We start from the raw sequence: 114,037 nt of genomic DNA on the forward strand, positions 1-114,037 counted from the left end.
TCTCCCGGGCGACGCTCGTCCACTCGACGTTTACCGTCCGCGGAATGTGGCCGGACGCCCGGGCGGGAACGGTCGTTTCCCCGCGGTACTCTTCGGGCGACCGGACGTCGACGAGCGTAACGTCCGTCGAGAGCGCGTCGTATACGTCGTCACGGTACGCCCGAATCTGATCGTTCGGGGGCTGGGCGTCGTACTGAACGGGGGTAACGTCCGGCTCGCGCTGAGTCGTCCGATAGTCGTTCTCCGTCCAGTACTGCTTGCCGCCGTCGAGCAAGCGGACATCTCGGTGCCGGTAGTGTTTCAGCACCCAGTAGACGAAGGCTGCGAACTCGTTCATGCCGTCGCTGTATAGAACAACCGTGCTGTCGGCTGTGACTCCCCGTTCGCCGAGAATCGAGGCGAGGCGCTCCCTGCCAGGAACGGTTCGGCCGCCGGCGTCGCTGAAGTCCCGCTGTGGGTCAAGCTCCACCGCGCCCGGGACGTGTCCCTCGTCGTACGTCGTCGAGACCTCGATAAGCCGGAACTCGGGATCGTCGGTCTCGAACGCTGAGAGCATCTCCCGGGCGGCGTCCGGGCTCACGAGGAGCCGTTCGGGATGGCCCGTCCGATCGCCACCCATCGGTCGGGCCCGCACACTGTAACAGGTCTGTCGGCCGTCGTGGATCGCAGGTGCGCTCTCGACCAATCCCGCCGACTGTAGCTTCTCCAGCCCGTATCGGGCCGTCCGCGAGCCCAACAGCGTCGCCTCGGTGATCCCCTTGAGCGTCATCGACCCCTCGCGGGTTAGCTCCTTGAAGATGAACTTGGCGCTGGGCGGCAGGTCCTCCAGCGTGTCTTCGGCGTCGAAGAATTGCATTTCTCTCCCAATATCGGTCCACGGGAGTAATAAACACATTGTTGCCGCGGTACCAGCCTATCGTGCACGCGTAAGAAGTTATTAACTCAGCTAAAGGAACTCTAGACCGTCCAAAATACCGGAGATATTTTCGATAACGGACGCGCACCGACGTGTCTGCGACAAATTATTCTCGCCGCTCGAACGGTTATACGTGTACTCACCGTGCAATACCATGAAGATGGTCGAGACAATCACTGCAGAACGACTGCGCGACCTGATCGATGCCGACGAGGAGTTCGTCCTCTTCGACACACGATCGCCGGACAGTTTCGAGGACTGGCACATCGCCGACGCCCGGAACGTCGAGTACTCCAGCAACGACGACGAACTGATCGGCGAGTTCGACCCAGACGTGATCGGCGACGATGACACCGTCGTGACGATCTGCGCCACGGGGAGCTCCGCCGGCAAGTTCGCCACGTACCTGGAGGCTGAAGGCTACGCGGACGACGTCAAGACCGTCGACGGCGGCATGGAGGCTTGGAGCATGGTGTACGACGAGGTTCCCATCGCCACCGAAAACGACGACCTCGTCGTCGTCCAGCTCCAGCGTCGGTCGAAGGGCTGTCTCGGCTACCTCGTCGGCTCGAAGCGGGCTGGCGAAGCCGCGCTCATCGACGTGACCCGGGCGACCGACGAGTTCCTCGATGCCGCCACATCGCGGGGACTAGCGGTCACGAGGGTCCTCGATACGCACATCCACGCCGACCACATCTCGCGTGGTCGCCGATTGGCCGACCGTCTCGGTGTGCCGTACCACCTCGGCGCGCCCGCTGAGAGCCGGGACCCACAGTTCGAGTTCGACCCGATCGAGCCGAACGATACCGTCGAACTCGGCGACGTGGAGATCAAGGCGGTCCACACGCCCGGCCACACGACCGGGATGACCTCGTACCTCGTCGACAACGAGGCGCTGCTCACGGGCGATACACTGTTCGTCGAGTCCATCGGCCGGACCGAACTCCAGTTCGCTGACGCGGACGCCCGCGACGGCGCCCGTATCCAGTACGACACGCTCCACCAGGCGATCATGACCGCGCCTAACGACGTGAAGATCCTCCCGGGGCACTTCTCCGTCACTGACGACGGCGAGTACGTCGACGTGACCCCGGGCCAGCCGATGTTCTCGACGGTTGGCTACCTCTGGGAGAACAACGAGATCCTCCGACTGCCCGAAGAGGAGTTCGTCGACCACATGTTCGAGAACCTCCCGTCGAAGCCGCCGAACTACGAGCGGGTCATCGCGACAAACGCCGGCGAGTACGAACCGGAAGACACGGACGAAGAGACCGAACTCGAACTGGGTCCGAACCGTTGTGCGGCCACCGAGGAGAGCGCTATCGCAGACGACTAACGCTGCGCCCGGTCCCACGGATTCTCCAACGCGCTCCGAACCCGGCCGTCGGCGTTCGGACCCGCCGCCCCGTTCGACGACTGTGACGAAGTGAAAGGCCAGCCCCTGTTTTTCGGAGGCATCGAGCGAGCCACGGCTACCGCTACTCTATCTAACGTATAAACAAACCGAACAAAAAACTATTACAGTTGTTACCACGACTCTATGTGTGACTGGTTATCAACAGACCCTGAAGCCGTTCCTCTGGCGCGCACAAAACATCACCCCGGAGCGGGAAGTCGTCGCCCGGACCCACGAGGGGATGAAGCGGTACACCTACGCCGACTACGGTGACCGTGTCGGGCAGTTGGCGAACGCCCTCGAAGCAGCCGGCGTCGAAACGGGGGACCGTGTCGGGACGATGTGTTGGAACACCGACCGGCACTTCGAGACGTACTTCTCTGTCCCGAACCTCGGGGCGCAACTCCACACGATCAATCCGTTGTTGCCGGATGGACATATCCAGCATATCGTCGACGACGCCGACGACAAGCTGATCTTCGTCGATCCGTCGCTGGCCGAGAAGCTCGCCTCGGCGTACGACCCCGAGGCCTTCGAGAGCGTCGAGCAGTTCGTGATCATGGGCTCGGAGGTGCCCGACCTGCCACTGGAACCGATCACCGACTACGAGTCGTTCATCGGCGACCAATCGACGAGCTACGAGTTCCCGGAGCTCGACGAGGAACAGCCCGCGGGGATGTGTTACACCTCGGGGACGACGGGCATGCCGAAGGGTGTCGAGTACACCCACAAGATGCTCCACGCCCACACGATGGCGACGATGGTCCCACAGGCGCTGGGCATCGACAACTCCGACGTGGTGATGCCGGTCGTGCCGATGTTCCACGTCAATGCCTGGGGGATGCCGTTCACGGCGGCTGCTGCCGGGGCCAAGCAGGTCTTCCCCGGACCGTCGCCGGACCCGTCGGACATCGCCCGACTCATCGAAGAGGAGGGTGTGACGCTCGCTGCGGGCGTCCCGACGGTCTGGCTCGGCCTCCTCGAGTACGTCGGGGAGAACGACGTCGACCTCTCCTCACTCGACCGAGTCGTCATCGGTGGGGCAGCGGCGCCGAAGGCGCTCATCGAGCAGTACGACGAACTCGGTGTCGAGGTCGTCCACGCCTGGGGGATGACCGAGATGTCCCCGGTCGGGACGGTCGCGAACCTAAAACACGACCTCAAGGACGCCCCGAAGGAGCAGCAGTTCGACGTGAAGTCGAAACAGGGGCTGATCGTCCCCGGCCTCGAGTTCAAGGTGGTCGGCGACGGCGGCGACGAGATCGACTGGAACGGCGAGGACTTCGGCGAGCTGCTCGTCCGCGGGCCGTGGGTGACGATGGAGTACTTCAACCGGCCGGCGGCCAACGAGGAAGACTTTGACGGGTCGTGGCTCCGGACCGGTGACATCGTCACCGTCGACACGGACGGCTACATCGAGATCGTCGACCGCGCCGACGACGTGATCAAGTCCGGTGGGGAGTGGATCTCCTCACAGGAACTCGAGAACGCGATCATGGCCCACGACGACGTGAGCGAGGCGGCAGTGATTGGTGTGCCACACGAGCGCTGGCAGGAACGACCCGTGGCGATGGTCGTCGCGCCCGAGGGGACCGACCGCGAGCAGTTGAGCGAGGAACTCCGAGAGATGCTCCTCGAGGAGTACCCGAAATGGTGGGTCCCGGACGGCTTCGAGTTCATCGACGAGATCCCGAAGACCGCCACTGGGAAGTTCTCGAAGAAGGACCTGCGGGAACTGTACGAGGGCGAGGAAAGCGAGTTGCTCGATGAAGACGCTCCTGCAGAAGCGGCACCGGAAGGGGAGGACTGACCGGGCTTCCCGATTTTCTTCACATGAGCTGGTCGAGTTCGTCCGGACCGAACAGCAACCAGTTCTCGTCGACGTCCTCGGCAAGGCCATCGACAAATCCACTTCGGGAAAATAGTGCGAATCGCTCTGTCCGATCTGAGGGTCCCCACCGGACGTCGGTAGCTTTCTCAGTTAGTGAATTGACGAGCCCGTAGCCCACCGGTTCAGTCGTCCACTTGCACTCCCCGAACAGAATTCTGTCGTCACTTGGTGCAAGGCCGACGATATCGATCTCCTGTCCACCGTACCACCACCGACCAAGGTCGGAATACGGATCGACTTCCCCCTGTCGAATGGCTTCCCAGATGGCCTCCTCACAGATGTCCTCAAACGTCGAGGAGACGTAATCTGGCAGCCTCGGCTCGATGGTTCCCTCATACACAATCTCCGGCGCTTCTTCGATACTCGAACGATTCGGCTCGACGAACCGAAACCAGAACCGGAGGAACTCGTCGGCGACGATGTACCGGGAACGTTTGGACTGCTTTGCTGACGCTGTGACTGGTGTTTCTCGAGAGATCAATCGGAGCCGGCGGAGCGTCTGGAGATACTTTGAGAGCGGGCCTGATCCGACTCCAGTCGCACCGGCAATCTCGTTGGGCGTTGTGTGGCCGGTTGCGATCGCTTCAAGGATGCTCAGATACCGTGCAGGGCTCCGGAGCTCGGTTCGAAGCAGGAATTCCGGCTCGTTGTAGAGCATCGCTGTCGACGACAAAATCTGTTGCTGGATGTTCTCAGCGACCGATTGGCTGTAGTCGAACTGTGTTAGATACATCGCTGTCCCCCCGGTCACGCTGAACGATCTCACAGCGTCCTCAAATCCATAGGTGATCACGTCCCGGGCATCTTGGAACGAGAAGGGCTGCAGATCGATCTGGCCTGTCCGCCGACCGTAGAGGGGACTCTCGTGACCCAGTACCTCAGACTCCATTGTGCTCACACTGGAGCCACACAGGACGAGCATTGAGTCGGTTTCTGAGAGTTGTTCGTCGATGAATGCCTGGAGGTACGAGGGGAGCGAATCGTTCTCCTCCATTAGGTACGGGAATTCGTCGATGACAACGATGAGTCGCTCGTCTGCAAGCACCTCGGAGAGATACGCGAGTGCGTCCTCCCAGTCTGTGATCCTCGGTGGTCGCTCGTCGACGTGAGCGGCGATCTGCTCGACGAATTTTTCGCGTTGTCGCTGCTCGGACTCCTGTGCTGCGAGGTAGTAGATGTGTGGCCGATCGGTACAAAACTCCTTCAGCAGCGCTGTCTTCCCGATTCGTCGCCGTCCATACACCACGAAGTATTCGGCCTCCTGTGATGCGTAGGCAGCCTCCAGCGCATCGAGCTCTGCCTCCCTGTCGAAGAAGGTCATTATCTAGATAATCATTATTGCGATAATGACTTGTGTGTTTCGCCCGGTGGAGAGTTCTGGATGCAAGAGACGGTTTCGCCGCTGGTTTCGGTCAGCTTAGCCAGCCTCAAGAGCGACCTAATGCTGGGGCCCCATTGGACGGAAATATCTACACAACCCTCAGAACGGGCTTGAACGACCATCATCCCCACCGACCTGTTCGTACATCTCCTCCGGGAACGGAACGCTCCCCCAGATCGAGTAGGGACACTGCTCTTTCCCGATGCAGTACCGCTGCATATCGTCGTTGTCGCAGTTCATCGGCAACGGCGTCTCCCCCTCAATCGTGTTCGAGAACTCATAGCGGACTTGGTAGGCCGTTTCCTGTTCGTCGTACCACGGCCAGCGGGAGAAAACCGCCATCAGGTCGTCGACGATCTCGTCGATGTCGCTCTCGTGGTACTGGGGGAGCCACATCACCATCCGGGCGAAGTTGTAGAGGTCCTTTCGGACGGGCTTCTTTTGGTGCAGTCGCTCCTCCATGGCGGCCATACAGGGCAGCTCGAAGAGGTCCGCGATCCCCTCGACGTCGATCTGTTCGGCCCCTGATCCTCCTCGCCCGATTCGGTACTCGTTGACCCGACCATCCCGGTTGATTGTGACTGCCGGGTGGGTGCTGTGGTCGGTGAGCATTTTTGCGAGGCTGCTCGGACTCGAGATGCCGTCGATGACTGATGCCTCCCAGTCGGAATCGGGTCTGTACGCTTCGAGCCCTTCGTAGAGTTCTTTTGCCGTGTAGAACTCCCCGGGCTCGACGGCATCGGCGCCTGAAAGCGCTCGACGGCCTCGACCTCACGGTTCGCGAGGGGGAGGCGTTCGGGTTTCTCGGTCCGAACGGTGCGGGAAAATCCACAGCAATCAACCTCCTACTGGGGTTTCTGACGCCGAGCGGGGGGATCGGCACCGTTCTGGGCCACGACGTCGTGACGGAGTCGCGCCACGTCCGCCAGCGTGTCGGGCTGCTTCCGGAGGGGTACAGTCCGTTCGACCGGTTGACAGCGAGAGAGCATCTCGACTACGCCATCGCGGCGAAGGACGCGGACGACGATCCCGACGTGCTCCTCGACCGGACTGGCTTGGCACGGGAGGCACGCGACCGGCCGGCTGGCGAGTACTCGACGGGGATGCGGCAACGACTGGCGTTGGCGACGGAACTCGTCGGCGACCCGGAACTGCTGATTCTGGACGAACCCTCGTCGGGGCTCGACCCCGGTGGGATGGCCGAACTACGCGAAGTGGTCCGAGAGGAAACTGAGCGCGGCACGACAGTGTTCTTCTCCAGCCACGTGCTCCCCGAGGTCGAAGCGGTCTGTGACCGCGTCGGAATCCTGCGGGACGGCCGGTTCGTCGCAGTCGATACCGTCGATGGACTCCGTGCGACCCTCCATACCGAATCCACCGTGACCCTCTCGGTCGAGGACCCTCGTCTCGACGTCGACGGTATCGATGGCGTCTCCTCGGTGGTCGTCGACGACTCACAGCTCCGGGTGACCTGTACCGATCCGGCCGCCAAGGCGGCAGTGATACAGCACGCCGCCGACGTGACGACCGTCCGGGACGTGCAGGTCGAGGACGCGTCCCTCGAAGAACTGTTCACCACGGTCACGAACGGAAACGAAGTCGCCGGAAGTGGTGCGGAGGTGGACGCGTGATGGGGAGCGTGCTCCGAATCGCGAAGAACGACTTCACGAACGTCCGCCGTTCGCGCCTCCTCTGGGGTGTCGTCGGCGCCTACGCGGCGTTCACGGTTCTGCTCGTCGTGTCGCAAGCCACGACGGCAATCACGAGTGCGACGGAGCTTCTCGTCGGTGTGACGGGTATCACCGCCGTCGTGTTGCCTGCGGTCGCCCTCGTCGCCGGCTACCTCGCCGGCCGCGATATCGGTCGTGTAGATGTACACCTCGGTCGCCGTCCCCGCGCTGAGATGCTGGGCAGCGAGGGCGGCGAGGGCGGCGTCGGCACGCTCGACCTCGTCGGCGGGTCGGTCGTCGGCGTTCGCGATGTACCGCTGGACGCCATCCATCACCCGCGAGACGACCGGCTCGGAGAACTCGAGTGGCGCCGCAACCGTCGCCCATCCCTCGTCGATCGCGGTGTCGACGGGTGGCGCCTCGACGTCGGGATCGTCGACGGTCAGCTCCTCGTACACCCGTTCGGGCAGGACGAAGGTGATGTCGTTCCGGCGAGCGAATCGGCGAACAGCCTTGTAGCGGCTGTTCGAGGGCTGTCCCATCGCGACGAACAGGCCGGTGTCGGCGATGTGGAGCCGGCTCACGCGTCGTCAGCCGCGTCGCCGTCGTCGATATCCAACTCGTCGAGTCCTGCCCCTGTCTCCTCGATGTCGTAGTGCTCGTGGACGACGGGCCGCAGCGCCTGCAGAATCATCTCCGCGGCCAGCGGCGAGATGTCCAGATCCTCAGCCATCAACCGGTGGGTCACCTCGCCGCGTTCCCGAGCGACGGCGTAGGTGAGCGCCGTTGCGAGGCCGGCGACGCCGTGGCGGTCGATGTAGGTGTGGATGTCCGCATTCGTCTCGCGACGGCCGACGGCGTCGATGAGCGCCGGCGTGATCGTGTACTCTCGGTCACCGGCGGCCGTCGTCACGGTCAGGTCGATCTCACGGGCGGCGTACCGGCGCGGCTGCTCGTCGTCGGTGACGTCGACGACGCCGGTGTCGACGAGCCGGTTGACGTAGCTGTAGGCGGTTCCCTGTGCGAGGTCGAGGTCGTCCATCACGTCCTGGACCGTCGCCTCCTCCTCCCGAGCGAGGTACGCGTACAGCTGGGCCAGCTGTGGCTCCTCGAGGAGGTCCGCGACTGAGAGGAAGTCCCGGACGATGTCGCCGTGGGCGCGATCTGAAGTGCGTGACACGGATCGTTCTTGATTACAGTTTACAGCGAATCAGTAATCAGTGTTTGGGGTCACTCCGCTGGCACCGCGACGAGGTGCTCCTCGAGGTCACGCGTCCAGTACGTCGCGAGCCCGCCCGGTTGTGACTACGCACGCAACGGCTATCTCTCAGATGGGGAGGCTCGGTCGCTTATCGAGGCGATTGGCACGCGTCGGAGCTGGGAGAACAGCCCATACGTGACGCAACTGCCCAGCCATCTAGAGTAGCGAAGAGAGGTTGCGAACGCTACTGCCTCTACTGGAACTGTTTCCGAAGCGCATCCTCGACGACATCTGCCAGCGATTCAGACGGCGTGTCCTCGTTCTCGACGACAGCACCCAGCAACGCAGCTATCGAGCCATCGTCACGAATCGGAACCGCCCCGTCAGCGTCGTCGACGCCGACGGCCCCGCGCAGGTGCTCTAGAGCGAACGCCTCAACACTCTCGCCCTCTGCGGTCGCACTCGAAAGAAGGGTACTGAGCACCGGGCCGGCATCAAGTGAGAGCGCCTCGACTTCGGCGTCGAGATCGTCCCACGGTTCGTCCCCTCGGAGAATGTCGGCGATGTAGGCGTCGACGGCCTCCCGGACGAACACCGCCAAGGGTGTCTCAGCGGCTTGACCACGCTGCTGGGCAAGCAAGCCGATGGCGGGGTCGACGGTGACGGTGAGCGCATTTGTACTAACAGGCGTTCCAGAGCTGTCGTCGCTCGTCGACGTCTGCTCTTCGGCCTCGGACACGATGTCCCCCTCTGTAGACTCAGTCTCAATGGTGGAGTCACTACTGGAAGCAGCCCCCGATGCCTGCGTCGAACCACCATCAGTTGCTTCCACACTCTCCATCGACGCCTTCGGCGCCGAGCGAATATGGAGCTGCTCTCGAAGCGCCTCCACGTCGACGTCTTCTCGTCCGAGTTCGACTGATTCGCGCCGATGTGCTGCTGGCGCTGTGTCGACAGCGTCCAGTAGGGCAGCGTCGATGCGATCGGCGTCGAACTGCCCAGCCCTGTTCCGTACCCGACGCTCAACGTACTCAGTGACCCATGGTGGAGCAACGTAGGTCCCGTCCCGATAGAGCACTTCCTTCCCACGGGATCCAGTTGGCCACGAGAACGAGTCCCACTTGTCCTTGTACCTCTCCAAGGACTTCCCCTGTTGGTGCGTGACGACGACGTGAGTTGGCGAGATCGTCTCAACGACGTCGTCAAGGACTTCCTCAGAGGGGTGATTCGAGAACCGATGGCTCGAAACAGTCCCGGCGAACTCACTCCCGGTTGCGGCCTCAGTACCCCCACCCTGCACTTGGACGAGTGAGGCACTCGGGTCGTCGGCGATAGACTCGAACAGGCGGGCGCTGCTGCCCTCCACAGGGACTTCCGGGCCGGCGATGGTCACTGCCCCGTGCTCGAAGCAGGCATCGGGCATAGCGAACTCTGGAACCGTTTCGATACGGTCCTGTTCGTAGCCGAGGGCGGTGTAGAGCTTCGCTGCTTACCCGGCCAAGATGACGGGAACGTCAACATCGAGTTCGTCGTCGACGCCGGCGAGAAGGATTGCGAGGTGAACCCCAGTAAGCCCACTTGCCGTACAGAGTGTGCGCGAACCAGCGTTGGTTCGTTCGGAAATCGTGGCGACAGTCCGGGTGAGGTTCTCCTCGAACGCTCCGGTCGTCGCCGCCGTCAGGAAGAGGATATCCACGTCGGCGTAGGCCTCGGCGTCGAAGCCACGGTAGCCAGCAGCGTCGCGCTCGGTGAAGTCGCCAGTAGCGAGCATCGTCACTTGGTCGTCGCCGTCAGCGGCGCGAATGAGGAAGCCACAGGCGCCGGGCGCGTGGCCAACAGGAACGGGCCGAACGCGAAGGGTGTCTCCGAGAACGTCGTGCCACTCCGAGATCGCTTTGACGCGGTCAAGCACCTCGTCCGTGTTCGAGAGTCCGTACTGATCGGCTCCTTCCGAGAGGACGTCATCGAGAATTGACGCCGTTCCGGCACTCGTCAGAATCGGGGCTCCATCACGATGTGCCTCACCAAGGGACTGGTAGTGGTCAAGGTGGGCGTGAGTAAGCAGGATGGCTGCGAGGTATTCGTCTTCTCCGAGCAGCTCGTCCGTATCGACACCGTCGCCGGCGTCGACGAGCACGCAGGGCGTCAGCTCCGTGTGGTCCTCCTCAATACGGATGAGAAACGACTCGTTGCCCCGACGTGGGTTCGCATGCTCGTACGAGATGTCCACTTGTTGGGTAACAACCACCTTCGTTATCAACGTATGGGGGTCACCTCTACACTCGCCGTCCAGCTTCGTGAATGTGTCACCGCTCGCGCTTATGAAGCGGAGTCGGTGCCGTCGAGTCGGCGACCGAGGGCCGCCAAAAGGTCGTCCGGTCGACTGCCTGCGGGAAGCGACTTCGTCCCCCCGTCGACGAGCTCCATCCGGAGCGTTCCGTCCTCCTCCGTGACGGACCTGACGTCTTTGTACGGAATCCGCTCCGTCTGGTCCCCCACAGTCCAAGATCTGTTGAGCAGGTCCATCGAACCATCGTGGTGGACTGTCAGCGCCGACTCACCGAGGGTCACGACGGCGAGGTCGTAGCTTTTCGGACAGTCAAAGCCGACCACGGAGTCGGAACCGACCGCTAGCGAGTGAATAGTTGATGTATCGTCTAGGCCGAGTTCACCCGCCACGGCACGGCGGACGCTCCTCGTTCCGTCGTCGAACGCATCCCCACTGTGTCGGTTCACGGCCCGCACCCCGGCGACAGCGATTCCCAGACCGGCGACCAACACGCCGATTCCCAGTACAGTCCGGTCGGCCGCGAACAGGAAATTGCCGCCTAGCATCACCGCGAGAGTGACGACCCAGGGCCACTGCCAGCCAACGGACCACACCCGTGTGACTGTCCCGACGTCGATCGTTCCCTCCTCAGACACGGTTTGTGCCTCCGGAATCACGCCACTCGTCGTCGACTGTCAGGCGAGTCGGTACGTTGGGAGTGTCCTTCCGCCTCGCTTTCGAACCGTGGTCGCTCGTAGTTCCGTCCGTCCAGCGGTTCGTCCGGAACCCGCGGGGATGGCGTGGACTGTGGACTCGGCCGCATCGAGTGCTCGCTGACGCCTGATGCGTTCGGCCGCCTCCACGACCGTCTCGAGCGCGACATTCGACCGGCACGTGAAATTCTTCCGCTGACAACGTCTCAGGTGGGTTGCGGAATCGAATTCCATTGGACTTGCCGGGGAAGTCTTGGTCGCTGGGCGTCTCACCACGCTCGGGTTCTGTCATCGAACGAGTCCCGATACGCGTTGGAGTGCCAAAACACTATTGCAACAAACGCACAATACTCATGTTGGTCACCCGTTCTCCAGGAAACAGATAGAGTAAACTGCGTCTCGGGTAGGCCGGTTGACATTCTCCCCGCCCCGAATGGCGAGGATGTCAAAGGGCGTCTAGTTGGGTACGTGGCCGCTCACGACAGGTGGCTCTCAGGAGGATATGTAGCCGATCAGCTGGCTCGCCACATCCTCGGTGCGGTCGTCGATCAGGCTACGGGCCGTCGTGTCGTCGATGTCCGCTGTGTCGACGCCGGCGGCGTCGCGGTCCTTGGTCTCGGTGTCTACAAAGCACGTCGTGAAAACAGGAAGTCCCACCCGCAAACGGCGAACCGCGTCAGCGGTGAGCGAGTAGGATGGAGAGGAAGTCACCGACGAGTTTCAACTATCAGTCTCCATCGTGACGAGCGATTCATTGTTCGAGTCGGTACTCCGTTGCCGACGGGCTGCTCGCCCTGTCGAGGGAGTCAAACGCGCTCGATGAGGGTGGCGATACCCTGCCCGAAGCCGATGCACATCGTGCAGAGACCGTACTGACCGTTGCATTCCGCCAGTTGCGCGGCAAGCTTCCCCAGCAACACACCGCCGGTCGCTCCGAGTGGATGTCCATGAGCGATCGCGCCGCCCCAGACGTTGGTTTTCTCCCAGTCGGCACCGGTCTCTGCCAGCCACGCGAGAACGACTGGGGCGAACGCTTCGTTCACTTCGAACCGGTCGATGTCGTCGACAGTTAGATCATTCTCGGCCAGAATCTCGGTCGTTGCTGGAATCGGGCCCGTCAGCATCGTCTTCGGGTCGACTCCGACGACGTGTGAGTCGACGATGCGGGCCATCGGCTCCCAGCCATGTGTTTCACACGCCGCCTTCGACGCGATGAGGAGCGCCGACGCGCCATCGACGACACCGGAGGCGTTCCCTGCGTGGATGACGCCCTCGCCTTCCTCACGAAAGACGAGCGGGAGCTCCCGCAGCGTCTCCGCATCGGTTTCCGGGCGCGGATGTTCATCACGTTTGACGGTGACTGGTCCGTCGTCGACCTCGGTCTCGACAGGAACGACCTGATCGTCGTACTTCCCGGCTGCGGCCGCATGTCCCCATCTCGTTTGGGAGTCGACGGCAATCTCGTCGACTTCCGCCCGGCTGAACCCCCACTGCTCGGCAATTCGCTCGGCCCCCTCGCCCTGGGAGGTTAACTCCTCGAAGTGCTCGAAATACGTCTCAGTGACGTTCTCGGGGTCAGCGTAGCTACAGTCTGGGGAGGCCGTATCACTCGCCATCGGGACACGCGTCATGTGTTCGACGCCCCCGGCGACGAGCACGTCGTGCATACCCGCCTTGATCTGTCCGGCTGCGAAGTTCACGGCCTGCTGACCAGACCCACACATCCGATTGAGCTGGACGCCCGGGACGTCGTCGCCCCAGCCAGCAACCATCGGCGCGATGCGGGCGATGTTGCTCCCTTGCTCGTCAATCGGGGTGACACAGCCGTAAATCACGTCCTCGACAGCCGACCCGCCGTCGAACCCGTTGCGTCTTTCGAGCGCTTGAAGCGGTTCCGCAGCGAGATCCTGCGGGTGAGTATCGGAGAACGACCCGCCGTGTTTTCCGAGCGGTGTCCGCACCGCGTCGACCACGTACGCGTCCTGCATTATCCGAGAGTTTGCGATAGCGATGCTTCACCTTTTGGGATATGGCCCATCTCAGCGATCGGGGAAAATCGCCGTCGATGCGTATGGAAGACTCTCGATTCACTACCGGCTTGACCCTCACCCGAGTTCGAGTCTGTAGCTTCCGGACCCCTCTGCAAGCGTCGTTTTGTCATGAACGTCTCCGTCGACTTTGAGCGCGACATCCATCTCTGCTGGGGCAAGGCCACTGATCTCGATTTCGCCGGCATCGGGAAGTGACGGGACGTCAATGGCGGTGTCACGCTGCCCGCCAAGCCAGCGCCAGGTGTTTTCCTCGGTGCTCTCGGGACCGTAGGACCCGAGCAGGAATTCGACCGTCTCGCTTCCGGTGCCGACGTCGAGGTCGATGCGGGCTTGGCCGTCGTCGTCGCGGATAGTCAGTTCATCCAGCATGAACGAGAACTGCCGCCCGTTCTCGATATCCGGGTTCATCTCCGACTCCGCGATGAGTTTGCCGAACGAGAGCACGAACGTCTCGCCGTCGATAGTCGGCGGCGAGCGCTCGGCTGCAGCGAGTGCTTCAGCCGTGACATCGAGATACGCCTCGCCGTGGTCTTCACTCGGCTCGATTGCCGTGTCTTCGTACCACTCGTTGAACGACGTGACGAGCACCGGGCCGTCGGCGTAGTGCCGGGCGACGTCGGCGCTCCGCTCGTAGCGCTCTGCCGAGGGTTCGAGGGGGACGTTGTCCCGTTGATCGTGAGTGAGTTCTGTGTCGTCGAAGCCGGGCATCGCTGTCGGGATCACGTCGACGCCGACGTACTCGCTGCTCCGGTACCACTTCTCGTAGCCTGACTGGAGATCATCGATGAACTCGTCGGCGGTTCGGCCGCTCACCGTGTACGGGTTGTACGTTGTGACAGCGTCAGCGACTTCCAGTATCGGGTGTGTTCCGAGCCCGGAGGCCGCAGGGACGCTGGCGATCAGGTACGGCCTGACCCCGGCAGCTTCGACAGCTGCCTCATACGCCGCAGCAACATCGCCGTGAAAGAGCCGCGCGACCCAGATGTAGAGGACCGGGCGACCGTCGATACGTTTGTAGCTGTCTCGATCGAAGTAGTGCTCTCCCAGATACTCGAAGTCATTCACCAACTGCCGTTGGTTCGTTTCGTCGCTGAGGTCGATCGGATCGACGCCGAACTGCCCGACTGTCTCGTAGAGGACCGACCAGTCGAGTTCGTCCGAGCGGGGGTGGCCGAGGATGTCCTCGCGGAACCGGCGGTCGTGGCCGCTGTTCCGTCCCCACCACGACACGTTCAGCCACGAAATTCCTGCCTGCCGACACCAGTCAATGTGCTGTTCGATGACGTCAGGGTTGGTGGAGTCGTAGTTGCCGAGAACGGGCGTCGACGGTGACTCGAGGCTCCACTCGCCGCCGCGGTAGTCATGTAGCGGCGCACCGTACCAGGGGTAGTAGTGTGCGCCGACGTCGCGGACGATGTCCGGGCGCTCGGCACGGACCACAACCTCGCCCACGTGTGTGCCTGCAACGGTGATCGGCTGCGTTCCGGTCGTCGTCGGTGAGCCGGTGAGCGTGATCTCTCGTTGTTCGCCGGCGCCGAGTGTGAACGAGTGTGTCGTGATCGTCCGCCCATTCACCGCGAGTGGTAGGGTGACCTCCGTCGACGATGAGCCGGTATTCTCGACGCGACCAGTCACGACAAGTTCGCCCCCTTTGAGCAGTGCCGATTCCTCGAGAGAGAACTCGGTTTGGACGGCTGATTCCTCAGTGGTCGGTCCCCCGGTTTCGGTCGCTGACTCCGACGTCGACGTGTTCTTGGCTTCGCCCGTTCGTCCCCCACAGCCGGCGAGTGCGGCTAGCAGAGATGTACTAGAGAGTTTGAGCGCCCGCCGACGAGAGAGATCCGGCATTGGTCCAATTAAAATATTCTTGATAGATTAATAGTGTCGGCTCTTGCTCACCCGACTCGCTCTGTAATGAAGCCTCAGGAGGGTGACCGCGTCCGAATCGACATCCCCGATAAAACCGACCCCGACCACGAGCGGTACCACGGTCGGCAAGGGACGATCATCGAGGTGCTCCAAGACGATGCCGGCGAGTCAACTGGGGACGAACGGGATTCAATCCTCTACCGGGTCGAACTGGACGACGGCCGCGTCGCCGACTTCCGCTGGCGTGACCTCCGTCCAGCGTTCGACGGCTGATCTCTCTACCGGCGAAACTGTCCGTTCGGCTGTGGAACCTCCCCGGCCAGGATTTCCAAGTTCGTTCGTCTGAGGTGCTTACAGCCTTCTTGCCCGAGGGTATCACCCCGATTTCGCCAGTCTGGACAGGAACAGCGGATCTCCTCAACGTCGACTTGGTACGTGTTGCCGCTCTCGCTCCGGACGTCGTAGATCGGTCCCAATGCGCCGAACTGCACCACCATCTGCTCAGTGAGTGCCCGTCGCGTCCGTGGGTCGTCGATCGAGTACCCACCGTCGCTGAGTGGCGTCGACGAGTCTGGACCCGGGCACACCTCCTGGAAGTGTCCGGCGCGGTTCCGTTCTTGCCCACAGTTCTGACAGCGGTAGAACCGCGCCGTGTAGCTATCTCTGTCTGAGAGATCGATGTCGTAGTCCGTCGGTCGCTTCCCGATGAGTCGTTCGCTGACGATTGTTAGTTCGTGGCCGTTCGGATTTCGGATCTCCGGCTGTGCCGGTTTCGGGGGGAGTTGTCTTCGGGACATCGTTTCTGAGAGGCACTGTATCGCGCCTCCAGCCCTGCTGAGGCGCCAAAAACCGGGACCGTGGGTCGCACTAACCAACAGCGAACTAGCACAATCCCTCGGCGCGTGCGAGGCGCGGCGAACGCCGCAACCGCGCGCGAGGGGCGTCCGAGCCCGCGAGGACGACGGCTGGGGAGGTAGCTGGCCACACGAAAAAGAGAGGCCGAGATGGCCTTACTCAGCCCACCACGCCTCGCGCTCGGGGAACGAGATCGACGACCGCCCCGTTAGTGCAACTGAGACGCGCCCCTCGTACCAGCTCTTCGCGACGTTCCGAAGCACCACACGTTCGCCCTCTTCGACAACCGGTTGCGCTGACCGCGACCAGACCGTCAGCTTCGTCTTCCCGCTCTCGTCTTCGATGAGCCCCACCTGTTGAATAGCTGGACTCGATGGGTCCCACAGGGTCGTCACGACGCCGCTGACACTCACCTCACGCACTGGCACATCCGCAAGCGCCGCAATGGGGAGCACCTGCCCGGCATCAGTCTGTAACTCCTCGAAGACACCGACGACCGCCGCCGTCTTCGAGACACCATCGACGACCCGCTCAGCCAGCCGCCGACTGATCGCCGCCCGCGACCACCCCGGCAGCATCCCTGACAGCCGCCTCGCTTCTTCGTTCACCCAGCCCAGTTCCGCTTTCGACACTTGCTCGCGCGCATCAGCCCGCTCCGGGTCTTGCCACGGATCCACCGCCGCCGCTCGCTCTTTGAACACTCGTCGCTGTTCGACGCTCGCCTCACGAACCACCGTTCTCGTTCGCGCCTCTCTATCGGAGTCCAGCCGTCGATCGAACCGCTCGGCTGTTCGCTTGATCTCCCACTCACGCGCTTCCAGTCGCTCTTCGGCTTCCAGTGTCAGCCCAGCCCGCCGCCCATCTGGGTGATTGGTGTCCACCTTCGCGTGGATCTCCATCTCCACCGTCGGCCGCAGGTTCTTCGCTCGCTCCGCCGCCTCATCCACAACCTCGAACCCGTCCTCGTCGATTTCTCGTCGTTCAGTCGTCTCTACACCCGAAACTTCATTTCCGATTGCGCTCTTACTACTCATTGGTCACCTAGACCGAAGGCGCTTCACAGCGTCCGACACCGCGACTTTCCCTCGCGGTTGTCTTCTCAGACCGACTAATCCTCGCACGCGCCGCTCGCGCCTTCAGCGCCCCTTGGGGCGCGAGCGGCGCGCAAAACGGGTCGAAAGCTCATGAACCAGTACGCGCGCCGGCTCGCCGAGGGTGGATGGCCAGCGGAGTGTGTCGGCTCGTGGGGCGAGCGCGGGCGAGCAACCGACCGACCAACCCGCTGGCGTGCCGACTTTGGCACGAACCCACCCCTCGGCGACGGGGACGGCGAGCGGACGGGCCGTCGACGATTAGGGAATCGACCGCCCAGCAATGGTCAGAGAATGCATTTGCATCCGCCTCAGTCCTGCCACAGGGCGTAGAGGTCCTCGTATGCGATTTCGGCCACATCGCTGTTTGGCATCGGGTGAGGATGTCGAAGCAGGAGTTCCCCGCAGAAGTCACACCCCAGTAGGGTCCGATCTTCGAGACAGAGAACCGACTGCTCGTGCGGAGGGTGCTGGCACGATGGCGTCGATGCAGGCGGGCTATCGTCGATTCGGGCACGAACTGCGGTCCAGACGGCGCTCACGGGTGGTGTCGACATGTATCTCCGTTCCTCACCCGTGAGGAACGGCACAAACCGCTCGTACTGGTGACCTCGAACGGTGCCCCACTTCTCACTCCTCAAGTGAGAGCAGTCGATCGCGATGGTTCCTGACTGTCTCGGTGGTTACCTCGGCGACGGCCGCCGCGTCGGCTTGCGTCAACGGCTCGTCGTGGGCACACGCCGCCATGTACAGACATGCAGCAGCGAAACCGGCCGGGTGCACACCGACTGTCACGCCGGCGTCGACGGCCCGTTCAGCAAGCTGCGCTGCCTGTCGACGAACGTCGTCGGTACAGCCGAGTGCGGAGGCGATGCGAGGTACGAACTGTGTCGGGGAAACTGGCGCCGTTGGCAATCCGAGTTCGTGATTGAGGACGTGGTAGGCGTTTGTGACCCGATCCGGTTCGACTTGCGCTATCGGCGCCACGTCGGCGATGAGCCAGGAGTGGCCGTTGCATCGACAGGCGCCGAAGACGCTTGCCGCGGCCATCGCTTCGATCGATCGACCCTGGAGGAGGTGTTGGTTCTGTGCCGTACGGAACAGCTGGCACGCTTGGTCACGGATGGAGTCACTCAGCCCGAGCGCACTCGCGACCCGACGGACTTCGGTGAGGCCGTGGCCGAGGTTCCGTTCCTGTTTCGACCGCCATCGGCCCCGGGAATGCTCGCGACGCATCCGGGCGAGGCGTCGGCGTTTCTCGGCGCTGAGTGTGTTCCCGTTCGCGTCGCGTCGATAGCCGACCTCCGTCGAGAGCCCGCGGTCATGTCGAGCGGGTGTGAGTGCTGCGCCTGTCTGTTTCGTCGTCTCGTCGTCGCCGACGTACCACGTTGGCCCGCGATCGACTGCGAGGTCGTCGATGATGAGGCCACAGTCCTCACAGACGGTTTCTGCCGTGGTGGTTCGCACGTCTCCCCTGCACTCCGGACAGGGGTCAGTTGTACCGCGCTGGATGTCTTCGTCGAACTGCCGGTCGTGGCTGTTGCTCGTGGTCATTGGGTTTCTGTTCAGGGCAACGCTGATTCAGCACGCCCCGCACCCCTCGGGGGGCGAAAAACTCGCTGCGTGGACGCGTCGTCGGCTATCGGTGCCGGTTTGTCGCCGCCGGTGGCTGTGGGTGACTCACGATGAGGGGAACATAATTAACCAACACTTCACGTCGCTTACGGCTCGTTTGTTGGTTAAGCCCGCTCGGTTCGGCTGGCCTCCTCTCAGTACGTCCGTCTGCGCAACGACGGCCCTGAGCGACCTACAAGAAAACTGGCGAGCATTGCATACCGTCAATCGACTGGTTTTTGTGGAGTATTCCGTACCACATCTCGTGTAGTTTGGATGCCTTAGAACGCTTCATAGGGGCGTCAGGCGGTTTTGAAGGACTATCACGCCGCTCGACTGGATCCATGACTCCCCAACACCCGCCAGAAACTGAGTTCCGAGGCGGTAGCGCCGGTTCTCATCAAGCACGTCGACGACGGCGGGACGATCATCCTGACCCGTATGTCACCAGCGGCGAACTTATGCTGAGCCGCGCCCAAATTCGCTGTGACATGTCTCAACAGGAAGTCACCGATGAGCTGTACGTCGACCAGTACACGCTCGGACTCGTTGGCCCGGATCAGGAGTGGGCTGGCACCGTCGCCGACGGCGGGACGGTCACCACCTATACACCGCCGGGCTGCTGGGGGCCGATGATCACGCCCTCGTTCCGTGGCGGCCACGAGGTGACACGGCCGATCCGCGTCGAGGGCGCCGAAGTCGGTGACGCCGTCGCTATCCACATCCGTGATGTGGAGGTGACCAGTATGGCGACAAGTACGGGCTCCATGGCCGAACGCGAGGGGGCGTTCCAGGACGACCCGTTCGTCGACCACCGCTGTCCTGAGTGTGGCACTACGTGGCCCGACTCGGTCGTCGAAGGGACTGGCGAGGACGCGATCAAGTGTGCGGAGTGTGGCGCCAACGCCTCCTCCTTCGGGTTCGAATACGGCTACACAGTCGCGTTCGACCACGAGAACGCCGTCGGGATTACGCTCGATAAAGACGGCGCCCACGAACTTGCGACGAACGCCGCGGAAGTGATGGACATCCCCGAGAACTCCCGCCAACACCCGATCCTCCTGTACGAACCTGACGGGATGCCGGGGACGCTGGGACGGCTGCGGCCCTTCATCGGGAACATCGGCACGACGCCGTCGGTCACGATGCCCGACTCCCACAACGCCGGTGACTTCGGTCAGAACTTGATCGGCGCCGAACACGATTACGGCGTCAACACCGAAGAAGATCTCGAGAAGCGCACTGACGGCCACATGGATATCCCGGAGGTGCGTGCGGGCGCGACGCTGATCTGCCCCGTCGACGTCGACGGCGGAGGAGTGTACGTCGGTGACCTCCACGCAAACCAGGGCGACGGCGAACTCTCGCTGCACACCACCGACGTGAGCGGGACCGTCACGATGGACGTCGAAGTGATCAAAGACCTCGAACTCGACGGGCCGATCCTCCTGCCCAACGGGGAGGACCTCCCGTTCATCAGCCAGCCCTACAGCGACGACGAGCGCGACGCAGGCCTCGAGCTGGGCGCCGAACACGGTGTCGACGTGAACACCGAGATGGGGCCGATTCAGGTGGTCGGCTCCGGCGCGACGGTCAACGACGCCACGCAGAACGCATTCGACCGGGCGTCGAAACTGCTCGACATGACCGAAGGCGAGATCCGCGCACGCAGTACGTTCACCGGTGGCGTCCAGATCGGTCGCCTCCCCGGCGTCGTCCAACTCGACATGCTCGTCCCGATGGACATCCTCGCCGATCGCGGGATCGACCACCTCGTTCGAGGCCAGTACGACCTCTGACCGGCGGGATCGGTCCCAGCTCGGGTTCGGTAAGCGACTGTGAGTTCTCGAACACCGATTTTGTGCAGGGGGTTTCTCGTACCGAGCGCCGCAATACTCCTCCCCTCGCTATTCTCACCCGTTCCGACACGCAGCCGGTTTGCACGTACTACTCTGAAAGGTTCCCGGGTTTCCAGCCGTCACCGTCGGCGACGACCGGAAGCACTGGTCCACCGCCCCTGCGCTCCGGCCGGATCCAGTCGTGGGTGTACACCGTAGCCCCGTCGGCTACGTCCCCCTCCCCGACTGCCCGCACCTCGATCCCGTCGGACCGAAGCCGACCGGCCGTGACCTTCTCGCCGTACTCACGGATATCGCCATAGGCGATGTACCGGCCGTCGTCGCCGGCCGCGGTCAGCCCGACGGCGGCGAGTGCGCCGATCACGCCGTCGCCGGTCCCACCGTACTCATCCAGGAACAGTTCCTCACCGGCGTCGGTAGCGACCTCGTACGCCTCCTGCTTGTCGAGTACCTCTTCGGTCGCCCGCTGACCGAACTCGACGACGGCTTCGGGAACGTCCTCGGGCGCAGCGACACAGAGACCGGGGTCGGCCACGTCGGCCATCACGTCGACGAGATGCTCGCCGGCGTCGTCGATGATCGCCTCGACCGGCGGCGCTGTCGCCTCGAACACCAGACAGGCGGCGCTGTTGTGGGTGGTGTACGGGACACGCGGGTCAACGAGGAACTGCTGGCGGACGCTCGCCTCGAACGAAATCCCGTGCTCAGCGGCGATTTCGGCACCGAGGTTCCTGCTCACCCGTCCCGTGCCGTGATCACTGTCGAGGGAATCAGTGTCGTCGATGGCGAGGAGTAGCGTCGTCATGGCTCCGGTGTCAGAGGGTTTTTTGTTCCCCCTGCGCTTCGTTGTTTCGATGACGGAACAACGCCGACGGCGTGACGTGCTCCGCGTGCTCGGAGGGCTGAGTGCGACCGGGATCACGGGACTCGCCGGCTGTACGTCTGGGAACGAGACCGGGAGTACCGATAGCCCGTCCGGGGCGACTGGTTCGGCGTCACCGACGGGAACGGACGACACGACCGCAACGCCGGCGGAGCGATCGGTCACCGACGCCGTCGGGCGGACGGTGGCAGTGCCCGAAACCGTCGACCGTGTCGTCGGACTCGGGTCGGGTGCACTCCGGTTCGTCACCTACGCTGGTGGTGCCGAATCGGTCGTCGCCGTCGAACAGTTGGAGTCGACAAACGCCGACCGACCGTTCCGACCGTACACGCTGGCGAACCAGCGCTACACCGACCTCCCAACGGTCGGGACGCGGAAGAGCCCCGATCCCGAGCGGGTGTTGCAGGCCGACCCGGACGTGGTGGTGTACGGCTATGCGACGCCCGACGAGGCCGACGAGATGCAGAACCGCCTCGGGATTCCGGTCGTCGTGATCCGCCCCGGCGGGCTGACGCAGGACCTTCGGGATCGCTTCTTCGGCTCACTCGATCTCCTCGGGACGGTACTCGGGACGACCGAGCGCGTCGAGACGCTTCGGACGTACGTCGAGGAGAGCCTCGCGGACCTCCAAGAACGGGCCGGCCAAGTCGAGCAGCAGCCACAGGGCTACGTCGGCTACCTCGGCCGGGGGAAACACGGCCTCACCTTCACCCAGCCGAGCTACGTTCCGTTCCGGTACGGCGGCGTCGCGAACGTGGCCGAAGGCGCGACCGGCAGCGGTGACGGCGGTGGGGGCGGCGGTGGAGGCGGTGGAGGCGGTGGGGGTGGAGGCGGCGGTGGTGGAGGCGGCGGTGGCGGAGGCGGCGGCGGTGGCGGCCGAAAGGGCGCGAGACGGATCGAGATCGATCCCGAGACGCTCATTCAGTGGGACCCGTCTATCCTGTTCGTCGATCTCGGAACCGAGAGCTACGACGCACTCGAGGACCCCCAGTACGAGGGTATCACCGCGATCGAGAACGAGCAGGTGTATGCGACCATGCCGACGCGTGACTACGGGACCAACTTCGGGACCGTGATCGCGGACGCCTACGCCGTCGGCGCCGCCGCGAACCCCGACGTCTACGACGTGGACCCCGTCGAGAAGGCCAACGAGGTCTACGAGACGTTCGTCGGCGAACCCGTCTACGACGGCGTGGCCGACGCCTACGGTAACGGTTTCGGCAGCATGCTGTAGGAACTGATGAACGCCGACACCGAGCACACCGGCTCCGGAACCGAGGGCGGGTCACCCGAAACGGCGGCCGACGCCGTCGACGCATACGAACAGCATGTCCGGCAGAAGACCGGTGTCGTGCTGGCCACCGTCGGCGTCCTGTTCGTCCTCGCTGCGTACTCCGTGCTCTCCGGGCCGATCGGAATCCCGCTCTCACAGCTCCCCGGTATCCTCGCAGGTAGCGTCGGGGGGACGCCCGCGCGGGTGATCTGGAACATCCGCCTGCCACGGGTCGTTGCGGCCGTCGGCGCCGGGTTCGGCCTCGCCGTCGCTGGGGCGGTACTCCAGAGTCTGCTTCGGAACCCACTGGCGTCGCCGTACACGCTCGGTATCTCACAAGCAGCCGCGTTCGGGGCGGCCGTCGCCATCGTCGTCTTCGGCGCGGGATCGACGACTGGCGGGTCGTTCGCGTCGTGGGTGCCGTACCTGACCGGCGTCACGGCTTTCGTCGCCGCACTCGGCTCTACTGGGGCGATCCTGCTCGTTGCGCGCCTACGCCGTGCGACGCCGGAGACGCTCGTACTCACCGGGATCGCGCTCGGAGCCTTCTTCAGCGCCGGCACGTCCGCTCTCGAGTACTTCGCGACCAACGTCCAACTCGCCGCGCTGGTCGCCTGGCGGTTCGGGACGGTCTCGAACGCGACGTGGGACGGGAACCTCCTGCTGTGGACCGGCGCCCTGCTCGCTGGCGGCTACTTCGTCCACCGGTCGTGGGCGTACGAGGTGCTCGACGCCGGCGACGACACGGCCCGAACGCTCGGCGTTGAGGTGACACGGCTCCGAGTCACGGGGATGATCATCGCCTCGCTGCTGACGGCGATCGTCGTCTCGCTGTTCGGCGTCATCGGCTTCGTCGGGCTCGTCGTCCCCCATATCGTCCGCCGCGTAATCGGCGGTGACGAGCGATTCCTGATCGTCACCTCCAGCGTCGCTGGCGGCGCGCTTCTCCTCGCGTCGGACATCGTCGCCCGCCGGATCATCGCTCCAGTCGTGCTCCCCGTCGGGATCGTCACGGCGTTCGTCGGCGTACCGTTGTTCCTCTACCTCATCGTCAACGGGAGGGAGTACTGGTGATCCGGATCGACGATCTCACGGTCGGCTACGACGAGCCGGTCGTCTCGGACGTGAACGTCGCTGTCGACCGCGGGGAGCTCGTCGCGGTGCTCGGCCCCAACGGTGTTGGCAAGTCGACGCTGCTGCGGACGGTGCTCGGCCTCCAGTCGCCGCTTTCGGGGACGGTCACAGTCAACGGCGATGACGTGACGGCGCTCTCTCGTTCGGAGATCGCGACTCGGCTCGGGTACGTTCCACAGTCCGAATCGGGCGGCCTCCCCTCGACCGTGTTCGCGACGGTACTCGCCGGGCGGAAACCCCGTGCAACGTGGCGGCCAAGCGACCACGACCGCGAGGTGGTCGGTGAGGTGCTCGCTGACCTCGGCCTCTCGGATCTCGCGATGCGCCAACTCACAGAACTCTCCGGCGGACAGCGCCAGCAGGTCCGACTCGCCCGTGCGCTCGCCCAAGAGCCCGCGGGGCTGGTGCTCGACGAACCGACGAGCAGCCTCGATCTGCGCCACCAACTTGACGTGCTGGAACGGGTCCGAGAGCTCGCCGACGGCGGCGTCGCAGCGCTGTTCGCGTTGCACGATCTCGACCTCGCGCTCCGCTTTGCTGACCGGTTCGTGTTCCTCGCAAACGGTGGTGTCGCCGCCGTCGGAGGTGAGGACGTGGTCACCGCAGACCTCGTCGAACGCGTCTACGGTGTGTCGGCGACGGTCGCCACCGTCGACGGCCGGCGCGTTGTCGTCCCCGACTAGCGACCCCCGGCACCGGGTTTGCCACAGGTACCTTAGGTAGCTTAGTTGCCGAAGCTACCTTTGCTAACGAGGCTAACGGTGATGGCTGTGGGTAGGGTCGAACACCAGCGTTCCGACAGTCCGAACCTTCTCACTTGTTCCGCCTGAACACTGCCGTATGGTCGCCAGCGACATCGCCAACCGCGTCGTCCTCCTGACCGGCGGGACCAGTGGCATCGGCCGGATCGCCGCGAAGGAGTTGGCCGAGCGGGGGGCGACCGTCGCCGTCGTTGGCCGGGATCGCTCTCGGGGGGAGTCGATCGCCGCCGAGTCCTCGACGCTCCGCGGGGAGATTCGGTTCCACCGTGCCGATTTGGCGGCTCAGTCGGCGGTGCGCTCGCTCGCCGAGGAGATCCAGGAGACGTACGGCCGGATCGATGCGCTCGTCCACAACGCGGGGCTCTCCGCCAGTCAGCGAACGGAGACCGTCGACGGGATCGAACGCACGCTCGCAGTCAACTACCTCGCACCGTACCTGCTGACCCACGAACTGATCGATACCGTGTCTGCCTCTGTGCCGGCGCGGATCGTCACCACCGGCTCCGAACTCCACCGTCGCGCCTCGCTGGACGTCGATGACCTCCAGTTCGAGACTGACTACGAAACCCGGCAAGCCTACTCGCGCTCGAAACTCGCGCTGATCGCCTTCACGCTCGAACTTGCCGACAAGCTCCCCGACGGCGTCACTGCCAACAGCTTCCACCCAGGGTTCATCCCGTCGACGAACCTGTTCCGGGAGGCGTCGCTACCGACCCGAATCGGCGTCCGGCTCGCGGGTCTCGTCCCCGGCGTCGGTACCAGCCCGCAGACGGGTGCAGGACGGTTGGTTCGACTCGTCACTGACCCGGAGTTCAGTGATCGAACCGGCGTCTACGTTACCGGCGACGGGATCGTTTCGCCCTCCGCGGACGCCGCCGACCCGGAGCAACGGCGCCGACTATGGGACCGTACCGCCGACCTCGTCGGCGTCGATCCGGATTGGCCGAGGATGGCGTAGGTCGTTCGTTCTCCGTCGGCCGAGGAGTCACTGAGCGATTCCGACGCATGAGCAATGGAGGGAAATATGCTACCCCGCAGATTAATATGTTGTCTTCTCTTAGCTTGAACCACTATGACTGAGGATACGCCTCCCCGGATAAAGCCGGATGGCGGGAGCGACGGCTACGATGTCAACGAGGCGGTTGAAGAGGAGTGGGTCGAGGAGACGACACCGTTCGACCGAGTCTACGAGATCATCCAACGCGTCTACGACCCTGCGTCCGCCAGAGAGATCGCTGACCGTGCTCGTGTATCGCCGACTACAGCACGAAAGCACCTTCGAACTCTTGCACGGGCTGGTGAAGTGGCGACGTCTCAAGATGGCCAGACGACGCAGTACCGACGGTCAGAAACGGCGATCGTCACCGAACACGCACAGGCGCTCCTCACGGAACGGACGCCAGAAGAGATCGCATCCGGCATCGCAGAGATGAAGGCACAGATCCGGGAATGGCGGGAGGAATATGGCGTCGATTCTCCCGAGGAGTTCGCCCGGGAACTGGATGTCGACGACGCCGACAGGGACCACGGCCCCCTTCTTACAGAATGGCAAACGACGCGGCGCAACCTCGCACTCGCACAAGCCACACTTGCGATCGCTGAGGCAAGCAACAGTGGTCACCTCACTGGTGCCGACACAGACGATGATGGCCACGGCGACACGTCGGTCATCGTATGACCGAGGACGTGGACGATCCTCACCGTTCACAGCCAGCAGAGCAATCTGAGGTTTTCGGCTCCATCGACGCCACGGCGCTCCGAAAGATCCGAGACTTGATTGTTGCACAAGAACCGTTGGTCCAGACTGCATCGCTGGACGATCCATTGAACCCTCAGACGCTTTCGGTCGAACTGTCCGATGGGGTCGGAACAGCAACGACCGCGCGGATAGACATTCGGTGGAGCCTGACTGACAACTACACCGCACACTACACGGACGAGCAAGATCGGAACTTCCGGTTTGACTGCCACCCGAAACCCGACGCGCCGAGACGACACTTCCACCCACCACCTGACGCCCCAAGTCGTCCCGTTGAACAATCCTGCATTGCTGTCTCTGAGGCCGGCCTCGTGACGCGGGCGGTTCTCCAACGGTGGCGGTATGCCCACACGAACGGAACGTTCGAGGGTGTTAACGACGCCGAGAATCCACCGTAGGAAGAGTCCTATCGACGTCTTCTGCGTGGGGACGATGTCAATCTGCCGTGTGTCCAACGCGAGCTGAATGGACCAGGCTGTGACGGTGTTCGTGGATTTGTTCAGGAATCTCCTACGCTTGTGCAGCGCTGGCATCGACAACACGACCTGTGAACAGCACCGTCCCGGTTGGTCGATCCCGGATCACGAAGAGGAACGGGCGGTTCGCGTCGAGTAACGTCGGTGGAAGCGAGACGAGAGTCATCACTGATCCCGTCGCCGCTGCCGCTTCGGTCCCTTGCTCGTCGACGCCGACGTAGGCGTCGTGGTAGACCTGATCGAGAAACAGGTTGCCGCCCACCTCCGAGAGGTCGGCCATCCGTGAGAAGTCCGCCTCATTCGGGGCGAACGCCTCGGTCATTCCCAGCGCCTCCAACGATTGCTCCAGTTTGAACGCCGAGTCGAACTCGAAGCGTGGGAGATTGACGTAGCCACGCTGGGGTTCGAGTGCGTCGACGATCCGGGCGAGGCGCTCGCCGTCGAACGTTCGTTCGTAGGCTGCGAACTCGCCGGCAGGTGGCACGATGACGAGCATCCCGGTCGTTCCGCCGACGTACGGTAGTTCAACGGCCTGGGCTCCGTCGACGGTCGCCGCCGGGACCCTGACGTCTTGGGACATCATCTGGACCGAACTCGTCGAGCCATCGAGCGCGGTGAACGGGGCGGGCTCCGTCTGCTCCTCGTCGAACGGATGGAGCCAGTTCGCCGTGAAGTAGATCGCATTCGTCAGGACGAGCGCGGTCTGAGACGTGATCGACCCCTTCGGAAGCAGCTCCTCGATCCGGTTGTCGGTCTGTTCGGCGACCCAAGCGTTGATGCTTCGCCGGATACCGTTCGGGTTCTCGACGAAATCGACTTCGGTGAGGTCACCGCTGTAGTGGTTCTCGAGCGTGGTCAGGTATTCCTCCCTGAACGGAAACCCCTCTTGGCCCCAAATGGCGTTGGCGAGCGAGAGCTGGAACGGAACGGGATCGTCGTCGCCGTCGTACTCCGATGGGAGGTCCGCTTCATCGACGTCCTCGCCGCGGCCAGACAGCGTTCGCTGGAGTTCGTTGAACGCTGCATGGAGTTGTTGGTCACTGAGTGTGTGGTGGAGCGCCTCCTGCATCTGCTCGCGAGTGGTCCCGCTGGCACCAGCGTACGTCATCGACAGCGCGATCGTGGCACTGATCGGCGAAACCATCAGGTTCTCGGCGCCCTCAGCTGTGCGGAGTTCGTCGAACAGGTCGAACGCGAACGAGTTCGTTCCAGTTACCAACTCATCGAGGATGTCGTCCCCAACGTCTGCGTGGACCGCGGGCATCGACGACGCGCTCGCGCCGATGTCCGCTCGGGAGTTTCCCGGTGCTGTACAACCCGCGAGGGCACCGGCGAGGAGGGCGCTCGAGACGGAGAGATAGTGACGGCGGTCCATACTCACGAGATGTGGGAGGGGGACGGCGAGTATCTTCTGAAAGCACAAACCGATTTTTCAGTAAGCTATTCGACATTAGGTGCAGTGTGACGGAGTCGCCGGTAGCGGAACCATACGCGGGCTTGGGTTGCGTTGACGGCGTCGAGGAACCGCTCACGCTCCCTATAGCTCGACGGAGCAGGCTCAGCCGACAGCGCGAACCCCTCGAAAGGGGAAGTTCGTAACCGATAGCTGAGACGCATACTTCGATGGAGCGGCAAGGAGTGGACCAAACTGCCACAAAGAAGCTCCGCTCGCTCCGATCAGTTCCCGATAATCGGCGGCTTCAACGCAGCGACTTCAGACATGATCGCCGAGACGTTCTCGTCGTCGACGCCCGCGTCGACGAGTGCCTGTTCGAGGTACTCGCCGACGAGGTCGAACTCCGATCCGGAGATGTCCAAGTGGTCGTGTGCTTCCCGCATGTCGGCGCCGCCGTAGTCAACCGGGCCGCCGGCGACGGCGCTGATGAACTGGACCTGGTGAGCACGCAGTTCGGCCATGTCCATCCCCTCGAAGAAGTCGGCCAACTGGTCGTCTGCCAGCACCCGGTCGTAGAAGTCGTCGACGACCTGTTCGACCGCGTCCCTGCCCCCGATCTGGCTGTAGATTGTTTCGGACATCAACCAGTCTGAGGTACGGGCGGCAACCCGTTGGCGACTCTCGCTATCGTCTGAGGGTCTTTATAAGCAAACGATACACAAGTGACAGGGAACCGGGCAGCTCCTAGGCCGCAAGCAGTTGGTTCAGGAGCTTCCGCTGGGCGACCGCGAGGTGTTCACTGAACGTCGCTCCGGAGACGCCGAGTCGGTCAGCCACCTCCTCGTTTCCGGCACGGCGCGGCCTGTCGAAGTAGCCCATCTCGTGGGCGGTGGCGAGCGCTTCGTACTGCCGGTCCGTGAACGCCTCCCGCTCGACGAACAGGAGTTGCTCCCCCTCGTCGGGGGCGGACTGCGTCAGTCTCCGAAGTCGGACCGTTTCCGAGCACGAACGGAGGTCAGTGACGATTTCCTGGACCACGTCGACGTCCTGTGCGACGAACGAGACGTGGATCGACCCGGACTCCGCGCGGACGTCCCGGATGGGGCAGCCGTGGTCGGGGATGCGTCCGCAGGGGCAGTCGGTGCTCTCGGTGGAGAACCGATGGACCGACTGGGAGCCGTCGGCGAAGACGAGCTCCGTATCGTGTTCGGACAGCCCCCCAGCGGCAGCTTCGTCGACCGTCAGTTCCCCGACGACGCCGGAGTCGGACCCTCGCCCGCCGTCGGTGTGGACCGACGCCACCTCGCTCGCCTCACTGATCGATCCCACCGGACACGCCTCGATACCGTCGACCACCATCTCTACGTGAACCCCCGTGGTCATCGCCGGCGCTACGATGCCGTCGGATAAGGGCTGACGGATTCCCCGCCGTACTCATCACGGATCGATCACGTTCCGCGCCGATCGGAGCGACCGCTGTCGACCGTATCGGACCGTGTGCCAGCGTACCGAGAAGAGGACCCTCCGGGGTGAGCGTACGGCACTACAGGGCTGTACGAAACGGGGGGGAACGACGCCACCTCGCTCACCCGAGGGCTGGTTCGCTCGGGAGGGGCGTCAGCGAGAAGCCGCCGTCACGGCCAGAGCCCCCTCGCCTCGTGGGCGTCGGCGACCCGCGAGAGGGCGACGATGTACGCCGCCTCCCGCCACGGCACGTCGTACTCCCGGCGGCGCTCCGCGACCGTGTTCCACGCGTCCAGCATCTCCGCCTCCAGTTCGTCGTTGACCCGTTCGAGCGACCACGACCGGCGATTGATGTCCTGCAGCCACTCGAAGTAGCTGACGGTCACCCCGCCAGCGTTGGCGAGGATGTCCGGGATGACTGGCACCGAGCGCTCGTTGAGTATCTCGTCGGCACCGCTGGTCGTCGGGCCGTTCGCCCCCTCGACGACGATGTCGGCCTCGACGTCCCCCGCGTTGGCTTCGGTGAGGACGTTCCCGACGGCGGCCGGGATCAGCACGTCGACGTCCAGTTCGAGCAGTTCGTCGTTCGTCACCTCTTCCGGGGCCGGATGGCCCAGCACCCCTTCGGGCTGCTCGTGGTGTGACGGGATCGAGGCGGTGTCGAGCCCGTTCGGGTCGTAGATGCCGCCGTTCACGTCGCTGACGGCGACGATCTTCGCTCCCCACTCGTCGAGTAAGCGGGCGGCGTTGGCCCCGACGCTCCCGTACCCCTGCACGGCGACGCTGGTCTCCGAGAGCGGTTTGTCGTAGTGTTCGGCCGCTTTACGGGCGATGATCGCGACGCTCCGTCCGGGTGCCTCGTCACGGCCCTCACTCCCACCGACGAGCGGGGGTTTGCCGGTGACGACGCCGGGGGTCGTCTCGCCTTCCTGCATCGAGTAAGCGTCCATCAGCCACGCCATCGTCTGCGGGCCGGTCCCCATGTCCGGCGCCGGGATGTCCGTGTTCGGCCCGATGACGTTCCGCAGTTCTTCGGCGAACCGTCTGGTCAACCGTTCGGTCTCCGCGTCGCTGAGATCCTTCGAGTCGACCGCGATGCCGCCCTTCGCGCCGCCGAAGGGGAGGTCCATGACCGCACACTTCCACGTCATCCACATCCCGAGCCCGACACACTCGTCCCTCGTGACGTCCGGGTGGTACCGCAGTCCGCCCTTGTGTGGCCCCCTGACGGAGTCGTGTTGGGCTCTGTAGCCGGTGTACACCTCGACCGACCCGTCGTCCCGTTCGATGGGAACCGTCACTTCGTGGACCTTCTTCGGGTGTTTGAGTCGCTCGACGATGTTCGGGTCGACGTCGAGCTGTTCGGCGGCGCTGTGTAGCTGTCGGAGGGCGGTTTCGAGGGCCGTCTCCTCGGCAGGCTCCTCGGTCGCACCGTCGGCTGACTGATCGTGTGTAGAGGACATTGTCACTCGAGAGCCGTTTCGCGGTTGCGCATCTGCCCACCACAGTCAGGGCAGTGGATCGGCTGCGATGCCGAGCGGTGGATCGTTCCGCACTCGAAGCACTCGTAAGCGCTCTCTCGGTCGGAGGCGTCTGTGTCGTTCATGCGTTGAGAGTGGAGACGCCGGGGACCCGGCGCTCCAAAAACACGTAGCGGGCGACGGGACCAGTAGCTGATTGCTGGCTATCGAAGGGCAACAGAATGGGGCTATTGGATAGTGAACCCTACTCCGCCACCGTCGCACCGACCTCCTCGAACAGGGTGGCAAAGAGCTTCCGCTGAACTGTTCTGACGTGTTGGTAGAACGCTGTCGAGGAGATCCCGAGCGTCGACGCGACCTCCTCACCGCTGCTGGCTCTGGGCGACTCGAAGTAGCCGCCGTAGTACGCGGTCTGGACGACCTCGAACTGTCGGTCGGTGAGCTTCTCTAGGAACCGCGAGTAGAGGTCCCGTTCGGCCGACTGATCGAGTCGCTGCTTAGACAGCAGTTGGACGCCGTCGAACCGCTCGCGCACGAGGCGGGAGACCCGCCGCACGTCGACGCTCTCGGGGGCGTCGATGACGACGGTCGTCTCCGTTGGCGTCGCCTTCGCGCTCCTGAAGACGGCGCCGTGTTCCGCGAGTTCGACCGCCAGGAACCGTTCCGAGAACCGAAGTCTGAGTACCGTTTCGGCCCCCTCGGTACTGATCCGGCGGACGTCCCGGATGGCGACGAGGTCCGCCGCCGTGGCCTCCACGGCCACGGGGTCGCCGTCGTTCACCGTGACGAAGACGTCGTTGCCCTCCGCGTGCCGTCGGACACCACCCTGGTACACGAGGGTCGAACCCGTTTCGCGGGCGATCTTCGAGAGGACGAACTGCGGGTCGTCCACCTCGAACGTCACCCGCGTCATCGACGTCGAGAGGAGGGCGTTCTTCCGCTCGACGGCACTGATCGCGGACGCGATCGTCTCGCCCAACTCCGTCAGTACGTCCTTCGTCCGGTCGTCGAAGGCCTGCTGCTCGTCGGCGTAGACGGTCAGCGCGCCGTAGGAGAGGTCGTTGTACGTCAGCGGGATACTGATAACCGAGAGGTAATCACGCGAGAGCGCCGCCTTGCGCCACGACTCCGTTCGGAGCCCTTCGGCGACGTTGTCGACGACCGCGGGCTGTCCGGTAGCGACGGCACGGCCGGCCGGTTCCACGCCCTCTCCCTCGATCCGGAACGCCGGGCCGTTCAGGTACCCCTCCTCCCGGCCGTCCCAACTCCGCGGTTCGACGTGGGCCGACGTGACGTCCGGCGAGCCCACCCACGCGAACGTGAAGCGGTCCTCGGCGGCGAGGAGGCGACAGACCATGTGCTCGACCTCTTCGCGCGTTTCGGCTTGGACGATCGCTTGATCGATCTCTCGAATGATTTCGTTGATCCGGTTGAGCGAGTGAAGCTGCTCGTTGCGCCGCGTCAGTTCGCGCTCCTGCGTTCGAAGCGTCGATTCCCGGGAGACCCGGTCGAAGGCTGCTTCCGCGGTTGCTGCGAGCAGGTCAGCAAGCTCTCTGGTGATGTCGTCGAACGGACCGGCCGTGTCGGAGCCGAACACGAAGACGCCGTGGTCGCCCAGCGGTGCGTAGCCGACCTGGTGGAGCCCACTCGTCGGATCGCCGAAGGCCGCGGCGTCGTGCACGTCCTCGAAGAAGCGCGCCTCGTTCTCCACGAAACACTGACTCACGGGGTCGTCGGCGCTCGCGGCGACGCGTTTGGCGGGGTTGTGTAGTTGCGCCATCCGCTCGGAACTGCTCGACAGCTCCAGCGTGTTCGTCTCGGCGTCGAAGAGGTACACCGCGCTCGAATCGAGGTTCAACACGCCGGGCGTGTCGTCGACGACGTGCTGTGCGATCGCCGGGGGCGTCTCGGCGTAGAGGAACTCCCTCGCGGTCGCCTGGAGCGTCGCAAGGGCCTCCTCACGCTGCTTTCGCTCAGTGATGTCCCGGCACGTATAGAGGATGCGTCCGTCCTGAATCGAGACCTCCCGCACGTTGACCAGCAGCGTGTGCTCTTGGCCCGTCTTGTCGGTGACCGTCGTCTCGATGTTCTTCAGCACACCCTTCGAGGCCAACTCCTCGCGGTCGAACAGGTCCTCCCCGAGCAGCTCTTCGACCGGTTGCTGGTCGTGGATCTCCGCGGCACTGTACCCGAAGATGAAGTGAACGTTCGGGCAGACGTAGACGTACGATCCGTCCTCGTCGGTCATGAGGACGGTATCGGTCATGTACTTCAACGTCGCCCGGTGGAGCTGTTCGGACTGCCTGAGGTCGCGGTCGAGCCGGACGCGCTGTGAGACATCGATCCCTTCGACGACGACCGACACCACCTCACCCCGTGCGTTCTCGACCGGATGGACCGACAGTTCGAGGATCCGTGGGTCGTCGGCGTCCTCGGCGCCGACGACGACCGCATCGCCGAAGCCCCCGTTCAGCCCCCTCTCGACGAGGGCCGCAACGTCGGCACTGAGGCTCGGTTCTCCCTCCCACCACGGGAGTTCACTGAACAGTTCGCCGACCAGGGCGTCGACGGGCTCGTCGACCATCTCGCGTGCAGCCTTGTTGACCCGGCTCAGACGACCACCATCGTCGAGTACCCACGTCGCCGCACGCGTGTCCTGAAAGACGGCTTCGAACTGCTGTGCGCGCTCCCGCCGGGTCGCCGTCCGCCTCGCGGACCAGACGGCCCGCCTCGTTCGTTCGACAAGGTCGTCGACGGCGTCGTCGACGGGGTCCTCGATCGGAACGTAGTCGGTAATCCCGGCCGAGACGGCACTGCTCGCGAGCCGTTCGCTACCGTCGTCGGTCGCTAGTACGGTCGGGAACGCTGCGGTCTCCTCCTGGAGTTCTGCGAGGAACGTCACCCCGTCTGTCTCCCCGACCGTTTTCGCACCGACGACACAGCAGAACTCGTCGGCGCGAAACCGTGCCTTCGCGTCCGCCGCGGTCGCCGCCCTGTGGACGCTCGCGGACGTTTGTTCCTCGAGCGCCGCCACGAACGCCGGCATCCACGGCTCCGACCCGGCGACGAGTACGGCGGCGTCCTGGAACACCGATTGATCCTCGCTCATGCAGACACTCCCACTTCGTAGTTCCCCGACGCGTATATCGGCTTCCGTCCGCGGCGCTCGCCGGCGGACGGATGCTACCCGGCGAACGGGGACGGTACGGGGGAGTTCGACGGATGCCCGTCCGGGACTGGCTACACGTCGTCGTGGGTCAGGAGCGTCCGCTCGGTGTCGGTGGGCGGCTCCCGGGTCACCACTTCGAGGAGGTTCCCGTCCGGGTCGAGGAAGTAGAACCCCTCAGTCTCCCCCCAGTCGTAAGGGCCCTGTTTGGGGAACTGATCGTCGAGTCGGTCCACCAGCGTCTCGTACCGGTCGCGGTCGGTCTCGAAGGCCACGTGGGCCTTGTCCAGCGGATGGTCGAGGTCGGCCGCCGTCCAGCCGTCTGCGCGGCCGCTCTCGACGAGCGTGAACGTGGTGTCGCCGACGGAGAACATCGCGTGCTCGCCGTGGAAGTCGGCCGGGGGTCGATCGACGGTGAGGCCGAGCGTATCCCGGTAAAACGGGTAGCACACGGCGAGGTCGTCGACGGCGACGTTGAGGTGATCGACGCCCTCCATCAGTCGTCAGCCTCCCCCCAGTCAGGTTCGTCTCGCGGCGGCGAGAGGACACCGATGCCGACCGCTGGTTCCTCACCTCGGTTCTCGGCGCCGTGAAGCTCGCCGCTCTCGAAGGCGTAGGAGGTCCCCGCGGGCAGGGGACGGGTCTCGTCGTCGAGTACCGCGGTCAGCGCGCCGCTGATCACGTAGCCGATCTGTTCGTTGTCGTGACGGTGAGTCGGGAGCGTTGCCCCCGGTTCGACGCGCCAGAACTTCATCGATGCGCGTTCACCGCGGGCTAAGTCAGCGAGGGCGACGCCCTCGGAAACCGTCGTCGGGGATCGTTCATCCGTGGTCACTCGGTTCATCTGGCGTGTGGTGCGTAGTCACACCGAGGTAGGTATAAAGGTTACCAACCAACCTTTAAGTGGTACTCGGAAGAACCCCCGATTCGCATGTCAGACGACGACCGACTCCGACTGTTCCACCTGCCGTTCTCGTTCATGCTGCCCCAGCGGGTGGCCAGCGAGCGCGGCTACTTCGCCGACGAGGGCCTCGACGCCGAGCTCGTCGAACGCGAACGCAGCGACGTTGAGTGGAAGTACATCCCCGCCGAGGAGCGCCTGACCGACGACTACGGAATCGACGTCTACCCGATCTGCAAGTGGGAGAGCCTCAAGCGGACGTGGGAGATGGGCGACGGTCGTGTCGTCGCGAAGGGAACCTTCGCCGACCAGCCATACAGCGTGTTCACCCGACGCGACGACATCACCGATCCGTCGGACCTCGCCGGCGTTCCGGTCGGCATCAACGAACGGACCGGGCAGGAGTACACCGCGATGCGGGCGCTGGAGGAGCACATGGCCCCCGAGGCCGTCGAACTCGTCCACCACGGGATGCCGACCGACCGCCTGCAAGCCCTCGACGACGGCGAGGTCGACGCCGTGATCCTGATCGAGCCTCACAGTACGCTGGCCGAACGGCTCGGCTTCGAGCGCGTCCTGGAGTTCGAGAACCACATGGGGATCGTCGGCGGCGAGGGGCTCGACCGCGAGACGTTCGCCGGGTTCATGCGGGCGTTCGGCCGCGCGGTCGGGGAGATCAACGCCCATCCCGACCGCTACCGCGAGGCGTACCTCTCGATGCTCCGATCCGAGGAGGACGAGGCGCCGGAGCTGTTCGCCGGCATCGACCTCGACGCCGTCGAAGCCGAGCTTTCGGTGCCGGAGTACGACGTGCCCCAACTGGCCACCGGCGACGAACTCGACGAACACTTGCGCTGGATGCAGCGCCGCGAACTGGTGGACGACGACGCCGATATCGACGCCATCGTCGCCGACGGGGGTGAGTGATCGTGGGGATCGAAGACCAACAGGCTGCCATCGACGCCGAACACGGCGACCCTGAGGGGCTGCCGGTCATGCGGGCCCGCTTCGAGCACAACGGCAGCCCGCGGTACATGCTTTACACGATGAAGCGGCTCGGCCTCGACCACGAGCACGGCTTCCACCTCGACTTCGAGTTGGTCTCGGACGAACTCGAAGGCGAAGTCGAGACCGTCGAGGCGAAGCTACAGGACGGCGAGGCCGACCTGATCGACATCGACTACATCTCGACGGCCCGCGAGCGCGCCGAGGGCGCGCCGATCGTCGCGTTCTACCCCTACGGCCGAACCGTCGGCGGCCTCGTCGCCCACGAGGACAGCGACATCGACTCGCTCGCCGACCTGCAGGGGAAGGACGTCGGCGTCGTTCGTCGGCTCGACAAGAACTGGATCCTCGTCCGTGCGGCGACCCGGGAGCAGTACGGCTTCGACGCGGACGAGGCGGCGACGCCGATCGAGGCCGGCTCGAAGGTCGAACTCACGCGGATGATCCGCGAGGGCGAGGTCGACGCCGTCCTGCAGTTCTGGCCGATCGTCCCCGAGATCACCGAGACCGGCCCCTACGAGGAGGTGCTCCCGATGGCCGAGCTCGTACAGGACCTCTCGGGCACCGACAACAAGCTCCCGATTTCGACGTTCCTGACGAGCGAGGAGTACCTGGACCACCACCGCGAGACGGCCCGCGCGTTCGCCAGCGCATACCGAGCGACCGTCGACCGCCTCGTCGAGGACGACGAGCCGTGGGAGGTCGTCGGCGAGAAGCTGATGACCCACGACGACCCGGAGATCGTCCGGGCGGTCCGTGACGGTTGGCGCGACATGGTCGTTCGGGACTGGGACGAGGAGACGATCGACGGGATGGAGGAGCTGTTCGACTCGCTGTACGCCATCGGCGGCACCGACGCGCTCGGTGTGGACCACATCCCCGACGGGATGTTCCGACTGCTCGAGTAACGGACCGGGGGTCAGCACGTTTCGCCGATGTCGTCTCGGCTGCCGTCCCGAGGACTGAGACGGCTCCCCGGGGCAGAGTCGACATCGTACCAGTGAAAATACGATCATTAATGTTCGTCACCGCTGAGGCGTCCCCCAGACGGGGGGAGCACACAGCGCTCGGGCCGAACGGGGACTGCTCCGAAACGAACCCGCGAACCTACTGGAACCTAGTCGGGGTGTAACAAATTTCCGCGGTCCCGTACTGCCTGTGAGGGGCCCGTATTGGGTCTGGAAAAATGGTTCTCGACGACCCCACCACGAACATCGGTGTTCAGCCGGCCCGCAGCGGTACAGCGGGCGTGCAGGAGTCACTCGGCGCGCACAGAGCCGGTGCGCCCACGGCAGGGGGGGCGATATGCGACGACTGACGGGGTTCGTCGTCGTCCTCGTCGTGCTGCAGCCGGCGGTTGCGGGCGTCGTCTTCGCCGATACCGCCATCGCACAGCAGTCCCACGACCTCGGCTTGACGATCGACGAGGATGGGGTTGGTGATGACTCCGACGGGGACGGCTACTACGACGAGGTCTCGCTGGTTTTCAGCGCCGACACCGAGACCGGCGAGTTCGGCGGCGGTGAACCCTACCTGAAGGTGTTCGTCAACGACACGCGGATCAGGCCTTCACAGTACGGCAGCAGCAACATCCTCGAGGAGCGCCCCGACTTCCGCACGACGATCTTCCTGCAGTCGTCCGAGATCGCGAACCTCACGAAGGGACCCCAACGGGTCCGCGTCGAACTGTGGGAGGACGACTTCGTGACGGACGACAAACTCGGCGAGGTCACCGTGACCGTGCCGATGGAGCCGGAGGCGGCCGACACGCCCGTTCGGCAGGCCGCGACGGAGGGCATCGACGCGATCATGCCCATCTACGCGAGCGCCCAAGAGCAGGGGTTCAACCCCGAGTACTGGGAGGGCGTCTCCCAAGACCGAACTGAGGTCGCCGTCGAGATCGGCGTCGACGCCGTCGGGGGGGAGATCACCCCCGGGCCGATCGACCTCCTTGAGGTTCCGGGCGCCGGGGCCTACTCGCTGGGGATGCAGCTCATGGACCTCACGGAACAGGGAGTGTACATGGTGGCGGCGTTCCAGGCACAGCGGGACGCGACGGTCCTCGAGATGGCCGCACAGGAGAACACCGAGTTCCGTCGGAGTTTGGAACGGTTGCGGGAGAACCACCGCGAGATCGATGAGGAAGTCGATCAGGACGGCGATGGCGACTTCGACGAGGCCGACGAGCGACAGCTCTACCGTGAGCGCCAACGGCTCCTCCGGGAGGCCTACGGCACCCTCGAAACGTACGAACGGGAGACCCGTCGCGTGATCGAACGCGGCGAGAGTTGGGGCGTGCTGGACGTGTGTGAGAGCGACCCGGACGACAGCCTGTTCACGTCTTTCTTCGTCGCGCTCTGTGACCGTTCGGTCGACATCGACGAGGACCAGCTCAGGGACTTCGAGAACGCGACCGGCGACCTGAAGACGGTGATGCGCGCCGACTGGCGCTGGACGAACGCGTGGCTCGCCAACTCCACCGAGTACGGCATCGAGCCACTCAGCGGGCAGGCCACGGCGGAACCCCGGCCGGAGATCACGGTCGTCGAGGTCCCCGACACCGTCGTTCCGGGCGAGACCGTCACCGTCCGCGTCGAAACCACGAACGACGGTGCGAACGCCTCGGTACAGACGATCGCCGTCTCGTTCCCCGACGGCATCTCGCGGGACGCCGTCACGGCCGTCGGCGACAACTTCGGCGTCGAGTCGCCTTCGACACCCGCCGACGGCTACCGGATGCTCCTCACCGAGGGCGAAACCGTCGGTGCGAGATACGGGACCGAGACCATCCCGCTGCAGTACCCGCTGTTCGAGGTCGGGAACGAGGTCCCTGCCGACGAGTCACGCTACCTCGAACTCGAGGTCACGATCCCGGAGGACTACACGGCGGACACGTTCAGCCTCCAGATCAAGTCGGTCGCGCGAGGGGACGACTGGGTCTCCGACCCCGCGGTCGGGGCCACCGATGCCATCGACCAACAGGGCGAGTTCGTTCGCGAGGAGACCATACAGGTGTACGCTGACCGCGACGACGACGGGATCAGGGACGGCATCGACGAGTGCCCCGACAGCGCCGAGGACGCCGACGGGGTTGCCGACGACGACGGCTGTCCCGACGGCGACATCAGGGCGACGATCGACGGGCGAACCACCGTCGCCGTCGGGGAGTCACTCACCCTCGACGCCTCGGGCACCTCCGTCGACCCCGCGACTGACGGATCGCTCAGCTACGAGTGGGAGGTCGTCAGCCAACCGCAGGGCGCCAGCGTCGCGCCGCCGACCGGTGTGACGGGTGACGTGTCGTTGCCCGTCGCCGGCACCTACGAGTTCCGCGTCACGGTGACGAGCGACCGCGGCGGGTCCGACACCGCCCGGCTCACCGTCACCGCGCAGAACGAGGCACCGACGGTTACCGCCTTTACGCTGTCGGCGGCGGGGAGCGACCAGCTCCAGGTCGCGTTCGACAGCTCTGAACCGCTGGGACAGGTGACCGTGGAGATCACGGACGCCTCCGGTGCGACCGTCGCGACGTTGTCGCGGGACGACTTCTCGACTGACGGCGGCACGTACACGGCCACGACGACCCAGCTTCCCGCCGGAGAGTATACGGCGACACTCACCGACGCCGTCGACGATAGCGGTGCGAGCGCCGATGCGGGACAGTCCGGGACGGCAACGCTCGACGGCGCGTCTCCGACGGCCGCCGCCGCCAGCGACGGCTCGCCAACCGACGACGGCAGCTACGAGGTGACGCTGGATGCTGGCGCCACGAGCGACCCGGATACGCCGGCGAGTGACCTGACGTACGAATGGTCGGTGACAGCCCCGAACGGGGCATCGAGCGTCCCGACGCCGTCCGGACAGGGCGGCACCGTTGAACTGCGGACGCCCGGGACCTACGAGTTCGGCGTCACGGTCTCTGACCCGGCTGGGAACACGGACACGGCGACGACCACCGTCACCGTCCCCGAGGCCAGCGACGATCCCGATGAAACCGACTCTGAGTCACCGGATCAGAACGACAACACCACCGCTCCAGAGGTGGTCGATTCCTGTACCGTCATCGACGAGCCCGGTACCTACGAACTCACGGGTGACCTCGACACCTCCGGCCCGGGGCCGTGCATCCACGTGCGTGCGAGCGACGTGACCCTCGACGGGAACGGCTACACCCTCTCCGGGGACGGCGTCGAGGACTCCATCGGCCTCCTCGTCTACAACGGCTCCGCCGAGGGGTTCGAGGACAACGAACCGCTGACGAACGTCACCGTTCGTGACCTCACGATCCGCGAGTTCGAGCGTGGCGTCCGCGCGGGACCGACCCTCGACAACGGCGGGCCGCGGGTTCGGTTCGTCGACCTCACCGTGGGCTCGGCCGGCGGCATCACGCTGTTCGGCGCCGACGACAGCGTCCTCCGGAACGTCACCGCGACCGACGGCGAGAACGGTCTCTACCTCTGGGAGACGAGTAACGTGACCGGTGAGAACCTCACCATCACCGACAACACCGAGGTCGGGCTGTTCTTCGCCCAGGTCGTCGAGGGGAGCCGGTTCAGCGACCTCACGGTCAGGAACAACACCGGCGGCGTCTACTTCAGCACCGACACCGTCGACAACCGCGTCACCGACGCGAGCGTCCTGAACAACGGCGAGTACGGCGTCAGCTTCTCGGATTCCAGGGAGAACCTCTTCGCCCAGTCGACGATCAGCGGGACCGACGGCCCCGCCGTCCTCGTCGACAACTCGCGCCGCGACCGGGTCGAAGACGTCGAGGTCCGGAACGCCGACGGCGTCGTGTTCGAGGTCCGTTCGGACAGCGAAATCGGGTTCGCGAACGTCCTGATCGGCCCGCGAGTCTCGGTCTCGACGCCCGACGACGGCTCGGCCGTGACCTTCCAGGGAGATTCCGACGACCCGATGCAACTCCGCGCGACCCCAGTCGCCGACTTCGACGGCGACGTCCCCGGTCGTGCGCTGACGGAGCGGGTGATCGCAGTCTCCAACGCCGACTCGAACGTCGTGGTGACGTTCACGCCCGACCCTGCAGACGACGCGGACCGGCAGCAACTGTTCCGGCTCACTGGTGACCAGTGGGCGCCCATAGACGGTGCCGCGGGGTCGCCGCTGACGCTGACACTCGACGGGTCCGAGACGGTGACACCCTTTGCCGTCGATGACGACGGGGGCGAGACCGACGGCGGCGGGGCCGATGGAACGGATGATGGTACCGAGGACGCCGACGACGGAACGGACGACAGCGACGACGGAACTGACGAAAGCGACGACGCAGCGACGACGGAGCGGACGCTCCAGATCATCTCGACCGGGGAGAACGAGTTCGAGTACGAGTTCGTCGTCGAAGGGACCGCCGCGAAGAGCAACACCGACACGATGGCTGCCGACTCGGGCGACTCCGTCGAGTCCATCGGCTCGAACCGGGTCAGGATAAGCGGCTCGACCGGCGATAACAGCGGCGACGCGTTCGCCGTCACCGGCGAACTCGTCAGCGCCGAAGTCGTGGGCGGCGAGTCGAACTTCGAGATCATCCTCGGCTCTGAGGACATCACCGACGAGGTGACCGAATCCGAGGCTGATGGGGACTCTGACACGTCCCTCCTGACGGTGCTCTCGACCGAGGACAACCAGTTCGAGTACGAGATCGTCGTCGACGGAACCGCGGCCAAGAGCAACACCGACGACGTCGCCGCCGACTCCAGTGATGACGTCGAGTCCGCCGGCGACGGGACGGTGGTCATCTCCGGGTCCACCGGGGACAACTCCGGCGACGCCTTCGAGATCACCGGTACGGTCGAGGAAGCCCGGGTGATCGGCGTCGACTCCGGCTTCGAGATCGCCGTCGACGGCGACCCGATCGACGTCAGCACGTCGACGGCGGCGGACGGCGAGAACGACGGGACGGACGACGATGGCGATTCCGAGGACGAGACCACCGGGCTGGTCGGCGACGAGTCCACGTTGGAGATCCTGGCGACCTCCGAGGAGCAGGTCGCCTACGAGGTCGTCGTCGATGGGAGCGCCGCGAAAAGCAACACCGACGACGTCGCCGCCGACTCGAGCGATCGGGTCGAGGTCAGGGACGACGGGACGGTGCTCATCATCGGCACCACCGGAGACAACTCCGGCGACGCCTTCGAGATCACCGGGGAGATCGTCTCCATCGAACTCGAGGGGGGAGACGCCCGACTCGTTTTCGAGGGAGAAGACGTGACGGACCGGGCCGACTGAGCCGGATCGGACTCCCCCCGTTTTCAGGGACCGAGCGACGCGATGTCGGCGCCGACCGTCGCCAGCGCGTCGGCGGGGTTCGGGTCGTTGTCGGCCAGATGGGTGTACCGGTGTTCGGGGACCCGTGAGAGCGCCGCCGTGACGGCCTCGCTGTAGGCGTCGACCCCCGGCTCCGTCGGGTCGTCGCCGCCCCAGACGTCCCGGAGGACGGTCATCGAGTCGATTCGGACCTCGACACGGCGGGGCTCGTAGCGAGTCAACAGCTCCGAGAGCCCCAGTTGGAGGGCGACGTACTCGGCGGTATTGTTTCCCGACCGGGAGCCGACCGGGCGACCCAGCCGGGCGAGTTCGGTCTCCTCGGCGTCCATGATGACCGCTCCCGCTCCGGCCGGCCCGGGGTTGCCCCGCGAACTGCCGTCGACGTAGAGGACGAACTCGTCTCCGTCCGTCCCGGAGACTGCCGGCCGCGCGAGAGCGTCGGCCGACAGCCCTTCGATTGCGTCCCGTAACTCCCCGCGAGTGGTCGCGGGGTCGAACAGCCCCCCGTAGCCGGGGACGGCATCGTCGATGGCGTCCGTGGCCACCGCCATCTCGTAGCCGACGCCGGCCAACACCTCGTCGACGAGGCCGGCCAGCGGCGAGAGGTACTCTGCCGGGAGGGGTTCGTCGGTCACGAGCGCGCCCTCCGCGGTCGGTTCCGTTGCCCACCGGCACTCGGGGGTCGCTGCGCGCGCCGCTGCATACTGCCCCCTCGGCGGCCGAGCGCCATAACCCCTTCAGGTAGCGGTGATCGAGAGGTCTCACGGCGGCGGCGACGATCTCGCCGCCGCCGACCAACGGTGCGGGTCAGTTCGACGGTTCCGAACCTGTTTCCGCTGGTTCCGCGGTCCCGCTGTCGGGACTGACGACGGTTCGGTCGGGGAGTGACGACCCCCGTTCGGGTGAGCGAGTCAGAAGCCGCTGGAGCAGCGTCTCCTCGCCCGGATCGGATTTCTCGATCACGTCGTACTCGACGATGACGCCGCCGTCGGCCGCCGGGGAGAGTCGGAAGTAGTTGAGACGGTACGACGAGTAGTAGACGGGCGGGAGCACGCCGAACAGCGGGTCGACCCGGTGGAGGCGCTTGAGCCACGTACCGGTGTTGAGGGCGAGGGAGTCCCCGACTTCGGTCACTGATGGCCGGTGGGTGTGTCCGTAGACGTACACAGCGACCTCGGAGTTCGACGCGAACACCGTCCTGGCCCGGTTGAGGTACTTCTCTACCGGTTCGACGTCCGTCCGCGAGCGCGTGAGGCCGAACCGTCTGAGCGTCTTCCGGGCGTCGCGTACGAACACCGAGAGCGGGACCGCGATCGCCAGCAACAGCAGGACGAGCACCAGGTTCCCCGCCAGGACGAGTTCGACGAGCCGCCCGGCCGGGCCGAACAGTCCGAGGAACTGCTGGATCAACGCCAGCGGCAGCGACCACACACCGAACCGATCGAGCGCGAACACGCCGACGTACAGCAGCCCGACGTTGAACAGGAGCAAGAAGGGCACAACCGAAAAGCGAAGCCACGCGCTCATCTCCCGGTAGAAGTAGTTCGAGACCATCCAGTCGGGGATCTGAGTCATCGGCGTCACCGCTTGGATGTCCTTCAGCCAGTTGTACTTCCCACGACCCGAGAGTCGCCCTGCACGGCTCGTGATCTGACGGTTCACGAAGTAGCCCGGCGGGTTCGCGTAGGGGTTTCCGAAGTCCGGGATCCGATTGTTGGGGTCCTCCTGCATCCCGTGTTCGACGTGGACGAGGTAGTCGCCGACCGGGCGCTCTATCGCGACTTCCTGTTCCAGCGTGACGTTGTACTCCGCCAGCCGGTCGACGTACTCGGGATACGCGGCGAGTTCGTAGTCGTGGTTACCCGGGATGAGCGTGATCGGCATCTCCCGTCCGGTCGTCCTGAGTTGCTCGAACAGTTCCGGGTAGCGCTCGACGAGCGCGTCGAACTTCGCCGGCCCCTCAACGCCCGTGAACTCCCACAGGCCGAACGCGTCGCCGTTGATGATCAGTTCCGCGTCCTCGTCGCGCCCCGCGAGATCACGAAGGAAGTCGAGCAGTTCGTCGAGGAAATCGACCTGCTCTAACTGCTCGTCGCCGCCGATGTGCAGGTCGCTGATGAGGTAGTACGTATCAGGCATGGCAGGGGCCTCGACGGGATGGGAGCCCAGTTCACCCCAACCGTTTGACTGGACTCGGCTTATCCGTTCTTCCCCCGTGGCGGCCGGTTGGTGACCAGTTCCTGACGACTGCCGGCCGTCGTCGGGTCGGCGCGCCCTAGTTGGATTTGCATATCGATGCAAGCCACGTCCTACTCGCCTCTGCTGGCGGACCGTCGACGCCTGCCGTGAGACGATGTCGACAACGGCCTCTCGTCAGGGCCGTTCCGAGGTCGGTCGCTGCTGGTCGACGCCTCGACGGACGTTCGTCATCAAGTCGGCGGCGACGTCGACGGGGGCTTGCTCACGCACACCCCTCTCGGGTACCTCCCCGGAGTACTCCAGCTCGGCTGTTTCCGGTCACCCACCGGGACGAGTTCGGGACTGGAACGCTCGGCCTCGAGTTCCGCGGTTAACAGACGCTCGCCCGCATCGAAGCGGCGGACATCGCCGTTCTCGACGGCACGTTCTGGGAGACCAACGAGATCGGCGAGCAGGCGGATGTTCCGCACCCACCGATCCAAGAGTCACTCGACACGCTGCCGCTCTCCCGGACGACGGTGTACTTCACTCACCTGAACCACACGAACCCGGTGCTCGACGACGGCTCGTGGGAGTCCGAGGCACTCTCGGACGCGGGCGCACACGTCGTCGAACCGGGGCAGCACTTCGACCTCGGGTAGCGTAGCCGAGCGCCTCGGGGCGGTCAGAAGGAGGCTGGTAGCCGGAGCCGAGACAGACGCGTGGGGGCCCGACGGTCGCTGGCAGGTGACGGGTTCGACCGATGGCCTCAGCCCCGGTTAATACCGGGTCCGCGTCGACGACGTCGACGAGCTAATCCCGGGCAACGGACCCGGACGGGCGACGATCGGGCGACCTACTCACAGTAAGCCCGACTTACTTCGCGGACCGGCCGGCGGCTCGAACCGCGTGATGCCGTCGGGTACCACGGAGCAAGACCGGGAAAGTATCGTTTTCGCCCGTCATAACAAAGTCGAGATAGGACCAGCCTGGCCGTACAATGGAAGTAGCCGCTATCGGAATCGGCAACGGGGGGTGTAAGGTCGTGGACTCGTTCATCGAGGTGTCGGGCGAGACCGGGGTCGAGGTCATCAGCGATGCGTTCGCGCTGAACACCGCCGAGTCCGACCTGAGCGTCGTGAACGAGATCCCGGCCTCGAAACAACTGCTTCTCACCTCACCGGAGATGCGGGCCTCGGGCACTGGGAACAAGCCGGAGCTCGGCGCGGAGTTGATGGAGCAGAACCTGACCGTCGTAAAGAACGCACTCGCGTCGATCCCCCATCACTCGACCGATGCGCTCCTCGTGGTCGCGGCACTCGGTGGGGGGACGGGCAGCGGGGGCGCACCCGTTCTCGCGAACGAACTCCGGACGTGGTACGACATCCCGGTGTTCGGCCTCGGAATCCTCCCCAGCGAGCACGGCCATCTGGAGTTCAACGCCGCGCGGTCGTTCATGGACTTCGGGAAGACGACTGACAACCTCTTCGTCGTCGACAACGCTCGCTACCTGAGTTCCTCCGACTCGATCCAGGAGAGCTACCGGCGCATCAACCGCGACATCGCCCAGAAGTGGCTGACGTTCCTCAACGCGGGTGAACAGTCCGAGGACGGCGCCGAGATGTACGTCGACGCTGCGGACCTCTTCGCCGTCTTGGAGATGGGCGGAATCTCGGTCCTCGGCTTCGCTTCGGAGGCTGCGGGGTCAGCGGACAGTGGTGGGCTGATCGAACGGTTCCGGACCAACGGTTCGCAGATTGACCACAACGTCCGGACCCGAAAACTGGTCGACACGGTGAAAGCGGCAACGCGAAACCTCACGATGGAGGCTGACCTCGAGACGGCAGAAGGGGTTTCCCTCCTCGTCTCCGGGCCGCCAGCGGCGCTGACCCAACAAGGCATCGAGCAATCCCGACAGTACCTGCAGGACCTGACCGGCGCACAACGGGTCTCCCATGGTGACGACCCACGAGCCGGGTCGGAAGAGCTGTCGGCGGCAGTGCTCTTCTCGAACGTCGGCTCCGCCCACCGAGTGGACGAACTCAAACAACGGGGGAAGAACGCCAAACGGGAGATCGAACGTCGCCGGCAGGAGCGGGCCGCCAAGCGACGCGACATGTTCTCCGATCCAGACGACGAGCTCGGCTCGTTGTTCGATCCGCAGGAGGGGGTCGGCTCCGGCCACCGGTCCTGACAGGCCCCCACAGGAGACGGCTTCGTGTTCCAGCGCGCCCCGCGCGGGATCGTCGCCGACGAGGCCGACGCCGGTGATCTCGACGCGTTCGCCGTCGCCGTCGTCGCCGACGGTGAAACCATTTGGGAGGTCGAAATACGTGTTGGGGCCGTTCGCCACCCCACTCGTTTACTCCCCTTTCACGTAGCGTTCGTAGGCCGACCGGAAGGCGCCGGTCTCCTCCGTGAGTTCCTCCCACTCGTCGAGGCCACGCTCCGCCCGAGTCCCTTCCACGGTGTTGTCGAGGACGAACGCGACGAGTCCGCCGACGGCCATCCCGGTGCCGCCGACGACGTAGACGGTGTCGGCGACGACCTGCAGCGCGGCGTCGGGGAGGAACGGTGCGGTCAGCAGCGGGCCGACGACGGGGGTCGCCGCGACGCCCTGCTGGAAGGCGGCGGCGCTCCCCACGTTGCCCATGTAGGCCGGCATCGCCAGTCCGAGGAAGAGCGCGATGCCGACGATGAAGACGTTCCGAGAGGAGTCCAGATCGACGTGTTTCAGGTTCGAGAGGCCGACAGCAGCGATCTGACCGAACATCGCCACGTAGAGCCCGCCGACGATGGGGTCGGGGATCGTCGAGATCAGCGCGCCGAAGTAGCCCACGAACCCGGCCAGCAGCATCAGGATCGCGCCGATCTGGATGACGAACCGGGAGGCGACGCCGGTGAGGCCGATAGCGCCGATGTTCTCGGAGTAGGAGGTCGAGCCGTTCCCAGTGCCCATGACCCCCGCGAAAACGGTCGCGACCCCCTCCATTCCGATGCCGTGGTCGATTCGGCGCGCGGAGGGGGCGCGCTCGCCGGCGAGGCGCGCGACGGCGTGGTAGTCGCCGAAGGATTCGATCATCGAGGCGACGACGCCGGCGAACATCCCGATCACGAACGAGGTCCGGAACGTCGGCCAGCCCCACTGTAGCGGCGTCGGAATCTGGACGAGGCTGGCCTCCCGGACGGGCGTGAAGTCGACGAACGCCGGCGACCCGGCGGGCAACACGCCGAACACCGAGAGCGCCGCCGCGAGCACCCACGCACCGACGATTCCCAGCAGTACCGGGTAGAGCCGGAACACGCGGTGGCTGTCACTCAGGTACTGGCTGAACGCGACGATCAGGAGTACGGTCAACCCGAGCAGCCACCACGCCTGATCGGCGCCAGTCACCTGTGGGGCATTGAACAGCGAGAGCCCGATGAGGGCGATGGTGGGCGCGATGACCACCGGCGAGAGGTAGCGCTTGAGCCGACCCATCACGCCGAGGTAGCCGAACGCCACCTGTGCGAACCCGCCGACGATAACCGCCCCCTGAAGGGCCAGAATCGCCTGTTCCCAGTTGTCCGTGCCGATGAATCCGATGATGGCGATGGCCGGGGCGAGCATCGAGAACGTCGCCCCTTGGACGATCGGGTAGCGGTTCCCGAACGTGGTCTGGAGCAGCGTCCCAACCCCGGAGACGACGAAGAACGTGCCGATGTAGAGGGGCAACACGTCGTCGGGCATCCCCATCGCCCCGGCCAGCGCGAGCGGGACGGCGATGTTCGCCCCGACCATCGTCAGGTAGTGCTGGAGGCCGAGCAGTACCGACTCGCCCGTCGGCGGGCGCTCGTCGACGCCGTACTCGACCTCGTCTGCCTGTTCAACCGACTCCGAACCCGGCTGGCCCGCCATCCCCTCCGGCGGAGTCTCCGGGTGCTCTTCTCCGGTCATCAGGAGTTCGTGCAGGGGTGCACGGTTCTCCTACAAAAAGCGGGTGGCTTTTGTCCCGCCCCGGCGGCCCGACCCGCTACGCGAGCGTCGTCCTCGCGCTCCCGCAGTTTGGACAGCGAGCGAACTCGTAGAGTCCCCACTCGTTCGAGACCGTCGCTGCGAAGTCGAGCCCACAGTCGTGGCAGGTGAACGCCGCGCGCGTCACAGGTCTCCCCGTCCAGGCCGTCGCCAGTTCGGAACACGGGCCATACACGAAGAGAGGGTTCCCGCGCTATCAGGCTCGGGGTGGGAGGACGAGGGCGTTTTCCCGGGGCGGACTCGCCACAGGCGGCTGAACGGCACACACTCGTCGTCCGGAGTTCCACTCTCCAGCCGGACCGCCTTAGCTCACTTCCGTCTTCACGACGATGGCCGGCCTGCTCGTCAGCCGGAGGACCCGGTCGGTGACGCTGCCGAGCAGCGTGCGGTACTCCTCGGAGCGGCGCTTCGTCCCGAGAACGAGCAGGTCGGTGTCGGCCTCGTCGGCGTACTCGACGATCGTTTCGGCCGGGTCGCCGTGTCGGATCGTCCCGACCACGTCGACGCCGACATCCGACGCGTCGGCACGGACCGCATCGAGAGTCTCCTCGCCGATCTCCTCGAGGCCGTGTTCCGGCCCCTCGGCGCCGTCGACGTACTCATCGCCGCTGTAGGCCGTCACGACGCTCTCGTCGACGACGTAGAGCACGTGCAGCGTCGCACCGTGTTCCCGTGCGAGATCGATCGCGTGGGCCGTCGCGTCCTCGGAGGCGACCGTTCCGTCGGTCGAAAGCAAGATGTCGTCGTACATCTCGTGGGGCTTCGCCTGCCGATCAGATAAAGGCCGTTGCCGTTCCCCTCGGGCGGGAACCGTCGCCCCGCAGCCCGGTCACTCCTCGCGTTCGTCCTCGCTGTCGGCACTCAGCCGTCGGGCGGCGGCCGCGGCGCCGGCACCGACACCAGCGAGTGCAGCCAGACCACCGAAGCCGGGGCCGTCAGTGGCTGTCGGCGTTCCAGTCTCCGTCTCCGGCGGTTCCGTGGCGGGTTCGGTCGCCGGGGGCTCGGTTTCGGGTGCCTCGGTCTCCGTGGCCGGCGGTTCGGTCTCCGTCGGCGGGGCCTCCGTTGGGGTCGCCGTCCCCATGCCGTCGACGGTCAGGTCGCCCACCATCGAGTTCGGGTGGACCTCACAGATGTAGAGCACCGCGTCGGTGGTCGCCTCGAACGTGAGCGTCTGGGTTGCGTCCTCCGTGCTGGTGATCTCGGTCGCGTAGAGGTTCTCCCCGTCGTCGTCCCGGATGGCGATGTTGTGGGGTTCGCCGTCGCCGTTGATCCAGCCGAAGGTGTACTCCTGGCCGGCTTCGAGTTCGATCGTCGGGTTGCTCTCGCCCTCGATCGACTCGGGAGCGAGCCCCTCCCACGCCCTGACGTAGCCGTCGAAGACGTAGTCCGACTCCTCGATGAGTTGCTGGATCAGTTCCTCGCGGCTGTCACCGGCCCCCCCGCCGGCCTGCTGGCCAACGTTGATGTCCCCGCGCATCGACTGCGGGTGGGGCTCACAGTAGTACTGGTACATCTCCTCGGTGGCCTCGAACTCGATGCTCGCCGTTGCTCCCTCCTCGGCGACCGTGTCGGTCCGGTGGAGCACCTCCTCGGCCTCGTTGATGATCACGAGGTTGTGGGTGAGCCCGTCGCCGTTCTCGAACTCGATCCGGTAGGTCTCGCCGGGTGTGAACTCGAGTGTCGGGTTCGTCGTGTCGGCGATGCCCTCGGGAGCGACGCCTACCCAGCCGCTCTGTTCGCCGAGGAGTTCGAACGTCTCCGCGACATCCCCGTCCTGTGCTGCGACCGGACTCGCCACCCCTGAGAGTCCGACCGCGACGCCGGTCGCTCCGACCAACTGTACGAACCGTCGACGGCTACTCGTCGTGGAGTCCTGCATGCCCCGTCCTTTGGACACCGGCGACCATAGGTAGGCACCTTCAGATGTCCACCTCGCCGACGGTAGGAACCTACTTCGGGCACGCTCAAGGCAGAATCCCGGAAAGTCACAGGGCCTGCGTCCTCACCTTGACAGTCGCCGGTGTAGATTCTTACTCTCGTGACACGAAGGGTCGGTATGCTCCGGAAACTGCTCACCGCCGTCTGTACCGTCGAGGTGGTCGCGCCGGCGGCACTCGTACGGAATGCTGAACGACTCGCCATGGAGAACCCCGACGAGTGTGAGTGGCGGTCGTGGGTGATGCCCGGTGCCCGACTCGAAGGGCTCCTCTTCCTCGTCGCGATGTGGCGCAGCGACGTGTCCTACGCCCGGTTCAAGCGCTTCCTCGGCCTCGTCGGTCTGCTCGCGCTGCTGTTCCCACGTGCCTACATCGACTACGGCACGCGGATGGCCTACACGAGCACGTCGACGCCGAAGTGGCGCCCGTGGGTGTACGTTGGCACGCGACTCGTCGGACTGGTTTACGTCCTCGTAGCCCTGGACGAACTCCGCGAGTGAGCCGTAGATTGTGGTCCGGTGTGGGCTCGATCGTTCGCCGCGAGAATCACGGCACGGCGTGGCGATGGGCGGGTGCCCAGAAGCTGACCGACCCAACGGGCATATAGTGACACGGGCGTAACTGCCGAACGATGGAAACGAACGGAGCATCGGATGAGGAGCAACCTCCGGGCTACGAACGCGTCGAGCAGGAACTCCTGCGGGAGACGTTCGAACTCGACGAAGTCACGGCGTTCTTCCAGACCATGGCGAACTCGACGCGGCTTACGATACTGTATATCCTCATCGAGGACGGTCCTGTCGAGAGCGCCGACCTCGCCGACGCCGTCGACCGCGAGCAGAACTACCTCTATCACCACCTCAACGAACTGGAGGAGGCGGACCTCGTCCGAAAGCGCCGTCAGAATGGCACCAGCGTCTACGAACTCTCCCCCGACGGCGGGCAGTCCGTTCCACGGCTGCTCGACGCCATCGACGACTACGCGGCGCGGATCGAGTGAGCGTCGCTGCCTACAGGAACGCCCGTACGTAGCCCTCCATCACTCGCCGCTCGATCCGCTGGAGTCGCTCGCTCACGGTCCCCGGGGCCACGTCGAACGCCTCGGCGATCTCGCGGTGGGTCGCCCCCCGCGGTACGTCGTAGTAGCCGACCCGGACGGCATGGCGGAGCAGCGACCGTTGGCGCTCGGTCAGGCCGGCGAACGCCGCCTCCGACGCCGGCGCGACGGTGCTCAGCTTCTCGACGGTGACCTCGACGCTGGCCGGGAGGTCGGCCGCCGCCCGTTGGATACCGCTGTCGGTCCCGACGACCCTGAGGCGGCTCTCGGCGGCGTCGCCGCGCTGGCGGTGGACGATCGGCCAGTCGACGACGAGGTCGTGGCGGTAGAGCAGCGAGATCAGGTCGTCGACGGGGTCGAGGTCGCGGTAGTGGGCGTAGACGAAGCTGTGGTCGCCGGCGTCCTCGACGGCGTACTGGCGCACCTGCTCGCTGCTCTCGAACAGCGCGCGGACCGTTCCGGGATCGCCGTCGATCTCCGAGAGACCGACGTAGTAGTCGCCCGCTGAGGGACCCAAGTACCGCGTCGTTGCGAGCGAGACGGCATCAGAGCGGTCGACTGCGTCGAAGATCGACGCCTGCTGGCGCTGTGAGAGGACGATGGTCGCCGAGCGGAGCGTCTCGTTGGTCATCGTCGACACCCTCTGGGCGCGCCGAGGTAACGCTTACTACCTAAAGCCCCCTCGCATGGTAGTAGGTACGCTCAACCCGATACCGACCGTATTTGCTGGTAATGAGTTCGGACCACGCACGCGGCGAGTTCCCGCCAGGCCCGGACGGGCTCCCGGTGGTTGGTGCGGTCCCGCAGTCGATCCGCGGCGGCCTCGACTTCACCGAGCGCGTCGCCCGGGAGTACGGCGACATCGTCCACTGGGAGGGGCTGGGCGACCACTTCTTCCAACTCAACGACCCCGAGGCCATCGCGCAGGTGCTCGTCCACAACAACACGAACTACGTCAAGGGCGAACAGTTCCAGCGCATCCTCCGGCCACTGACGGGTAACGGAATCCTCAACAGCGAGGGCGAGGAGTGGCGACGGAACCGTCGCATGATCCAGCCGGCGTTCCACCCTGACCGGATCAGCGTCTACGCGGAGATGATGGTCGATCAGACCGAGGCCACGTTGGCGGATTGGCGCGACGGCGAGACGCGCTCGATCCACGAGGACATGATGGAGTTGACGTTGCGTATCGTCGCCGAGGCGCTGTTCGGCGTCGACCTCGACCGGTACGTCGACGACATCGAGGAGGCGATGAACACGTTCCTGCCTGCGAGCGCCAGCCTCTCGAACATCCTCGCTCCGGAGGGCGTGCCGCTTCCCTCCCGGCGGAAGATGGCCCGCGCTCGGGAGACCCTCGACAGCGTGGTCGACGAAATCATCGCCCAGAAGCGCGAGACCCCCGGCGAGGACGACGTCATCTCGATGCTGCTCGACGCCCAACAGGAAGGTGCGCCCCTGAGCGACGAGGACATCCGCGACGAGGCGATCACGCTGCTGACGGCCGGCCACGAAACGACCGCTGTCTCGCTGACGTACACGACGTACCTGCTCGCCCAACACCCGGCTATCGAGGAGAAACTCGTCGCCGAACTCGACGAGGTCCTTGACGGCGAGCGCCCGACGACGGGCGACCTCGCCGACCTCACCTACACCGAGCAGGTCGTCGAAGAGTCGATGCGGCTGTTCCCGCCGGTCCCGAGCATCGTTCGGGAGGCGAAGGAGCCCGACACGATCGACGGCTACCGGATCCCGACCGGCTCGAAGGTGTTCATGAGCCAGTGGGTGGTCCACCGCGACGGGCGCTGGTACGACGACCCGCTCGCGTTCCGGCCCGAGCGCTGGACCGACGAGATGCGCGCGGACCTCCCGAAACTCGCCTACTTCCCGTTCTCGGCGGGGCCGCGGCGCTGCATCGGTGACCGGTTCGCCATGCTCGAAGCGCGGCTGATCCTCGCGATGCTCTACGGGGACTACCACCTCGAACTGGACTCGGGGCGCAACGTCGAGGTGATCCAGACGATCACCTCCCGACCCGACGAAGAGATCCGGATGACGGTCCACGAGCGGTAGCGGTTGGACTAGCGGGGGTGTTCATCCACCCCCCGGCCCTACTGGAGCGTATGTCCCTGCAGGTCGAAACCGCCGCACGAACCGATATCGTCGACGTGACTGCCGACGTGGCCGAGGCCGTCCCGAGCGGCGTCGATGGCGTCTGTACCGTCTTCGTCCCGCACACCACCGCGGGCGTCGTCGTCAACGAGAACGAGTCGCGGCTGCTGGCGGACCTCGAAAGCGCGCTTGAACGACTCGTCCCCCGCGGCGAGGGGTACGACCACGACGCCATCGACGACAACGCCGACGCCCACCTCCGGGCCACACTTCTCGGCGAGAGCGTCTCGATCCCGGTCGTCGATGGGTCGCTGGCGCTCGGAACGTGGCAATCGGTCCTGTTCGTCGAGTGTGACGGCCCGCGAACGCGGTCGCTGGAGGTGGCCATCACGTCGTAGTGAGCCGGGTGGGGGCGACGACCGCGCCGCACTACGTGAGGTGCGTCTCGAACCACGCCGCTGCCGTGTCGGCGACCGCCTCGAGTTCGCCCTCGCCCTCGAAGAGGTGGCCGGCGCCCTCAACCACCTCCAACTCTTTCGTCCCGCGCAGTCGGCCGAACGCCTCCCGATTGAGCTCCAGCACCTGCGTGTCGGCGCCGCCGACGATGAAGAGTGTGGCAGCGCTCACGTCCTCCAGTCGCTCGGAAGCGAGGTCGACCCTCCCGCCCCGTGAGACGACGGCGCCAGCGTCGTCGCCGCGGTCGGCAGCGGCCCGCAGGGCGGCCGCCGCGCCGGTGCTCGATCCGAAGTAGCCGAGCTTCAGGTCCCGGGTGTCCTTGCGGTCCCGGAGCCACGCCGTCGCCGCGAGCAGCCGGCCCGTCAGCAAGTCGATGTCGAAGCGGGTCTCGTACTCGCGGTCCTCCTCCTCAGTGAGCAGGTCGAACAGGAGCGTTCCGAGGCCGTGGTCCCGCAGAACCTCGGCGACGAAGGTGTTCCGCGGACTCTTCCGACTGCTGCCACTCCCGTGAGCGAAGAGGACGAGCCCGGTGGCCCCCTCCGGAACGGCGAGTTCGCCCTCCAGTTCGACGCCGTCGGCAGGGATCGTCACGGACTCCTGTATCGTGTCAGTCATGTTCGAACGAACGGCCCGACGCCTCGTTACGGTTCGTACCGGGTTCCGACGAGATGGGAACCGAGTTCAGTCGTCCGGTCAGGTGAGTGCGACCCCGTCGGTGGCCAGGTAGCCGGCCACGACGACGACGAACGCGCCGAAGCGATGGAGGCCGACGTACCACGGCTCCGGTCTGACCTCCTCGGTCCCGCCGAAGCCGATGAGCTCGAAGGACTTCGAGACCGAGATATAGGCCCCCGACGCGAGGAACCCGAGGACGCCGACGACGGTGAGGAAGATCCCCAACAGGGACGGGAGTCCGATCCAGCCGCCGTTCGTGAGAGGGACGGAGGCGGCGACGGTGACGAACGCGATCGCGGCGACGACTCCCGCCAGCCCGTCCGTCGTCTCGAAGACCCCGCGCGTTCCGCCGAAGACGACCATCGCCGTCCAGAGCGCCGAAACGAGCACGATCGCCGCCCAGGCCGGCTCGTTCGGAAACAGCGCGTCGACGGCCGCGGCCTCGACGCCGTCGATCGAGTTAGGGTAGGTCCAGTCCGGTAGCCCGCGGCTGACGACGACCGGCCGCACGGCGTACCGAAGCACACCCGGAATCGCGGCGATGGATGCCACAAGCGCCCCTCGGCGGAAGGCGTCGACGGCCTCCCGATCCCGTCCGCCGGCGTTTCCGGTCCCGAGCACGAGCAGCGACCCGAGAAGGGCGACCCACGCGATCGGTGCGAGCACCGCCTTCACGGCCATCCGACCGACGGCGCCGTCCGCGGCGGGGCGGAGCGGTTTCTCGATCGTCTTCGGTTCGTCACAGCCGTCGTAGTCGAAGGTCGACCCCTCACAGAACGTGTCGGGTGGCCGTTCCGGGTTGTCGACGGTGACGGTGCCGCTAACCTCGTTCGTGATCACGTCACCCGCGTAGGCGACGGAGGCACCGTTCAGTACACACAGCAGCACGATGGCACCGATCGCCGCCCGGAGGCTCGGGGTCCAATCCCCGAACTCGTGGGGGCTGAGGAGGGCTTCGACGTACGGTTTAAGGGACACGACAATTCCTCTCCCCCGCGGCCGACATATAGTTCGTGATCACCGGATAGTGACGGCTATTCGGCGACCGAGAGCCGATAGCTTTTGTACGAATGGGAGACCATCTACCTTCGTCATGGACCTCCAAGCGTTCATCGAGGCGAACGACGCCGTCGAAAGCGGCGACGGCTTCCACAAAGCGAACAACCGACTGCTCGCCATCGGCGTCGACGGGACGGTGACGCTGAAAGCTGGCGCGATGATCGCCTACACCGGCGACCTGACGTTCACCGGGAAGTCCTCCGCCGAGGGCGGCATCGCCGGCTTCGTCAAGAGTGCGGTCTCCAACGAGGACTCCCCCGTGATGGAGGCCGAAGGGACGGGGACGCTCTACGCCGCCGAGCAGAGCAAGAAGATCCAGATCCTCTCGCTCGACGAGGGCGAATCGATCTCGGTCAACGGGACCGACGTGCTGGCCTTCGAGGACGACGTCGATTACGAGATCAACACGATCGGCAGCCTCTCCGGTGCCGCCGCGGGTGGACTCACCAACGTCTACCTCACCGGCCCGGGCGACGTGGCGATCTCGACACACGGCGACCCGCTCGTGATGGAACCGCCGGTGACGACCGACCCCGACGCGACCGTTGCTTGGAGCGCGAACCTCTCGCCCTCCATCGGGACCAACAAGCTGATCGAGATCGGCCAGGAGTCCGGCGAGTCCTTCCAGATGGAGTTCACCGGCGACAACGGCTTCGTCGTCGTCCAACCCCACGAGGAAGGCGGCCAGATGCAGTAGGCAGACCGCCCGACGGAGGGGTTTCCGGCCGTCGGCCGAACCGTCGGCCATCGAGGACCTGATGGACGACGTGCTACAGGGAACGCTCGACCCCTCGCCGGTGTTCACGAAGGAGGTCGCTCTCGAAGTCATCGACGAGGGCTACCGCGCGATGGACGAACGCGAGGCAGTGAAAGTGCTGGTCCGGGTCTGAGCCCCGAGGCCGGCTTCCGTGGATATCCGTCTCGGAGTAGCCGACAACGGTGGCTAAGCTACCTAAGGTAGCTCAGGTGGCTTAGATAGCTTCGCCATCTATGCTTCCTTCGGCAGCGAAGTGGGGAATGAGGCAGCCGGGGACGGGACAGTCGAGAGGTCCGTGCCATCCCACGGCGGTACGATTAAGCCGCCGTTGTGCGACCCATCCGTCATGAGCGACTCCTCCGACGACGCGACGGACGATCCTCCAGCGGCGACGGCGTCGACGCCGCCCGACGAGTCCGAAGGTGGCGACAATGACGCGGACGACGGACAGTCGTCTGTCGCGGCCGCCGCCGGAATCGACACCGACGTGCTCGACGTGCCACGGGAGCTCGCGTCGACAGTCCGCCTGCAGTGGGTCATCGGGTCGGCTCTCGGCGCCATCATCGTCGGCGTCGTGGCGACCGGGATCGCGTTCGGCGTCGGTTCCGAAACGGCACTCCTCGATGGGGGACTCGAGTCCGCTGCGACCGTCGGTGGCGCAGCGTTCGCGCTGCTCGTCCTGGTGGGCGTGGTTCGTGCCCTATTGCTGTACCGCTCGTGGAGCTACGTCGTCCGCGCTGACTCGCTGTACCTCAGTCGTGGGGTGTTCACGCGAGTGCGAACAGTCGTTCCCTACGTGCGGGTCCAGCACATCGACACGACCCGTGGGCCGCTGGAACGCGTGCTCGGCCTGTCGACGCTGGTCGTCTACACTGCCGGCTCACGCGGCGCCGACGTGACGATCCCCGGGCTGACCCCCGAGCGCGCGTCGAAGCTTCAGGAGCGACTGGAGCGGCTGGCTATCGAGTCCGACGAGGCGGATGCGGTATGACCGTGGGGGCTCGATAGTGACGACGGAATCACTCACCGGCCGCGCGTTCCACCTCCACCCGCTCTCGATCCCCTACCGGCTCCTCGAACAGGGCGTCGGCCTCGTCGTGGCCGCAGTGTTCATCGGCGGATCGGCGTTCGGCGCGGTCGCGGGCACCCTCGGCGTGACCCTCGCGATCGGGCTCGCGGTGGTCCTGGCGGCGGGCGTGGTCGGCTACGCCGTCGCCTACTACCGCCGCTTCGAGTACGAACTCACGGCCGACACGTTCGACATCCGGTCGGGCGTCTTCGGCAGGCGCGAACGGGAGATCCCGCTCCATCGGATCCAGAACGTCGACATCAGCCAGAACGTCGTCCAGCGCGCGCTCGGGATCGCAGAGATCCGTCTGGAGACGGCCGGCGCCAGCGGCGCCGAAGCCCAACTCAAGTTCGTCGGCGTCGATCGGGCGAACCAACTGCAAGGGGAGATCAGCCGACTGCGCCGCGCCGGCGACGACGGCGACGAGGCCGCCGACGCCGAGTTCGAGACCGTCTTCGAAATCTCCGACCGGGAGTTGGGGCTACTCGCGCTGACCTCCGCCGACGCCCAACTGATCCCGCTGCTGTTCCTGGGGGTGTCGGTGTTCATGCCGGCGCTCGGCTCCCTGTTCGGCGTCGAGTGGCTCTCGTTCGTCCCCGGGCCGGGGCTCGGTCGGGTGTTCGGGGCGCTCCTGAGCGTCGTCGGGATCCTCCTCTTCGCGGTCGTCTACGGCGCGATCAACGCCGCGACGTACTACGGGTTCACCCTGCGTCGTGCCCCCCAGGAGATGCGCTACGAACGCGGGCTCCTCCAGCAGTACAGCGGGACGATCCCGCTCTCGAAGGTACAGTCGCTGACGATCAGGGAGAACGTCCTCGCGCGGGCGCTCGGCTACGCCTCGCTGGATATCGAGACCGCCGGACAGAGTGGCGGCGAGGGCAACTCCGGGGGGTCGCAGTCGGCGGTCCCGTTGGCCGAACGGAGCCGCGTGCTCGAACTCACGAACTCCGTCGAGGCTGTCGGCGACCTCAGCTTCGAACGGCCGCCCAAACGGGCCCGGGAACGCTACGCCGTCCGCTACGCCATCGTCGTCGCGGTGGTCGTCGCGCTGCTCTACCTGATCCAGCGCGTCGCCGGGATCACCCTCTACTGGTGGGTCCCGCTGTTCGTCCTCCTGCTCGTGCCCCTCGCCGCTCACCTGAAGTGGAAGAGCCGCGGCTACCACCTCGGCGAGGACCACGTCGTGACCCGGAACGGCTTCTGGGTTCAGGAGCTAAAAATCGTCCCCTACTACCGGGTGCAGACGGTTCTGAGCACCGAAACGGTGTTCCAGCGCCGCCGACGCCTCGGCACGGTGACGGTCGACACCGCCGGCGCGCGCAGCCTCACGAACGACGACGCGCGAGCCGTCGACGTGGCCGACGACACGACCGAGCAACTGCGTGAAGCGGTCGGAGAACGGCTGTACGACTCGCTGCGTCGACGGCGCGCTGGCGCGGACCATCGAGACGTCGGCGACACACCGAGTGAGAACGGGGACCCGTCGTAGCGAACGCCTTCCGAGTGGACAGCCGCCCGTCCCTTTCAAGTAGTCTGGAGCGAACGTAGCAAGCATATGCCCTCTCAGGACGGATCGGCGCCGCTCGCGATAGAGACCCGCGGCCTCGGGAAACGGTACGGGGACGTACTCGCCGTCGACGACCTCGATCTGGCCATCGACGCCGGCGTCGTCTACGGCTTCCTCGGCCCGAACGGCTCGGGGAAGACGACGACGATGCGGATGCTGACGACGCTCACTCGGCCGACCTCGGGTGAGGCGTTCGTCGCCGGTACGCCCATCACCGACCGCGACGGCGTCATCGACCACCTCGGCTACCTCCCCGAGAGCCCGCCGGTGTTCGAGGAACTCACCGCCCGGGAGAACCTCCACTACGTCGCCTCGCTCCACGACATCCCCCGGGCCGAAGCGAGCGAGCGCATCGAGTCCTACCTCGAACGGTTCGACCTCGTGGACGCCGCGGATCGACGCGTCGAGGGCTACTCGAAGGGGATGCGCCAGAAGCTCGGACTCGTCCAAGCCGTGCTCCACGAGCCCGAAGTGATCTTCCTCGACGAGCCGACGTCCGGCCTCGACCCCCGTGCGGCCCGGACGGTGAAGGACCTCGTCGCCGAACTCTCCGAGCACGACGTGACGATCTTCCTCTCGACACACATCCTCTCGGTCGTCGAGGAACTCGCCGACCTCGTCGGCGTGCTCCACGAGGGGGCGCTCGTCGCCGAGGGGACGCCGGCCGAACTCACGCGCCGCGCCGAACGCGACGAATCGACCAGCCTCGAACGGGCGTTCCTCGACCTCACCGAGGACCACGACGACGAACCGATCGACCGCGAGGAGGTGCCGACGTGAGCGACGAGGGGGCGGCAGCCGGCCGCGACGGGCTCGGCGTCCTCAGCGCTACGCTTCGACACAGCCGGACCATCGCGGCCGTCGACGTGCGCCGGAACCTCCGGAAGGCGGTCGACACCAAGACCCAGATCGCCGTCTTCGTCGTCTTCGTCGGACTGTTCGGCGCCGGCGCCGGCTACGGGGCGTACGTCTTCGGGAACGAACTCGGGTTCGGGGCCGAGTTGCCAGTCGCTTGGTCGACCCTCGAAATCGCACGGGGCGTCTTCGCCGTGCTCTGGCTGTTCCTGACGCTCATCGTCGCCGTCCGGACGGTCGGGACCCGCGGCGAACTGTCGAACGAGGTCGGCCTGCTCTCGGTCGTGCCGACGCGGGAGGCCGCCCTCGGGATGGTACTCTCAGAAAGCGTCCTCGCTGGGAGCTACGCGGTACCGATGTTGACCGCAGCAGCGATCGGCTACGTCGCAGCTACAGGGGTTTGGGGGCTGCTGCTGACGGTGCCGGTCGCCGCGACCGCGGCTTCGATCACCGCCGTATCCGTCGCCTATCCGCTCGGACTCGGAATTCGCCACGCCGTCACCCGGATCGGCTTCGTCGTCAGACACCGGACGGTGCTGGTCGTCCTCGTCTTCGTCGCCTACATCGCCCTGATAGCGACCGGCGCGCTCGGCAACGTCGTCCTGCAGGTGTTCGAACCGATGCAGCGGGCCCCGACCGGGTGGTTCGCCGACGTGGCCCTCGCGGGGACGAACGAGGTCACCGCCGACCCGCTTCGAGCGGGCGCCGCGGTCGTGCTCACGCCGGCTGTAGTCGCGCTCAGCGCAGTCGTCACGACCCGCATCGCCGACCGGCACTGGTTCGCCGACTCCGTACTGGCCGGCACCGAGGCCGAGGAGCAGGAGGCGGTCGACAGGCTCCGACGGGTCGAGGACGCCATCGCCGGAGTCGTCGGGCGGCCGACCGCCGCAGTAACCGTGCTGGCGTGGAAGCGCGCGGTCCGGGCGCCGCTGAAGCTACTCTACGTCGCGTACCCCCTGCTGTTCGTCGTCGGCTTCCTGACCGAGACGATCCAGACCGGGGAGGTGCCCGCGATCGGTGCGGGGTTCGCGCTGGTGTTCGTCGCGTGGGCCGGCGCGGTCGTGTTCACCCTGAACCCGCTGGGCGATCAGGGGACGGCGCTGTCGGCGACGGTGCTGTCACACATCGACGGCCGCGGGTTCGTCGCCGCACACGTCCTCGCCGGCGCGATAGTCACGATCCCGCTGGGGACGGTCATCACGGCCGTCGTCGCCGTGCTGTCGCCGCTGCGTTCGGGGATGGTCGCCGCCGTCGTGCTGGCGACGCCCGTGAGTATTCTCGTCGGGAGCGCCGTCGCCGTCGGGATCGGGATGGCGTTCCCGCGCTACGACGCAGTGAACATCACCCGGTCGACGAAGGCGGTCGTCCCGAGCCTGCTCGCGTTCGCGGTCTTCAGCGGCTACCTGCTGGTGACGGTGGCTTCGGGGGCCATCGTCGCCGAACCGTCCATCCAGCCGTTCGTCGCGGCCATCCTGACGTGGGCGCTCCCGTTCGGCCTCGGCGTCGACGCCGCCGGGGTCGGACTCGCGGCCCGTGTCGCGCTCGTCCCACTCGGGATCGCGCCGTTCGTCTCGGCGTCCTACGCAGTCGGGCGGTTCGACCGGGTCACGGTGAACTGAGCGGGCCGACTGCGCCGCGTTCGGTCGCTCGCCGAAACTCTCCGCGGGGCGTACGCTTATGCCCCGACTGCCACACCTGCCCGTAATGGCTTCGAGCGTCCCCGCGAGCGAACAGTTCCGGATCATCCTCGAAGAGGTCGAGGAGTACGAGGAGAGCCTCGACGAGGCGTTCCCCGACACGGGGATCGAGTGGGAGGCCGAGAAGGTCGAACGCTGGCGGGGGTTCGCAGCCCGACTCGACGCCGTGGACCGCGGCGATCTCGGGGACGACGCTCGCGCGGACTACGACGTGCTCGACCGGGAACTCACCCACCGGATCACACGCTACGAACACGAGATCCACCTGATGCCGGTCAACCACGAGGGCGGTCCCCACTCGAAGTTCGTCCGGCACCCGACCCGACAGTCCTTCGAGAACGGCGAGGACTACGAGCGCTACCTCCACCGCCTCGAGAACGCCGACGAGTACTTCGACGCCGCCCGGGAGCTACTGGAAGCGGGCGTGGAGCGCGGCTTCACCCCGCCGCGGTCGGTGCTCGACGGCCACGGCGAGATGATCGACTCGTACCTCGTCGAGGACCCGACCGAAAGCGCCCTCTACGAGCCCTTCGAGTCGATCCCGGAGCGCATCGACCCCGCGGAACGCGAGCGGTTACGGGAGGCCGGTGCCGACGCAATCCTCGACGCCGTCGTCCCCGCACTCCGGGAGTTCCGGGAGTACCTCCTCGAAGAGTACCTCCCGGCGGCACGTGAGACGACCGGCTACGCCGACCTCGACGGCGGCGAGGCCTACTACGAGCACCTCGTCCGGTACTACACCACCCTCGACGTGACACCCCAGGAGGTCCACGAGATCGGTCTCGACGAGGTCGACCGCATCCGGGAGGAGATGCTGTCGGTCATCGACGACGCCGGCTTCGACGGCGACTTCGGTGAGTTCGTCGAGTTCCTCCGGACGGACCCGCAGTTCTACCCCGATTCGGCCGAGCAACTGCTCAGCGAAGCCAAATCGATCGCGAAGGAGATCGACGGGCGACTGCCCTCGCTGTTCACCCTCGACGCGATGCCGACACGGCCCTACGCCGTCGAGCCGGTTCCCGAGGACATCGCCCCGGACTACACGAGCGGCCGGTACGTCTCCAACGGCACCGACACCGATCCGGGAACGTTCTGGGTCAACACCTACGACCTCGACAGCCGCCCGCTGTACGGCCTCCCGGCGCTGTTCCTCCACGAGGCGGTCCCCGGCCACCACCACCAGATCGCTCACGCACAGGAACAGGAGGGCATCTCCGAGTTCCGCCGGGAGAACTTCGTGAACGCCTATATCGAGGGGTGGGCGCTGTACGCCGAGCGACTGGGCCTCGAACTGGACGCCTTCGAGACCCCCTACGAGCAGTTCGGTCGGCTCAGCAACGAGATGTGGCGGGCGTGTCGGCTCGTCGTCGACACGGGGCTCCATACGATGGGGTGGACCCCCGAGGAGGCCCGGTCGTTCATGGCCGAACACACCGCGATGTCGATGCACAACGTCCGGACGGAGGTGGATCGCTACGTCGCGTGGCCGGGACAGTCGCTGGCTTACAAGATGGGCGAGATCCGCATCCGAGAGCTCAGAGCCGAGGCCGAGGACCGCCTCGGGCCGGCGTTCGACGTGCGGGCGTTCCACGAACAACTGCTCGCCGACGGCCCAGTGGTGCTACCGTACCTCGAGGAGTCCGTTCGGGAGTGGATCGCCGACGAAACCGCGTAGCGCCGGGCCGCCAAACGCCCCAGCAACGGTCCACAGACAGCAACGAGCCGGGAACTAACTGGTCGCTGATAGGTATTTACGATAGATTCATGCGCTCAAACAGGTAATATCTCCTATCGGCTCGCTACCACACCGTGGATCGGCCCACTGCGGGGCGGCCGGAGCATCACTATGGCAGGGAACACGGGATACAGTTCGGGTTCGATACGTCCCCACCTCCCGACTGCCGCGGGCGGTTTCGCTGCTGGACGCCTGTCTGCCGACGGACCCTCGGGGTCGTCGACGCGAGGGCGGTCCAGTACGCGCTCCGCCGGAGGCCGCCGGTGAGTGACGGGCGAGGGGCGGGAACGCAGGAAACCACGGTGCGCCGAGTCGGCGACGACGGCGTCACTCGAGTCGGCAGCGACGAACTACACCGCGGTGACCGAGTGCTTGTCTACCCCGGAGAGGCCATCGGCGTCAGCGGCGAGATCGTCGAGATCGATCCCTCCGGCGACGCCAGTGGCGCCGAGGTCGTAGCCTCAGCCGGCGAGCGGCGGCCCGCAGCGCTCGGCACGACCGTCCGGGCCGACGATCGACTGCTCGGCGCCACGGCCGTCGTCGAAGTCGACGGGGCGTTCCTCGTCCCGCTACTGGCCAGCTCGCTTCGGGGAGTGGCGAACTCTCGGGTCGCCGTCGCCGCACTCGTCGTCCTCGTCGCGCTCCTCGGGAGCGGACTCGGGGTCTACGCCCCGATCGGGGCGTTCCTCGGGCTCACGGAGAACGGGACCGAAGCGGCCCCCACCGTACCGCCGGCACCACCAGTCGAGGTGGCCCCTCCGCGACCGGTCGGTTCCCTCGACAGAACTGAGACGCCGTCCTCGACCGACGGCACCCCAACCGGGACCGTCGTACCGACGCCGTCCGGCGAGACCCAACCCTCGGACGGGGTGACGACGACCGACTCAGTCGAGACACCCGGTGACGCGACGTCGACGCCACGTGCGACCCCTGTGCAGATCACACTGAGCTTCCCGGACCGCACCGAGACGAGCGAGCGCACACCCCCCGTCCCGGTCGACGTGAGCCTGCGAATCGACGAAGCTGACCCGGCACCGATCCGGACCACCGACGGGACGCTGGGAACCGTCAGCGGAACGGTCGAGGGTGAACTCACGTGGACCGGGAGCGCGACGGACGCCGTGCTCGTCGTCCAGACCTGGACGCGCGACGACGGCTGGACGGAGGTCCGTCGGGTCACGGTAGACGCTACAAGCCCCGTCTCGCTCGCCGACGCGCTCGGAGAGACCGTCTACGCGAGCGGCAGTCGAGCGCGGGCGTTCGAGAACCCAGCGGCCGGGACGACCCGACTGACCGAAGGGCGGGTCGCGGTCACGGCCGTGCTGTTCGACGGTGCCGACGAGGTCGGACGGACCACCGCAGAACGGGCGTTCACCGCCGCCGTCACGAACACCGGCGCCGGGAGCGGGCCGCTGGACCTGACCCTCGGCAGCAGCGGGACGGCGACCGTCGTTGACTTCGGCGGCGACGGCAGCCTCGGGACGGCGGCTGACGCCGCCGCGCTGCCCGGAAGCAACGGCTCGGCCACCGTCTCACTACGGAACGACGGCACCCGGTCCGGGTTCGTCCGGGTCGAAGGTATCGTCTCCGACTCGGCGGAGAACGGGCAGACGGGGGCCGAATCGGTCGTCGACGCGACCGGCGGCGACCCCGGCTTCGGCGCCGGGGAACTCGACGGTGCCGTCGAGGTCCGGATCAGCGCGACGTTCGAGAACGGCTCCACCCACTACGTCGTCGGCGACGCGAGCGGCTTCAGGCCGCTCTCCTCGCTCGAAGCCGACCTCCCGGTCGGGCCCCTCGATGCCGGGGAAAGCCTCGACGTGCTCGTGGAGTTCCGACTGCCGGCGTCGGTCGGCAACGAAGTCCAGACCGACAGCGTGGTCGTGGACTTCACCTTCACGCTCACCGAGGCCCCACAGAGCACGGACTAACCCTCTCGGGACTGGCTGGGGCGACAGAAGTTAGTCGGTCCCGCCGCAGCTATCGGGTCCGTGTTCACTCACACTGCCATCCGGGACGCCCTCCAAGCAGTCAACGAGCACGAATCGGCAGTCGCCACGATACTCGCCGTCGACGCCGGGACGAACCACAGCTACCGGATCACGTTCGAAGACGGCTCCCGACGGCTTCTGAAGGTGGGGACGCGCTTCCCCGACGCGTTCCCGGCGGAGCCGAAGACGATGGCAGTTCTCGGCGAGCGAACCGATATCCCCGTCCCGCAGGTCTACGGAATGGGGGAATCGCCACTCGGCTACCCCTTCGCTGTCTACGAGTTCGTCCCGAGTGCGGACGCTGATGACGGGCGGGTGAGTGACCTCCCGCCTGCGGCGGCCGAGCAACTCTGTCGAGAGGCCGGAGAGAACCTCGGTGCGCTCCACCGGGAGACGCTTCCGGCGTTCGGCCCGGTCGGCGTCGACGGTGACGGTTTCGTGGTCACCGACGAGATGCCGTTCCGAGAGATGCTCCGCGGGTCACTGGACCGCCAACTCTCGCTGCTCCGTGAGACCCCCTTCTCGGGTCGGTGCGAGGCACTCGGCGAACTCAGCGAGGAACTGATCGAACGTATCGACAGCGAGGCCCTACGGCCGGCGCTCGCCCACGGGGACTACCGCCTCGAAAACCTCGCCGTCGACCCGACGGCCGAGCAGGTGACGAGCGCGGTGCTCGACTGGGAGCGACCGACGGCGACCGACCCGCTCTGGGACGCGGTGATGGCGAAAGCGCTGCTCACGGCCGGCTACGGGCTCGACGAGGAGTTCCGCCGGTCGCTCGAAGCGACGTTCTGGGATGCCTACGGGGACGGAGCGAGCGGCACCGCCAGACGGGCGTGCTACGAACTGCTCGCTCGAGTCCGGCTTGCCCGGCACCTCGACGAGGAGGTGGGTGGTGAGTCAGCAACGGCGGTCAGTGCCCGGGTCCGGGAACACGAGCGCGCGTTCGACCGCTTGCTGGCGTGAGGTCGGTTGGCCGGGGGGCCCGGGGGATTGCGGCTCACAACGTACACACGCAAACGCCTAAGTGAACGCACTTACAACGTACACACGATGAGCAGCGACAAGAAGCGCGTCCAGTTCCGCGCGCCGAACCGGCTGATCGACCGGGCCGACGCGCTCGCGTCGGTGCTCGGCGAGGACCGCACCGACGTGCTCGTGACGGCGCTCCGGGAACACCTGCAGGAGGCCGCCCACGACGACGCGCTGGTCCAAGAGATCGCCGCCGCCTACTACGACGACGAGATCGGCTACGATCAGCTCAAGTCCCTCGTCGGCGCCGAGGAGGCGGCCAACCTCCGGGTGTTGAAACAGCAACTCGACGAGGGCTTCGTCGACGAGGTCGCTGAACAGTAGATGGCGGTCCTTATCGCCGACACCTCCGGCGTGGTCAGTCTCGCCGTCGCCGCGGAAACGGACCCTGACCCGCTCTCGCTCACGCTCGATCGGTACGACGTGTTCCTCCCGGAGACCGTCGTCGGCGAACTCCGAGATATCGCCTCCTACGACGACGGCCACGGGGCCGCCGCGCGGGCGGTGCTCGACCGGGCGAACTACACCGTTCGGGCCGTCGACTTGGACGCCGAGTTCCCCCTCGACGACGGCGAGAACGCGGCCGTCACGCTGGCCAACGAAACCGACGCCGAACTGCTCCTCTGTGACGAGTTCAACAGCCTCGGCTTGGTTCACGCCTCGCTCGCGGACACGCGGCTCGTCACGACCCCGACGCTCCTGTCGGTTCTCTCCCGGACCGGGGGGCTATCGGCCGGCGACGCCGAGGGGGTCCTCGACGAGATCAGCGCCGCGCGAAGCTGGGAAGCCAACAGCTACGTGGCGCGAGCTCGGTCGCTGCTGGAACGGTAGCGCAGGGGCCGTTCTCGTTCCGCACGCGAACGATCCAAAACCCGGCCGAGAGCGTCCTTGTTACCGGAACGCTCGCTTGATCCGGCCGTGGGGAAACGCGTAGGTTCGCACAGCGACGCCCCATTCCCGGCAGTAGGCGTCGAGTCGGGCCGGCAAGTCGGCGGGCGCCCACTGACGCCAACCGGCGACGTGTCGGTCGAGGTCGCCCTCGAACACGACCTCGACCACGCGCTCTGCCGGGTCGTTGTCGGGGTTGTAGTCCGCCACGGTCCGCCCGGCGTTGATCTCGTACTCGTCGGCGTGCTCGTCGAGGACACGGATGACCCGCATCAGCCCGCCTCGATCGGTGTGTCGGTCACGGACAGCGGCGCCGGGCGGGAACTCCGCTTCGGGGTCGCCCCAGCCGGGACCGCCCACGTGACGGCCGAGGTCGGGGTCGACGCCCTCGACCCACGGAGGGATCGGCCGTTCGCCGGTCGCGAACTCGACCCGCCGGATGTGCTTGCAGCGACCGCCGCGGTAGCGGTAGTCCGGGCAGGTGCAGGTGCTCGCTCCGAGGTCGACGACGTACGCCGCGCCGGACTCGGAGACGACGACGTAGCGGTCGTCGTCGCCGGCGACCGCGGGCAAGTCGTCGATCACGGTCAAATACTGGGTCAGCGCCAGTTCGTCGCGCCGATCCAGCTCACGCTGGCCCGACTCGGTGGCGCCGTTCGTGGTGTCTGTCGCGATCATCGTGACCGAAGCGGGGCCGGTGTGTCAGTTCCGTACCGACCGCAATCCGGAGATAGCCCGCTTCTCGTCGTAATGGAGGGTCTACGGACGGTTCCGCTTGATGGACCGGATGGCGACGAGATACGACACGGATACTGACAGACTGGATTACGGTTCGCCACCGTGTCGGCGATCAGGCCGGAGCGAGAGCGCATCGATCCCGGTTGGTACTTGAACCGCTTCCACGAGCGCCACGCATCCCAGATCGGAACCGACCGAGGGAACGGACTGCGGATTCCCGGATTGTGGGAATCCGCCACGAACTCATAGATGTGCCACCGCCTACCTTGGAAGAAGGCACCACGCAACTGTCCGGTGCACGCCCGCGCAAGCCCATGACTCCACCACTCACCTCCACGGCCGACCAGCACGAGACAGCCCGGGAACGCGCCGACGCCGAACGCGAAACGGCCGACGAGTGCCCGGAGTGCAGCGGCAACGTCACGCGGGAAGCGGCCCGCGGCGAGCGACTCTGTTCGGACTGCGGGCTCGTCGTCGAGGAAGACGAGATCGATCACGGTCCCGACTGGCGGTCGTTCAGCGGCGACGAGAGCGACGACCGACGCCGGATCGGCGCGCCGGTGACTGAACTCCTCCACGACAAGGGCCTCAGCACGACGATCGGCTGGCAGGACAAGGACGCCTACGGCAACCATCTCTCGGCGAAGAAACGCGAGCGCATCCATAGGCTGCGGACGTGGGACGAGCGGTTCCGCACGAAGGACGCCGGCGAGCGCAACGTCAAGCAAGCCCTCGGGGAGATCGAACGCATGGGTTCGGCGCTCGGCATCGCCGAACCGCCGCGGGAGACGGCCGCAGTGCTCTATCGCCGCGCTGTCGACGAGGGGCTCCTCCCGGGTCGCTCGATCGAGTCGATGGCCACCGCGAGCCTCTACGCGGCGGCGCGCCAGCACGGCACGCCGCGGACGCTGGTCACGTTCGCCGGGGTGAGTCGGGTCGAGCGACTCGAGATCCAGCGGGCCTACCGCTACATCTCGCGGGAACTCGGGCTGTCGATCGAACCGGCCGACCCGCTCCAGTATCTCCGGCAGTACGCCTCGGCCGTCGGCGCCAGCAGCGAGGTCGAGCGACTGGCCCGGGAGCTACTGGAGACGACCAAGGGCCAGGGCGCACACAGCGGGAAGAGTCCGGCAGGGCTCGCGGGGGCCGCCGTCTACGCCGCGGCGACGCTGGCCAACGAGAAGCTCACCCAGGAGGCCGTCAGCGAGGTCGCCGGCGTGAGTCAGGTCACGATCCGGAACCGCTACCAGGAGCTACTGGAGGTGTACGGTGAGCACGGCAACTGACCGCGAAGACGACGGTCTCGAACTGGCCGTGCTCGGGGCCATCGACGCCCGGCCACCGGTCCACATGATTGACCTCGCCGACGCCGTCGGCGAACACCCCGTCGCCGTCGAGCGTGTCTGTAGCCGACTCCACGAAGACGGCTATATCCGTCCGGACACCCACGGTCTCTACACGCCCACCGAGGCGGGCCGGCAGAGACTGACGGACCGGACCCGATAGCTGTCGGCCAGCGAAGCCTCCCCGGACCCCGGGTGAGCGAACCGACCCCGCGGCGACCACCACCATCACCCGATGACGGACAGGAACCCAGCGTACGGCGACACCGGCCCCGCGGTAGGGGATGTGCTCAAGGCGCTGGACGACGACGCGTGCCGGACCATACTGGCCGACCTCTCAGAACCAATGACAGCAAACGACCTGAGCGACAGTTGTGACATCCCGAAATCAACCCTCTACCGGAAACTGGACCTGCTGAGCGAGGCGGCGCTCGTCCACGAGCGGATCGAGGTCGGCACCGACGGCGGCCGGACGACGCGCTACGAGCGCGACTTCAGCGCCGTCACAATCTCCATCGAGGACGACGACACGTTCTCGGTGTCGGTGGACCGGGAGGGGCGCAGCGCCGACGAACGCCTTGCGGAACTCTGGTCGGACATGGGTGAGGAGCTATGATGATGGTCGACTCGGTGATCATCGTGCTGAAGACGATCATCCTCCTGCTCGGCAGCGGGATCACCCTGATCGCGCTCAGGGCCTACCGCCGCACGGGCGAGCCGGCGCTGCGTGCACTCGCGGTTGGCTTCGGGACGATCACCCTCGGGGCCCTCCTCGCGGGCGTCGCCAACCAGATCGTCGGCCTCACCCTCAAACAGGGTATCGTGATCAACAGCCTGCTCGCCGCGACCGGGCTCGCGATCATCCTGTACTCGCTCTACGCCCAGCGGTGAGGTCGAACCTGACGTCGTCCCCCGGTCAGAGAACCCGGAGGTCACGCGAACTCGTCGTGAGCACGTCGGCACCGTTCTCGTCGACGACCACGTCGTCCTCGATCCGAACGCCGCCGAGTCCGCCGACGTAGACACCCGGTTCGACGGTGACCGCGTGACCGACTTCGAGCGTCGCGTCGTTGCCCTCCACGAGGTACGGTGGTTCGTGCCCCTCGAGGCCGAGACCGTGGCCGACACGGTGGGGGAAGTAGTCGCCGTAGCCCGCGTCCTCGATCACCTCGCGGGCGGCGCGGTCGATCTCCTGTAGCTCGACGCCGGGGGCGACGCGGTCGCGTGCGGCCGCCGCGGCCGCTTGTACCACGTCGTAAATCTCGCGGAGTTCCTCGTCGGGGTCGCCGACGGCGACGGTTCGGGTGATGTCGGAGTAGTAGCCCTCGTAGATCACGCCGGCGTCGATCATCACGAGGTCACCCGACTCGACGGCCCGTTCACCCGTGTTGGCGTGGGCGTGGGCCGTCCGCTCGCCGCTGGTGACGATCCCGACGGAGAAGCCGTCGGCCTCGCTCTCCATGACGCGCTTGCGGATCTCCGTCTCGATCCCGGTTTCGGTCATCCCCGGTTCGATCAGGTCGAAGACCTCCCCGAGGACGTCCTCGATGATCCCCGCAGCGGTCCGCATCCGCTCGACCTCCTCGGGGTCCTTTCTCGCCCGCAGGGTCGAGACGGCGTCCTCGATGTCCACGGCGCCCTCGCCCGACGGCGCGAACACCTCCTGTTCGAGGAGTCGCGTCGAGCGGAACTCGACGCCGATGGGGTCCGTGACCGTCCGCTCGGCCCGGAGTCGGTCGAACGCCTCCCGCCCCACTTCGACGGGGTCGGTCGCGTCGCCGTAGGTGAAGCGCTCGGCGTCCGGCAGCGCCTCCTCGATCCGGTCGCCTTCGAGGACCGGGTGGACGACGGCAGGCGGACCGTCGCGGAACAGCACCACGAGCGTCGGCCGCTCGCTCTTGTGCATGTCCAATCCCGTGAAGTACCGCATCGTCTCCCCCGGGGAGAGCGCGACCGTATCGACGCCGACCGGCAGCTCCTCGAAGAGGCGGTCGGTGCGACGGGTAGTGATAGCGTTTGCCATGGTTCTCGTGACGGGAATATCCGCTTAAAGGCCCCGGAAGAGGTGAATCCTGACACCTCATCGCCGGACCGGTCCACGCGAACCCGGGTCCACGCCCCGTCGTGACCAGCGTCCGTCCGTCGACGACGGCGTCGTCGACACCCTCCGGGCAGCGTCGGAATCAAGGTGGCCCACGTGTAACTGGGACTCGAACCCATGGAGATCACTCGAGGCTGTGAAGAACCCACCGTCGACGCCCCGGAGGAAAACTTCACGGGGAGCGTCCGGTTCGACCCCCTGTTTGACGCCCGGGACGAGGCGCGGGCGATAGGGGCGAGCGTGACCTTCGAACCGGGCGCCCGAACCGCGTGGCACACCCACCCGCTCGGCCAGCGACTCGTGGTGACGAGCGGCTGTGGCCTCGTCCAGCGCGAGGGCGGCGAGATCGAGCGCATCCGGCCGGGTGACGTTGTCTGGTTCCCGCCGGGCGAGAAACACTGGCACGGAGCGACGCCGGACAAGGCGATGACCCACATCGCCATCCAGGAAGAGCAGGACGGTGAGGCCATCACGTGGCTGGAACACGTCACCGACGAGGAGTACGGCCGGGAGTCCGATCGCTGACTCGCTCCCGAAAACCGGGGCGGGAGCGAGCCGGGTCGGGGCTCGGGGACCAGAACCGCTATATCCGAACTCCGCTTCCTCCCGAGAATGGAGTGTGAGGAGTGTGGCGTCAGCGACGCCCGCGACACTATCGTGCGGTACGAGACCGGTGACGAGGAGAAGATCGCCCTCTGTGAGGACTGTCAGGACGCGTACGCCGAAGGTGGACTCGTCGACGTGGTCGAGCCCCTCAACGACTGACCGATACCCGATCCCTACTTCCCTCCCCTCTGTTGATTCACCGCGCCAACGGAGCGGCCGCGCCGGGAGGCAGGTAGGCCACCCCGAGAGCGCCACCCCGCCGTAGTCGCCGTCGAACAAAGGTCCCGCGTGGCCACCACTGACGGGAATGGACTGGTTCGAGCGCCCGGTGGAGGCGGTCCTCGATGAGCTCGGGACGACCCCAGCCGGGTTGGACGCCGAGACGGCCCGGGAGCGTCGCCGCGAGTTCGGGCCGAACGAGATCACGGGCGAGGAGGCCCGAAGCCCGGTTCGCATCCTCCTGAGCCAGTTCACCAGCGCGCTGATCTGGGTGTTGATCGCCGCCGCGGCGCTGTCGGTCGTCGTCGGCCACGTCGTCGACGCCGCCCTCATCGGGACGATCCTGCTCGTGAACGGCGTCTTCGGCTTTCTGCAGGAGTACCGGGCCGAGCGCAGCCTCGACGCCCTCCGCGACATGGCGACCCCGACGGTCACCGTTCGCCGGGACGGGGCCGAACGGGAGATCGAGGCGACTGCGCTCGTCCCGGGGGACGTGATCCGGCTCGAGCAGGGTGCGGTCGTTCCGGCCGACGCCCGACTGATCGAGGCGGGGAGCCTCGAAGTGGACGAGTCGGCGCTCACCGGCGAGAGCGCCCCCGTCGGGAAAACGGTCGAGCCGGTATCTCCGGGGACACCGCTGGCGGAACGCTCGAACATGGTCTACAAGGGGACGAACGTGAGTCGCGGGAGCGGCCTCGCGGCCGTCGTGGCGACCGGGATGGGGACGGAGGTCGGCTCGATCGCAACCGCGCTCCTCGGCGCCGAGGACCGACGGACACCGCTGCAACGCGATCTGGACCGGCTCGGCCGGCGACTGGGCGTCGCCGTCGTCGTCCTCTCGGCGATGGTCGTGCCGCTTCTGTGGCTCGGCGGCGAGGGGCCGGTACTCGCGGCCCTGACGGCGGTCTCGCTGGCCGTCGCCGCCGTCCCGGAGGGGCTGCCGGCGGTCGTCACGCTGACGCTGGCCCTCGGGGTCAGGCGAATGGCGGCCGAGAACGCCCTCGTCAGGACGCTCCCGGCCGTCGAGGCGCTCGGCGCCGTCGACGTGGTCTGTACCGACAAGACCGGCACGCTGACCGAGGGCGAGATGCGCGTCCAGCGGCTGTGGGTCGACGACGAGACCGTCGCCGTGGACGGCGACGCAGGTGACGACGCCACCGACGAGCGCGTCGATCGGCTCCTCGAGATCGGTGCACTCTGTAACGACGCCACCGCCGACGACGGGGACCCGACCGAACGGGCACTCGTGGCGGCCGCCGAACACCGACACGACGTCGAGAAACTTCGGGAGCGACGCCCGCGACGGGACGCGGTCGCGTTCTCCGCCGAACGAAAGCGGATGGCGACGATCCACGACGACGTGATCTACGTCAAGGGCGCCCCTGAGGAGGTCCTCTCGCGCTCGACGCGGCTCCTCGGTCCGGATGGAGCCGTTCCTCTCGACCACGACGCGCGAGAGCGCGTCCACCGGCAGGTGTCGTCGTTCGCCGAGGACGCGCTCCGAGTGCTGGCGTTCGCGTTCAAACGCCCGTCCGACGACAGCGACCCCGAGGAGAACCTCGTCTTCGTCGGCCTCCAGGGGCTGATCGACCCGCCACGCGCGGAGGTCGAGGAGGCGATCGCGGAGACCCGACGTGCGGGAATCGGCGTGAAGGTCATCACCGGCGACAACGCAACGACGGGTCGGGCCGTCGCCGCGCAGGTCGGCGTCGACTCGGCCGTGCTGACCGGCGCGGAGATCGACGCGATGGACGACGAAACCCTCCGGGAGCGGGTCGAGTCGGTCGACGTGTACGCCCGCGCGGAGCCGGCCCACAAGGTCCGCATCCTCACCGCCCTGCAGGCGAACGGCCACACGGTCGCGATGACCGGCGACGGCGTCAACGACGCGCCGGCGCTCAAGAACGCCGACGTGGGGATCGCCATGGGGGTTCGCGGGACGGACGTCGCCAAGCAGGCGAGCGACATCGTACTCCTCGACGACAACTACGCGACGATCCGGACGGCGATCAAGCGCGGGCGGACCGTCTTCGACAACGTCTGGAAGTTCGTCGCCTACCTCCTCAGCGCGAACGTCGCCGAGGTCGCCGTCGTCTTCGTGGCATCGCTGTTCGGCTACCTCGTGCTCCCGGCGGTGCAACTGCTCTGGATCAACCTCCTGACCGACGGACTCCCGGCGCTGGCGCTCGGGACCGACCCCTCGGGGGACGTGATGGATCGTCGTCCCCGTGAACGGGTCCGGGGGATCGTCGACCGGCCGATGGGCACCCTGATCGCCGGTGCCGGCCTGACCGCGACGGTGCTGATGCTCGGACTGCTGTTCGGCCTGCTCGATGGGGCGCCGGCGGTCACGCCCTACGTCATGACGATGGTGTTCACCGGCTTCGTCGGGCTGGAGTTCGTCAAACTGTACGTCGTCAGATGGACCCGAGGCACGCCGATGGCCTCGAACCGCTGGCTCGCGGTGGCGGTGGCGACGTCGTCGCTCCTCCACCTCGCGGTGCTGTACACGCCGATCGGGGCGTACTTCGGGACGGTCCCGCTGACCGCCGCCGATTGGACGGTCCTCGCAGGGGTGCTGCTCGCCGGCGCCCCGGCGCTGTTCCTCGTCGGCTGGCTCGTCCGACGCCGGACGGTCAGCCCGGCAGGAAGACGTTGATGAGCGCGACGACGAGCCCCGCGAGGGCCATCCGCGCTGCCGAGACGTACCACCGCTGGCCCGACACTGACGCCATGTAGGCGCCGAAAACCGCGAGCACCCCGATACCCAGCGAGACGCCGAGAACGCCGGCCTCGGTCATCGAGAGCGCGGACCCCTCGAAGGCGAAGGGCACGAGCGGGACGGTCACACCGATGAGTGGACCGAGCCCGCTCGCGGCCGCGTGGACCACCCGAGCCCCCTGCTGGGCGCGCTCAATCCGGGTGTCGTCGAGGTCGGTAAGCATGGCGCGTTCGAGCCGCCTGATCTCGGCTTTCGTCTCGGCGCGCTCGATCTCCCAGACGCTCCAGACCGCGGAGGTTCCCAACCCGACAGCGGCGCCGAGCCCGATCTTGATGACGGTCATGCCGTCCGGGATCCCCGAGAGGACGGCGCCGACGACGACGCCGACGCTGGTGAGGGTCCCGTCGAAGCCGTTGGAGATGAAGTAGCGTCTGGCGATCGAAAGCGTCTCCTCGTCGTCGAGGACGGCTCGGAGGAGTCGCTGTGCCGAGGCCATCTAGCGGTCCTGTGGGGTCCGCCGGTCCTCGGCAACGTACTCGCCGCAGGCGACGTGGTCGATCGAGTGGACGGTTCCCCCGAGATCGTCGACGGCCGACTCGACGGCGTTGTAGTCCAGCGCGTCCCCTTCGACGGTCAACTTGACGTTCTGGACCTCCTTGTCGAGTTCGATGAGCGACGCCGTCGCCGCCGCCACGCTCTCGGCGCCGGAGACGTGGTCGGTGAACTCCAACAGCGAGGGGTCGTGGGGTTTCAACACGTCGAGGACGATCCGGCGCAGGTCGTTCATGGCTACGTGTGTACACGTCAGCGGGCTTAATACTGCGGACGGGGGTGACGCTCCTGCCGTCGCGCCTCGCTGGGAGGGATTTCGCCGGGTTACTGATCGGTGAGAGCTTTGACCAGGCATAGATATTAACTCGGCACTCTGAGATCACAGATATTATTAGGATTGGTTCCAGTTTTGTTAACAGCATGGTCGATATCTCACGTCGGAGACTACTCCAGAAAGCGGGCGCGACGACCGTTGCTACGGCAGGGGTCGCCGGCTGTCTCGGTCAAGGGGACGGGTCGCTCGATTCCGTCTCGGTCGCGTACGTCCCGATCTATCCGAACATGCAACACTACGTGATGGAACAGGAGGGGTTGTACGAGGACGTCCCGGCGGAGGTCTCGGTGGAACGGTTCAGCTCAGGCCCCAGCGTCGTCAAGGCGTTTGCCAGCGGTGACGTCGACGTTGCGCTGGTCGGGATCACGCCGGCGATGGTGCTCGCGGACAAAGGCACCGACGCCGGCGTTCTCGCCGCAAACTCGAGGAACGGATTCAAGGTTATGGGGACGACCGAACTCGTCGAGCGCTACGAAGCGGAAGGGCCAGCCGCGTTCGAGCGCTTCGAGGAGGAGCATGGTCGCAAAGTACGGTTCGGGGCTCCGCCGGACGGCAGCGTTCCGGACATCCTCCTCCGGTATTGGATCCAAGAGGACCTCGGCGCCGGGGAAATGGAGTCCGTCATCGACAAGTCCAAAGTCCCGCCAGCGAAGGCAGTTCAAACGATTCAGTCGGGAGACATCGACGCGACGGTCATCCAGGAGCCGTTCGCGACGATTATCGGTCAGGAGGACGGTTTCGGCGAACTCGCGTGGTCCGGTAACGTCCTCAAGAACCACCCGGTCACGGTCCTGTTCGCCAACCATCGGGTGCTCGATGACAGCGAGGTCGCACAGTCGTTGGTCGAACAGCACGTCGCGGCGACCGAGTTCACGGCGGGCTCGCCGGACGCGGCCGCGACCCACGCCGCGTCCGTTATCGGCTCCGGCGTGAGCGAGGAGCTGGCGGCGGCCGCCATGGAGTCGAAGGCCTCCGACTTCATCTCGGACCCACACGCCATCACCGATCAGGCAGCGAAGATGGGCGAGTTCGTCGCCAACGTCGGCAACATCGGCGAACCGATCGCGACGGAGGACCTGTTCGCGTTCGAACCCTACGATGCCAGCAACCGATGAGCACGCAGACCGACACCAGCTCCGACACGGTCGTCGCCGGCAGCTTCGAGGGAGACCTGCGTCGGTACCTACGCGGGTTGGGCGGGCTCCTCGCCTTCCTCGCCGTCTGGTGGGTCGGCGCGATAACGACACAGCCGTCGTATCTGGTCCCGAGCCCCCTCGATTCGGCACGGGCGTTCGCCGACTTGTTCACGACTTCGGCCGAGATCGTTGTCCCGGTTCTCGGGTCGAACCTAGTGCTGCCGACCGGGCTCGCGCACTTGGCACAGACGTTGTTCCACTACGTGCCCGGACTGCTTCTCGGTGCGGCCTGTGGGATGGGTCTCGGACTGGCGATGGGCTGGAACGGCGCGCTCGACGACTGGCTGCGACCGCTCGTCCGGGTACTGCGGCTGATCCCGCCACTGGCGTGGGTCGTCTTCGCGATCGTCTGGTTCGGCATCCATCATACCGGGGCAGCATTCATCGTGTTCGTCGGCGCGTTCTGGATCAACTTCTACGGGGCCTACGGTGGCGTGGAAGGCGTCTCGAGCGACCTGACCGACGCGGCGTCGACGCTCGGCGTGGAGCGTGACCTCTCGATGCTAAAGCTCGTCGCGCTCCCGAGTGCCGCTCCCCAACTACTGACCGGGTTCCGGACGAGTATCGGTCGCTGCTGGATGATCGTCGTCGGCGCCGAACTGTTCGGCGCACCCGGCGTCGGCTACGAGATCATCAACGCCTCGAACAACCTCGCGATGGCGACGAGCGTGGCGTACATGATCCTGATCAGCGTGGCGTTCCTCTGTATGGACGTCGGGTTCCGGCTGCTCGAACGGAGGGTCCTCGCATGGCGTTGAGGTCGGACGGACCCGATCGGGACCGACCCGAGAAGATCAGTATCGAGAACGTCAGCCGGTCCTACGAGTCGACCCGAGCGCTCGCCGACGTGTCGTTCTCGATCGAGGAGGGTGAGTTCTGCTGTGTCGTCGGCCCGTCCGGGTGTGGGAAGACCACGCTGTTGCGGGCGGTCGCCGGGCTCGACGATCCGGACGACGGGTCAATACGCGTCGGCGGGGAGCCGGTCACCGGGCCCGGACTGGACAGAGGGATGGTGTTTCAGGAGTACGCGCTGTTCCCTTGGCGGTCGGTCCGTGGGAACATCCGGTTCGGCCTCGACCGTCCGGCGTGTGACTGTGCGGACTGTGAGGCGCGGGTCCGAGAGTTGATCGACCTCGTCGGCCTCGACGGCTTCGAGTACGCGTATCCGAAGGAGTTGTCCGGCGGCATGAAACAGCGCGTCGGGATCGCCCGCGCGCTCGCCGTAGATCCCGAGATCCTTCTGATGGACGAACCGTTCGGCAGTCTCGACGCCCGGACGCGCGACAGGCTCCACGCCGAACTGCTCGACATCTGGGCCCGAACCGGACAGACCGTGATGTTCGTCACGCACGACATCGACGAGGCGGTGATGCTCGCTGATCGGGTGGTCGTCATGGGTACAGACCCGGGAACGGTGCAGGCGACGTTCTCGGTCGACCTGGAGCGTCCCCGTGAACGGACGACCCGTGAGTTCGTGGACCACGTCGCGCGTATCAGGGCCGAACTCGGCGGTTCGAGCGACAGTACCCAATAGTGTCGCTCGCGACGCGGGGAAAATCAACGGAAAACGAATCGACCCTCCGAAGCGACGGGTCGACCCGTGTGGTAGTTGAGACTCACCCTATCAATGCATACGCTTCCGAGATACAGTATCCTAATTTTCAACTGGGTGACTTACTTGTGGGAGAATTTATAAAATACGGCCCCCCCACATCTCGAAGAAATCTACAAAATACAGCGTACTGGACGACGGGTTACTCCTCGACGTGGTCTGAAAGTTGGCCACCCGTTCCTTGGAGCCATGGCGTGTCCTGTTCCACGTCTCCAGTCTTGTAGACGCCGCGGGCGGTGGCGACGTGGTTGTCGTCCGCGTCGTTGATATCGATGTTCACGACAGCAACGTTCCCGCCCTCACGGATGACCTCAGCTTTGGCGTAAAGGTCGTCAGTCGCCGGCGAAAGGTAATCAATCCGTAAATCGACAGTCGGCGTAGGCTGGTGGAACAGCGACATGACAGCTGCCCCACCAACGGTATCGGCTAACGAGCTGGTGACGCCGCCGTGTGCGATCTCCCTACCCGGAACTGAAGAAAGCTCGTTGCGCATCTCGACGTTCCCCTCGGCGAGCCCTTGTTCGGCTGTTGTGATGTCGATACCGACCAGATTCGCGAATGGCATGTGCGCCAGAATTTCGGTGAGTTCCATACTGAATCTAAGCGCTGTAACTAGAGAACACGTTGCGTGCGTCGACGGCACTTGCGGAGTGCGGCGTCGATATCAGGGTACCGGGACAACCCAGTCGATTCGACGTGTCTCGGGTCTCTGCTGCGTTCGATGGGAGAGACCGATAAGCTGGGTTCGGACGCCCGAGTCCGCGTCCGTACGCGGAACCCGCCACTGCGGGCGTTGTATGCCGCGACCGTAATCGGAATGTCGTCATGAAGAAGCCACGCCAATTTCTATCACATCGAACCATTCTCGGCGCCGGGTTCGTCCGGAAAGTCGATGACACCGCCGTGTTTTCGTTATTTATCACGGCGTTGAGTACCACTCGACCGGATATAATTCTCTATTCGGCAAATGCCAACAACAAGGTGTCTGAGGAGATAGTGGGAATCCTCGTCTGCTATCATTTAAGTTTCGATACGACGTTCCAGCGACGCTTGGAGTCGGATCCGACCCTCAAAATCAGCTTGGGAGTTTGTCACACTGAAGCGACCAGTTACCATCAGCCGACATTGACTTAGAGACGAAACATCCGATAATCCAAGATTCGGCCTCCTGTAAGCGATACTGGAGTGTCGAGTGCGGAATAGACAGTTCGTCTGCGATGTCGGCCATCGAAGCGTCACGCGGCGTCTTGTAATAGCCCATTCGAACCGCCGTTTCGACTGCCTCTCGCTGTTCGTTGGGAAGTTCTGCAAGTGAAACTCCCTCGTCAGCCCAGTGTGTGGGTTGTTGTATCTGCTGGAACGAGACCGAGAGCCCGTCACGCAACTCGTCTTGAATCGCCTCGTAGAGCCCGCTCGGATCGCCACCCTCGCGCATCAGGAATCGCCAGTGATACTGGTTTGATCGACGCTCGACAGCACAGACAAAGCCCTCTCTGAGGAATATACAGGCCAACTGCGGGATCGAACAGCAGTCACCTATAGTCGGTCGATACGTGTAGAACGTTCGCCGAGAATGGTGACTTTCGATGAGTTCGTGCTCCCAATCTGTGTGACAATGACGCGATCCAACACACTCGTTGCAGTGTTGTGTACTGAGATACACGTCCTCAATGCGTTCGAGTGCCGTTTCGGGTCCAGCGATACGATCGACTCGCCACATACTGTCGCCCGACACATGACAGTTCGTCGTCCGAGAATGCATCTCTGGATGGTCGATGAACACGTCCATCAAGGGGTCTACCCCCTCTTCGTACTCGATTGTGATCGCAAACTCCCGCATACGCATCGATTCGTACATATCCAAGAAAATGTGCCGGTATAGGGCCGGGGTGGATGTGAATTTGACTCATCAGGCATCTCATTCTATAGCGATTAGTGTTCCTAGTCCGCTATTCGACGAGACCAATCCGCCGTCTGTCTCTCGATCTTCAAGCCAGATTGGTATGAATAACGACGCTAATTACGATCTCAGGTTTGATCTCCGAGTACTCTCGTCCACTTCCGGTGAATTCGGTATATACTGAACTACTCGTTAATGACGACACCCCCATAGCGGACACCGTGACGTTGTTCGACACAACTACGCTGAACGAGTTGTCCCTGGAGAACCGAATCGGTCTCGCACCAATGACACGTGTGAGCGCCACCGACGACGGCCGTGCAACCGAGTTGATGGCACAGTACTACCGGCGGTTCGCCGAGGGAGGGTTTTCGTTCCTCGTCACCGAGGGTGCGTACCCCGACGAGGTGTACAGTCAAGGGTATCTAAATCAACCGGGTCTAGCGACCGACGAGCATGTCGAGTCTTGGCGACAGGTAACCGAAGCGGTCCATGACGCCGGTATACCTATTCTCGCGCAACTGATGCACGCCGGCGCACAAACCCAAGGGAACCCTCACGTAGACGGGGAGCAAGCGATCGCACCGTCGTCGGTCCAGCCGAATGGGAAGAAAGCTGAATCGTTCGGTGGGAGCGGCGAGTTCCCTACGCCGAAAGCAGCCACGGTCGACGAGCTTACCGAAATCCGGGAATCATTCGTCAGTTCGGCAAAGAATGCCCGGAGCGCCGGATTCGACGGAGCCGAAGTACACGCCGCGAACGGCTACCTCCTCCACGAGTTCCTCTCGGCTGATTTCAACCAGCGTGACGACGAGTACGGTGGCACACCTGCGAACCGCGTGCGTTTTCCGCGTGAAGTGGTCGCCGCAGTCGAGGAGGCAACGCCCGATGATTTCGTCGTCGGCGTCCGTGTCTCACAGACGGCAGTCTCTGACGAGGAGTACCGGTGGCCGGAAGGCGAAGAAGCTGCAGCGGTGTTCTTCGAGCAATTCTCCGCAGCCGGCGTGGATTACATTCACGTCACCGAACCGGACGCTACCACTCCAGCGTTCGGCGACAAGGGACCAACGCTGGCCGAAGCTGCGGCCGAGTATTCAACTGACGACACAGTCATCATTGACAACGGCGGGCTCGGTACGCCTGACGCGGCACGGGAGAAGATTGAGGCCGGTGCCGACCTCGTGACACTGGCGACAAGTGCACTTGCCAACCCAGACTGGCCCAACCGTGTCGCCGATGGCGATGAGTTGACCGCGTTCGACCCCGCCGATTACCTTGTCCCGTCGGCAGAACTTTCTGATCACGAGGTCTCAAAAGACAGCGCTCCAGCGGACGACTAACCTCACGAGTTTAAACCACTGCTTGAACCAGTCGAACCACACGACGATCTTTTAGGATATCTTTCTGATAGAAAAGGGCTTCCAAGCAATACAGCATTCTCATCAAACGACTATCAACTCGATGAGTGGCTCGGAACTCTCGTACCGCTTCTCTTCGAGGCACATGAACAGACAAAGTCAGTATGTCAAAAATTGAAGACTCACGGCGGTCTGTTTTTCGAGAAATCGCACAGCACTCACACGTAGAGTGGCCAATTTACGAGTCGAGTCCGCTGTATGATCAAACGTCGCTTGCAGGACTGGAATCGGACGTTCAGGTTGTCTCGCAAAGATGGTTCAGACACAATAACCACACTTCGGTTGAGAAGTTCATCTGCTCACTTCCGTTGGCGTATTTCAAATTCAACGCCCACAATCACTACGCCTCCTCGACCCGTTACGAGATGGCCACCCTCTTTCGGGTGTTCGTGCTGAAAGAATGCTATGGATGGGATCACGAAACAGCGCTCGTTGAACACCTCAGCTGTCATCCTTCGCTCTGCGATCAACTAGGGTTCGAGGCGATTCCGGACCAGTCGACAGTATGGCGGAGTTGGAACCAGCGGTTTACAGCTGACCTCCGTGATACTGTTGAGACAGCGGCTCGCACGATTCTTATCAAAGCCAAGAACGCGGGTGTCGACGTTCCGCGTGAACCGGAGCGAAAGCTTCGATATCACGACGACGGCTCAGACGACTCAGAACCAGACGATAAGACAGTTCTAGAACAGGCGGAGAAGCTCAGTGACCACGTCAGCCGCGTCGTCTTCCCCGCGTTCTCACTGAATCGCGGCGAGGGCTGTGAGATACATGAGAACGCGTACTGGGGCCTACAGACGTATCTCGGTCTACGGGAGGGCTTAGCCGCTAATGAAGGCGCTCGCAGCTTCACCTACGAATCGACCTGGGAACAGACACCGTTAGGCCATGCTCATCGCGAGCATATTCGAGACCTCTCCATCGAGCAGATCCGAGAAATGTATCGACAGTCTATCCGTCGACTGCTAGGCGAGGTCGCAGAGACAGAGGAGTTCTTCCGCGCCGGTATCGTCGCCATCGACATCACCGAAGCCGATCCGTTCACGGGCGACCGAACCGGCCACGAAGACGAGATTATCGGTACGAAAGAGCAGACCGACGAGTACGCCTATCAGTGGGCAACGGTCCAGTTGGTCGGGAACACCGTCCCAATCGTGCTGGACGCGCGACCCGTCCGAAAGGGGGAGACACGACTGGAAATCGTCGAAGACTTGCTCGATTCGGCTGAGGACCTCGTTCACGTCGATAACGTGCTGATGGACCGGGAGTTCGATAGCCAGCACGTCTTGGAGATGATCAGTCAACGCGGGCTCTCCTACGTCGTTCCGAAGCGGATGCAGACCAGCGAAAAGGCTCAGGCTAAGCGGTTGCTCCAGCGCGACCAGGATCGGTATGAAACCGACCGCAAGCTCCATCTGGGCAAAAACGAATGGCACGAGACGACGCTGATCTACCGTCGGAAAGAGAACTCCGAACACGACGATCACCGGCAGTACTCGGTGTTCATGACGAATAGAGGGAGTGGACATCTCACTGAGTACGGCTATCGGTGGGAAATCGAAAGCGGCTACAAGTCGATCAAACGGTTCATGGCTGCCACCACGTCGAAGGATTTCGGGCTTCGCTTCTTCTACTTCGCGTTTGCGTGTCTGCTGTACTCAATCTGGCGGGCTGTCGATCTCCTCGTCCAAGCCGAGTTGACTGGCGAGTATGAGCACTCACCGGTGATTACAGCGGACAACACGCTGACGCTGCTGAAGAAGGAAACTGGGATCGGGTAGTGAGGAACTCTGTTCGGGTTAGCGTGCCGGCTGAGTGGCTACGCTGCTGGAAGTCTAGAAAAATTTGCCCATATAGTTGAGTTTGTGACAAGAATGGCCGCTTGGGGAGCCATCTGGGGCAGTTTCCGCTGACCGAATCGGTCAAATTCACGCATCACAGCCATGCTAAACCCACTGTAGTCTCAACTTCCAGACCCGTGTACTAGCTATCGCAGTATATGGTTTATCGAGAGTGGTGGTGGCGCAGTTGGCCGCTGAGAAGCCTCGAGGAGGCAGATTTCGGTCGGTGATCACGGGGTTCTCGGTTGACAGCGGCCGAGCTATTTACGCACGCTTAACTCACTAAGCGTGCGTAAGTTATTCCTCGGTTCCCCCCGTCCCCCGAAACGACCCCACCCAGCCCCCCATGGACGACCCATACACCCACGCTCGACCGGAGACAGCGCCGACCCCGGAGCAACGACGATGAGTGCCCGCCGCGACGCCGAGACGCCGATCGCCCGGACCTTCCAGACGTTCCTCACCGACAAGGGCAAAGGTGAGGGCGGCAGCGACGGCGCCTACCGGCGAGACGCCGAACGCGAACTGGATCGGTTCCGTCGCTGGTGTCGCGGCGAGACTCCCGACCCGGCAAACGCCTCCCCACCCGACTCGTGGGGTGGGATCGTCCGTGGCGAGAGCCGGAACGTTCAGTTTACTGACCTCGACTCGACCGTTTTCGGCGACTACGCCCGCTACCTCGTCGTCTCGGGGTTCTCGAACGGCACCGTGCTGACCTACTACGCCTACGTCGCCTCGTGGTGCGGGTGGGCCGACGCACAGGGGTACATTCCCCGCCACTACGCCCGGGAGTCGGACGCCGAAGACCCCCTTCCGGAGGGCGCGGGCCGCCGACCCGGCGACCAACAGGCGTGGTCGCCCGCACAGCGCGACGACCTCACGCGCTATGTCGACGAGCGGGCGTCGGCGGCCATCGACGCCCTCGGCGCCGTCGAGGTTCCCGCCGAGGAACGGGGCGACCCCCAAAGCGAGGCCGTTCGGGAGAAGGCGTCGGCCCGCTTTCGTGCGTACAAGCGCTGCCGCGAGCGGGCGCTCGCGTACGTCCTCTGTTACACCGGCCTCCGGGCGTCGGAGTTCCTGAACGCGCCCGACGACGATCGACCCGGTCGGAACGGGGTACGCTGGGCGGACGTCTCCTTTTCGGACAACAACGTCACCGTCTACCGGAAGAAACAGCAGTGGGACGAAGCGTCGCTGCCCGATCCCGTTCTCGGGCCGTTGGAACGATACGGCCGCCTGCTGGACGTTCCAGAGGACTGGCCGGTGTTCACCACGCTCCATCGACCGACACTCGCCCGCCACGTCACCGCCGGGCTGGAAGCCCGAGGGCTCTCGGAGTCGGAGATCGAGCGCCAGCGCGATGGACGGCCGGACCTATTGGTCGCCGCCGAGTTCGACCTCAACGCGCCGCCGGCGCTGAAGCCCAACGGCGCGCGGCGGGTGCTGGAGCGACTCTGTGCGGACGCCGGGATCGCCGTCGACGACGAGCGCCACAGCTACCTCGCGCCCCACGGCGGGCGCCGCGGCATGGGTGAGGTGATGGTCCGGGAGTTCGGCTACGCCGCCGCCGCCCGCTATCTGGACAACTCCGAGGAACAGGTCCGCCAGGCCTACCAGCACATCGAGGCCGCCGAGCGCGCGGACATGGCGACCGAGGCGCTCTCGAAAACCGACGGGCGAGTGCGTGATGGGCCGAGCGAGTGAGCGAGTCGGCGCCGAAAGCAAGGTCTCGGGGAACCAAGCGAACATCCCCGCCCGGATCCGGCGGGAACTCGACATCGACGACGGTGACCACCTACGGTGGCACGTGGAAGACGGGACGATCCGCGTCAAGGTCGTCCGACAGCAAACGGGGACGTTCGCCGGCTTCGACGGCTACGATGGGGCGGAAGAAACCGACGTGACCGAAGACCACGACGCGTGGGGCGTCGACATCGAGTAGGTCTCGCGAGCGCTACTCGATACGGCAACGAACCCTTACAAGCCGAGCTGATCGGTGGACCATATACGTGAATCAGTCGAACAGCCGGCGAGCGTACCGGTGGATCGGCCCGCCGAGCCAGTCCCGGCCGTCGGCGATGGCGTCGAAGGCCCCCTCTGCCTCGGCTTCCGAAAGGGCGCCACGCGTGACCAGCGCGCGAAGGACGATCGGCGAGAGCGCAACGTCGGTGTCGAGCAGGCGCTCCAGTTCGGGGAGCGCGCGGTAGTCGTCTGTGATCAGGAACGCTGCATCGAGTTCCTGCACCGCCGCCGCACAGCTGGCCTCGCCGGCGTCGATGCGGCTCGTCTCGAACTCTGCACCGTCGTGGTCGACGACGGTGATTGCGTCTTCAGCGGCGAGCACAGCTGCTGCCCCGTTTCCGTGCCGGTCGTCGTACTCGGCAGTCGCTTCGAGCTCGTCGAACACCGATAGTGTCGTCACCACGTCGAACGCCGCCAGCGTCTCCTTGAGGGCGCCACCGACGGCGAGGGAGACGAACGCGCTCGTGTCGACGACGATCATTCACCGGTCAGCCAGCTTCTCGGCGAGGTCCTCGCCACGGTCGAGCACGTTCTTCGAGGAACGGACCGCCTCGGCGTCCTGCCGGCCGATGACCTCCGCGAGCTTCTCGAACTCGATCCGGTCGTCAAGGTAGAGTTCGACGACCGCCTCCCGGAAGCTCTCGTCGGACTCCTTCTCCGCGAGGTACTGACGGAGTGCCTCGATGAGCACCTCCGTCCGGTTCTTGTGGGTGACCTCAGCGGCGACGTCCGCCTGCGTGATCAGCTCCTCGGGGAGTCTGAAGTTCACGCGCTTCGTGCTCATGTCGTGTGTACATTGTCTGTACACCCGTATAGATGTGTCGCCGGCGCCAACTGCCTCGTCGCCCTACCCCTCCGACAGCTCCGCGGCGAGCAACCGGGCAACCCCCCGCCGAATCCGCTGGGAGATCGCCGTGTCGGACACGTCGAACTCCGTGGCGAGGTCCTGGAGCGTCGTCGACCGCGGGACCGAGAAGTAGCCGCGTTCGAGCGCAGTCGTCAGTGTCTCGCGCTGTACGTCGGTCAGCACCGTATCGTGGCCCCCCTCGGCCGACCACGAAGTCGCATGGATCCGGTCGACGGTGAGGTCGACACCGTCCTCACTGCACTCCCGGTAGCAGGTCGCCAGACAGTCACGGGTCGGGAACCGGAGCGAGAACTGCCAGCCCTCCGGGCCGCCGACGCCCCGGAGGCAGGTAGCGCCGGCCCCCGAGAGCGCGTCGAGCAGGGGGTGACTATCGTGCCAGTCGATGCCGGCCAGCAGCCCGTCCCGGCCCTCGGCGAGCGCCCGGCTCTCGACCACGTCGGGGTCGGCCCTGAGCCGCCGGAGCCCCTCGTCGGTATCGACGCCGGTGACCCAGAGGTACGGCATCACCCGCCCGTTCAGCGGGACGACCCGCTCGAGCTCCACCCGGATCGGCGGCGACCCGCGTAGAGTGTCTGCCAGGCGAAACTGTTCGACCCCCACGGAGATCGTCGCACACGGGCACATGGGTGAACATCGTGGGGGCCCCGGTTAGTTTGGCGGCGATTTCTGGAGGACAGGCACGTCGTACTCGCCGACGTATAGTCCGGTTTACAGTCGATGGTGAACCGTCATACGCGATATCGACGAATGGGTCACTGCAGGTCGGGGTGTTCATCGGCCGTCGAGCGATGGCCGACGCACCTATCGACTGCAGACGGTGACCACAATGGTACGAAACTTCAACGATAGCGACCAAGGGAAACGTGTAGTAACCGCAGACGGCGACGAGGTGGGAATGGTGAGCCGTGCGGAGGGAACGCGCCTCCACATCACCCCATCCGAGAACCTCTCACGGAGCGTCCGGCGGCGCCTCGGCTGGTCCGAGGACGACGAGGACGTAGTACTCCGGAAGTCGAAAGTGGACTCCATCGCCGGCGACGAGATCCACCTGAAGAAGAACCTCTAGATCGGATGCGGTGGGGTAGGATCGGTTCGGATTCTCCCCGTTAGCGTGATTGTTGGCCCAGCACGTTACCTGGTGCCCCTGCCTGAATACGGACGGCGTCCTCCTCCACAGCAGTCACCGCCGACTCGTCGAGTCGGAAAGATCCCATTCGCTCCCAGCAACTGTTGAGCAGCGAGCCGTAGCCAGCGATCAACTCCGCACGGGGGCGGACGAACACGCCGTCGGCCTCGGTCCGGTCGATATGCCCGACGACCTCGCCGTCGGTGGTGACGACACGTTTGCCCTCGTCGGCCCGCGTGAGCGCCGGAGCGGCCGAGTCGCCGCCACGGCCGCCGCCGTCGACCCGCGGTGTGCCACTCGACGACATACCGTACAGTCTCTCGTCGGTGCCCGTAGTTCGGGAGCTTCATGACCGAAGCCGTACTTCCGGCCGGGGATGGGTCGGCCCCTAATCGCCGCCGCTCGACCTCGACCCGCCCCTCGACAGGCGTCGCAGTTCCGCCGCGACGGGGTCGAGGTGCTCCATCCCGAGGACGGCGACGACCGTGCCGTCGGCCCGGGACCGGTGGACGAGCGCCGCGATCGCATCGTCACGGGCACCGTCGATGAGGCGGGTCGATTCGGGGGGGTGGATCGCGCCGAACAGCGCGGCCCGCTGGGAGAGGTAGGACCGTTCGTGGTCGGCCTGTTCCTTCTCGGAGTCGAGTAGCGAGCAGTCGTGTTCGATCGGCTCGTACACCCGGAGTCGGGCCGGGGTCCTGTCGGCGACGACGCTGGCGATACGGGTCGAGACTGCGTGAGCGGCCATCGAACCGAAGTCCTTGACGAGACGGCCCACCACGTCTCGGGGCGGCTGTTCCCGGCGAATAGTTTCGACCAGCCGCGAGAGGTACGTCAACGTCGGGGCGTCGACGCCGACCGTCGGGGCGTCGCTGGCCTGGATCGCCGCGCTCATCTCCCCACCCAAGCGCGGGGGACGGTGGCTGTCGCGCGCGTAGCCACGGAACAGCGGCATCGCCAGCGGCGGGAGTTCGAGGGCGAGCGTGTCGGGGGTGAACCACTCCAACAGCGTGGTCACACGGGCGATGCTGGCGGGGTGGTCGTGGACGACGCCGATCAGCAACACCGGCCGTCTGCCGTCGGTGGCGGGAAGGCATCGCCAGTACTGCTCGTCGAGTCGCGGGTCGTCGGACGCGGCGATCTCGCCGACGACGCGGGCACAGTCGAACATGAGGCTCGCCCGCCACGTGGTGACGCCGTCCCGTCGCGGGGGTCGCCGCCCGGGAGTCGCACGCTCGGGTCTACCAGACCCCAGTCGGGTTCGGGCTATAGCCGCCCGGCTTCGACAGTGAAGGCGTTTAGGACCGGCCTGTGTCGGTCGGCCGACGACGGCCGTCGCCGCCCCGGCGAGGTAGGTTGTGTTCGAGTGACACACCCTGGGAAAGTAGGTCGCTGTTTCACGAAACACACATCGGGCGATACAGCCGATATCACGGGTTAGAAGCGCCGAAAGACCTGAATCCAGATTAACTATCGCGCGAGTTTTTCCGGTCCCGGCGAGTGGTCGCTCCTGTCCGGATCCCCGGACGTGACCACCAATGAGCACTGACCGACGACGAAAGGCGGGACGAAGCGAGCGGCGATCACGCGAGAGCGAGCGAAGCGAACGGCGGCAGCGACAGCAGGCGGCGCGGCGCGAACGGCGGGCGAACCGGCGTCGCGCCCAGCGTGCGGCCGAGGCGCAGTCGACGAACAACCCGGGCAACCCGGGCGTACAGACACCCGAACAGCAGATTCCGACCCAACAGGAGATGACCGGACAACCCACCCAGCAGCCAGTGATCGAACAGCAGCCGATACCGAGCCAGCAGCCCGTGACCCAGCAGCAGCCCATCGCGGGTCAGCAGCAACCAATGCCGAGTCAGCAGCCCGTGGCCCAGCAGCAGCCCATCGCGGGTCAGCAGCAGCAGCCGGTCCCGAGCCAGCAGTCGACGATCCAGCAGCCGGTCACGGAACAGCAGCCGATGACCGAACAGCAGCCAGTCACTGGCGAGCAGTGGTCGGTCCAGCAGCCGACGACGCCTCCGGCCGCGACGACGGCGGCGGGACAGCCGAGCCAGCAGCCGTACGGCGGCGCGTTCGCCGCGGGGATTCCCCAGGCCACGCCCGTACAGTCCCAACTCGGCGCCGCCCCGCAGGCGGGCGCCAGCCAGTTGGCGAGCCAGCCCAGCGAACTCTATCCGGAGGCGTTCGCGGACCACCTCACCGACGAGGCCCGCGAGTGCCTCGACGACTGTATCGACGTGAGTCAGGTGGCGGCGTGGAGCGCCGACCGCTGTCTGGAGCAGGGCCCGCAGTACGCCCAGTGTGCGCGGCTCTGTAACGACGTGTCCCACCTCGGCTCCGTCGCCGCCCAGTTCATGTCGAAGGACGCCATCACCCTCCCGACGGTGCTCGAAGCCTACATCGACACCGCCGAAGCCGCCGTGGACGAACTCTCGAAGTTCGACACGACCCACACCAACGAGGCCGAGATGGTGATCCAGCGCTCGCTGGACTCCAGCTACGAGGCTCTCGACAACTTCTAACCCGGCCCGGGTTCCGACCCGATCCCTCGGCTCACTCGCCGAGTGAAACAGCCGATAAGGCCACCCTTCAGGGCCGTAGCACCCGATTTACGCGTTAACGGTCGCTCGGGTTTATGGTGGCTCCCGCGCACTGGCGGGGTGATGGCCCCAGACGACTCAGACATCGACGCAACCCCCGGCGACGGGAGCACGGAGACACCGGCCGACAGTGAGGACGACACCTGGACCGACCCCCAGACGGTCGATAGCCCGCTTCGGGACCTGCCTGAACGCCTCTCCTCGACCGTGTCGGCCCGGCGGTCATACGGTCTGGAGCGCGTGACCACCGGCGACTCGGGCGCGCTGCTCTCCCCGCGAGAGCGACAGTACGTCAAACACGCCGAGCGACTCGATCCCCCGGAGCAGACCGCCGTCGAGGAGGTCGTCGCCGACCGCGTCGGCGAGTTCATGGACGTGGACTGGCCAGTAATCCAGGAGGCCTACCCCGACGTGGCCGCGGCGGTCCGCGAGGACATCTGCCCGGACGAGTCCTGAGAACGGCCGAGGACGCCGGGTATCGGCACCCGAGCGTCAGCGTCAGTTCAGCGTCCAAAAGGCGTAGTTGAGGTACGTCGCGAACGAGACCCAGAGCAGGTACGGGATCAGGAGCGCGCCGGCCCGGCGGTCGACGCGGGCGAACGTCACGATAGTCGCCACGATCAGTACCCACAGCACCGCGATGACGACGAGGCCGGCGCCGATAGCCTGCTGTCCGAAGAACACCGCCGACCACGCGAGGTTGAAGACGAACTGTGCGGCGAACGTCAGCGCCGCGATTCGGGCACCACGCGGCGAGGAGCGCGCGCGGCGCCAGACGAGCCACGCGGCGACACCCATCAGCGCGAACAGCGTCGTCCAGACGGGCGCGAACACCCAGTTGGGCGGCGCCAACGCCGGGCGCACGAGGGTGTCGTACCACGTGTCCAGCCCCTGTACGGTGAACAGCGAGCCCGAGGCGCCGACGACCTCGACGACCAGCACCGAGAGCGCGAGCGTGAGCCACGGCCGGTCGTGCGGGAGATCACGGAAACGGGACATAGCCGACAGTTCTCGGCCATCGAACATATACGTACTGCCGGGGACGCGCGTTTAGCCGGTGTGTTACTTTCCACCCGTAGCGACGGTACGTGGCCATGCAGACTGTCGTTCTCGCCGCCGGCGAGGGAAGCCGAATGGGCGCACTGACCGAGGAAACCCCCAAACCCTGCCTCCCGGTCGCTGGGCGGCCGTTGGTGGCTCACACGCTCGACGCCGCCGTCGCGGCCGGTGCCTCGCGCTTCGTCGTCGTCGTCGGCTGCGGCGCCGAGCAGGTCCGCACGGCGCTCGGTGACCGCCACGCGGGGGTCCCCATCGAGTACTGCCGCCAGGACGAGCAGCGGGGGACTGCCGACGCCGTACTGGCCGCGCGCTCGCAGTTGGTCGACGCCCCTTTCGTCGTGCTCAACGGCGACGCGCTCTACGACACGCCGTCGCTGTCGCGGGTGTACGACGCGGTCCCGTCGGTCGGCTCGTACGTCGCCGAGGACCCGACTCAATACGGCGTGCTCACGCTCGAGGACGGCGCCCCCGCGGACGCCGGGAACTACGAACAGGCGCTCTCGTGGGACGGCGGCAGCGGCGCCGGGCGGGTCGTCGGCGTGACCGAGAAACCCGCCGACCCCGAGAGCAATCTCGTCAACGCGGGCGCGTACACCTTCCCGAGCCGAGCGCGGGACGCACTGGACGGGATCGACGAGAGCGAGCGCGGGGAGTTCGAACTCACGGACCTGCTGGAGGACCTCTGTCGGAGCGGCCACGTCGAGGCCGTCCCGTTCGCGCGCTGGATCGACGTCGGGCGGCCGTGGGAGCTGCTTGCGGCCAACGAGTGGAAACTCGATGAACTCACCACGCGCGTCGACGGCGACGTGGCCGCGGGGGCGACCCTCGACGGTCCGGTCGTCGTCGAGTCAGGGGCCACGGTCCACGACGGCGTCACGATCGAGGGGCCGGCGTTGATCGGCGCTGGTGCGAGCGTCGGCCCGAACGCGTTCATCCGAGGGGCGACGCTCGTTGGGCCGGACGCCCACATCGGACACGCCGTCGAGATCAAAAACAGCGTCATCGGCGAGGGGACGAACGTCGCGCACCTCTCCTACGTGGGTGACAGCCTGCTCGCCGACGACGTGAACCTCGGCGCCGGCACCGTCGTCGCGAACCTCAGACACGACGACGCGCCTGTGAAGCTGACAGTGAAAGGACAGCGGCGCTCGACCGGGCGCCGGAAGTTCGGCGCGGTGATCGGCCGTGGGGTCAAAACGGGCATCAACACCAGCATCGACGCCGGCGTGACGCTGTCACCCAGCAGTCAGACGGGGCTCGGCGAAGCAGTTACTCGCGACCGCTGAGGGAGGGCTGGGGTCAGTCGCTACGCGAGCGGGGTGACGTCGACGACGACCTCCTCGTCCGAAACGACGGTGACGCGGTAGCCCGCGTAGTTGAAGCTGATCGTGAGTTGTGTCTCCGGGGCGCTTTGGACCAGCGTTGCCAAGGCGTCCGGGTCGACCGCTTCGTAAAGCGGCGTGTCAAGCGACTGGGGCTCGACGCCCTCGCGATCCGCGACCATAGTTACGATGCTGATAGCCACACTGGCGCCGTCATCGACGACACCACCGAACTCGCGTTCGCTGCGTGCGGCCCTCCTCTGACAAGTCATCACCCCCCGCTTCGAAACTCGTATAAAAAAGCGTTACGACCCCTGAGAGACACCCACACGAAATCGGATATTCGCGCTGACTAGTCCGAACCGGTGAGCGTCAGGGGGTCGTTCGTGAGACCGCCACGGGCGAAATCGGGGGACTGCGGCAGATACCGACTGTTCCGGCAGCGAGACGTTATACCTGTCTTACCTGTGTCTATGAGTCGCATTACTATGCCCTCTCCTGTGGAGTGTACGAGTCATGCCGGGGATAACCGAAGCCGACATGAACCGCATCAATGAGTTCATCAAACGGTCGAAGTTCGAGCGCAGCCCGGAGTTACTCTGTCCGGGGGAGGAGAGTGGGGACGACGACCGGGAGTACGAGGACGGTTCCTAACGCGACTCGCGGGGTGGTAGGTTCCGATGTATGGAATCGCAGCCCACCACTTCGAACCCCCGCGATTCCGTCGCTCGTCGACGGCCGCGGCCGCACCGTCGACGCCGCAGGCCGGAAAAGCCGACTGACAAACAGCGCGGCCGTTGTCAAAGACTAACAATACCCGAGCCGCGGCTCATCCGGGACATGGTCGTTTCCGTCCACGAGCTAACCGGCTTCCAGCGTGATCTGCTCTACGTCATCGCCGGGTTCGATCACCCGTCAGGGCAACGGATCGCCAACGAGCTCGAAGCCACGTTGGATACGGAGATCACCCACGGCCGGCTCTACCCCAACCTCGATACGCTGGTCGAGAAGGGGCTGGTCGAGAAGGGCCAGATCAGCCGCCGCACCAACTACTACGCGCTCACAGACGACGGCGCAGCGTCGCTACGGGCGCGGCGAGCCTGGGAAGACGATCTCTACGTCCCCTCCTCAAAAGCACCGTGAAGGGACTCAGGCGGCGGTGTCGGCGAACTCGGGGCGGGTGCGGCGTTCGATGAACAGTGCAACGATCGCGATCAGGAACAGGACGGCGCCGAGTAGTTTCGCTCGCATGCGACCGTTCGTAGTACGCTTTCTCGCTTCGTTATGGGCCGGCTTCCGTGGGGTCCTCACTCACTTGGTCAGCCCCTTCGACTGGATCAACTCCCACGTCTCGGCACCCTCCGAGGTGATCCCGTAGACGCGCCCCTTCCGGCGGTCCTCGGGGACGAGTAGTTCGACGAGACCGTGTTCACGCAGCGAGTTCAGTGCCCGCGAGACGTGCGTCGACGCGAGGTCGACGTCCGCGGCGATCTGGGTCGGGGTCGCCGGGCTGTCGGCTAGCCGGCCGAGTACCTTCGTTCGGTGGTTCGAGCTGATGACGTGTCCGATAGTGTTCCAGTCAGGGTCCATGATTAACCACCTCCGGCGCCCCCGGCCGTCGCCGGGTGGGCAGGACCGCATAGTTCGCCCACACAGCTCGGAGCAGCCGGTGTGGGGGGTGGACTCAGCGCCATTGTTCGAGTAGGTAATGCGTCGCCGTCGTGATCACGATCACGCTGAACAGGGCGATGTTGAGCGCCGTCACGGAGATCCACCCGAACGTGTCCGGGAACAGCAACACGCCGCCGTACAGGCTGAGCGAGACGAACGCGATCGCCGTATAGAGGAGCAGCCACCGTCGTGGTCGGTCCTCGTCGGATTCCTGTTCGGGAAGGTAGCTGTCGAGTTCCGAGACAGCGGGAGTTAGCTCGACCAAGCCGCTGTCCTTGTCGTAGTCCACCAGCCCCGCCTCGTCGAGTTTGGGGATGTGTATCTGGTAGAGCGAGACGTAGACGCGTTTGATCTGTTTGTCCGTGAGTTCCGATTCGGGAACGTCGTTCTCCCACGCGGCGACCGCCTCGGAGAGGTCGTTGACCGAGACGGGTCCCTCGGCGCGCCGGAGCCGCGAGATGACGAACCGTCGCCGCCCGTTGCTCAGTAGGTCGTAAACCGTGTCCTGTGTCAGGGTGTTCTGTTCCTTCGTGGACATTGTGTGGGGCGAATCTCGTTTCAAGCCCCCCAAGCCACCGCGGCCGGGGAGAACCGACCGCGTGGCAAATCACTCGACGGTGACACTTTTCGCGAGGTTCCGTGGTTTGTCGATCGAACGGCCGAGCAGGTCCGCGACGCGGTAGGAGACGAGTTGGAGCTGCACGTTCGCGAGCAGCCCCGCCGCGACCGGGTGAGTGTCCGGGATCGGTAGGAACTCGTCGGCGGCCTCCGCGACCTCGTGGTCGGATTCGGCGGCGATGGCCACCACCGGCGCGCCACGGGCGCGGACCTCCTCGACGTTCTTCAGGGTCTTCTCGTCGTGGCGTCCGGTGAAGACGGCGAACACCGACGTGTCGGAGGTCACCAGCGCGAGCGGGCCGTGTTTGAGTTCGCCCGCAGCGAACCCCTCGGCGTGCTCGTAGGTGATCTCCTTGAACTTCAGCGCGCTCTCGAGCGCCACCGGGTAGCCGTACCCACGACCGATGAAGAACTGCTCTTCGCGGCCGCGAAGCTCCGTCGCCAGCGACTCCACGGGCGACCGTTGCAGGGTGTCCTGAACGTCCGCCGGCAGCCGCTCGAGCGCCGCGAGCAGCGCCTCGCGGTCGGAGTGGACGGTTCCGGACACGTCCTCGGCGATGCGCTCGGCCAGCAGCGCGAGCACCGCCACCTGTGAGGAGAACGTCTTCGTCGCGGCGACGCCGATCTCCGGGCCGGCCCGGATGAACAGCGCGTCGTCGGCGGTCCGCGCCGCCGTCGAGCCGATCACGTTCGTCACCGCGAGCGTGCGCGCGCCGCGCTCGGCGGCGATATCGAGCGAGGACAGCGTGTCGGCTGTCTCCCCGCTCTGGGTCACGGCGACGACGAGCGTGTCGTCCCTGACGGGCGCGGGGGTCGTCGTGTACTCGCCCGCGCTGAACACCTGCGCCGGGATGTCCCGGTTCGCCAGTAGCTGCTGGGCGTAGAGCGCAGCGTGATACGACGTCCCACAGGCGATCAGGTGGACCGCCCCCACATCAGCGAACTCGCCCGCCGGAAACCCTTCGAGTCGCACGTCGTTGTCGTCGGTAATGCGGCCCTGGATCGCACGGTCGAGCGCGGCCGGCTGCTCGTGGATCTCCTTGAGCATGTAGTGGTCGAACCCGTCGCGCTGGGCGTCCTCGGCCTGCCAGTCGACGGTCTGGACCGGGCGGTCGACGGGGTGCCCGCCGAGGTCGGTGACCTCGTGATCGCCCGGGGAGAGCTTTACCACGTCGCCGTCCTCCAGGAACGCCACGCGGTTGGTATGTTCGAGGAACGACGGCACGTCGCTGGCGAGGAACCGTCGGTCCTCGCCGACGCCGACGACGAGCGGCGACCCGTCGCGCGCGGCGAACACCGTCTCGTGGTCGTCAACGAGCATCGCGACAGCGAACCGGCCCTCCAGACGCTCGATAGTGGCTCGGAAGGCGTCCTCGGGGGAGAGCCCCTCACCACGGTACATCTCGATGAGGTGGGGGATGACCTCGGTATCGGTCTCGCTGGTAAAGGTGTGACCGCGCGCGAGCAGGTCCTCGCGCAGGCTGGCGTAGTTCTCCACGATACCGTTGTGGACGACCGACACGTCGTCCGTACAGCCGGTGTGGGGGTGGGCGTTGGCGTCGGTCGGCGGCCCGTGCGTGCTCCAGCGGGTGTGACCGATGCCGACAGCACCGGCCGGTGCGGTGTCAGCGAGCGCGTCGGCGAGCACGTCGATCTCGCCCTCACGCTTAACGACCGTCAGCCCGTCGTCGTTTCGTACCGCGACGCCGCTCGAGTCGTAGCCGCGATACTCCAGGTTCCGCAGCCCGTCGACCAGCGTCTCGAGTACGTCCGTGCCGCGCGGTGCGGCACAGGCCGTTATTCCACACATGGTTCCCTCCGGTGATCGGCGCGCGCGCGCCGATGATTGATGGCCCCCACCCCGCCGGACGGTGTGGTCGACGAGGGGGTGCAGGCGGACGGTCTATCGGTCAGTAGGTTCGACGTGTGTCGGGTCATCGTTGTCGTGTGCCCCGAGGTTCGGGCAACGTCCCGTAGATACACCGTCCCTGAATTGTTATTCGGCGCTTGCAGCGGCTATGCACCTGTTATTCACCGCGTTCCGGGGGTCGGTCGCCGACCGTCAAAAACATACTTCGTGTGACGAATAACCGTGGTCGAGGGCCCCACATATTCGGAGTATGACGGCCATTTCAGCCCGGTATGCGATGGATAACTAACTGTATTGGTCAGTAGGGAATGAAACGTCGGTGACACGCGTTGGGATTCGCACATCGGTACACCCGAGATCCCACGTGTCCGGCAAAGATCCCATGTTGCCCACAAACACTCCCGACGGATTGGAGAATAGCACAAGAATAATGGTAGTAGATACCAATACCCATTTTGATCATGTCTGATAACATGGGAGACACACGGGCGGGCCAGGTCGATACGGGGATCGACTCGGGTCTCACACCGTCAGGTCCTGGGAGCGACGAAATGAATGTCGAAGCGCCGGCGGCGGAGGAGTCCACCGAACCCTCGTTGGACATCATCTTCGAGATGCTGCGGAACCGGCGGCGCCAGCTCGTTCTCGAGTTCCTGCGCGACCGCGAGGAGACGGTCACCATCGGCGAACTGGCCGAGCACATCGCCGCCATCGAGAACGACACTACCGTCCGGCAGCTGAACGCCCAACAGCGCAAGCGGGTGTACATCGGACTCTACCAGTGTCACCTCCCGAAGATGGACGACGTGGACGTGATCGACTTCAACCAGTCCCGAGGACGGATCGAGCCTGGTGAGCACATCGAGCCCCTGTACGAGTACCTGGACGTAGCGAACGGCGAGAACGAGGAGGAAGCGGAGGAGGCGAAGGAGCAACCGTTCGACCGACGGTATGGAGCCGGCTATCTGGCGTTCACGTCGGTGTTTTTCGCGGCACAGCTGTCGGGTGCCCACGTGATCGCGAGCGCCGCTGTGGTGCTGCTCCTAGCCATCACGGTTGCGACGACGTACTAACCCTCCCTACGCTTCCGAACGCAAACGCCCGGTAGCGGACCCGCTCGCTCCCCAGTCGGTCCGCCGCGTCACGGGTCGCCGCCCGGATCCCGCCCTCCAACATCCGTCTGCCCGCGTTTCACCGTCTTTCCTGCCGTAGTCGCCCCGCTGGCGGCGTGATCGCCCCCGATCCCGCCTCACCCCGACCCGCCTCAATCGACCGTCCGCTGCTCCAGCCGGTCGGACTCGATGGCCTCGTGGACGAGTTCCTCGGCCGTCGAGAGCAGCGATGCCATGCGCTCCTCGTCGCGCGCCTCCGCGGTGATCCTGACGAGCGGCTGGGTCCCGCTGGCGCGGACGAGGAACCACCCGTCGTCGAGGTCCACCCGGACGCCGTCGACGGTCGTGACGCGGCCGTCGTCGGGGAGCGCCTCGGCGACCGTCTCGACGACCGAGTCCTTTCGCTCGGTGCGAACGTTGCGGCGCTGGATCGGGACCGCGGGCACGTCGTCGACGAGCGCGTCCAGCGAGCCGTCGGTGGCGACGATGGACGTGAGCTTCGCCGCCGCGAGGGGGCCATCGGGACAGCGAGTGATCTCCGGCCAGATCCACGCCCCGCTGGGCTCGCCGCCGAACACCACGTCCGGCTCGGTCGTCCGCTCGGCGACGTAGCCGTCGCCGACGCGGGTGTAGGTCACGTCGGCGCCGACCGAGGCGAGTTCGTCGGCCACGGTCATGCTGGCGTCGATGGGGGCCGCCACGCGGGAACCGGCGGTCGCCTCGCGGCGGGCGAACAGTGCCAACAGCACGTCGCCGGGAACGAACCGGCCGGACTCGGTGACCGCGAGCATCCGGTCGGCGTCGCCGTCGTGGGCGATCCCGAGGTCGGCGTCGCTGCCGGCGACGGTCTGTCGAAGCATCTTGCAGTTCTCGGCGGTGGGCTCGCTCTGTCGGGCGGGGAACGACCCCTCCGGGGTGCCGTCGAGTGTCGTCACCGTGCAGCCGAGCCGTCGGAGCGCGGTCGCCGTCAGCCGGCCGCTCCCGTGACCCACGTCGAGCACGACGCGGAGCGGCGGGTCGATCTCGACGGCGTCGACGATGGCGTCCACGTGGCGGCCACGCGCGCCGTTGAACCGATGGCGGGTGCCGATCTCGTCCCAGCCGACGGTCGAGTACTCCCCCCGCCGGATCCGGTCCTCGACCGCGGCCAGTTCGGTCCCGACGGTCGCGGAGCCGTCGGCGCTCCAGAGCTTCAGGCCGTTGTCCTCGGGCGGGTTGTGCGAGGCGGTCACGGCGACGCCCATGTCGGCGCCGTACCACTCCACCGCACGCGCGATCGTCGGAGTCGGGAGTTCGCCGAGGTGGCCCACGTCGGCGCCGCACTCGCGGAGCCCCGCCGAGACCACGTCGACGAGGATGCGGCCCGTCGACCGTGGGTCGCGTCCGACGACGACCCGGCCGTTCCCCTCGGAAGCGATCGCTCGACCGACGGAGAGCGCAGTCCCAGCCGTCACGTCGTCGCCGAACCGTCCACGGATACCGCTCGTTCCGAACATGGCCCATACAGGCAAGTGGTGGCTGTTTGTTAGCTGGCGTATATCCGGAGTAGGGACGGTGAACGTCCCAGTCACGGATCAAGAGTGAAACCGGGAGCGGCTGGCCTGGTCGAGGGCGGCGGCGGGCCGGCGCGGTCGGACGGAAGGGTAGCTGCTCAGTCGAGGGCGACTTGCAGTCGGCTCAGTCTGAGGCGGTGTTCGGTCCCGTCGCCCCCTCCTCGTCGGCCGCCGGCCGGTCCGGGAACCGCTCCGGAACGACGTACCCGGGGCCGTGGCCGTCGGCATCCGCCGTCGACGCCGACGACTGCTCGGCGTCAGAGGGGCTCTCGCCGTTGCGGGCGACCGGGAGGTCGGCGGTCGCCTCGGCGCGGTCGTCAGCCGGCGAGATGGCGTCGTCCAGATGCGCGTTGGCGTCCCGGTCCATCGCCATCGCCCACGTGAACGCGAGCAGCGCAACGAGTCCGAACCCCAGTGCGGCCGCGCCTCGGGCGAGGGGCGTCGCGGCCGTTCCCACACCCGGGAGCGCCCAGATTCCGGCACCGACCGCTGCGACCGAGGCGACGACGCCGGCGACGTAAGCGCCGACGAGCGGGTGGAAGTCGAAGACGAGGTAGTTCGTCCGCAGCCGCCAGAGGAAGTTCCGGAACAGCATCAGCGAGACCCGCGGGACGTACGTGCGGTAGCGAATGTGGCTCTCCTCGTCGCCGTAGGTGACGGGTCGGGGGACGTCGACGACCCGGAGGCCGGCGACGTTGAGCTTCACCAGGATGTCGTTGCAGTAGCCGTAGAACTCGTACATCGAGTCGATGTCGGCTGTCTCGAGGGCGTGCAGCGAGATGGCGGTGTAGCCGCTCTGGGGGTCGCCGGCGGTCCAGTAGCCGCTGGCGATCTTCGTGAGCGCGCCCAGGATGGCGTTCCCGACGAACCGGTGGCTCGGCATCGAGCTGTGGCCCGCCCGGGCGAGAAAACGGTTCCCCTTGGTGTAGTCGGCGTCGCCGTCGACGATGGGGTCGAACAGGTCGCCGAGCATCTCCGGCTCCATCTGCCCGTCGCCGCCCATCACCGCGGTGAGCTGGATATCGTCGGCGCGGGCGCGCTGGTAGCCGGTCTTGATCGCGCCGCCGACGCCACGGTTCCGTTCGTGACGGATAGCGACGACACGGTCGCCGTCGTCGTCGCCCCGCCCGGCGGCGCGGTCGACGGCCGTTCTGATCTCCGCCCACGTGCCGTCGTTCGAGCCGTCGTCGACGACGTAGATCCGGTCGACGAACGCCGGTACGGACTCGATCGTGTCAGCAACGAACCCTTCCTCGTTGTACGCCGGGATGACGACCGCCGTAGTGTGTCCTCGGTACATTGTGTGCTCGCCGGGGTGTCGGCGATTCGCCCGGCGGTACGACGACCCAACCGATTGTTACTCGTTGCCTGCCATCTCGTGGTGACGCGGTCCTGCCACCGTATGTCGGTTCCCGGCTGGGCTGCCGGCACCGCGTGACGGCGACGAGGTTGCGGCCGGGGGTCCGCGAAATAGACTTATAACAAAGCCGGCGAGGCCACCAGTCGCGTCCTAATGAGAGACCGTTTCCCGGTCACAGCCGTGCTACTGCTCGTCATCGCGCTCGTCATCGCTCCGATCGCCGGCACGACGGTCGTGACTGGCCAACAAGCCGAAACCGGAGCCTACGCCGTCGCCCAGGGGACGACCTGTACCGTAGTCGACCCTGTCGACGGCGACGAGGACGCCGCGACGTTCTACGACTACCGCAACCCCAACCCCGAGATCACGGGCAACCCTGCAGCGCCGACGTTCAGCTCCTACGGGACCCTCGAGTACCAGGAGACACACGTGAGCACGATGCTGTTCTACCAGAGCCCAGACCGAACGAGCCTCGTCGTCGTCCACGACCGACTGGGCGACGAGGCGGGCGGCAGCACGCTCACGATGGACTTCGCGGGGCTGCCCGCCGACGGGGAGTGGATCGTCGAGGACGACGAGTACCCCGGCCGGGACGACGAGTGGGACATCGGCGAGACGACCACGTCCGTCGACTGGAAGTGGGCCGACAACCGAACCGACGGCGGCGTCTACGGCGGCATCGGCGGCGCCGACACCATCACGATCACGCCGGGGTTCAACGGCAACGCCGACCGCTGGGGGTTCTGGACCTACTCCGGGACTGACGAGTACCGGATGGAGAGCTGGCGCGTGGTCGGTGCCGACGGGTCGGTTCGCCAACTCGACCTCGACCGCCGCGTGTTCATCCACCCCGGCGGCTGCGAGGAGGGTGAGCCGTCCGCGGCGGTGACCGGCCCGTCCGCCCTCGAACCGGGCGAGACGTTCACGCTCGACGCGAGCGGGACCACCGACGACGGGGCCATCGGCGGGTACGAGTGGGACTTCGACGGCGACGGCACGGTCGATCGGGTCACCACCTCGCCCACCACGGCTTACGCCTACGCCGATCGGGGGAACTACACGGTCAGCGTGACGGCGTTCGACACCTACGGCAACGGCGACTCGGCTGAGCTGGCGGTGAACGTGACGCCGCCGGCGACCCCGCCCGAGGCCGCGCTGACGGCGCCCGAGCGGGCGACGACCGGCGAGCCGGTCACCCTCGACGCGAGCAATTCGACCGACGAAGGGCCGATCGATCGCTACGAGTGGGACGTGGATGGCGACGGCACGGTCGACGCCACCACCACCGACTCCACGCTCGAACACACCTACAGCGAGGCCGGGTCAGTCGAGGCGACGGTGACGGTCGTCGATACTGACGGCGAGCGCGACAGCGCCACACGAACGATCGAGGTACGAGCACCCAACCGACCACCGAACGCGAGCCTCGACGCTCCGGCGGCCGTCGACGAGGATACGCCGGTCGTGCTGGACGCCAGCGACTCGACGGACGACCGCGGGATCACGGAGTACCGCTGGGACGTTGACGGCGATGGCGAAGCCGAGAGCACGACGGCGGAGCCCACGTTCGAACACATCTACGAGACGCCCGGGAACGTGACCGCCGCGGTGGTCGCCGTAGACACCGACGGCGAGGAGGCGCGCGCGACCGCCGAGGTCCGAGTCCGGGCGGTTAACGACGTACCGACCGCGGCGCTCGACGGTCCCGACCAGGCGACCGTCGGTGAACCGGTCACCTTCGACGCGAGTAACTCGACCGACGAAGAGGGTATCGACCGCTACGAGTGGGACGTCGACGGCGACGGCACGGTCGACGCCAACACCACCGACCCCACGCTCGAACACACCTACGGGGCCACCGGAACGGACGTTGAAGCGACTGTCACCGTCGTCGACACCGGCGGCCAGCGGGACACAGCCGCCGTCACGCTCGACGTGCTCGCGCCCGACCAGCCGCCGAACGCCAGCCTCGTCGCGCCGGCGAACGCCACCGTCGGGACGCAAGTGACGTTCGACGCGAGCGGGTCGAGCGACGACCGCGGGATCACGGAGTACCGCTGGGACGTGAACGGCGACGGCGAGGCCGAGAGCACGACCGACGCGCCCACGCTTGCGTACACCTACGACGCCCCCGGGACGTACGAGGTGACGGTCACCGTCGTCGACACCGGCGGCCAGATGGCGACGAACACCTCCACCACGGTCGCGAGGCTGCCCGCGACCCCGCCGGATGCCGTGCTGACGGCCCCCGAGCAGGTGACGGTCAATCGGTCTGTTGCCCTCGACGCGAGCAATTCGACCGACGAAGGTCGGATCGTTCGCTACGAGTGGGACTTCGACGGCGACGGCACGGTCGACGCCAACACCACCGGCCCCACGGTCGAACACCGCTACCGGGGCGTCAGTAGCGTCGAAACGTCGGTGACCGTCATCGACGATGATGGCGAGCGCGACACCGCGACACGAGCGGTCGAGGTGTTGCCGCCGAACCAACCGCCGAACGTCAGCCTCAACGCGTCCGCAGTAGTCGACGAGGACACGCCGGTCGTACTGGACGCAAGCGACTCGAGCGACGACCGCGGGATCGCGGAGTACCGCTGGGACGTGGACGGCGACGGCACCGCCGAGGCCAACACGACCGACGCCACGTTCGAACACGTCTACGAGACGCCCGGGAACGTGACCGCCGCGGTGGTCGTCGTGGACAGCAACGGCGAGAGCGCCCGGGCGACGGCCGAGATCGAGGTCCGGCCGGTCGACGACGCCCCGACGGCGGCCGTCGTCGGGCCGGCGGAGGTCCCCCGAAACCGGACGAACACCTTCGACGCCGGCGGCTCGGCCGACGAGGAGGGGATCGACCACTACGAGTGGGACTTCGACGGCGACGGGACGGTCGAGGCCAACACCACCGCGTCCACGGTCGAGCACGCGTTTGCGGCGCTCGGCACGTACGACGTGACGGTCACCGTCGTCGACACTGGCGGTCAGACGGCGACGAACACCACCACCACGACCGTCGTCGAACCACCGACGCCGCCGACGGCCGTCCTGACGGTCCCCGACGGAGCAACGGTCAACGAGACCGTCGTGATGAATGCGAACGGCTCGACCGACGGTGAGCCGAACGACGGCGGCGATGACGGAGAGGGCGGCGAGGATGGTGACGACGGAGAGGACAGTGATGACGGAGACGACGAAGGCGGGGAGGACGCTGACGACGGTGATGACGGAGACGACGAAGGCGGGGAGGACGCTGACGCGGTCGGCATTCAGCGCTACGAGTGGGACTTCGACGGCGACGGGACCATCGACAGGAGGACCGACGGGCCGACAACGGAGTACACGTTCCAGACGGCCGGGCGGAAGACGATCCGGCTGACCGTCGTCGGCGCGGACGGCGAGACGAACACGACGAGTGCGACGCTTGCCGTGGGCGATCCGGACGCCGCGGTTGCTTCGATCGACGTGAACACCGGCGACCCGACCGCCGGGGACTCGGTCACGTTCGGGGCCGGCGAGTCGACGGCCGCAAGCCCGATCGTGGAGTACACGTGGCAGTTCGGCGACGGCGCCACCGCGGGCGTCGGGGGAACGTCGGTCCAGCACAGCTACGACTCGGCCGGCAACTACGACGTGACCCTCCAGATCACGACCGAGGGCGGGGTGACCGCCACGACGACCACGACGGTCACCGTCGGCCAGGCTGGCGGGAACAACGGTGGTGGCGGCAACAACGGTGGTGGCGGCAACACTGGCGGCGGTGGCAACGACGCTGGCGGCGGTGATAACGACGCCGGAGGGAACACTGGCGGCGGTGGCAACGACGCTGGCGGTGGCGGCCAGCAGGGCGGCAACGCCGCGCCGGATCCACAGCCGGACCCCGAGCCGACAGCAACGCCCGAGCCTGAACCAGAGCCCGAACCCGACCCGACGCCGACGCCCGAGCCCGAACCGGAGCCGGAGCCGGAGCCGGATATCGGGCAAGCGAACGTCACGTTCCTCAACGACAGCCTGCTGACCGGGGAGACGCTGGTCGTCGAGGCGACCGTGGTGAACAACGGGAACGCGACCGGCAACAAGACCGTCGAGTTCGAGGTCGAGGGGACCGTCATCGAGAGCCGATCGCTCTCGCTCGTGCCCGGCGAGCGCCGGACGCTGACGTTCAGCCGACAGTTCGACTCGGCCGGCCGGAAAGCCGTCGAGGTCGATCAGGGACGGACACGGATCATCGTCGTCGAACCGCGCGTGCCGAACATCAGCGTCTCCTCGCTCCGGGTCGAGGAGGGCGCGGTCGGCGCCGGCGAGCGCTTCACCGTCACGGCGACGGTCAGGAACAACGGGACCGCCAACGGCAACCGGACAGTGACCCTGCACCTGTTCGGCGAGGAGTTGGAGACGCGAACGGTCTCGGTCCCAGCGGGCGAGGAACGTGAGGTCTCGTTCTCCCGCTCGGTGATGGCCGCGGGGAACTACGACGCGACGGTCGGCAACCAGTCGGTCACGGTCGAGGTCCTCGCCGACACGGACACCGACGGGGCCACGGCGACGACGACGACCGAGATCCCGGGCTTCGGCGCGGTGCTGGCGACCGTCGCGCTGGCGGTCGCGCTACTCGTGCGCCGTCGACGGGTGTGAGAAGGGTGATGGATCGGGAGTTGGGGGGGGGGGAGGACCGCCCAACGTGAGTTAGCTCAACAGCCGTTGTTCCGGACGACCGTTCCTCGGGTTCCGGTACGCGAGATGAGGTTGTTGTCGCCGCTCCCGCAGACGGTGTTGTTGACGACGCGCACCCCGACGGTGCCACGGAGGTCGACACCGTCATCGTCGTTGCGAACGACCTCGTTGTCCTCGATCACGCCGTCGACGATTCCCCGGAAGAACACGCCGTCGTTCCGGTTGTCGAGGAACCGGTTCCCCCGGACGACGACGCCGGTACTGTTCTGAGCGTCGAGCCCGTCGTCGCCGTTTTCGGCCGCGAGGTTCGCGGTCACCGTCGCGTCGTCGCCGACGACGTAGAAGCCGTCGTCGGCGTTGGCGCGGGCCGTGTTGTTGTCGATGAGACCCCAGGCCGAGCCGGCGAGGGAGATGCCGTCGTCGCGGTTCGCGACCGCGGTGTTGTTGACGATGCTGACCTGTTTCGTGCCGCCGACACGGATGCCGTCCCGACTCCGAACCACGCGGTTCTGCCTGACGGTCACGTCGGAGGCGTCCTGAACGAGGATCCCGTTCCCGTCGCCGTCGGCGACGGTGTTACCGACGATCTCCGTCGGCCCGATGGGCTCGGGCGGCGAGAGGATCACCGCGATGAACAGCGGCGCGTTCCCGCGGTAGTCGTCCCGCCAGTCGCCGCCCTCCCCGGCGAGGTGGATGCTGGTACCGTTGACCGAGCGCAGTTCGTTCCCGCTGATGGCTACGCCGGCCGAGTCGGTCACCTCGATCCCGCCACGGGTGGCGTTGATCCGGTTGTCGGAAACCTGCACACCGTCGCCGGCAGCGACGTCGACCGCGAAGCCGCCGGTGGCCTCGATCTCGTTCCCGACGATGTGGCCGTCGTCGGCCCGGAGGTGGATACCGGTGCCCGCGAGGTCGTGGATGTGCGTGTCGGTGACGACGAGGTTCGTGCTCCCGCCGAAGGCGGCGACGCCGAGCGCGCCGTTCGTGATCGTGCTGTTCCGGACCGTCACGTTCTCCGCGCCTCCGGTAGCGGAGACGGCGGTCGACCAGCCAGTCAACGTCACGTTCGTGACAGTGAGGCCGGTGACGCCGTCGGTGGCGACACCGATGCCGCTCTCGTTGCCGACGATGGCGTAGCCGTTGCCGTCGATGGTCACGCCGTCGGCCCGGACCGTGAGGCAGTCGCCGGCCGAGGGCGCGGTGACGTTGCCCCGGAGTTCGTACGTTCCCGGTTCGTCGATCGGGCCACACTCCGTCAGGGCGGTCGATGAGTCAGCCGCCTGCAGGGCCGCGGGCGCGCCGGCGACGACGCCCGGGATCCCTGCGGTCACGACGAGCGCGGCGGCGAAGGCAGCGAGTACCATCCGTCCGGTTCGATCAGTCAACACCTGTTGCATAGTCGTCGCAACCCATGCGAGACGTACGTAATGTAAGCAACACCTTTCTTCCCCCGAGAGCCCGTCGCTGTGGGGATTTCGCGCCATCCGAGGATCGACGGTTTGCAGTCGAAATCAGACACTACGCAGGCGTCAAAGAGCGCCTTCCCGGGGCGAGCGCAGTGAAGCAGTGCCTAACAAAGTAGCGAAGCGAGGAGGTGGCGACCATGCGAGACAGGGAGCTGAACCCGGAATCAGCCGCAGTCGAGCGAGGGGGCGACGACCGGCGATGGACCGGACGGCGGGGCGTCAACAACGACCTACTCCGGCAGGACCGTCACGACACGGGCGAACGAACGCGGTGCGGAACATCGAGCAGCCGAGGAACGTGATCCGAACTCGTTTCGGTGCCGTCACTGGCCCGGCACCCCACGGACAGACGACGAGGAGCCCAGGGGAATCGAAATCGCGGGGTGAGCGATGAGCACGGTGCGTTCGACCCGGGAACGGTCGAGTTCACTCACGGACGTGACGGACCTGCTCGTCGTCGCCGGCTACACGGGAGTCGCAGTCGCGCTGCTGGCCGGCGGCGTCGTCGAGGGGCCTACCCGCGTGTTGCTCGCGGGGGCACTCCTGGGGTTCTGTCCCGGCTACGCGGTCGTCTCGGCGCTGTACCCGGTCAGGGCCGCACAGCGGCGGAACCAGCCCCAGCCGGGATGGGCCGAACGGGGTGCCATCGCCGTGGGTACGTCGCTGGTGTTGCTCGTGCTCGGGGTGCTCCCGTTCTCGGTGCTCGGGTTCGGAACCGGAGCCGTACTCGGGGTGGTGCTGACGGTCACGCTGGCGGGGATCGCCGTCGCCGCGGTGCGTCGCCTCCGAGTGCCCGCCGACGAACGGATCAGGCTCCCGGTTCGGCGCCTGTACCGGGACGCCCGCGAGGCGACCGTCGACGCCCCGTCGGTCGACGCGGCGTTGAACGTCGCGCTCGCCGTCGTCGTGGTCGTCGGCGTGGTCACGCTCGCGGTCGGACTCGCGGCCCCGGACCGCGGGGTGCACTACTCGGAGGTCGCGCTGGCGGACGGCGCCGACGGCGAGTGGACCGATACCGACACGTTCCAACAGGGGGCGGCGGCGTCGCTCCCGCTGTTCGTCGAAAACGACGACGACGAGGACCACAACTACACGGCGGTCGTCGTGCTCGAACGGTTGGGCGACGCGCGGAACAACGGGACTGCCGGCCCGGCCGTGTTGGAGCGGGCGGCGCTCTCGCGGGCGACAGTGACGGTTCCGGCGGGCGAGGGGACGACCAGACGGATCGAGTTCACCCCGCCGCTGCGTGGCTCGGAGCTACGCCTGAGCGTCTACGTCTACGTCGAGTCGGAACCGGAAACGCCCGGGGCGGAGAGCGCGGACTACCACCTCTACCGCTGGGTCGACGTGAACGAGGGGGCCGGCTCGCTCGCGGGGAGTGAGACGGTCGGAGCGGCCGCGGGGAACTGACCGTGTGGCCGTGGGACCACGTCGCCGCGGGCTACCTGCTGCTCTCGGCCCTCCACCGACTGGGGTGGCGACGGCCGCCGTCGCGCCGGGCCGCCGTCGTCGTCGCCGGCGCGGCGGTGCTACCGGACCTGATCGACAAGCCGCTCTCGTGGTGGCTGGCCGTACTGCCCTCGGGGCGCTCGCTGGGCCACTCGCTGCTGGTCGCGCTCCCCTTGGTGGCGGTCGTGGCGGCCGTGGGGCTCTCGACCGAGCGGCGGTCGGTCGCACTCGCGTTCGGGGCTGGCTATCTCAGTCACCTCGCCGGCGACGTCGCCTACCCGCTGCTCGTCAAGGGCGAACTCCGCGTCGGGTTCCTCCTGTGGCCGCTGGTGCCGGCCGACTCGAGCGGCGCCGGCGGCGGCCTGCCGTACCTGACCGACCTGGTCGACGACTTCATCGGCTTCCTCTCGACACCGGCCGGCGCGCTCTACGCCGCCGCCGACCTGACGCTGCTCGGGCTCGCACTCCTCGCCTGGGTGGTGGACGGCCGAACGGCGAAACCACACGCGGGCAGTACGGTCGAGGACGGCTGAACCGGTCGCGCTAACGGGGGTCGGCGCGGGTACCGGCCCCATAACAAACCCCCGCGGTGGCGACGAGCCGGTGATGACGCTCCGAACAGCGGTCGTCGGCGGCGGTACCGTCTCCGGCGTCCACCTCAACGGCCTGCGACAGAACCCGCGAACCGAACTCGTCGCCATCTGTGACACCGACGAGACGGTCGCCCGCGAAATCGCCGACACGTACGACATCACCCCCTTCTTCGACGTGGAGGCGATGCTCTCGGAGATCGACCTCGACTGGCTCCACATCTGTACGCCGGTCCAGACCCACCTCCCGATCGCCAAGCTGGCCATCGACGCCGGCGTGCCGATCCAGATCGAGAAGCCGATCACCGAGACCTACGCCGAGTTCGAGGAGCTGGCGGCCTACGCCGCCGACGCCGGCGTCACCGTCTCGGAGAAACACAACCACAACTTCGACCCGGCGGTCCGGGCAGCGATGGCCCGGCGCCGCCGCGGCGACCTCGGCGAGGTTCGCGGCGTCGACGTTATTTACACCGGCTCCAGCCGCCCGGACGACCCCAACCGCGGCCCGTGGAACTTCGAACTCGCCGGCGGGGAGTTCGAGGAGGGGATCCCTCACCCGGTGTATCTGACCCTGCGAGCCGGGGGGTACCCCCGCAGCGAGGAAGCCGTGAACGCCACAACCGCGCTGTTCGACGACTACGACAAACCGTTCGACTACGACGGCGCCCAGATCCAGTACGTCACCGACGACGAGGTGCTCTGTACGACGAAGATCCTCGGCGGCACCCGCCCGGTCCGGCAGATCCTGATCCACGGCGAGAAGTGCTCGCTCACCGTCGACCTGCTCTCCCAGACCGTGATCGAACACGACCGGGACTACAAGCGCTCGGCGGCGACGCGGGCGCTGAACAACATCGACGAGGCGGGCGACCGACTCGCAGGGACGGTGGCGAACGCCCGCGCGGTGGCCCGGCGTGCCCTGGCCGACGATGACGATTGGGACACCCAGCGGATGCTCAACGCCCACTTCTACCAGAACGACGCCGAGTCGAAGGCGCTGCTGGCCGACGACCCCGACGCGATGCCGGTCCCGCTGTCTGAGTCCCGGTGGACGAGCTACCTGATGGAGGCCGTCCGCGAGGCGGCCGCCAACCCGCCGGGACACCCGATGGAACAGCCGATAGACGCCGAGTGAGGCGATGTCCGGAACGAACGTCGGCGAGACGCTCGACGACCTCTTCCGGGGGGTGGGCCGGCGACTACTCGCCGAACGGCCCGGCCTCGAACCGTATCTCCGCCGCGCCCGCGACGGCTACGCTCGGGCCTACGTCGGCCTCAGAGGGTTGCGCAACCGCGCCTGTTACGCCGCACCGGCGGACCCCTACCGCCTGATCCGGATCGACCCGTCGAACGTCGAACGGGTCGTATGGCTGCGGGAGTCGAAGTTCCGCGAGGCCGGGCTGGTCGTCGGCGGCGACTGGGACCGGCCGACGACGCGGTTCACCGACCTCGACGTGTTCCAGGCGTACGAGCGCCACTTCGAGGACGGCGTGCCGTGGGAGGAAACGGCGTTTTTCGACCGCGTCGTCGACGAGATCAACGACGGCGCCGCGCCGTGGGGTTGTGAGAGCGAGGCCGCGTTCCGCGAGCGGTGTGACCGGCTCGACGACCTCTACGAGCGCATCGCGGAAGTCGGCTACCGGACACAGGCGGAACTGGCCGCCAGCGGCGAGGAGGACCCGATAAAACGCCAGGACAGTCTCCGCACCGAGCGGCTGAAAGACGAGATCGCGGTCCACGTCGGCCGGGACGGGGAACTCCTGTTCGCGGACGGCCGCAACCGGCTCTCGATGGTGAAGCTGCTGGGTCTGGAGTCGGTCCCGGTTCGGGTGTTGCGCCGACACACCGACTGGCAGGGCGTGCGTGACGCGTACTGCCTGGGCGAGCCGACGGTCGAGCGGTTCGCCGGCCACCCCGACCTGGCGGACCTGACGTTCGGGGGCCGGTGACGACGTAGCTCAGCTGAACTCGGAGGTGATGAGTTCGGTGATCGTCACGGCGTATCGTGCGCCACAGTCACACCGTACCGTAGCCACGGACGACGAGACCTCGTGTGTTTCCCCACAGCGGCAGGTGATGGTCGAGGACGTGGACTCCTCGCCCTCACGGCAATCCATGGTGGTCTGTCGCTTGGTGGGGTTGTAAAGTTATTGTTGAGAAACACAACGGAGGTGGCTGGTACGAACCCCCGGCCTCGGTGGGCGGCCGATCGAGGCCGGGATGGCACTCCCTCACGCCACACCCGACCGGCGGCGAAGTGTGAATGGCCGAGTGACCGACAAGCGTTACCCGTGTGGGGATCGTTGCCCCGGTACGGAAAGCGAGCGCGGCGTTCGGTCAGCCCGTCGTCGGCAGGAGGGGGGGTTCGTCGGTCAGGGCTACTACATGACTCATAACGAATACGTCGAATGCGAAGAGTGCTCGTTCGTCCTTCTCGCGTCGCCGGGCACCGAGCCGACGCCGGAGCGACAGGACCAGTGTCCCGACTGTGGGGGGACGGAGTTCAGGTTCCCGGGGAGCTGACCCGGGCGGGGCTCAGTGGTGAACGGGGTTGGCCACCAGCAGGTCTTCGAGCCCCGCCTCCAGCGAGACGGCTGCCTCGAAGCCGAGCCGTTCGCGGGACCGGGTGGGGTCGGCACGACTGTTGCGGATCTCGCCGGGCCGGGGTTCGGTGTGTTCGATCGGCACGTCGGTGCCGGTCAGCTCCCGCACCATCGCCGCGAGGTCCTCGATCCGGATGCTGTCGCCGGTCCCGATGTTGAACGCCTCGCCGACGGCGTCGGTCGTCGCCGCCGCGAGGTTCGCCCGGACCACGTCCTCGACGTGGACGAAGTCCCGCCGCTGTTTGCCGTCGCCGTCGACGACCAGCGGCTGCCCGGCGCGTGCCTTGTCGCGGAACGCGTTGATCACCCCGGCGTCCTGCCCCGGCCCGTAGACGTTGAAGTAGCGCAGCGCGACGGTTTCGAGGTCGTAGCGGTCGTGATAGAGCCGGACGTAGTGATCGGCCGCGAGCTTGTCGACGCCGTAGGGGGAGGTCGGGTCAGTCGGTTCGTCCTCGGCGATCGGGACCGTCTCGGGGGCGCCGTAGATGGCGACGCTGGAGGCGAAGACGACGCGGGCGTCGTTTCGCCGGGCGGCTTCGAGCACGGCGAGGGTGCCGTCGACGTTGCGCTCGTGGCTCTCGATCGGGCGTTCGAGCGACTCGGGGACGCTGACCAGCCCGGCCTGGTGGAAGATCGTGTCGACGCCGTCGGCGGCCGGAACCAGCGCGCCGGTCTCGCGCACGTCGCCGTGGACGAACGTGGCTTGCTCGGGGACGCGCTCGCGGCGGCCGTCCGAGAGGTCGTCGATCACCCGGAGGTCACACGCGTCGGCGAGCGCGCTGGCGAGGTGGCTCCCGACGAAGCCCGCCCCGCCGGTGACGAGGACGGTCTCGCCGCGGAGCTGTTCGGGTACCTGCACCGAGCCTGCAGCGGGGGGGCGGTCGTCCGTGGGTCGGTCGCGTGCCATACCCCGGCCTCTCCACTCTCGGGGTTTGTTATGGGGCGTGTACCGGGTCTGTGGCGGCCCACTCAGGTGAGGAGTTTGGCCACCCGGCGGATGTTGAGCACGCCGCCGAGCACGGAGAGCGTCGCCCACATCGCCGCGCCGAGGAACACGACGGCGAGCAGCGAGGGGAGGTCCGAGACGTAGGGGAGCGCCCCCCAGACCACCGCGGCCATCCCGGTCGTGATGATGGCGGTGACGACCAGCCGGCGCGCCACCGCGTGCACGTCGACGGGGAGCTCTTGGGTGATGAAGTAGACGTTCGACCCCGTATAGATCGTGTAGGTGATGACGGTGGCGACGGCGGCGCCGACGACGCCCATCGCCGGGATCAACACGAGGTTCAGCCCGAAGTTGCTCACCGCCATCGCGGACTTGATGATCGCCCGCGACCGCGCCCGGCCGAGGTAGTCGAGGCCGTCGCTGGTGACCTTGTTGACAGCGTTGACGAGCATGAAGCCGCTGAACACCTGCAGTGTCGTGACGGCGCCGAGGTAGTCGGGGCCGAACACGTACCGAACCATCGGCTGAGCGACGAGGATCAGGCCGACGACGGCTGGGACGTACGCCAGCAGGACGTACTGGAGCGAGCGCTCGTAGAGGGTCGCCGCACGCTGGGTCTCGTCCTTCGATGACTGCTCGCCCAGCGCCGGCGAGATGGTGTAGCCGAACGACGACGCCGGCGCGGCGACGAAGTCCGAGACCT

At 66.1% G+C, this 114,037-nt stretch carries 106 protein-coding genes and 5 pseudogenes (1 of these 111 cut by a window edge); 57 read left to right on the plus strand and 54 right to left on the minus strand.

Annotation, left to right across the window (positions count from 1 at the left end; all coding sequences use genetic code 11):
* A partial coding sequence (locus tag NO998_RS14325; RefSeq protein ID WP_267647971.1) for a rhodanese-like domain-containing protein occupies nt 1-856 on the minus strand: 856 nt, incomplete at its 3' end.
* 220 nt (nt 857-1,076) lie between these two features.
* On the opposite strand from NO998_RS14325, the gene NO998_RS14330 reads away from it, so the two are divergent.
* Both NO998_RS14330 and NO998_RS14335 read left to right on the plus strand, forming a co-directional pair.
* Nucleotides 1,077-2,252 carry an MBL fold metallo-hydrolase gene (locus tag NO998_RS14330; RefSeq protein ID WP_267647972.1) on the plus strand — a complete coding sequence of 392 codons (1,176 nt, stop codon included), beginning with the start codon at nt 1,077-1,079 and terminating at the stop codon, nt 2,250-2,252.
* A gap of 208 nt (nt 2,253-2,460) precedes the next feature.
* Nucleotides 2,461-4,122 (plus strand): long-chain fatty acid--CoA ligase, encoded by a 1,662-nt coding sequence (locus NO998_RS14335; protein ID WP_267647973.1) that lies wholly within the window; start codon nt 2,461-2,463, stop codon nt 4,120-4,122.
* Nucleotides 4,123-4,141: 19 nt separating this feature from the next.
* On the opposite strand, the gene NO998_RS14340 is transcribed toward NO998_RS14335, so the two are convergent.
* Together NO998_RS14340 and NO998_RS14345 are read right to left on the minus strand one after the other, a co-directional pair.
* Nucleotides 4,142-5,524: an ATP-binding protein gene (locus tag NO998_RS14340; RefSeq protein ID WP_267647974.1), complete on the minus strand. Its 1,383-nt coding sequence runs from the start codon at nt 5,522-5,524 to the stop codon at nt 4,142-4,144.
* Nucleotides 5,525-5,683: 159 nt separating this feature from the next.
* Nucleotides 5,684-6,346: pseudogene (locus NO998_RS14345) on the minus strand (primase-associated protein); the annotation flags it as partial.
* Between NO998_RS14345 and NO998_RS14350 the strand changes: the two are divergent.
* Nucleotides 6,238-7,215, plus strand: coding sequence for an ABC transporter ATP-binding protein (locus NO998_RS14350; protein ID WP_267647975.1), 978 nt, complete (start codon nt 6,238-6,240; stop codon nt 7,213-7,215). The pseudogene NO998_RS14345 and the gene NO998_RS14350 overlap by 109 nt on opposite strands.
* 206 nt (nt 7,216-7,421) lie before the next feature.
* On the opposite strand, the pseudogene NO998_RS14355 reads toward NO998_RS14350, so the two are convergent.
* The 9 genes and pseudogenes from NO998_RS14355 to NO998_RS14390 all read right to left on the minus strand — a co-directional run.
* A pseudogene (locus tag NO998_RS14355) lies at nt 7,422-7,838 on the minus strand (PIN domain-containing protein); the annotation flags it as partial.
* Nucleotides 7,835-8,434, minus strand: a complete 600-nt coding sequence (locus NO998_RS14360; RefSeq protein ID WP_267647976.1) for a DUF7437 domain-containing protein — start codon at nt 8,432-8,434, stop codon at nt 7,835-7,837. The pseudogene NO998_RS14355 and the gene NO998_RS14360, both read right to left, overlap by 4 nt.
* 50 nt (nt 8,435-8,484) lie before the next feature.
* Nucleotides 8,485-8,553: pseudogene (locus NO998_RS15860) on the minus strand (DUF7558 family protein); the annotation flags it as partial.
* Between the two features lie 155 nt (nt 8,554-8,708).
* Nucleotides 8,709-9,878: a hypothetical protein gene (locus tag NO998_RS14365; protein WP_267647977.1), complete on the minus strand. Its 1,170-nt coding sequence runs from the start codon at nt 9,876-9,878 to the stop codon at nt 8,709-8,711.
* 66 nt (nt 9,879-9,944) lie between these two features.
* A complete protein-coding gene (locus tag NO998_RS14370; protein ID WP_267647978.1) occupies nt 9,945-10,685 on the minus strand; it encodes an MBL fold metallo-hydrolase in 741 nt (246 codons plus the stop codon).
* An 89-nt stretch (nt 10,686-10,774) separates the two neighbouring features.
* Nucleotides 10,775-11,401: a hypothetical protein gene (locus tag NO998_RS14375; protein ID WP_267647979.1), complete on the minus strand. Its 627-nt coding sequence runs from the start codon at nt 11,399-11,401 to the stop codon at nt 10,775-10,777.
* A gap of 528 nt (nt 11,402-11,929) precedes the next feature.
* Complete coding sequence (locus tag NO998_RS14380) at nt 11,930-12,094, minus strand: hypothetical protein (RefSeq protein WP_267647980.1); 165 nt, start codon at nt 12,092-12,094, stop codon at nt 11,930-11,932.
* A gap of 149 nt (nt 12,095-12,243) precedes the next feature.
* A complete protein-coding gene (locus tag NO998_RS14385; protein ID WP_267647981.1) occupies nt 12,244-13,425 on the minus strand; it encodes a thiolase family protein in 1,182 nt (393 codons plus the stop codon).
* A gap of 117 nt (nt 13,426-13,542) precedes the next feature.
* On the minus strand, nt 13,543-15,123 hold the full coding sequence (locus tag NO998_RS14390; protein ID WP_267647982.1) for a glycoside hydrolase family 99-like domain-containing protein: 1,581 nt from the start codon (nt 15,121-15,123) through the stop codon (nt 13,543-13,545).
* 279 nt (nt 15,124-15,402) lie between these two features.
* Here NO998_RS14390 and NO998_RS14395 point away from each other — a divergent pair, with 279 nt between their 5' ends.
* Complete coding sequence (locus NO998_RS14395) at nt 15,403-15,630, plus strand: DUF8139 family protein (RefSeq protein WP_267647983.1); 228 nt, start codon at nt 15,403-15,405, stop codon at nt 15,628-15,630.
* Nucleotides 15,631-15,635: 5 nt separating this feature from the next.
* On the opposite strand, the gene NO998_RS14400 is transcribed toward NO998_RS14395, so the two are convergent.
* From NO998_RS14400 to NO998_RS14410, 3 genes are all read right to left on the minus strand, one after another.
* Nucleotides 15,636-16,154 (minus strand): hypothetical protein, encoded by a 519-nt coding sequence (locus NO998_RS14400; RefSeq protein WP_267647984.1) that lies wholly within the window; start codon nt 16,152-16,154, stop codon nt 15,636-15,638.
* A 213-nt stretch (nt 16,155-16,367) separates the two neighbouring features.
* Entirely contained in the window at nt 16,368-17,246 is an 879-nt protein-coding gene (locus tag NO998_RS14405) for a DNA-binding protein (protein WP_267647985.1), read from the minus strand.
* 687 nt (nt 17,247-17,933) lie between these two features.
* A complete protein-coding gene (locus NO998_RS14410; protein WP_267647986.1) occupies nt 17,934-18,857 on the minus strand; it encodes a transcription initiation factor IIB in 924 nt (307 codons plus the stop codon).
* Nucleotides 18,858-19,408: 551 nt separating this feature from the next.
* On the opposite strand from NO998_RS14410, the gene NO998_RS14415 reads away from it, so the two are divergent.
* Entirely contained in the window at nt 19,409-20,716 is a 1,308-nt protein-coding gene (locus tag NO998_RS14415) for an acetamidase/formamidase family protein (protein ID WP_267647987.1), read from the plus strand.
* A gap of 148 nt (nt 20,717-20,864) precedes the next feature.
* On the opposite strand, the gene NO998_RS14420 is transcribed toward NO998_RS14415, so the two are convergent.
* Nucleotides 20,865-21,581 carry a hypothetical protein gene (locus tag NO998_RS14420; RefSeq protein ID WP_267647988.1) on the minus strand — a complete coding sequence of 239 codons (717 nt, stop codon included), beginning with the start codon at nt 21,579-21,581 and terminating at the stop codon, nt 20,865-20,867.
* A gap of 49 nt (nt 21,582-21,630) precedes the next feature.
* Between NO998_RS14420 and NO998_RS14425 the strand changes: the two genes are divergently transcribed.
* The 6 genes from NO998_RS14425 (at nt 21,631) to NO998_RS14450 (ending at nt 26,984) form a co-directional block, all read left to right on the plus strand.
* The gene (locus tag NO998_RS14425; protein WP_267647989.1) at nt 21,631-22,893 is read left to right on the plus strand and encodes an ABC transporter substrate-binding protein; all 1,263 of its coding nucleotides are present in this window, start codon (nt 21,631-21,633) and stop codon (nt 22,891-22,893) included.
* A 6-nt stretch (nt 22,894-22,899) separates the two neighbouring features.
* Entirely contained in the window at nt 22,900-24,006 is a 1,107-nt protein-coding gene (locus tag NO998_RS14430; protein ID WP_267647990.1) for a FecCD family ABC transporter permease, read from the plus strand.
* Nucleotides 24,003-24,749: an ABC transporter ATP-binding protein gene (locus NO998_RS14435; protein ID WP_267647991.1), complete on the plus strand. Its 747-nt coding sequence runs from the start codon at nt 24,003-24,005 to the stop codon at nt 24,747-24,749. Before NO998_RS14430 ends, NO998_RS14435 begins: the two co-directional genes overlap by 4 nt.
* Nucleotides 24,750-24,906: 157 nt before the next feature.
* On the plus strand, nt 24,907-25,785 hold the full coding sequence (locus tag NO998_RS14440) for an SDR family oxidoreductase (protein ID WP_267647992.1): 879 nt from the start codon (nt 24,907-24,909) through the stop codon (nt 25,783-25,785).
* 114 nt (nt 25,786-25,899) lie between these two features.
* Entirely contained in the window at nt 25,900-26,505 is a 606-nt protein-coding gene (locus NO998_RS14445) for a winged helix-turn-helix domain-containing protein (protein ID WP_267647993.1), read from the plus strand.
* A complete protein-coding gene (locus NO998_RS14450; protein WP_267647994.1) occupies nt 26,502-26,984 on the plus strand; it encodes a toxin-antitoxin system TumE family protein in 483 nt (160 codons plus the stop codon). The genes NO998_RS14445 and NO998_RS14450 overlap by 4 nt, the downstream gene beginning before the upstream one ends.
* A gap of 112 nt (nt 26,985-27,096) precedes the next feature.
* Here NO998_RS14450 and NO998_RS14455 read toward each other — a convergent pair whose 3' ends face one another.
* The 8 genes from NO998_RS14455 to NO998_RS14490 form a co-directional block, all read right to left on the minus strand.
* The gene (locus NO998_RS14455) at nt 27,097-28,437 is read right to left on the minus strand and encodes a serpin family protein (RefSeq protein ID WP_267647995.1); all 1,341 of its coding nucleotides are present in this window, start codon (nt 28,435-28,437) and stop codon (nt 27,097-27,099) included.
* 302 nt (nt 28,438-28,739) lie between these two features.
* Nucleotides 28,740-29,102, minus strand: a complete 363-nt coding sequence (locus NO998_RS14460; protein WP_267647996.1) for a group I truncated hemoglobin — start codon at nt 29,100-29,102, stop codon at nt 28,740-28,742.
* Between the two features lie 100 nt (nt 29,103-29,202).
* Entirely contained in the window at nt 29,203-29,841 is a 639-nt protein-coding gene (locus NO998_RS14465) for a helix-turn-helix domain-containing protein (protein WP_267647997.1), read from the minus strand.
* 251 nt (nt 29,842-30,092) lie between these two features.
* Nucleotides 30,093-31,385, minus strand: coding sequence for a glutamate dehydrogenase GdhB (gdhB, locus tag NO998_RS14470; protein ID WP_267647998.1), 1,293 nt, complete (start codon nt 31,383-31,385; stop codon nt 30,093-30,095).
* Between the two features lie 2 nt (nt 31,386-31,387).
* A complete protein-coding gene (locus tag NO998_RS14475) occupies nt 31,388-31,528 on the minus strand; it encodes a rubrerythrin-like domain-containing protein (protein ID WP_267647999.1) in 141 nt (46 codons plus the stop codon).
* A gap of 119 nt (nt 31,529-31,647) precedes the next feature.
* Entirely contained in the window at nt 31,648-34,512 is a 2,865-nt protein-coding gene (locus tag NO998_RS14480) for a bacterio-opsin activator domain-containing protein (protein WP_267648000.1), read from the minus strand.
* Between the two features lie 131 nt (nt 34,513-34,643).
* Nucleotides 34,644-35,066, minus strand: coding sequence for a VOC family protein (locus NO998_RS14485; protein WP_267648001.1), 423 nt, complete (start codon nt 35,064-35,066; stop codon nt 34,644-34,646).
* On the minus strand, nt 35,066-35,413 hold the full coding sequence (locus NO998_RS14490; protein ID WP_267648002.1) for a cupin domain-containing protein: 348 nt from the start codon (nt 35,411-35,413) through the stop codon (nt 35,066-35,068). The genes NO998_RS14485 and NO998_RS14490 overlap by 1 nt, the downstream gene beginning before the upstream one ends.
* An 87-nt stretch (nt 35,414-35,500) precedes the next feature.
* On the opposite strand from NO998_RS14490, the gene NO998_RS14495 reads away from it, so the two are divergent.
* From NO998_RS14495 to NO998_RS14505, 3 genes are all read left to right on the plus strand, one after another.
* Entirely contained in the window at nt 35,501-36,397 is an 897-nt protein-coding gene (locus tag NO998_RS14495; protein ID WP_267648003.1) for an ABC transporter substrate-binding protein, read from the plus strand.
* A 2-nt stretch (nt 36,398-36,399) separates the two neighbouring features.
* Nucleotides 36,400-37,383: an ABC transporter substrate-binding protein gene (locus NO998_RS14500; protein WP_267648004.1), complete on the plus strand. Its 984-nt coding sequence runs from the start codon at nt 36,400-36,402 to the stop codon at nt 37,381-37,383.
* 397 nt (nt 37,384-37,780) lie between these two features.
* Nucleotides 37,781-42,721 (plus strand): PKD domain-containing protein, encoded by a 4,941-nt coding sequence (locus NO998_RS14505; RefSeq protein ID WP_267648005.1) that lies wholly within the window; start codon nt 37,781-37,783, stop codon nt 42,719-42,721.
* A gap of 23 nt (nt 42,722-42,744) precedes the next feature.
* Here the strand turns inward: NO998_RS14505 and NO998_RS14510 are convergent, their stop codons facing one another.
* Together NO998_RS14510 and NO998_RS14515 are read right to left on the minus strand one after the other, a co-directional pair.
* Entirely contained in the window at nt 42,745-43,395 is a 651-nt protein-coding gene (locus NO998_RS14510) for a ribonuclease HI family protein (protein WP_267648006.1), read from the minus strand.
* A 172-nt stretch (nt 43,396-43,567) separates the two neighbouring features.
* A complete protein-coding gene (locus tag NO998_RS14515) occupies nt 43,568-44,899 on the minus strand; it encodes a metallophosphoesterase (RefSeq protein ID WP_267648007.1) in 1,332 nt (443 codons plus the stop codon).
* A gap of 578 nt (nt 44,900-45,477) precedes the next feature.
* Between NO998_RS14515 and NO998_RS14520 the strand changes: the two genes are divergently transcribed.
* Together NO998_RS14520 and NO998_RS14525 are read left to right on the plus strand one after the other, a co-directional pair.
* Nucleotides 45,478-45,600 (plus strand): hypothetical protein, encoded by a 123-nt coding sequence (locus NO998_RS14520; RefSeq protein WP_267648008.1) that lies wholly within the window; start codon nt 45,478-45,480, stop codon nt 45,598-45,600.
* Nucleotides 45,601-45,938: 338 nt separating this feature from the next.
* Entirely contained in the window at nt 45,939-47,132 is a 1,194-nt protein-coding gene (locus tag NO998_RS14525; protein ID WP_267648009.1) for an FtsZ/tubulin family protein, read from the plus strand.
* A gap of 168 nt (nt 47,133-47,300) precedes the next feature.
* On the opposite strand, the gene NO998_RS14530 is transcribed toward NO998_RS14525, so the two are convergent.
* The 3 genes from NO998_RS14530 to NO998_RS14540 all read right to left on the minus strand — a co-directional run bounded on the left by NO998_RS14530 (nt 47,301) and on the right by NO998_RS14540 (nt 50,832).
* Nucleotides 47,301-48,836, minus strand: coding sequence for a uracil-xanthine permease family protein (locus tag NO998_RS14530; RefSeq protein ID WP_267648219.1), 1,536 nt, complete (start codon nt 48,834-48,836; stop codon nt 47,301-47,303).
* A 421-nt stretch (nt 48,837-49,257) separates the two neighbouring features.
* Nucleotides 49,258-49,704, minus strand: coding sequence for a universal stress protein (locus NO998_RS14535; protein ID WP_267648010.1), 447 nt, complete (start codon nt 49,702-49,704; stop codon nt 49,258-49,260).
* Between the two features lie 78 nt (nt 49,705-49,782).
* Nucleotides 49,783-50,832, minus strand: coding sequence for a plastocyanin/azurin family copper-binding protein (locus NO998_RS14540; RefSeq protein WP_267648011.1), 1,050 nt, complete (start codon nt 50,830-50,832; stop codon nt 49,783-49,785).
* 177 nt (nt 50,833-51,009) lie between these two features.
* On the opposite strand from NO998_RS14540, the gene NO998_RS14545 reads away from it, so the two are divergent.
* A complete protein-coding gene (locus NO998_RS14545) occupies nt 51,010-51,390 on the plus strand; it encodes a hypothetical protein (RefSeq protein WP_267648012.1) in 381 nt (126 codons plus the stop codon).
* A 131-nt stretch (nt 51,391-51,521) separates the two neighbouring features.
* The gene (locus NO998_RS14550) at nt 51,522-51,890 is read left to right on the plus strand and encodes an ArsR/SmtB family transcription factor (protein WP_267648013.1); all 369 of its coding nucleotides are present in this window, start codon (nt 51,522-51,524) and stop codon (nt 51,888-51,890) included.
* A 10-nt stretch (nt 51,891-51,900) separates the two neighbouring features.
* Here NO998_RS14550 and NO998_RS14555 read toward each other — a convergent pair whose 3' ends face one another.
* Nucleotides 51,901-52,578 carry a helix-turn-helix domain-containing protein gene (locus NO998_RS14555; protein WP_267648014.1) on the minus strand — a complete coding sequence of 226 codons (678 nt, stop codon included), beginning with the start codon at nt 52,576-52,578 and terminating at the stop codon, nt 51,901-51,903.
* A gap of 101 nt (nt 52,579-52,679) precedes the next feature.
* Between NO998_RS14555 and NO998_RS14560 the strand changes: the two genes are divergently transcribed.
* Nucleotides 52,680-54,017 (plus strand): cytochrome P450, encoded by a 1,338-nt coding sequence (locus tag NO998_RS14560; RefSeq protein WP_267648015.1) that lies wholly within the window; start codon nt 52,680-52,682, stop codon nt 54,015-54,017.
* Between the two features lie 50 nt (nt 54,018-54,067).
* Nucleotides 54,068-54,454, plus strand: a complete 387-nt coding sequence (locus NO998_RS14565; RefSeq protein WP_267648016.1) for a secondary thiamine-phosphate synthase enzyme YjbQ — start codon at nt 54,068-54,070, stop codon at nt 54,452-54,454.
* Between the two features lie 31 nt (nt 54,455-54,485).
* Here NO998_RS14565 and NO998_RS14570 read toward each other — a convergent pair whose 3' ends face one another.
* Nucleotides 54,486-55,127, minus strand: a complete 642-nt coding sequence (locus NO998_RS14570) for a dienelactone hydrolase family protein (RefSeq protein ID WP_267648017.1) — start codon at nt 55,125-55,127, stop codon at nt 54,486-54,488.
* Between the two features lie 78 nt (nt 55,128-55,205).
* Nucleotides 55,206-56,165 (minus strand): hypothetical protein, encoded by a 960-nt coding sequence (locus NO998_RS14575; protein WP_267648018.1) that lies wholly within the window; start codon nt 56,163-56,165, stop codon nt 55,206-55,208.
* Nucleotides 56,166-56,280: 115 nt separating this feature from the next.
* Between NO998_RS14575 and NO998_RS14580 the strand changes: the two genes are divergently transcribed.
* From NO998_RS14580 to NO998_RS14630, 11 genes and pseudogenes are all read left to right on the plus strand, one after another.
* Nucleotides 56,281-56,943 carry an AIM24 family protein gene (locus tag NO998_RS14580; RefSeq protein ID WP_267648019.1) on the plus strand — a complete coding sequence of 221 codons (663 nt, stop codon included), beginning with the start codon at nt 56,281-56,283 and terminating at the stop codon, nt 56,941-56,943.
* A 49-nt stretch (nt 56,944-56,992) separates the two neighbouring features.
* Nucleotides 56,993-57,136: pseudogene (locus NO998_RS14585) on the plus strand (IMP dehydrogenase); the annotation flags it as partial.
* A gap of 213 nt (nt 57,137-57,349) precedes the next feature.
* On the plus strand, nt 57,350-57,994 hold the full coding sequence (locus NO998_RS14590) for a PH domain-containing protein (protein ID WP_379822396.1): 645 nt from the start codon (nt 57,350-57,352) through the stop codon (nt 57,992-57,994).
* 16 nt (nt 57,995-58,010) lie between these two features.
* Nucleotides 58,011-59,561, plus strand: coding sequence for a PH domain-containing protein (locus NO998_RS14595; RefSeq protein WP_267648020.1), 1,551 nt, complete (start codon nt 58,011-58,013; stop codon nt 59,559-59,561).
* A gap of 66 nt (nt 59,562-59,627) precedes the next feature.
* A complete protein-coding gene (locus tag NO998_RS14600; RefSeq protein WP_267648021.1) occupies nt 59,628-60,419 on the plus strand; it encodes an ABC transporter ATP-binding protein in 792 nt (263 codons plus the stop codon).
* Nucleotides 60,416-62,113 carry a hypothetical protein gene (locus NO998_RS14605; RefSeq protein WP_267648022.1) on the plus strand — a complete coding sequence of 566 codons (1,698 nt, stop codon included), beginning with the start codon at nt 60,416-60,418 and terminating at the stop codon, nt 62,111-62,113. The genes NO998_RS14600 and NO998_RS14605 overlap by 4 nt, the downstream gene beginning before the upstream one ends.
* 85 nt (nt 62,114-62,198) lie before the next feature.
* Nucleotides 62,199-63,866 (plus strand): DUF885 domain-containing protein, encoded by a 1,668-nt coding sequence (locus NO998_RS14610; protein WP_267648023.1) that lies wholly within the window; start codon nt 62,199-62,201, stop codon nt 63,864-63,866.
* A 323-nt stretch (nt 63,867-64,189) separates the two neighbouring features.
* Complete coding sequence (locus NO998_RS14615; protein ID WP_267648024.1) at nt 64,190-65,857, plus strand: hypothetical protein; 1,668 nt, start codon at nt 64,190-64,192, stop codon at nt 65,855-65,857.
* Nucleotides 65,858-65,917: 60 nt separating this feature from the next.
* A complete protein-coding gene (locus NO998_RS14620) occupies nt 65,918-66,883 on the plus strand; it encodes a phosphotransferase family protein (RefSeq protein ID WP_267648025.1) in 966 nt (321 codons plus the stop codon).
* Between the two features lie 87 nt (nt 66,884-66,970).
* Nucleotides 66,971-67,273, plus strand: coding sequence for a hypothetical protein (locus tag NO998_RS14625; RefSeq protein WP_267648026.1), 303 nt, complete (start codon nt 66,971-66,973; stop codon nt 67,271-67,273).
* Nucleotides 67,274-67,780, plus strand: coding sequence for a PIN domain-containing protein (locus tag NO998_RS14630; RefSeq protein WP_267648027.1), 507 nt, complete (start codon nt 67,274-67,276; stop codon nt 67,778-67,780).
* Nucleotides 67,781-67,840: 60 nt separating this feature from the next.
* On the opposite strand, the gene NO998_RS14635 is transcribed toward NO998_RS14630, so the two are convergent.
* Entirely contained in the window at nt 67,841-68,515 is a 675-nt protein-coding gene (locus tag NO998_RS14635; protein WP_267648028.1) for an SWIM zinc finger family protein, read from the minus strand.
* Between the two features lie 374 nt (nt 68,516-68,889).
* On the opposite strand from NO998_RS14635, the gene NO998_RS14640 reads away from it, so the two are divergent.
* From NO998_RS14640 to NO998_RS14655, 4 genes are all read left to right on the plus strand, one after another.
* On the plus strand, nt 68,890-69,861 hold the full coding sequence (locus NO998_RS14640) for a transcription initiation factor IIB (protein WP_267648029.1): 972 nt from the start codon (nt 68,890-68,892) through the stop codon (nt 69,859-69,861).
* Nucleotides 69,845-70,081: a helix-turn-helix domain-containing protein gene (locus tag NO998_RS14645; RefSeq protein ID WP_267648030.1), complete on the plus strand. Its 237-nt coding sequence runs from the start codon at nt 69,845-69,847 to the stop codon at nt 70,079-70,081. The genes NO998_RS14640 and NO998_RS14645 overlap by 17 nt, the downstream gene beginning before the upstream one ends.
* A 123-nt stretch (nt 70,082-70,204) precedes the next feature.
* Nucleotides 70,205-70,534: a helix-turn-helix domain-containing protein gene (locus NO998_RS14650; protein WP_345781146.1), complete on the plus strand. Its 330-nt coding sequence runs from the start codon at nt 70,205-70,207 to the stop codon at nt 70,532-70,534.
* Nucleotides 70,531-70,809 carry a DUF7521 family protein gene (locus tag NO998_RS14655; RefSeq protein WP_267648032.1) on the plus strand — a complete coding sequence of 93 codons (279 nt, stop codon included), beginning with the start codon at nt 70,531-70,533 and terminating at the stop codon, nt 70,807-70,809. Before NO998_RS14650 ends, NO998_RS14655 begins: the two co-directional genes overlap by 4 nt.
* Nucleotides 70,810-70,834: 25 nt before the next feature.
* On the opposite strand, the gene NO998_RS14660 is transcribed toward NO998_RS14655, so the two are convergent.
* Nucleotides 70,835-71,941, minus strand: coding sequence for a M24 family metallopeptidase (locus tag NO998_RS14660; protein WP_267648033.1), 1,107 nt, complete (start codon nt 71,939-71,941; stop codon nt 70,835-70,837).
* A gap of 195 nt (nt 71,942-72,136) precedes the next feature.
* On the opposite strand from NO998_RS14660, the gene NO998_RS14665 reads away from it, so the two are divergent.
* The 3 genes from NO998_RS14665 (at nt 72,137) to NO998_RS14675 (ending at nt 75,503) form a co-directional block, all read left to right on the plus strand.
* Entirely contained in the window at nt 72,137-72,544 is a 408-nt protein-coding gene (locus tag NO998_RS14665; protein WP_267648034.1) for a (R)-mandelonitrile lyase, read from the plus strand.
* An 87-nt stretch (nt 72,545-72,631) separates the two neighbouring features.
* Nucleotides 72,632-72,784, plus strand: coding sequence for a hypothetical protein (locus NO998_RS14670; protein WP_267648035.1), 153 nt, complete (start codon nt 72,632-72,634; stop codon nt 72,782-72,784).
* Nucleotides 72,785-72,932: 148 nt separating this feature from the next.
* Nucleotides 72,933-75,503, plus strand: a complete 2,571-nt coding sequence (locus NO998_RS14675) for a cation-translocating P-type ATPase (protein WP_267648036.1) — start codon at nt 72,933-72,935, stop codon at nt 75,501-75,503.
* On the opposite strand, the gene NO998_RS14680 is transcribed toward NO998_RS14675, so the two are convergent.
* Both NO998_RS14680 and NO998_RS14685 read right to left on the minus strand, forming a co-directional pair.
* Nucleotides 75,481-76,062 (minus strand): VIT1/CCC1 transporter family protein, encoded by a 582-nt coding sequence (locus NO998_RS14680; protein ID WP_267648037.1) that lies wholly within the window; start codon nt 76,060-76,062, stop codon nt 75,481-75,483. The genes NO998_RS14675 and NO998_RS14680 overlap by 23 nt on opposite strands.
* The gene (locus NO998_RS14685; RefSeq protein WP_267648038.1) at nt 76,063-76,353 is read right to left on the minus strand and encodes a DUF211 domain-containing protein; all 291 of its coding nucleotides are present in this window, start codon (nt 76,351-76,353) and stop codon (nt 76,063-76,065) included.
* A 185-nt stretch (nt 76,354-76,538) separates the two neighbouring features.
* On the opposite strand from NO998_RS14685, the gene NO998_RS14690 reads away from it, so the two are divergent.
* The 3 genes from NO998_RS14690 to NO998_RS14700 are packed head-to-tail and all read left to right on the plus strand — an operon-like array spanning nt 76,539 to nt 79,182.
* Nucleotides 76,539-77,567 carry an ABC transporter substrate-binding protein gene (locus NO998_RS14690; protein ID WP_267648039.1) on the plus strand — a complete coding sequence of 343 codons (1,029 nt, stop codon included), beginning with the start codon at nt 76,539-76,541 and terminating at the stop codon, nt 77,565-77,567.
* On the plus strand, nt 77,564-78,406 hold the full coding sequence (locus NO998_RS14695) for an ABC transporter permease (RefSeq protein ID WP_267648040.1): 843 nt from the start codon (nt 77,564-77,566) through the stop codon (nt 78,404-78,406). Before NO998_RS14690 ends, NO998_RS14695 begins: the two co-directional genes overlap by 4 nt.
* Nucleotides 78,397-79,182 carry an ABC transporter ATP-binding protein gene (locus NO998_RS14700; RefSeq protein WP_267648041.1) on the plus strand — a complete coding sequence of 262 codons (786 nt, stop codon included), beginning with the start codon at nt 78,397-78,399 and terminating at the stop codon, nt 79,180-79,182. Before NO998_RS14695 ends, NO998_RS14700 begins: the two co-directional genes overlap by 10 nt.
* 289 nt (nt 79,183-79,471) lie before the next feature.
* On the opposite strand, the pseudogene NO998_RS14705 reads toward NO998_RS14700, so the two are convergent.
* Together NO998_RS14705 and NO998_RS14710 are read right to left on the minus strand one after the other, a co-directional pair.
* Nucleotides 79,472-79,852 (minus strand): annotated as a pseudogene (locus NO998_RS14705) (PaaI family thioesterase); the annotation flags it as partial.
* Nucleotides 79,853-80,335: 483 nt separating this feature from the next.
* The gene (locus NO998_RS14710) at nt 80,336-81,100 is read right to left on the minus strand and encodes a helix-turn-helix domain-containing protein (RefSeq protein ID WP_267648043.1); all 765 of its coding nucleotides are present in this window, start codon (nt 81,098-81,100) and stop codon (nt 80,336-80,338) included.
* 281 nt (nt 81,101-81,381) lie between these two features.
* On the opposite strand from NO998_RS14710, the gene NO998_RS14715 reads away from it, so the two are divergent.
* The 4 genes from NO998_RS14715 (at nt 81,382) to NO998_RS14730 (ending at nt 86,361) form a co-directional block, all read left to right on the plus strand.
* The gene (locus NO998_RS14715; protein ID WP_345781142.1) at nt 81,382-82,500 is read left to right on the plus strand and encodes an oxidoreductase; all 1,119 of its coding nucleotides are present in this window, start codon (nt 81,382-81,384) and stop codon (nt 82,498-82,500) included.
* Nucleotides 82,501-82,682: 182 nt separating this feature from the next.
* Nucleotides 82,683-84,359 (plus strand): transposase, encoded by a 1,677-nt coding sequence (locus NO998_RS14720; RefSeq protein WP_345781143.1) that lies wholly within the window; start codon nt 82,683-82,685, stop codon nt 84,357-84,359.
* Nucleotides 84,360-84,824: 465 nt separating this feature from the next.
* Entirely contained in the window at nt 84,825-86,123 is a 1,299-nt protein-coding gene (locus tag NO998_RS14725; protein WP_267648045.1) for a site-specific integrase, read from the plus strand.
* Nucleotides 86,107-86,361, plus strand: a complete 255-nt coding sequence (locus NO998_RS14730; protein ID WP_267648046.1) for an AbrB/MazE/SpoVT family DNA-binding domain-containing protein — start codon at nt 86,107-86,109, stop codon at nt 86,359-86,361. Before NO998_RS14725 ends, NO998_RS14730 begins: the two co-directional genes overlap by 17 nt.
* A gap of 72 nt (nt 86,362-86,433) precedes the next feature.
* On the opposite strand, the gene NO998_RS14735 is transcribed toward NO998_RS14730, so the two are convergent.
* From NO998_RS14735 to NO998_RS14745, 3 genes are all read right to left on the minus strand, one after another.
* Entirely contained in the window at nt 86,434-86,922 is a 489-nt protein-coding gene (locus NO998_RS14735; protein ID WP_267648047.1) for a PIN domain-containing protein, read from the minus strand.
* Nucleotides 86,923-87,225: a ribbon-helix-helix protein, CopG family gene (locus NO998_RS14740; protein ID WP_267648048.1), complete on the minus strand. Its 303-nt coding sequence runs from the start codon at nt 87,223-87,225 to the stop codon at nt 86,923-86,925.
* 63 nt (nt 87,226-87,288) lie between these two features.
* Entirely contained in the window at nt 87,289-87,852 is a 564-nt protein-coding gene (locus tag NO998_RS14745) for a helix-turn-helix domain-containing protein (RefSeq protein ID WP_267648049.1), read from the minus strand.
* Between the two features lie 283 nt (nt 87,853-88,135).
* Here NO998_RS14745 and NO998_RS14750 point away from each other — a divergent pair, with 283 nt between their 5' ends.
* Entirely contained in the window at nt 88,136-88,375 is a 240-nt protein-coding gene (locus NO998_RS14750; RefSeq protein ID WP_267648050.1) for a DUF2171 domain-containing protein, read from the plus strand.
* Between the two features lie 40 nt (nt 88,376-88,415).
* On the opposite strand, the gene NO998_RS14755 is transcribed toward NO998_RS14750, so the two are convergent.
* Both NO998_RS14755 and NO998_RS14760 read right to left on the minus strand, forming a co-directional pair.
* Nucleotides 88,416-88,742, minus strand: coding sequence for a hypothetical protein (locus NO998_RS14755; protein WP_267648051.1), 327 nt, complete (start codon nt 88,740-88,742; stop codon nt 88,416-88,418).
* 81 nt (nt 88,743-88,823) lie between these two features.
* Nucleotides 88,824-89,606, minus strand: a complete 783-nt coding sequence (locus tag NO998_RS14760) for a hypothetical protein (protein ID WP_267648052.1) — start codon at nt 89,604-89,606, stop codon at nt 88,824-88,826.
* 367 nt (nt 89,607-89,973) lie between these two features.
* On the opposite strand from NO998_RS14760, the gene NO998_RS14765 reads away from it, so the two are divergent.
* Both NO998_RS14765 and NO998_RS14770 read left to right on the plus strand, forming a co-directional pair.
* On the plus strand, nt 89,974-90,963 hold the full coding sequence (locus NO998_RS14765) for a four-helix bundle copper-binding protein (RefSeq protein ID WP_267648053.1): 990 nt from the start codon (nt 89,974-89,976) through the stop codon (nt 90,961-90,963).
* Between the two features lie 141 nt (nt 90,964-91,104).
* Nucleotides 91,105-91,497, plus strand: a complete 393-nt coding sequence (locus tag NO998_RS14770) for a hypothetical protein (RefSeq protein WP_267648054.1) — start codon at nt 91,105-91,107, stop codon at nt 91,495-91,497.
* Between the two features lie 42 nt (nt 91,498-91,539).
* Here NO998_RS14770 and NO998_RS14775 read toward each other — a convergent pair whose 3' ends face one another.
* Nucleotides 91,540-92,040 carry a TspO/MBR family protein gene (locus NO998_RS14775; protein ID WP_267648055.1) on the minus strand — a complete coding sequence of 167 codons (501 nt, stop codon included), beginning with the start codon at nt 92,038-92,040 and terminating at the stop codon, nt 91,540-91,542.
* Nucleotides 92,041-92,135: 95 nt separating this feature from the next.
* Between NO998_RS14775 and glmU the strand changes: the two genes are divergently transcribed.
* Nucleotides 92,136-93,386 (plus strand): bifunctional sugar-1-phosphate nucleotidylyltransferase/acetyltransferase, encoded by a 1,251-nt coding sequence (gene glmU / locus NO998_RS14780; protein ID WP_267648056.1) that lies wholly within the window; start codon nt 92,136-92,138, stop codon nt 93,384-93,386.
* Between the two features lie 20 nt (nt 93,387-93,406).
* On the opposite strand, the gene NO998_RS14785 is transcribed toward glmU, so the two are convergent.
* Nucleotides 93,407-93,694, minus strand: coding sequence for a HalOD1 output domain-containing protein (locus NO998_RS14785; RefSeq protein WP_267648057.1), 288 nt, complete (start codon nt 93,692-93,694; stop codon nt 93,407-93,409).
* A gap of 244 nt (nt 93,695-93,938) precedes the next feature.
* On the opposite strand from NO998_RS14785, the gene NO998_RS14790 reads away from it, so the two are divergent.
* Nucleotides 93,939-94,076, plus strand: a complete 138-nt coding sequence (locus NO998_RS14790; protein ID WP_267648058.1) for a hypothetical protein — start codon at nt 93,939-93,941, stop codon at nt 94,074-94,076.
* A 186-nt stretch (nt 94,077-94,262) separates the two neighbouring features.
* On the plus strand, nt 94,263-94,565 hold the full coding sequence (locus NO998_RS14795; protein WP_267648059.1) for a PadR family transcriptional regulator: 303 nt from the start codon (nt 94,263-94,265) through the stop codon (nt 94,563-94,565).
* A 168-nt stretch (nt 94,566-94,733) separates the two neighbouring features.
* Here the strand turns inward: NO998_RS14795 and NO998_RS14800 are convergent, their stop codons facing one another.
* From NO998_RS14800 to glmS, 3 genes are all read right to left on the minus strand, one after another.
* On the minus strand, nt 94,734-95,012 hold the full coding sequence (locus NO998_RS14800; RefSeq protein WP_267648060.1) for a winged helix-turn-helix domain-containing protein: 279 nt from the start codon (nt 95,010-95,012) through the stop codon (nt 94,734-94,736).
* A 94-nt stretch (nt 95,013-95,106) separates the two neighbouring features.
* Complete coding sequence (locus NO998_RS14805; protein WP_267648061.1) at nt 95,107-95,631, minus strand: DUF7344 domain-containing protein; 525 nt, start codon at nt 95,629-95,631, stop codon at nt 95,107-95,109.
* A gap of 69 nt (nt 95,632-95,700) precedes the next feature.
* Entirely contained in the window at nt 95,701-97,521 is a 1,821-nt protein-coding gene (gene glmS / locus NO998_RS14810; RefSeq protein ID WP_267648062.1) for a glutamine--fructose-6-phosphate transaminase (isomerizing), read from the minus strand.
* A gap of 611 nt (nt 97,522-98,132) precedes the next feature.
* Between glmS and NO998_RS14815 the strand changes: the two genes are divergently transcribed.
* Nucleotides 98,133-98,654 (plus strand): DUF7344 domain-containing protein, encoded by a 522-nt coding sequence (locus tag NO998_RS14815; protein WP_267648063.1) that lies wholly within the window; start codon nt 98,133-98,135, stop codon nt 98,652-98,654.
* A 191-nt stretch (nt 98,655-98,845) separates the two neighbouring features.
* On the opposite strand, the gene glmM is transcribed toward NO998_RS14815, so the two are convergent.
* Together glmM and NO998_RS14825 are read right to left on the minus strand one after the other, a co-directional pair.
* Nucleotides 98,846-100,189, minus strand: coding sequence for a phosphoglucosamine mutase (gene glmM, locus NO998_RS14820; RefSeq protein WP_267648064.1), 1,344 nt, complete (start codon nt 100,187-100,189; stop codon nt 98,846-98,848).
* Between the two features lie 181 nt (nt 100,190-100,370).
* Nucleotides 100,371-101,546, minus strand: coding sequence for a glycosyltransferase family 2 protein (locus tag NO998_RS14825; RefSeq protein ID WP_267648065.1), 1,176 nt, complete (start codon nt 101,544-101,546; stop codon nt 100,371-100,373).
* A 240-nt stretch (nt 101,547-101,786) separates the two neighbouring features.
* Here NO998_RS14825 and NO998_RS14830 point away from each other — a divergent pair, with 240 nt between their 5' ends.
* On the plus strand, nt 101,787-106,241 hold the full coding sequence (locus tag NO998_RS14830) for a PKD domain-containing protein (RefSeq protein ID WP_267648066.1): 4,455 nt from the start codon (nt 101,787-101,789) through the stop codon (nt 106,239-106,241).
* A 56-nt stretch (nt 106,242-106,297) separates the two neighbouring features.
* Here the strand turns inward: NO998_RS14830 and NO998_RS14835 are convergent, their stop codons facing one another.
* A complete protein-coding gene (locus NO998_RS14835; protein WP_267648067.1) occupies nt 106,298-107,644 on the minus strand; it encodes a right-handed parallel beta-helix repeat-containing protein in 1,347 nt (448 codons plus the stop codon).
* 492 nt (nt 107,645-108,136) lie between these two features.
* Between NO998_RS14835 and NO998_RS14840 the strand changes: the two genes are divergently transcribed.
* The 4 genes from NO998_RS14840 (at nt 108,137) to NO998_RS14855 (ending at nt 111,734) form a co-directional block, all read left to right on the plus strand.
* Entirely contained in the window at nt 108,137-109,156 is a 1,020-nt protein-coding gene (locus tag NO998_RS14840; RefSeq protein WP_267648068.1) for a DUF1616 domain-containing protein, read from the plus strand.
* A gap of 2 nt (nt 109,157-109,158) precedes the next feature.
* Nucleotides 109,159-109,728 carry a metal-dependent hydrolase gene (locus NO998_RS14845; protein ID WP_267648069.1) on the plus strand — a complete coding sequence of 190 codons (570 nt, stop codon included), beginning with the start codon at nt 109,159-109,161 and terminating at the stop codon, nt 109,726-109,728.
* Nucleotides 109,729-109,801: 73 nt separating this feature from the next.
* The gene (locus NO998_RS14850; RefSeq protein WP_267648070.1) at nt 109,802-110,920 is read left to right on the plus strand and encodes a Gfo/Idh/MocA family protein; all 1,119 of its coding nucleotides are present in this window, start codon (nt 109,802-109,804) and stop codon (nt 110,918-110,920) included.
* A gap of 4 nt (nt 110,921-110,924) precedes the next feature.
* The gene (locus NO998_RS14855) at nt 110,925-111,734 is read left to right on the plus strand and encodes a ParB N-terminal domain-containing protein (RefSeq protein WP_267648071.1); all 810 of its coding nucleotides are present in this window, start codon (nt 110,925-110,927) and stop codon (nt 111,732-111,734) included.
* Nucleotides 111,735-111,743: 9 nt separating this feature from the next.
* Here NO998_RS14855 and NO998_RS14860 read toward each other — a convergent pair whose 3' ends face one another.
* The 3 genes from NO998_RS14860 to NO998_RS14870 form a co-directional block, all read right to left on the minus strand.
* Nucleotides 111,744-111,902 (minus strand): hypothetical protein, encoded by a 159-nt coding sequence (locus tag NO998_RS14860; RefSeq protein WP_267648072.1) that lies wholly within the window; start codon nt 111,900-111,902, stop codon nt 111,744-111,746.
* A 418-nt stretch (nt 111,903-112,320) separates the two neighbouring features.
* Nucleotides 112,321-113,295: an NAD-dependent epimerase/dehydratase family protein gene (locus NO998_RS14865; protein WP_267648073.1), complete on the minus strand. Its 975-nt coding sequence runs from the start codon at nt 113,293-113,295 to the stop codon at nt 112,321-112,323.
* Between the two features lie 62 nt (nt 113,296-113,357).
* A protein-coding gene (locus NO998_RS14870; RefSeq protein WP_267648074.1) for a flippase crosses the window boundary here: on the minus strand, nt 113,358-114,037 show its end. The gene runs 790 nt beyond the window's last position; the window shows 680 of its 1,470 coding nt (coding positions 791-1,470); the start codon falls outside the window, past its right edge; the stop codon is at nt 113,358-113,360.

Source organism: Halolamina litorea (assembly GCF_026616205.1).
GTDB lineage: Archaea > Halobacteriota > Halobacteria > Halobacteriales > Haloferacaceae > Halolamina > Halolamina litorea.

What these genes read in the sequence shown, in the direction of transcription:
- NO998_RS14525 (WP_267648009.1), top strand. Translation starts at nt 45,939, where the DNA reads ATGGAAGTAGCCGCTATCGGAATCGGCAACGGGGGGTGTAAGGTCGTG.
- NO998_RS14765 (WP_267648053.1), top strand. Translation starts at nt 89,974, where the DNA reads ATGAGCACTGACCGACGACGAAAGGCGGGACGAAGCGAGCGGCGATCA.
- NO998_RS14730 (WP_267648046.1), top strand. Translation starts at nt 86,107, where the DNA reads ATGGGCCGAGCGAGTGAGCGAGTCGGCGCCGAAAGCAAGGTCTCGGGG.
- NO998_RS14850 (WP_267648070.1), top strand. Translation starts at nt 109,802, where the DNA reads ATGACGCTCCGAACAGCGGTCGTCGGCGGCGGTACCGTCTCCGGCGTC.
- NO998_RS14625 (WP_267648026.1), top strand. Translation starts at nt 66,971, where the DNA reads ATGAGCAGCGACAAGAAGCGCGTCCAGTTCCGCGCGCCGAACCGGCTG.
- NO998_RS14840 (WP_267648068.1), top strand. Translation starts at nt 108,137, where the DNA reads ATGAGCACGGTGCGTTCGACCCGGGAACGGTCGAGTTCACTCACGGAC.
- NO998_RS14790 (WP_267648058.1), top strand. Translation starts at nt 93,939, where the DNA reads ATGCCGGGGATAACCGAAGCCGACATGAACCGCATCAATGAGTTCATC.
- NO998_RS14455 (WP_267647995.1), bottom strand. Translation starts at nt 28,437, where the DNA reads ATGGACCGCCGTCACTATCTCTCCGTCTCGAGCGCCCTCCTCGCCGGT.
- NO998_RS14565 (WP_267648016.1), top strand. Translation starts at nt 54,068, where the DNA reads ATGTCCCTGCAGGTCGAAACCGCCGCACGAACCGATATCGTCGACGTG.
- NO998_RS14405 (WP_267647985.1), bottom strand. Translation starts at nt 17,246, where the DNA reads ATGAGTAGTAAGAGCGCAATCGGAAATGAAGTTTCGGGTGTAGAGACG.
- NO998_RS14750 (WP_267648050.1), top strand. Translation starts at nt 88,136, where the DNA reads ATGGTACGAAACTTCAACGATAGCGACCAAGGGAAACGTGTAGTAACC.
- NO998_RS14580 (WP_267648019.1), top strand. Translation starts at nt 56,281, where the DNA reads ATGGACCTCCAAGCGTTCATCGAGGCGAACGACGCCGTCGAAAGCGGC.
- NO998_RS14770 (WP_267648054.1), top strand. Translation starts at nt 91,105, where the DNA reads ATGGCCCCAGACGACTCAGACATCGACGCAACCCCCGGCGACGGGAGC.
- NO998_RS14720 (WP_345781143.1), top strand. Translation starts at nt 82,683, where the DNA reads ATGTCAAAAATTGAAGACTCACGGCGGTCTGTTTTTCGAGAAATCGCA.
- NO998_RS14540 (WP_267648011.1), bottom strand. Translation starts at nt 50,832, where the DNA reads ATGCAGGACTCCACGACGAGTAGCCGTCGACGGTTCGTACAGTTGGTC.
- NO998_RS14630 (WP_267648027.1), top strand. Translation starts at nt 67,274, where the DNA reads ATGGCGGTCCTTATCGCCGACACCTCCGGCGTGGTCAGTCTCGCCGTC.
- NO998_RS14815 (WP_267648063.1), top strand. Translation starts at nt 98,133, where the DNA reads ATGAATGTCGAAGCGCCGGCGGCGGAGGAGTCCACCGAACCCTCGTTG.
- NO998_RS14865 (WP_267648073.1), bottom strand. Translation starts at nt 113,295, where the DNA reads ATGGCACGCGACCGACCCACGGACGACCGCCCCCCCGCTGCAGGCTCG.
- NO998_RS14665 (WP_267648034.1), top strand. Translation starts at nt 72,137, where the DNA reads ATGGAGATCACTCGAGGCTGTGAAGAACCCACCGTCGACGCCCCGGAG.
- NO998_RS14465 (WP_267647997.1), bottom strand. Translation starts at nt 29,841, where the DNA reads ATGACCACGGGGGTTCACGTAGAGATGGTGGTCGACGGTATCGAGGCG.
- glmM (WP_267648064.1), bottom strand. Translation starts at nt 100,189, where the DNA reads ATGTTCGGAACGAGCGGTATCCGTGGACGGTTCGGCGACGACGTGACG.
- NO998_RS14675 (WP_267648036.1), top strand. Translation starts at nt 72,933, where the DNA reads ATGGACTGGTTCGAGCGCCCGGTGGAGGCGGTCCTCGATGAGCTCGGG.
- NO998_RS14640 (WP_267648029.1), top strand. Translation starts at nt 68,890, where the DNA reads ATGACTCCACCACTCACCTCCACGGCCGACCAGCACGAGACAGCCCGG.
- NO998_RS14450 (WP_267647994.1), top strand. Translation starts at nt 26,502, where the DNA reads ATGACCGAGGACGTGGACGATCCTCACCGTTCACAGCCAGCAGAGCAA.
- NO998_RS14555 (WP_267648014.1), bottom strand. Translation starts at nt 52,578, where the DNA reads ATGACCAACGAGACGCTCCGCTCGGCGACCATCGTCCTCTCACAGCGC.
- NO998_RS14440 (WP_267647992.1), top strand. Translation starts at nt 24,907, where the DNA reads ATGGTCGCCAGCGACATCGCCAACCGCGTCGTCCTCCTGACCGGCGGG.
- NO998_RS14445 (WP_267647993.1), top strand. Translation starts at nt 25,900, where the DNA reads ATGACTGAGGATACGCCTCCCCGGATAAAGCCGGATGGCGGGAGCGAC.
- NO998_RS14700 (WP_267648041.1), top strand. Translation starts at nt 78,397, where the DNA reads ATGGCGTTGAGGTCGGACGGACCCGATCGGGACCGACCCGAGAAGATC.
- NO998_RS14350 (WP_267647975.1), top strand. Translation starts at nt 6,238, where the DNA reads ATGCCTCCCAGTCGGAATCGGGTCTGTACGCTTCGAGCCCTTCGTAGA.
- glmU (WP_267648056.1), top strand. Translation starts at nt 92,136, where the DNA reads ATGCAGACTGTCGTTCTCGCCGCCGGCGAGGGAAGCCGAATGGGCGCA.
- NO998_RS14670 (WP_267648035.1), top strand. Translation starts at nt 72,632, where the DNA reads ATGGAGTGTGAGGAGTGTGGCGTCAGCGACGCCCGCGACACTATCGTG.
- NO998_RS14685 (WP_267648038.1), bottom strand. Translation starts at nt 76,353, where the DNA reads ATGAACGACCTGCGCCGGATCGTCCTCGACGTGTTGAAACCCCACGAC.
- NO998_RS14485 (WP_267648001.1), bottom strand. Translation starts at nt 35,066, where the DNA reads ATGGAGGGCGTCGATCACCTCAACGTCGCCGTCGACGACCTCGCCGTG.
- NO998_RS14490 (WP_267648002.1), bottom strand. Translation starts at nt 35,413, where the DNA reads ATGAACCGAGTGACCACGGATGAACGATCCCCGACGACGGTTTCCGAG.
- NO998_RS14680 (WP_267648037.1), bottom strand. Translation starts at nt 76,062, where the DNA reads ATGGCCTCGGCACAGCGACTCCTCCGAGCCGTCCTCGACGACGAGGAG.
- NO998_RS14785 (WP_267648057.1), bottom strand. Translation starts at nt 93,694, where the DNA reads ATGACTTGTCAGAGGAGGGCCGCACGCAGCGAACGCGAGTTCGGTGGT.
- NO998_RS14515 (WP_267648007.1), bottom strand. Translation starts at nt 44,899, where the DNA reads ATGCCTGATACGTACTACCTCATCAGCGACCTGCACATCGGCGGCGAC.
- NO998_RS14480 (WP_267648000.1), bottom strand. Translation starts at nt 34,512, where the DNA reads ATGAGCGAGGATCAATCGGTGTTCCAGGACGCCGCCGTACTCGTCGCC.
- NO998_RS14755 (WP_267648051.1), bottom strand. Translation starts at nt 88,742, where the DNA reads ATGTCGTCGAGTGGCACACCGCGGGTCGACGGCGGCGGCCGTGGCGGC.
- NO998_RS14725 (WP_267648045.1), top strand. Translation starts at nt 84,825, where the DNA reads ATGAGTGCCCGCCGCGACGCCGAGACGCCGATCGCCCGGACCTTCCAG.
- NO998_RS14425 (WP_267647989.1), top strand. Translation starts at nt 21,631, where the DNA reads ATGACGGAACAACGCCGACGGCGTGACGTGCTCCGCGTGCTCGGAGGG.
- NO998_RS14855 (WP_267648071.1), top strand. Translation starts at nt 110,925, where the DNA reads ATGTCCGGAACGAACGTCGGCGAGACGCTCGACGACCTCTTCCGGGGG.
- NO998_RS14795 (WP_267648059.1), top strand. Translation starts at nt 94,263, where the DNA reads ATGGTCGTTTCCGTCCACGAGCTAACCGGCTTCCAGCGTGATCTGCTC.
- NO998_RS14475 (WP_267647999.1), bottom strand. Translation starts at nt 31,528, where the DNA reads ATGAACGACACAGACGCCTCCGACCGAGAGAGCGCTTACGAGTGCTTC.
- NO998_RS14365 (WP_267647977.1), bottom strand. Translation starts at nt 9,878, where the DNA reads ATGCCCGATGCCTGCTTCGAGCACGGGGCAGTGACCATCGCCGGCCCG.
- NO998_RS14710 (WP_267648043.1), bottom strand. Translation starts at nt 81,100, where the DNA reads ATGCGGGAGTTTGCGATCACAATCGAGTACGAAGAGGGGGTAGACCCC.
- NO998_RS14835 (WP_267648067.1), bottom strand. Translation starts at nt 107,644, where the DNA reads ATGGTACTCGCTGCCTTCGCCGCCGCGCTCGTCGTGACCGCAGGGATC.
- NO998_RS14800 (WP_267648060.1), bottom strand. Translation starts at nt 95,012, where the DNA reads ATGGACCCTGACTGGAACACTATCGGACACGTCATCAGCTCGAACCAC.
- gdhB (WP_267647998.1), bottom strand. Translation starts at nt 31,385, where the DNA reads ATGTCCTCTACACACGATCAGTCAGCCGACGGTGCGACCGAGGAGCCT.
- NO998_RS14860 (WP_267648072.1), bottom strand. Translation starts at nt 111,902, where the DNA reads ATGGATTGCCGTGAGGGCGAGGAGTCCACGTCCTCGACCATCACCTGC.
- NO998_RS14340 (WP_267647974.1), bottom strand. Translation starts at nt 5,524, where the DNA reads ATGACCTTCTTCGACAGGGAGGCAGAGCTCGATGCGCTGGAGGCTGCC.
- NO998_RS14550 (WP_267648013.1), top strand. Translation starts at nt 51,522, where the DNA reads ATGGAAACGAACGGAGCATCGGATGAGGAGCAACCTCCGGGCTACGAA.
- NO998_RS14690 (WP_267648039.1), top strand. Translation starts at nt 76,539, where the DNA reads ATGGTCGATATCTCACGTCGGAGACTACTCCAGAAAGCGGGCGCGACG.
- NO998_RS14395 (WP_267647983.1), top strand. Translation starts at nt 15,403, where the DNA reads ATGAAGCCTCAGGAGGGTGACCGCGTCCGAATCGACATCCCCGATAAA.
- NO998_RS14660 (WP_267648033.1), bottom strand. Translation starts at nt 71,941, where the DNA reads ATGGCAAACGCTATCACTACCCGTCGCACCGACCGCCTCTTCGAGGAG.
- NO998_RS14635 (WP_267648028.1), bottom strand. Translation starts at nt 68,515, where the DNA reads ATGATCGCGACAGACACCACGAACGGCGCCACCGAGTCGGGCCAGCGT.
- NO998_RS14545 (WP_267648012.1), top strand. Translation starts at nt 51,010, where the DNA reads ATGCTCCGGAAACTGCTCACCGCCGTCTGTACCGTCGAGGTGGTCGCG.
- NO998_RS14560 (WP_267648015.1), top strand. Translation starts at nt 52,680, where the DNA reads ATGAGTTCGGACCACGCACGCGGCGAGTTCCCGCCAGGCCCGGACGGG.
- NO998_RS14805 (WP_267648061.1), bottom strand. Translation starts at nt 95,631, where the DNA reads ATGTCCACGAAGGAACAGAACACCCTGACACAGGACACGGTTTACGAC.
- NO998_RS14775 (WP_267648055.1), bottom strand. Translation starts at nt 92,040, where the DNA reads ATGTCCCGTTTCCGTGATCTCCCGCACGACCGGCCGTGGCTCACGCTC.
- NO998_RS14600 (WP_267648021.1), top strand. Translation starts at nt 59,628, where the DNA reads ATGCCCTCTCAGGACGGATCGGCGCCGCTCGCGATAGAGACCCGCGGC.
- NO998_RS14590 (WP_379822396.1), top strand. Translation starts at nt 57,350, where the DNA reads ATGAGCGACTCCTCCGACGACGCGACGGACGATCCTCCAGCGGCGACG.
- NO998_RS14655 (WP_267648032.1), top strand. Translation starts at nt 70,531, where the DNA reads ATGATGATGGTCGACTCGGTGATCATCGTGCTGAAGACGATCATCCTC.
- NO998_RS14740 (WP_267648048.1), bottom strand. Translation starts at nt 87,225, where the DNA reads ATGAGCACGAAGCGCGTGAACTTCAGACTCCCCGAGGAGCTGATCACG.
- NO998_RS14415 (WP_267647987.1), top strand. Translation starts at nt 19,409, where the DNA reads ATGTCTCAACAGGAAGTCACCGATGAGCTGTACGTCGACCAGTACACG.
- NO998_RS14420 (WP_267647988.1), bottom strand. Translation starts at nt 21,581, where the DNA reads ATGACGACGCTACTCCTCGCCATCGACGACACTGATTCCCTCGACAGT.
- NO998_RS14530 (WP_267648219.1), bottom strand. Translation starts at nt 48,836, where the DNA reads ATGGCGGGCCAGCCGGGTTCGGAGTCGGTTGAACAGGCAGACGAGGTC.
- NO998_RS14735 (WP_267648047.1), bottom strand. Translation starts at nt 86,922, where the DNA reads ATGATCGTCGTCGACACGAGCGCGTTCGTCTCCCTCGCCGTCGGTGGC.
- NO998_RS14505 (WP_267648005.1), top strand. Translation starts at nt 37,781, where the DNA reads ATGCGACGACTGACGGGGTTCGTCGTCGTCCTCGTCGTGCTGCAGCCG.
- NO998_RS14535 (WP_267648010.1), bottom strand. Translation starts at nt 49,704, where the DNA reads ATGTACGACGACATCTTGCTTTCGACCGACGGAACGGTCGCCTCCGAG.
- NO998_RS14385 (WP_267647981.1), bottom strand. Translation starts at nt 13,425, where the DNA reads ATGCAGGACGCGTACGTGGTCGACGCGGTGCGGACACCGCTCGGAAAA.
- glmS (WP_267648062.1), bottom strand. Translation starts at nt 97,521, where the DNA reads ATGTGTGGAATAACGGCCTGTGCCGCACCGCGCGGCACGGACGTACTC.
- NO998_RS14430 (WP_267647990.1), top strand. Translation starts at nt 22,900, where the DNA reads ATGAACGCCGACACCGAGCACACCGGCTCCGGAACCGAGGGCGGGTCA.
- NO998_RS14410 (WP_267647986.1), bottom strand. Translation starts at nt 18,857, where the DNA reads ATGACCACGAGCAACAGCCACGACCGGCAGTTCGACGAAGACATCCAG.
- NO998_RS14570 (WP_267648017.1), bottom strand. Translation starts at nt 55,127, where the DNA reads ATGACTGACACGATACAGGAGTCCGTGACGATCCCTGCCGACGGCGTC.
- NO998_RS14495 (WP_267648003.1), top strand. Translation starts at nt 35,501, where the DNA reads ATGTCAGACGACGACCGACTCCGACTGTTCCACCTGCCGTTCTCGTTC.
- NO998_RS14400 (WP_267647984.1), bottom strand. Translation starts at nt 16,154, where the DNA reads ATGTCCCGAAGACAACTCCCCCCGAAACCGGCACAGCCGGAGATCCGA.
- NO998_RS14825 (WP_267648065.1), bottom strand. Translation starts at nt 101,546, where the DNA reads ATGTACCGAGGACACACTACGGCGGTCGTCATCCCGGCGTACAACGAG.
- NO998_RS14760 (WP_267648052.1), bottom strand. Translation starts at nt 89,606, where the DNA reads ATGTTCGACTGTGCCCGCGTCGTCGGCGAGATCGCCGCGTCCGACGAC.
- NO998_RS14610 (WP_267648023.1), top strand. Translation starts at nt 62,199, where the DNA reads ATGGCTTCGAGCGTCCCCGCGAGCGAACAGTTCCGGATCATCCTCGAA.
- NO998_RS14330 (WP_267647972.1), top strand. Translation starts at nt 1,077, where the DNA reads ATGGTCGAGACAATCACTGCAGAACGACTGCGCGACCTGATCGATGCC.
- NO998_RS14695 (WP_267648040.1), top strand. Translation starts at nt 77,564, where the DNA reads ATGAGCACGCAGACCGACACCAGCTCCGACACGGTCGTCGCCGGCAGC.